General features: G+C 59.6%; 92 protein-coding genes (2 of these 92 only partly in view). 47 read left to right on the top strand and 45 right to left on the bottom strand.

All coding sequences use genetic code 11. The features are described from left to right. Positions 1-1,185, bottom strand: partial view of a glutamine--fructose-6-phosphate transaminase (isomerizing) gene (gene glmS, locus ACIX8_RS23675; RefSeq protein ID WP_014267935.1) — the 5' portion only. The gene continues 822 nt to the left of window position 1, outside the view; 1,185 of the gene's 2,007 nt are visible here — the first part of the coding sequence; the start codon lies at positions 1,183-1,185; the stop codon falls past the left edge of the window. A gap of 387 nt (positions 1,186-1,572) precedes the next feature. Here glmS and ACIX8_RS23680 point away from each other — a divergent pair, with 387 nt between their 5' ends. Next, on the top strand, positions 1,573-2,256 hold the full coding sequence (locus tag ACIX8_RS23680) for a hypothetical protein (RefSeq protein ID WP_014267936.1): 684 nt from the start codon (positions 1,573-1,575) through the stop codon (positions 2,254-2,256). A gap of 76 nt (positions 2,257-2,332) precedes the next feature. Here the strand turns inward: ACIX8_RS23680 and ACIX8_RS23685 are convergent, their stop codons facing one another. The 3 genes from ACIX8_RS23685 to ACIX8_RS23695 all read right to left on the bottom strand — a co-directional run bounded on the left by ACIX8_RS23685 (position 2,333) and on the right by ACIX8_RS23695 (position 6,102). Then, a complete protein-coding gene (locus ACIX8_RS23685) occupies positions 2,333-3,820 on the bottom strand; it encodes a hypothetical protein (RefSeq protein ID WP_150110724.1) in 1,488 nt (495 codons plus the stop codon). Between the two features lie 195 nt (positions 3,821-4,015). Further along, positions 4,016-5,074, bottom strand: coding sequence for an LLM class flavin-dependent oxidoreductase (locus tag ACIX8_RS23690; protein ID WP_014267938.1), 1,059 nt, complete (start codon positions 5,072-5,074; stop codon positions 4,016-4,018). A 32-nt stretch (positions 5,075-5,106) separates the two neighbouring features. After that, on the bottom strand, positions 5,107-6,102 hold the full coding sequence (locus ACIX8_RS23695) for an ATP-grasp domain-containing protein (RefSeq protein ID WP_014267939.1): 996 nt from the start codon (positions 6,100-6,102) through the stop codon (positions 5,107-5,109). 156 nt (positions 6,103-6,258) lie between these two features. On the opposite strand from ACIX8_RS23695, the gene ACIX8_RS23700 reads away from it, so the two are divergent. Continuing rightward, positions 6,259-6,963, top strand: coding sequence for a CoA transferase subunit A (locus ACIX8_RS23700; RefSeq protein WP_014267940.1), 705 nt, complete (start codon positions 6,259-6,261; stop codon positions 6,961-6,963). Beyond that, complete coding sequence (locus ACIX8_RS23705; RefSeq protein ID WP_014267941.1) at positions 6,960-7,643, top strand: CoA transferase subunit B; 684 nt, start codon at positions 6,960-6,962, stop codon at positions 7,641-7,643. The genes ACIX8_RS23700 and ACIX8_RS23705 overlap by 4 nt, the downstream gene beginning before the upstream one ends. Here ACIX8_RS23705 and ACIX8_RS23710 read toward each other — a convergent pair. Together ACIX8_RS23710 and ACIX8_RS23715 are read right to left on the bottom strand one after the other, a co-directional pair. Next, a complete protein-coding gene (locus ACIX8_RS23710; protein WP_014267942.1) occupies positions 7,612-8,262 on the bottom strand; it encodes an RES family NAD+ phosphorylase in 651 nt (216 codons plus the stop codon). The two genes, ACIX8_RS23705 and ACIX8_RS23710, sit on opposite strands and share 32 nt — an antisense overlap. Before the next feature lie 11 nt (positions 8,263-8,273). After that, positions 8,274-8,648 (bottom strand): antitoxin Xre/MbcA/ParS toxin-binding domain-containing protein, encoded by a 375-nt coding sequence (locus tag ACIX8_RS23715; RefSeq protein WP_014267943.1) that lies wholly within the window; start codon positions 8,646-8,648, stop codon positions 8,274-8,276. 127 nt (positions 8,649-8,775) lie between these two features. Between ACIX8_RS23715 and ACIX8_RS23720 the strand changes: the two genes are divergently transcribed. Beyond that, positions 8,776-9,039, top strand: coding sequence for a ribbon-helix-helix domain-containing protein (locus tag ACIX8_RS23720; RefSeq protein ID WP_014267944.1), 264 nt, complete (start codon positions 8,776-8,778; stop codon positions 9,037-9,039). 325 nt (positions 9,040-9,364) lie between these two features. Here the strand turns inward: ACIX8_RS23720 and ACIX8_RS23725 are convergent, their stop codons facing one another. The 3 genes from ACIX8_RS23725 to ACIX8_RS23735 form a co-directional block, all read right to left on the bottom strand. Continuing rightward, positions 9,365-10,837, bottom strand: a complete 1,473-nt coding sequence (locus ACIX8_RS23725) for a DEAD/DEAH box helicase (RefSeq protein WP_014267945.1) — start codon at positions 10,835-10,837, stop codon at positions 9,365-9,367. A 734-nt stretch (positions 10,838-11,571) separates the two neighbouring features. Further along, positions 11,572-12,645, bottom strand: a complete 1,074-nt coding sequence (locus ACIX8_RS23730) for a glycosyltransferase family 2 protein (protein WP_014267946.1) — start codon at positions 12,643-12,645, stop codon at positions 11,572-11,574. Further along, positions 12,635-14,185 carry a lipopolysaccharide biosynthesis protein gene (locus ACIX8_RS23735; protein WP_014267947.1) on the bottom strand — a complete coding sequence of 517 codons (1,551 nt, stop codon included), beginning with the start codon at positions 14,183-14,185 and terminating at the stop codon, positions 12,635-12,637. The genes ACIX8_RS23730 and ACIX8_RS23735 overlap by 11 nt, the downstream gene beginning before the upstream one ends. 212 nt (positions 14,186-14,397) lie before the next feature. On the opposite strand from ACIX8_RS23735, the gene ACIX8_RS23740 reads away from it, so the two are divergent. The 4 genes from ACIX8_RS23740 (at position 14,398) to ACIX8_RS23755 (ending at position 20,004) form a co-directional block, all read left to right on the top strand. Further along, positions 14,398-15,687, top strand: coding sequence for an ROK family protein (locus tag ACIX8_RS23740; protein ID WP_044179460.1), 1,290 nt, complete (start codon positions 14,398-14,400; stop codon positions 15,685-15,687). A gap of 114 nt (positions 15,688-15,801) precedes the next feature. Further along, complete coding sequence (gene xylB / locus ACIX8_RS23745) at positions 15,802-17,289, top strand: xylulokinase (protein ID WP_014267949.1); 1,488 nt, start codon at positions 15,802-15,804, stop codon at positions 17,287-17,289. 144 nt (positions 17,290-17,433) lie between these two features. Beyond that, a complete protein-coding gene (locus tag ACIX8_RS23750) occupies positions 17,434-18,846 on the top strand; it encodes an L-fucose/L-arabinose isomerase family protein (protein WP_014267950.1) in 1,413 nt (470 codons plus the stop codon). 111 nt (positions 18,847-18,957) lie between these two features. After that, the gene (locus ACIX8_RS23755) at positions 18,958-20,004 is read left to right on the top strand and encodes an aldose epimerase family protein (RefSeq protein WP_014267951.1); all 1,047 of its coding nucleotides are present in this window, start codon (positions 18,958-18,960) and stop codon (positions 20,002-20,004) included. A gap of 119 nt (positions 20,005-20,123) precedes the next feature. Here the strand turns inward: ACIX8_RS23755 and ACIX8_RS23760 are convergent, their stop codons facing one another. Both ACIX8_RS23760 and ACIX8_RS23765 read right to left on the bottom strand, forming a co-directional pair. Further along, a complete protein-coding gene (locus ACIX8_RS23760) occupies positions 20,124-22,037 on the bottom strand; it encodes an ankyrin repeat domain-containing protein (RefSeq protein WP_014267952.1) in 1,914 nt (637 codons plus the stop codon). A gap of 382 nt (positions 22,038-22,419) precedes the next feature. Then, on the bottom strand, positions 22,420-24,306 hold the full coding sequence (locus ACIX8_RS23765) for a M61 family metallopeptidase (protein ID WP_014267953.1): 1,887 nt from the start codon (positions 24,304-24,306) through the stop codon (positions 22,420-22,422). Between the two features lie 181 nt (positions 24,307-24,487). On the opposite strand from ACIX8_RS23765, the gene ACIX8_RS23770 reads away from it, so the two are divergent. The 3 genes from ACIX8_RS23770 (at position 24,488) to ACIX8_RS26065 (ending at position 29,316) form a co-directional block, all read left to right on the top strand. Then, positions 24,488-27,067, top strand: a complete 2,580-nt coding sequence (locus ACIX8_RS23770) for a M1 family metallopeptidase (protein ID WP_223295426.1) — start codon at positions 24,488-24,490, stop codon at positions 27,065-27,067. Positions 27,068-27,392: 325 nt separating this feature from the next. Continuing rightward, on the top strand, positions 27,393-28,829 hold the full coding sequence (locus ACIX8_RS23775; protein WP_014267955.1) for a sodium:solute symporter family protein: 1,437 nt from the start codon (positions 27,393-27,395) through the stop codon (positions 28,827-28,829). Positions 28,830-28,947: 118 nt separating this feature from the next. Continuing rightward, positions 28,948-29,316: a hypothetical protein gene (locus tag ACIX8_RS26065; RefSeq protein ID WP_014267956.1), complete on the top strand. Its 369-nt coding sequence runs from the start codon at positions 28,948-28,950 to the stop codon at positions 29,314-29,316. A gap of 221 nt (positions 29,317-29,537) precedes the next feature. Here ACIX8_RS26065 and ACIX8_RS23785 read toward each other — a convergent pair whose 3' ends face one another. The 4 genes from ACIX8_RS23785 to ACIX8_RS23800 all read right to left on the bottom strand — a co-directional run bounded on the left by ACIX8_RS23785 (position 29,538) and on the right by ACIX8_RS23800 (position 33,169). Beyond that, positions 29,538-30,221 carry a radical SAM protein gene (locus ACIX8_RS23785; protein WP_014267957.1) on the bottom strand — a complete coding sequence of 228 codons (684 nt, stop codon included), beginning with the start codon at positions 30,219-30,221 and terminating at the stop codon, positions 29,538-29,540. A gap of 101 nt (positions 30,222-30,322) precedes the next feature. Further along, complete coding sequence (queD, locus tag ACIX8_RS23790; protein WP_014267958.1) at positions 30,323-30,700, bottom strand: 6-carboxytetrahydropterin synthase QueD; 378 nt, start codon at positions 30,698-30,700, stop codon at positions 30,323-30,325. A gap of 47 nt (positions 30,701-30,747) precedes the next feature. After that, positions 30,748-30,996 carry a hypothetical protein gene (locus tag ACIX8_RS23795; protein WP_014267959.1) on the bottom strand — a complete coding sequence of 83 codons (249 nt, stop codon included), beginning with the start codon at positions 30,994-30,996 and terminating at the stop codon, positions 30,748-30,750. A 91-nt stretch (positions 30,997-31,087) separates the two neighbouring features. After that, positions 31,088-33,169, bottom strand: coding sequence for an ATP-dependent DNA helicase (locus ACIX8_RS23800; protein ID WP_014267960.1), 2,082 nt, complete (start codon positions 33,167-33,169; stop codon positions 31,088-31,090). 501 nt (positions 33,170-33,670) lie between these two features. Between ACIX8_RS23800 and ACIX8_RS23805 the strand changes: the two genes are divergently transcribed. Both ACIX8_RS23805 and der read left to right on the top strand, forming a co-directional pair. Beyond that, the gene (locus tag ACIX8_RS23805; RefSeq protein ID WP_014267961.1) at positions 33,671-36,409 is read left to right on the top strand and encodes a TonB-dependent receptor; all 2,739 of its coding nucleotides are present in this window, start codon (positions 33,671-33,673) and stop codon (positions 36,407-36,409) included. Positions 36,410-36,982: 573 nt separating this feature from the next. Continuing rightward, a complete protein-coding gene (gene der / locus ACIX8_RS23810) occupies positions 36,983-38,878 on the top strand; it encodes a ribosome biogenesis GTPase Der (protein WP_014267962.1) in 1,896 nt (631 codons plus the stop codon). A 431-nt stretch (positions 38,879-39,309) separates the two neighbouring features. On the opposite strand, the gene ACIX8_RS23815 is transcribed toward der, so the two are convergent. Further along, complete coding sequence (locus ACIX8_RS23815) at positions 39,310-40,425, bottom strand: Gfo/Idh/MocA family protein (RefSeq protein ID WP_014267963.1); 1,116 nt, start codon at positions 40,423-40,425, stop codon at positions 39,310-39,312. Positions 40,426-40,503: 78 nt separating this feature from the next. On the opposite strand from ACIX8_RS23815, the gene ACIX8_RS23820 reads away from it, so the two are divergent. Together ACIX8_RS23820 and ACIX8_RS23825 are read left to right on the top strand one after the other, a co-directional pair. Continuing rightward, positions 40,504-40,791 carry a BrnT family toxin gene (locus ACIX8_RS23820; protein WP_014267964.1) on the top strand — a complete coding sequence of 96 codons (288 nt, stop codon included), beginning with the start codon at positions 40,504-40,506 and terminating at the stop codon, positions 40,789-40,791. Further along, positions 40,778-41,029, top strand: coding sequence for a hypothetical protein (locus ACIX8_RS23825; RefSeq protein ID WP_014267965.1), 252 nt, complete (start codon positions 40,778-40,780; stop codon positions 41,027-41,029). Before ACIX8_RS23820 ends, ACIX8_RS23825 begins: the two co-directional genes overlap by 14 nt. On the opposite strand, the gene ACIX8_RS23830 is transcribed toward ACIX8_RS23825, so the two are convergent. The 5 genes from ACIX8_RS23830 to ACIX8_RS23850 all read right to left on the bottom strand — a co-directional run bounded on the left by ACIX8_RS23830 (position 41,026) and on the right by ACIX8_RS23850 (position 43,876). Next, positions 41,026-41,307 carry a hypothetical protein gene (locus ACIX8_RS23830; RefSeq protein ID WP_014267966.1) on the bottom strand — a complete coding sequence of 94 codons (282 nt, stop codon included), beginning with the start codon at positions 41,305-41,307 and terminating at the stop codon, positions 41,026-41,028. The genes ACIX8_RS23825 and ACIX8_RS23830 overlap by 4 nt on opposite strands. Before the next feature lie 109 nt (positions 41,308-41,416). Beyond that, positions 41,417-42,295 (bottom strand): LytR/AlgR family response regulator transcription factor, encoded by an 879-nt coding sequence (locus tag ACIX8_RS23835; RefSeq protein ID WP_014267967.1) that lies wholly within the window; start codon positions 42,293-42,295, stop codon positions 41,417-41,419. Between the two features lie 41 nt (positions 42,296-42,336). Next, positions 42,337-42,876 (bottom strand): zinc ribbon domain-containing protein, encoded by a 540-nt coding sequence (locus tag ACIX8_RS23840; protein WP_014267968.1) that lies wholly within the window; start codon positions 42,874-42,876, stop codon positions 42,337-42,339. Continuing rightward, positions 42,873-43,244 (bottom strand): hypothetical protein, encoded by a 372-nt coding sequence (locus ACIX8_RS23845; RefSeq protein ID WP_044177426.1) that lies wholly within the window; start codon positions 43,242-43,244, stop codon positions 42,873-42,875. Before ACIX8_RS23845 ends, ACIX8_RS23840 begins: the two co-directional genes overlap by 4 nt. Further along, positions 43,241-43,876 carry an RNA polymerase sigma factor gene (locus ACIX8_RS23850; protein WP_014267970.1) on the bottom strand — a complete coding sequence of 212 codons (636 nt, stop codon included), beginning with the start codon at positions 43,874-43,876 and terminating at the stop codon, positions 43,241-43,243. The genes ACIX8_RS23845 and ACIX8_RS23850 overlap by 4 nt, the downstream gene beginning before the upstream one ends. A gap of 293 nt (positions 43,877-44,169) precedes the next feature. On the opposite strand from ACIX8_RS23850, the gene ACIX8_RS23855 reads away from it, so the two are divergent. Beyond that, positions 44,170-44,988, top strand: coding sequence for an alpha/beta hydrolase (locus ACIX8_RS23855; protein ID WP_014267971.1), 819 nt, complete (start codon positions 44,170-44,172; stop codon positions 44,986-44,988). An 82-nt stretch (positions 44,989-45,070) separates the two neighbouring features. Here ACIX8_RS23855 and ACIX8_RS23860 read toward each other — a convergent pair whose 3' ends face one another. From ACIX8_RS23860 to ACIX8_RS23870, 3 genes are all read right to left on the bottom strand, one after another. Beyond that, a complete protein-coding gene (locus ACIX8_RS23860) occupies positions 45,071-45,823 on the bottom strand; it encodes a hypothetical protein (RefSeq protein WP_014267972.1) in 753 nt (250 codons plus the stop codon). Beyond that, positions 45,816-46,151, bottom strand: a complete 336-nt coding sequence (locus tag ACIX8_RS23865) for a PadR family transcriptional regulator (protein WP_014267973.1) — start codon at positions 46,149-46,151, stop codon at positions 45,816-45,818. The genes ACIX8_RS23860 and ACIX8_RS23865 overlap by 8 nt, the downstream gene beginning before the upstream one ends. Before the next feature lie 109 nt (positions 46,152-46,260). Next, positions 46,261-46,800 carry a hypothetical protein gene (locus ACIX8_RS23870; RefSeq protein ID WP_014267974.1) on the bottom strand — a complete coding sequence of 180 codons (540 nt, stop codon included), beginning with the start codon at positions 46,798-46,800 and terminating at the stop codon, positions 46,261-46,263. A 484-nt stretch (positions 46,801-47,284) separates the two neighbouring features. Between ACIX8_RS23870 and ACIX8_RS23875 the strand changes: the two genes are divergently transcribed. From ACIX8_RS23875 to ACIX8_RS23905, 6 genes are all read left to right on the top strand, one after another. Continuing rightward, positions 47,285-48,679, top strand: coding sequence for a protein kinase domain-containing protein (locus ACIX8_RS23875; RefSeq protein ID WP_014267975.1), 1,395 nt, complete (start codon positions 47,285-47,287; stop codon positions 48,677-48,679). Positions 48,680-49,810: 1,131 nt separating this feature from the next. After that, a complete protein-coding gene (locus tag ACIX8_RS23885) occupies positions 49,811-50,167 on the top strand; it encodes an alpha/beta fold hydrolase (protein WP_014267977.1) in 357 nt (118 codons plus the stop codon). Beyond that, a complete protein-coding gene (locus tag ACIX8_RS23890; RefSeq protein WP_083836754.1) occupies positions 50,164-50,673 on the top strand; it encodes an alpha/beta fold hydrolase in 510 nt (169 codons plus the stop codon). Before ACIX8_RS23885 ends, ACIX8_RS23890 begins: the two co-directional genes overlap by 4 nt. Before the next feature lie 90 nt (positions 50,674-50,763). Further along, the gene (gene rlmB / locus ACIX8_RS23895; protein ID WP_014267979.1) at positions 50,764-51,567 is read left to right on the top strand and encodes a 23S rRNA (guanosine(2251)-2'-O)-methyltransferase RlmB; all 804 of its coding nucleotides are present in this window, start codon (positions 50,764-50,766) and stop codon (positions 51,565-51,567) included. A gap of 13 nt (positions 51,568-51,580) precedes the next feature. Beyond that, positions 51,581-53,746, top strand: a complete 2,166-nt coding sequence (locus ACIX8_RS23900) for a gluzincin family metallopeptidase (protein WP_014267980.1) — start codon at positions 51,581-51,583, stop codon at positions 53,744-53,746. A gap of 724 nt (positions 53,747-54,470) precedes the next feature. Beyond that, positions 54,471-57,122, top strand: a complete 2,652-nt coding sequence (locus ACIX8_RS23905) for a glycoside hydrolase family 3 C-terminal domain-containing protein (RefSeq protein WP_014267981.1) — start codon at positions 54,471-54,473, stop codon at positions 57,120-57,122. Positions 57,123-57,374: 252 nt separating this feature from the next. Here ACIX8_RS23905 and ACIX8_RS23910 read toward each other — a convergent pair whose 3' ends face one another. The 3 genes from ACIX8_RS23910 to ACIX8_RS23920 all read right to left on the bottom strand — a co-directional run bounded on the left by ACIX8_RS23910 (position 57,375) and on the right by ACIX8_RS23920 (position 61,066). Next, complete coding sequence (locus ACIX8_RS23910) at positions 57,375-57,926, bottom strand: outer membrane beta-barrel protein (protein ID WP_014267982.1); 552 nt, start codon at positions 57,924-57,926, stop codon at positions 57,375-57,377. A gap of 127 nt (positions 57,927-58,053) precedes the next feature. Next, positions 58,054-58,821, bottom strand: coding sequence for a bestrophin-like domain (locus ACIX8_RS23915; protein ID WP_014267983.1), 768 nt, complete (start codon positions 58,819-58,821; stop codon positions 58,054-58,056). Between the two features lie 109 nt (positions 58,822-58,930). Continuing rightward, positions 58,931-61,066 carry a radical SAM protein gene (locus ACIX8_RS23920; RefSeq protein ID WP_044177441.1) on the bottom strand — a complete coding sequence of 712 codons (2,136 nt, stop codon included), beginning with the start codon at positions 61,064-61,066 and terminating at the stop codon, positions 58,931-58,933. Positions 61,067-61,357: 291 nt separating this feature from the next. Between ACIX8_RS23920 and ACIX8_RS23925 the strand changes: the two genes are divergently transcribed. Further along, a complete protein-coding gene (locus ACIX8_RS23925) occupies positions 61,358-62,404 on the top strand; it encodes a VWA domain-containing protein (protein WP_014267985.1) in 1,047 nt (348 codons plus the stop codon). Positions 62,405-62,523: 119 nt separating this feature from the next. After that, a complete protein-coding gene (locus tag ACIX8_RS23930; protein WP_014267986.1) occupies positions 62,524-63,015 on the top strand; it encodes a hypothetical protein in 492 nt (163 codons plus the stop codon). A gap of 84 nt (positions 63,016-63,099) precedes the next feature. On the opposite strand, the gene ACIX8_RS23935 is transcribed toward ACIX8_RS23930, so the two are convergent. Then, on the bottom strand, positions 63,100-65,706 hold the full coding sequence (locus ACIX8_RS23935) for an endonuclease MutS2 (RefSeq protein ID WP_223295427.1): 2,607 nt from the start codon (positions 65,704-65,706) through the stop codon (positions 63,100-63,102). A gap of 3 nt (positions 65,707-65,709) precedes the next feature. On the opposite strand from ACIX8_RS23935, the gene ACIX8_RS23940 reads away from it, so the two are divergent. From ACIX8_RS23940 to sucB, 6 genes are all read left to right on the top strand, one after another. Beyond that, positions 65,710-66,258 carry a zinc ribbon domain-containing protein gene (locus ACIX8_RS23940; RefSeq protein WP_014267988.1) on the top strand — a complete coding sequence of 183 codons (549 nt, stop codon included), beginning with the start codon at positions 65,710-65,712 and terminating at the stop codon, positions 66,256-66,258. A 483-nt stretch (positions 66,259-66,741) separates the two neighbouring features. After that, the gene (gene hemB, locus ACIX8_RS23945; RefSeq protein ID WP_014267989.1) at positions 66,742-67,731 is read left to right on the top strand and encodes a porphobilinogen synthase; all 990 of its coding nucleotides are present in this window, start codon (positions 66,742-66,744) and stop codon (positions 67,729-67,731) included. A gap of 443 nt (positions 67,732-68,174) precedes the next feature. After that, a complete protein-coding gene (locus tag ACIX8_RS26315; RefSeq protein WP_223295428.1) occupies positions 68,175-68,621 on the top strand; it encodes a DUF4357 domain-containing protein in 447 nt (148 codons plus the stop codon). A gap of 211 nt (positions 68,622-68,832) precedes the next feature. Beyond that, positions 68,833-70,281, top strand: coding sequence for a dihydrolipoyl dehydrogenase (gene lpdA / locus ACIX8_RS23955; protein WP_014267991.1), 1,449 nt, complete (start codon positions 68,833-68,835; stop codon positions 70,279-70,281). Positions 70,282-70,353: 72 nt separating this feature from the next. Continuing rightward, positions 70,354-71,094, top strand: a complete 741-nt coding sequence (gene lipB / locus ACIX8_RS23960) for a lipoyl(octanoyl) transferase LipB (RefSeq protein ID WP_014267992.1) — start codon at positions 70,354-70,356, stop codon at positions 71,092-71,094. A gap of 93 nt (positions 71,095-71,187) precedes the next feature. Next, positions 71,188-72,837, top strand: coding sequence for a 2-oxoglutarate dehydrogenase, E2 component, dihydrolipoamide succinyltransferase (gene sucB, locus ACIX8_RS23965; protein WP_014267993.1), 1,650 nt, complete (start codon positions 71,188-71,190; stop codon positions 72,835-72,837). A 119-nt stretch (positions 72,838-72,956) separates the two neighbouring features. Here the strand turns inward: sucB and ACIX8_RS23970 are convergent, their stop codons facing one another. Next, positions 72,957-73,769, bottom strand: coding sequence for a DUF3037 domain-containing protein (locus tag ACIX8_RS23970; RefSeq protein ID WP_014267994.1), 813 nt, complete (start codon positions 73,767-73,769; stop codon positions 72,957-72,959). Positions 73,770-73,900: 131 nt separating this feature from the next. Continuing rightward, entirely contained in the window at positions 73,901-74,749 is an 849-nt protein-coding gene (locus ACIX8_RS23975) for a HipA family kinase (RefSeq protein WP_014267995.1), read from the bottom strand. Positions 74,750-74,780: 31 nt separating this feature from the next. Here ACIX8_RS23975 and ACIX8_RS23980 point away from each other — a divergent pair, with 31 nt between their 5' ends. Together ACIX8_RS23980 and ACIX8_RS23985 are read left to right on the top strand one after the other, a co-directional pair. Then, the gene (locus ACIX8_RS23980; RefSeq protein WP_223295429.1) at positions 74,781-75,098 is read left to right on the top strand and encodes a hypothetical protein; all 318 of its coding nucleotides are present in this window, start codon (positions 74,781-74,783) and stop codon (positions 75,096-75,098) included. Positions 75,099-75,100: 2 nt separating this feature from the next. Beyond that, positions 75,101-76,246 (top strand): Gfo/Idh/MocA family oxidoreductase, encoded by a 1,146-nt coding sequence (locus tag ACIX8_RS23985; protein WP_014267997.1) that lies wholly within the window; start codon positions 75,101-75,103, stop codon positions 76,244-76,246. 56 nt (positions 76,247-76,302) lie between these two features. Here the strand turns inward: ACIX8_RS23985 and ACIX8_RS23990 are convergent, their stop codons facing one another. The 3 genes from ACIX8_RS23990 to ACIX8_RS24000 form a co-directional block, all read right to left on the bottom strand. After that, positions 76,303-77,199 carry a LolA family protein gene (locus tag ACIX8_RS23990; protein WP_014267998.1) on the bottom strand — a complete coding sequence of 299 codons (897 nt, stop codon included), beginning with the start codon at positions 77,197-77,199 and terminating at the stop codon, positions 76,303-76,305. 112 nt (positions 77,200-77,311) lie between these two features. After that, entirely contained in the window at positions 77,312-78,280 is a 969-nt protein-coding gene (gene mltG, locus ACIX8_RS23995; RefSeq protein ID WP_014267999.1) for an endolytic transglycosylase MltG, read from the bottom strand. Positions 78,281-78,303: 23 nt separating this feature from the next. Continuing rightward, on the bottom strand, positions 78,304-79,506 hold the full coding sequence (locus tag ACIX8_RS24000) for an alginate lyase family protein (RefSeq protein WP_014268000.1): 1,203 nt from the start codon (positions 79,504-79,506) through the stop codon (positions 78,304-78,306). Positions 79,507-79,704: 198 nt separating this feature from the next. Here ACIX8_RS24000 and ruvX point away from each other — a divergent pair, with 198 nt between their 5' ends. The 6 genes from ruvX to rsfS all read left to right on the top strand — a co-directional run bounded on the left by ruvX (position 79,705) and on the right by rsfS (position 84,040). Further along, positions 79,705-80,199, top strand: coding sequence for a Holliday junction resolvase RuvX (gene ruvX, locus ACIX8_RS24005; protein ID WP_014268001.1), 495 nt, complete (start codon positions 79,705-79,707; stop codon positions 80,197-80,199). Positions 80,200-80,400: 201 nt separating this feature from the next. Beyond that, positions 80,401-80,871, top strand: coding sequence for a GreA/GreB family elongation factor (locus ACIX8_RS24010; RefSeq protein ID WP_014268002.1), 471 nt, complete (start codon positions 80,401-80,403; stop codon positions 80,869-80,871). 173 nt (positions 80,872-81,044) lie between these two features. After that, entirely contained in the window at positions 81,045-81,677 is a 633-nt protein-coding gene (locus ACIX8_RS24015) for a CDP-alcohol phosphatidyltransferase family protein (RefSeq protein ID WP_014268003.1), read from the top strand. A gap of 105 nt (positions 81,678-81,782) precedes the next feature. Continuing rightward, entirely contained in the window at positions 81,783-82,619 is an 837-nt protein-coding gene (locus ACIX8_RS24020) for a CHAD domain-containing protein (RefSeq protein ID WP_014268004.1), read from the top strand. A gap of 9 nt (positions 82,620-82,628) precedes the next feature. Continuing rightward, positions 82,629-83,234 (top strand): nicotinate (nicotinamide) nucleotide adenylyltransferase, encoded by a 606-nt coding sequence (gene nadD / locus ACIX8_RS24025; protein ID WP_014268005.1) that lies wholly within the window; start codon positions 82,629-82,631, stop codon positions 83,232-83,234. A gap of 173 nt (positions 83,235-83,407) precedes the next feature. Continuing rightward, positions 83,408-84,040, top strand: coding sequence for a ribosome silencing factor (rsfS, locus tag ACIX8_RS24030; protein ID WP_014268006.1), 633 nt, complete (start codon positions 83,408-83,410; stop codon positions 84,038-84,040). 113 nt (positions 84,041-84,153) lie between these two features. Here the strand turns inward: rsfS and ACIX8_RS24035 are convergent, their stop codons facing one another. Further along, entirely contained in the window at positions 84,154-87,942 is a 3,789-nt protein-coding gene (locus tag ACIX8_RS24035) for a TonB-dependent receptor (RefSeq protein ID WP_014268007.1), read from the bottom strand. Between the two features lie 225 nt (positions 87,943-88,167). On the opposite strand from ACIX8_RS24035, the gene ACIX8_RS25425 reads away from it, so the two are divergent. Next, positions 88,168-88,620 (top strand): 23S rRNA (pseudouridine(1915)-N(3))-methyltransferase RlmH, encoded by a 453-nt coding sequence (locus ACIX8_RS25425; protein ID WP_150110727.1) that lies wholly within the window; start codon positions 88,168-88,170, stop codon positions 88,618-88,620. Between the two features lie 70 nt (positions 88,621-88,690). Here the strand turns inward: ACIX8_RS25425 and ACIX8_RS24045 are convergent, their stop codons facing one another. Continuing rightward, positions 88,691-92,365 (bottom strand): TonB-dependent receptor, encoded by a 3,675-nt coding sequence (locus ACIX8_RS24045; RefSeq protein WP_014268009.1) that lies wholly within the window; start codon positions 92,363-92,365, stop codon positions 88,691-88,693. 408 nt (positions 92,366-92,773) lie between these two features. On the opposite strand from ACIX8_RS24045, the gene ACIX8_RS24050 reads away from it, so the two are divergent. After that, positions 92,774-93,256, top strand: coding sequence for a cupin domain-containing protein (locus ACIX8_RS24050; RefSeq protein ID WP_014268010.1), 483 nt, complete (start codon positions 92,774-92,776; stop codon positions 93,254-93,256). 63 nt (positions 93,257-93,319) lie between these two features. Further along, the gene (locus ACIX8_RS24055; RefSeq protein ID WP_014268011.1) at positions 93,320-94,069 is read left to right on the top strand and encodes a methyltransferase family protein; all 750 of its coding nucleotides are present in this window, start codon (positions 93,320-93,322) and stop codon (positions 94,067-94,069) included. A 173-nt stretch (positions 94,070-94,242) separates the two neighbouring features. On the opposite strand, the gene ACIX8_RS24060 is transcribed toward ACIX8_RS24055, so the two are convergent. The 4 genes from ACIX8_RS24060 to ACIX8_RS24080 all read right to left on the bottom strand — a co-directional run bounded on the left by ACIX8_RS24060 (position 94,243) and on the right by ACIX8_RS24080 (position 97,984). Beyond that, positions 94,243-94,539, bottom strand: a complete 297-nt coding sequence (locus tag ACIX8_RS24060; RefSeq protein WP_014268012.1) for an HU family DNA-binding protein — start codon at positions 94,537-94,539, stop codon at positions 94,243-94,245. A 244-nt stretch (positions 94,540-94,783) separates the two neighbouring features. Next, positions 94,784-95,524, bottom strand: coding sequence for a DUF2461 domain-containing protein (locus tag ACIX8_RS24065; protein ID WP_014268013.1), 741 nt, complete (start codon positions 95,522-95,524; stop codon positions 94,784-94,786). A gap of 91 nt (positions 95,525-95,615) precedes the next feature. Beyond that, positions 95,616-97,406 (bottom strand): M20/M25/M40 family metallo-hydrolase, encoded by a 1,791-nt coding sequence (locus ACIX8_RS24070; RefSeq protein ID WP_014268014.1) that lies wholly within the window; start codon positions 97,404-97,406, stop codon positions 95,616-95,618. 266 nt (positions 97,407-97,672) lie between these two features. Continuing rightward, positions 97,673-97,984 (bottom strand): hypothetical protein, encoded by a 312-nt coding sequence (locus ACIX8_RS24080; RefSeq protein ID WP_014268015.1) that lies wholly within the window; start codon positions 97,982-97,984, stop codon positions 97,673-97,675. Positions 97,985-98,003: 19 nt separating this feature from the next. Here ACIX8_RS24080 and ACIX8_RS24085 point away from each other — a divergent pair, with 19 nt between their 5' ends. Then, positions 98,004-98,927 carry a hypothetical protein gene (locus ACIX8_RS24085; protein ID WP_014268016.1) on the top strand — a complete coding sequence of 308 codons (924 nt, stop codon included), beginning with the start codon at positions 98,004-98,006 and terminating at the stop codon, positions 98,925-98,927. 293 nt (positions 98,928-99,220) lie between these two features. Here the strand turns inward: ACIX8_RS24085 and ACIX8_RS24090 are convergent, their stop codons facing one another. Continuing rightward, positions 99,221-100,102 carry a M48 family metalloprotease gene (locus ACIX8_RS24090; protein WP_014268017.1) on the bottom strand — a complete coding sequence of 294 codons (882 nt, stop codon included), beginning with the start codon at positions 100,100-100,102 and terminating at the stop codon, positions 99,221-99,223. Further along, entirely contained in the window at positions 100,099-103,164 is a 3,066-nt protein-coding gene (locus tag ACIX8_RS24095) for a DUF2339 domain-containing protein (RefSeq protein WP_014268018.1), read from the bottom strand. The genes ACIX8_RS24090 and ACIX8_RS24095 overlap by 4 nt, the downstream gene beginning before the upstream one ends. A 353-nt stretch (positions 103,165-103,517) precedes the next feature. On the opposite strand from ACIX8_RS24095, the gene ACIX8_RS24100 reads away from it, so the two are divergent. Together ACIX8_RS24100 and ACIX8_RS24105 are read left to right on the top strand one after the other, a co-directional pair. Next, positions 103,518-104,828: a GDSL-type esterase/lipase family protein gene (locus tag ACIX8_RS24100; protein ID WP_223295430.1), complete on the top strand. Its 1,311-nt coding sequence runs from the start codon at positions 103,518-103,520 to the stop codon at positions 104,826-104,828. A 237-nt stretch (positions 104,829-105,065) separates the two neighbouring features. Continuing rightward, on the top strand, positions 105,066-105,917 hold the full coding sequence (locus ACIX8_RS24105) for a glycosyltransferase family 2 protein (RefSeq protein ID WP_014268020.1): 852 nt from the start codon (positions 105,066-105,068) through the stop codon (positions 105,915-105,917). Here ACIX8_RS24105 and ACIX8_RS24110 read toward each other — a convergent pair. The 3 genes from ACIX8_RS24110 to ACIX8_RS24120 form a co-directional block, all read right to left on the bottom strand. Then, the gene (locus tag ACIX8_RS24110; protein WP_014268021.1) at positions 105,914-107,542 is read right to left on the bottom strand and encodes a glycosyltransferase; all 1,629 of its coding nucleotides are present in this window, start codon (positions 107,540-107,542) and stop codon (positions 105,914-105,916) included. The genes ACIX8_RS24105 and ACIX8_RS24110 overlap by 4 nt on opposite strands. Positions 107,543-107,639: 97 nt before the next feature. Further along, positions 107,640-108,641, bottom strand: a complete 1,002-nt coding sequence (locus tag ACIX8_RS24115) for a glycosyltransferase (protein ID WP_014268022.1) — start codon at positions 108,639-108,641, stop codon at positions 107,640-107,642. A 194-nt stretch (positions 108,642-108,835) separates the two neighbouring features. Next, complete coding sequence (locus ACIX8_RS24120) at positions 108,836-110,440, bottom strand: lipopolysaccharide biosynthesis protein (RefSeq protein ID WP_014268023.1); 1,605 nt, start codon at positions 110,438-110,440, stop codon at positions 108,836-108,838. A gap of 190 nt (positions 110,441-110,630) precedes the next feature. Here ACIX8_RS24120 and ACIX8_RS24125 point away from each other — a divergent pair, with 190 nt between their 5' ends. Together ACIX8_RS24125 and ACIX8_RS24130 are read left to right on the top strand one after the other, a co-directional pair. Next, positions 110,631-111,737, top strand: a complete 1,107-nt coding sequence (locus ACIX8_RS24125) for a GumC family protein (protein WP_014268024.1) — start codon at positions 110,631-110,633, stop codon at positions 111,735-111,737. A gap of 38 nt (positions 111,738-111,775) precedes the next feature. Next, complete coding sequence (locus tag ACIX8_RS24130) at positions 111,776-113,080, top strand: O-antigen ligase family protein (protein ID WP_014268025.1); 1,305 nt, start codon at positions 111,776-111,778, stop codon at positions 113,078-113,080. Positions 113,081-113,210: 130 nt separating this feature from the next. Here ACIX8_RS24130 and ACIX8_RS24135 read toward each other — a convergent pair whose 3' ends face one another. Beyond that, positions 113,211-114,605, bottom strand: a complete 1,395-nt coding sequence (locus ACIX8_RS24135; RefSeq protein WP_150110728.1) for a hypothetical protein — start codon at positions 114,603-114,605, stop codon at positions 113,211-113,213. A 236-nt stretch (positions 114,606-114,841) separates the two neighbouring features. Here ACIX8_RS24135 and ACIX8_RS24140 point away from each other — a divergent pair, with 236 nt between their 5' ends. Continuing rightward, a protein-coding gene (locus ACIX8_RS24140; RefSeq protein WP_014268027.1) for a hypothetical protein crosses the window boundary here: on the top strand, positions 114,842-115,343 show its 5' portion. It continues 1,091 nt past the right edge of the window; 502 of the gene's 1,593 nt are visible here — the first part of the coding sequence; the start codon lies at positions 114,842-114,844; the stop codon falls past the right edge of the window.

The raw sequence follows: 115,343 nt of genomic DNA on the forward strand, positions 1-115,343 counted from the left end.
GCCGATGTCCGTGGGCGAGGGGATCGGGTCGCGGTAGCGGTACTCGCTGGCGTAGTCGACGTCGACCGGCAGGCGCGCTAGGCGCTCGATCATGAACTTGCCCGCGAGCCCGGCGTGCCAGCTCGTTCCGCAGGCTGCAATGGTGATGCCCGTCGCCGCGCGGAACTCCGCAGGCGAAATCTTCATGTCCGGCAGAAAGACCTTGCCGGTCTCGAGCGAGACGCGGCCCAGCGTGGTGTCGCGGACGGCGCGGGGCTGCTCGTTGATCTCCTTGAGCATGAAGTGCTTGTAGCCGGCCTTCTCGGCCTGGATCGGGTCCCACGTAATGCGCTGCGGCGTGAGCGTTCGGGCCTGGCCCGCGAAGTCCGTCAACTCGATGCCCTGCGTGGTGAGCGTGGCGACTTCGCCGTCCTGCAGGAAGTAGATCGTGCGGGTATGGTGCAGAATGCCGGGAACGTCGGAGGCGAGGAAGTACTCGCCCTCGCCGATGCCCAGCACCGCGGGCGGGCCCATGCGCGCGGCAACCAGCTTGTCCGGCTCGTGCGCGGAGAGCACACCGATGGCGAAGGCTCCGGTGAGCCGCTTGACCGCGCGACGAACGGCTTCTTCGAGCGATAAAGAGGGCGGGGCAGTGAGGACGGTTTGAGATTCGTCGCTGCCGTCGATTGCCTCCGAGGCTAAAGCCCCTGCTTTCTGGGCAGCGTTAATGGACGGGCTGAAGCCCGTCCCCTTCAAAGCGGCGTCGGTACGGGTACTGGCAACCGCTAGTTCCAGTTCGTCCTGGATGACATGCGCGATGATCTCGGTGTCGGTTTCACTGGCGAACTTATGGCCTTTGGCGATGAGCGCGTTCTTGAGTTGCAGGTAGTTTTCGACGATGCCGTTATGCACCACGACCAGCGTTCCGGTGCCGTCGCGATGCGGGTGGGCGTTCTCTTCGGTGGGGCGGCCGTGCGTGGCCCAGCGCGTGTGGCCGATGCCGTAGGTTCCGTGCACAGGGTCTTCGCGCAGGATGGCGTCGAGGTTGCGAAGCTTTCCGGGAGCACGGCGAAGCTGCAGCGCGTGGCCTCCACCGGCGACGGCGATGCCTGCGGAGTCATAACCGCGGTACTCGAGGCGAGCGAGCCCTTCCATGATGACGGGGACGCAGGGTTTAGGGCCGATATAACCGACGATTCCACACATGGTTAGCAGTGTAGACCGTGAAGGACAGGGAACAGGAATTAGAAAACAGAAAATAATCAGGCAGAGGGGCAGGGGGGATTTGACAGGATGGCAGCGAGCTTGCGGTAGCATCGAAGCGTTCTGGGAATGCTGTCGCAATAGCTGTGAGGCTTTTTGCTTTTCTAGTTGTCATTCCGAGTAAAACGAAGAACCTGCTGTCTCCCGCTCTTCGCCCTTGCTGCCCACACCGTTATGCATCAGCAGGATGCAGCTTTGCCCCACGTTTTGGCGGCACCTTAAAAACGGGAGACAGCAGGTTCCTCGGTACGCTCGGAATGACAACTAGAAAAACAAAAGCAAAGGCAACTACAAGTTCTGAGCAGGGTATTGGCATTGAGGAGTCATGGAATGCGGCGAATCGCAATGATGCTGTTGGCGGTGATGAGCGTAGCGCTCTACGGGCGAGCACAGGACCCACTGAAGACACTGCCGAAAAACTACTGGGGAGAGTTCGAAGACCCGTGGGTGCGCGTGATCCACGCGCACTATGGCGCGGGCGAGCATGTACCGCAGCACGACCATCCGAAGACGCCGACGCTGTACGTCTATCTCTCCGATGCGGGGCCGGTGAAGTTTATCCATACCGGCGATGACGATTTCTCCATCACCCGCCAGCCGGTGCATATCGGGCAACTGCGTCTGAACGCAGGACGCGAGGAGACACACAAAGTCGAAAGCCTGAGCAAAACGCCAAGCGACTTTCTGCGTGTCGAGTTCAAGACGCTGCCGCTGCATCTCGACTCGCTGCATTCGCGATCACCCGCAGCGGGAAAGGCCTTCTGGCATGCAGCGCAGCCGGAGAAGGTGGAGTTCGAAGACACGCACATCCGCATCGTGCGGCAGGGAGTACAGCCAGGAAAGAGTGCGCTCCTGCACTCGGAGGCGAAACACGTGGTGTGGCTGGCGATCCAGGTTGAAGGTGCGCAGTGTGCGGGGAAGATAGCGCATGCGGGCGAGAGCTGGGATACGGCGAAACTCAATGTGCAGGCGGGTGCGAAGCGGGTGGAATTTTTGCGGGTCGAGTTGAAGTAAGGTGTTATCTGTATTTCGTCGTCATCCTGAGCCGTAGGCTCAGGATGACGACGAAATACAAAGACGGCGCTAAAACCTACCCCTGCGACCCGTACAACAAAACGGCACTGGCAGGCGCAACAATCGACGCCTCACGAAACTTCGACGGCTCCGTAAGTTCTACCTTGGTAGAAGCCAACGATGGCGCGCTCAACGTGAACGCCAGGCTGTAGCCCGCCAGATCGATGTGAAGCGCTTTTGCCTTGTCCTTGTTGATGATCGCGACAACGATCTGGCCGGTGGGCAGCTTCGCTGCAAAGGCCGTGGCGTTCACCTCGCCGGAGTTGAAGTCGACCGGGATAAACGTCGCCCCGGCAAAGTGCCCGGCGAACCGCATGCCGTAAGACACGGGCTCGGCGACATAGCGGCCTTCAACCTCAGCGATGGGCGTATAGAACGGGCGCGGATGCGGAGCCTTGGGGTCGGGCATTAGCAACTCGCCGGGCAGCGTGCCGCCAAGAGAGTCCGCCACAGCCTTGCCGCTGCCGCCGTGCAGGTTCGCTCCTGCGTAACCGAGGGAGGCGAGGGTCAGCAGGTAGTCCGCCGACCAGAGCGCAGCACCAAAGACATCCGACATACCCGGACGGCCGCCACGGTAGCAGCTATTGCCCTCCGTCATGCGGTACTTCGTGCCGATCCTGGCGGCTGCAGCGCGGGTCGTCTCGGCTACGCTCTGTACCTTGGGATTGGACTTGAGCAGTTCGTCGAGATTGGCCTTGGGGTTCGATGGAGGTCCGGTGAAGTAGTAGTGGTGCGAGATGGCAGCGATCTCCGGGTGCTCGTGCATGGCAGCGAGACGGGTGGAGATGGTGGTCGACCATTCCGGATTGCCGGCGGTATCGGGCAATCCGAAGCGCGCGGAGGGAACGCGGGCGCGGATGGCGTTGGCGGCGGCGAGCCACTCGTCGAGATAGGCGTCGGCAGTCCACTTGGCCTTCTCGCGGAAGCGGCGTGTGAAGCCGTCGGGCTCATTGCCGACCTGGAAGTATTCGAGTTTGGAGCCGAGCGTCTTCGCGACGAAGACAGCCTCCTCCGCAGCGCGTGCGGGCGTGCTGGTACCGAGATTGATTCCGTACAGGCAGGTCCAGCCGGTCGCGTCGAGGAAGGAGCGAAGATTCGTGACGGCCTCAGGAGTGACGGAATAAGCAAGCTCCTGAAAAGGGCGCTCGTCCGGTCCTGGAGTGACGATGACGACACTGGGCGGCAGAGGCGGCTGCTTGCTGGTGGGCGTGGGCTTCCACCAGCCGACGTCAGAGGTGTTACCGCCGATGCGGAGAACACCATTCGGAGAAAGCTCGCGGAACCGCGCGACGAGGCCTTCGTTGTTGGCCGAAAAGAAAGCGGGGTCGGAGAGCTGCTGCGTCTCGTAGCTCAGGCCGATGAAGTTCTGCGGAACCGTGGGGCCGGGGGCGTCAGGATGCAGCGTGAGTTTCGCAACAGCAGCAGGAGATTGGGCAAGAGCGCGGAGAGAGGGAAGCGTTGCCGCAGTAGCGGCGGTCGTAAGCAGAAAGCGTCGGCGGTCCATGAACTTCATGCACAGAAGGGTATGGGTTACAGACGAGAAGTTGCAAGTGTAAAGCGCTTTTATTAGGTGTTATAGCTTTTCTGCCGTCAACTGAGATGTAGCCGAACGAACCTGCTTCTCGCCCGGCCCACAAACTTCGAGGGTCGGGTGGAAGCAGAGTGGTTTGGCTTTTAGCTACGAGTTTCGAGAGGCGAGTTACGAGTGCTGCATGACCTGCTTCGCGAAGCGTGCCATCTCCGTGTGCTGCGGCGAGGATTGCAGCAGCACGAGCGAGCAGCCTGCGCCTTCGAAGTCGGCGAGGCGCTGCTTGACCTGTTCGGGTGTACCGATCAGGCCGCTGTGCAGACCGCGGTTGGAGACAGAATAATCGCGCAGGTTGATCTTCTTTTCAAGCTGCGAGCCGGTAACCCACTGCTGAAAGTTGGCGAAGCCGGCGGGCGATTGCGAGGGGTCGGGCTGCGCGGTAATGCGATCGACCTCCTGCTGCGCCTCGGCCTCTGAGTCGCGCAGGATGCAGTAGCCTGTGACGCCGAAGGTCATCGGCGGCAGGCCTGTCTTTTCGCGGCGCTGCTTCATGTCGGTAACTTTGGCAGCGATGGTATTGGGATCGTCGCCGTGCATCAGGTAGGCGTCGCACTTGGCGGCGATGAGGTTCTTCGCGGTCTCTGATTCGCCCCCGGCATAGAGCGTGGGACGGCCAGAGCTTGCGCCGCCCGAATAGGTGCGATGCGGAAACGGTTTGGGCGAGAGGAGATTGTCTTCGACGTTGTAGAAGCGGCCGGAGTGCGAGGTGTGCTGCTGACTCCAGCAGTTGTCGAGGACGTCGAGCCACTCGTTCGTACGGGCGTAGCGGTCATCGTGTTCGTCAAAGGCGATGCCGTACTTCTTCGCCTCGTCCGCCCACCAACTCGAGACGACATTCAACGTCAGCCGACCGCCGCTGATGCGATCGATGTTTGCAGCCTGCTTGGCAAGCAATGCGGGATTGTGGAACGTGGGCCGAACGGCAACCATCAGTTCGAGCTTCTTCGTCACCGCTGCGAGCGCCGCAGCGGTCGACCAGGCGTCGAGCGAGTCGGACTCGGGCCCCTTGATGTCGTTGAGGTTCAGCTCAGCGATGAGAGTGAGGTCGTAGCCGAGTTCTTCAGCCTGCTCGCAGAGCGCGCGGGTGTACTCCCACGTCGCGGGCATCCGTTCGTCGTCGATGTTGCGAAGCCAGCCGCCGAAGACGGGAAGCCAGAAGCCATAACGCATGTGTTGTCCGATCTCCGTTCGCGTGTTGTCTGTTACTGTGCGCTGAGAGCGGACACACCGGCCTCAGCTTCGAGCCAGTCCACCAGCTTCGCAAAGGGATCGAAGCCGATGACGTTCGGCCCATCGGCGACGAAGTTACTCAGCGCATTGGTGTCGTAGTAGTAGCGCTGGCCGTCGCGTGAGTCGGTGATGTACTCCACGCCACCGATGTCGATGCCGGAGTGGCGCATGATCGTCTCAACGTCCGCAATCGCTTCGGCCGGAGGCGTGTAGCCTTCGACCGTGATGCCGGACTTGGGGGCATCGATGGCGCAGGCGGCGCGGTTCAGATCAACGCCGGTGGTCGTCCGGCAGATGTCTGCGGGGCACAGGTCGAAGGTCTCGCCCGTGATGTGGACCTTGATCGCGTAGAGGAACTTGCCGTTCAGAACTTCGACGCGGACGATGTGCGCATCCTGTGCGGGGATGAACTCCTGCACGAGGGCTGTCGAATCGAGACCGAACTGAAGCGCATCGGGGGAGCCGGGCTCAGCGGCAATCGCGGCGCGAAGCTGCGACATGCCGTCGAAGCGCTTGACGCCAGCACCGCTGCCGCCGATGTTTGGCTTGACGACGATGGGCCAGCGTAGACCTTCGCTCGCGGCTTCCGCCTGTGCGGGCCGGTGGATGACGCGGGCCTTGGGATAGGCGATGCCGAGAGAGTCCATCAGCGTAAGCTGGCCGGCCTTGCTGAGCTCGGAACTGAACGCCTTGAAGCCGTTGATCACCTTCACGCCGCGGCTCTCGAGGTGCTCGAGATAGCCGAGAGTGTAGAAGATCTGGTCGCCATGGTCGCGATTCCACGCCGAGGGCGACATGCGGTTGAAGACCAGCGAATACTTCTCCTCGGGATGATCCTCGGGCGAGTAGAAGTGGTCGGGCGCAAACAGCTTCACGTAAGGCGTGCCGCGACGGTCAAGCTCGACGAAGAGCGGTTTGAACCAGTTCGGCTGCTCGTAGTAGATCGCGATGGGGAGTGAGTTCGTCATCTTGTTCAGGATAAGACGTGCGAGGGGGTCTTGGCGATGCAGGGGGCGATGCAGGTTTGACCTCGCTTCCGTGAGACGCGTACTCTCGGCTTTCGGTCTGCGCCGGTTACAGGCCGGAAGAAATGACGTCGGGCAGTCGTCCGGCGGGTGTAACGGATGAACAAGGTCTTCGAAAGTGCGGATGCGGCGTTGCACGACCTCCCCGAGGGAGCAATCGTCATGCTTGGCGGTTTTGGGCTGTGCGGCATTCCTGAGAACTCCATCGCGGCCCTGATCCGGCGCGGCGTGCGTGGGCTGCACACCATCTCCAACAACATGGGCGTCGACGGCTTCGGCCTGGGCCTGATGCTGGAGGCCGGGCTGATCGCCTCGCACACCGGAAGCTATGTCGGTGAAAACAAGCTGCTGGAACAGCAGGTGATTGCGGGCAAACTGAAGGTCAACCTGATCCCGCAGGGCACGCTGGCGGAGGGGATTCGTGCAGGCGGAGCGGGGATTCCCGCCTTCTACACCCCGGCGGGTGTAGGCACAGTGATCGCCGAAGGAAAAGAGACGCGCGAGTTCGACGGCAAGATGTATCTGCTGGAGAGGGCCCTGCATGCGGACTTTGCCCTGATAAAGGCCTGGCGCGGCGATCGTGCGGGAAATCTCGTCTATAGGCGGACGGCCCGGAACTTCAATCCGATGATGGCCACAGCCGCGCGTGTGACGGTCGCCGAGGTGGAAGAGCTGGTCGAGCCGGGCGAGCTGGATCCGGACCTGATTCATACGCCGGGAATCTACGTGCAGCGAATCTACTGCGCGCCGTGCGAGAAGAGGATCGAGCGAAGAACCGTGCGCAAGGTGGAGGCACCCCGATGAGCTCTGAGATATTGGCAAAGACCGCGGATACGGCCAAGCGCGACCGCATTGTGCGGCGTGTGGCGCAGGAGCTGCGCGATGGCTTTTATGTGAACCTCGGCATCGGCATGCCTACGCTGATCGCTAACCATGTGCCGACGGGGATGGATGTCGTGCTGCAGTCGGAGAATGGGATGCTCGGCATTGGACCCTATCCGCTGGAGGGCGAAGAAGACCCGGACCTCATCAACGCAGGCAAGGAGACGGTGTCCGTGCTGCCGGGAACGTCCTTCTTCTCTTCGGCAGAGAGCTTCGCGATGATCCGCGGCGGCCACGTCGACCTGAGCATCCTCGGCGCAATGGAGGTCGATGAACAGGGCTCGCTGGCCAACTGGATGATCCCCGGCAAGGTCGTCAAAGGTATGGGCGGGGCGATGGATCTGGTCGCGAGCGCGCGGAGGGTGATCGTCGCCATGGAGCACACGACACGCGAAGGCCGGCCCAAGATCCTGCACCGCTGCACACTGCCGCTCACCGGCGTGAGCGTCGTTCATACGATTGCGACAGAGCTGGCGTGGATCGTAGTCACACCCGAGGGATTGGTTCTGGAAGAGATCGCGGAAGGCGTAACGGTGGAACAGGTGCAGGCAGCGACGGAGGCGAAGTTGATCATCTCGCCGAGGTTGAAGGCGATGCTTTAGAGCTGTGCAAGCCTATTGGCTTGGGAATCAACCCGGTCACTTCGGCTTGAAGAAGACCGTTCTGGTCAAGCACCGCGACGCGCTCTCCGACAACGAGGGATTCGACAAGAATATCCAGGCAATACCCTTGCGGATTCACGGCGCTTGGGACCTTCAGGGCGGATATATTTCCGGAGCGAAAACAGGCCTGCCCAAGTTGTTGCGTGGGCGTCTCCTGATTGCGTGCATTCGCGATGAAGCGTGAAGGAGTATTGCTGATCAACTCCTCATGCGACGTGCCCAGATCGGCGTAGAGGTTCTCAACCGTAAGATCCAGAACGCGCAACAGCGTGCAGTCGAGCGTAAGAATCAGGTCTGGATTGCGAGGTACGCCGCGCAATCGCTCCTTGGCGTCGAGGAAGAGAGCCTCAACCTCAAGCAGCGCGGTCAACTGGCTGTCCGCGCTATAGAGGACTGGAAACATGCGCGGCGCATTGAATCGGCCACCGCGCTCGAAGGCTCCGATGGCAGACAGAGGCGATGCCCGCCACCGGTCCGCGATGACACGAAAGCTGAACCCTGCCTGGGAAACGAGCGGGGCCTTCTCCAAAACCGGAATGAGTCTTTCAACAGAGTGCAATGGCTACTCGATCAGGCGGGTTGCCGGAAATTCATAGCATCGACGAATAACTCCAACGGGGCAAGATCGCCGTTCTGGATGAACTCGATCGGAGCATGGTTCTCAAGATGCCGATTGGGCGCATTGAGAAAGATGCGCGCATTGCCTTTATCGCCAGCGTAGAGGTCCACGAGCGCCACCCAGATACGATAGAGCCGCCGCAGTCCGCCCTGCAGGCTGCTGGCATCGGGATGCTTGCGAACACCAGGAGCCTTGCGGCCAATGGCCTCCGCAATCGTGCCGACGGGGACATTCATCTCGCGAGCGATCCGCGCCGCGTCCAGGCGACCGGTCTGCGGATTGAAGAGCACGGGTTCCGTCACTTGAAATACATGAGCAGCAGCCATCGAACACCTCCAATATAGGATCATAAGGTATCGAAAAGGTTGCGTCAAAGTAGCTTTATTGTAGCCAAACTCATACTATAAGCCGATAGAAGCAAGAAGTAGTAAGATTTGCTACTATGAGGACTTTATGCCGGATATCCAAAAAGTAAGCGTTGCGCTAACAGGCGAACAACTTACAGCTCTGAAAGCCGCTGTTGAAACCGGGGAGTATGCAACGACCAGCGAGATCGTCCGTGAGGCCCTTCGCGATTGGCAGTTCAAACACGAACAGCGTCAGTTGGATATCAAACGGCTCAGGGAGATGTGGGCTGAGGGGAAGGCCAGCGGACCTGCCGTGCCTCTGGATTTTGCCGAATTGCGACAGGAAGCCCGGCAAACCAATAAGCGTTAGGGCCGTTCCACTGCAGTCGCACCAAAACTGTCATCTCGACCGAAGCATGATGGCTTTATCGTCATGCGTAGTGGAGAGACCTGCAGGTTGCCCGCGCAGGCGATAGTGCCAGTACAAACAAGCTGCAGGTCTCTCCACTACGGCGGCAAAGAACGCCGCCTTCGGTCGAGATGACAGTTTTGGGGGTGATCTCGTCGGAAACAATACCCTATAGAGTGGATCTGTGTTCAGAGTCGACCTAACTCGTCCGTTTTAGTTCCAGAACAAGAAAGCCCCTCTTTGCGGCAGTAAATCACCGCAAAAAGGGGCTTTCTTGTTTCATCCGTTAGCGTCCGCGGCTGGCGCCACGGCCGTTGCGAGGTCCGCCGCTACCGCTACGCGAGCGGCCACCACCGGCAGGGCCACGTGAGCCCGAGTTGGAGCGGCCGAAGTTCCCGCCGCCGCTGCGCGAACGCTGCGGTGCCGGCTGGCTGCTGGAGTCGGCGTCGCCGCTCTTCCAGCTACGCGTCTCCATCTGCAGCAGATCGCCGCCTGCAGCGTTGTTCATGTCGATGGGCTGGTTGCGCTGTTCCTTCTCGAGGTTCTTATCGGCCTCGTGCCACTGGAACTTGATCTTCAGCTCGCGCTCCAGCTTGCGGGCGTCGCCCTTTTCGAGCGGTGTCACGAAGGTCGTCGCCACACCCTTTGCACCCGCACGGCCGGTGCGGCCGATACGGTGAACAAAGTCGTCCGAGCCGTTGGGCAGATCGTAGTTCACGACATGCGCGATGTGCGAGACGTCGATGCCGCGAGCGGCTACGTCGGTCGCCACCAGGATGCGGGCCTTGCCCATCGTGAAGTTTCTGAGGGCTGCGGTGCGCTGCGACTGCGAGCGATCGCCATGAATAACCTCGGTCAGATGGCCGGCCTTCTCGAGCTTCTTGGCGATGCGGTCCGCGCCGTGCTTGGTGCGCGAGAAGACGAGGTAGGTGCCCTCTTCTTCCTTCAGCATCTTGTCCAGTTGCGCGAGCTTCTGGTCCTGCATGACGGTGTAGACGCGGAGTTCAACGCGGTCGCTCGGCTTCGAGGTGGTGCCGATCTCGATGCGGACGGGGTTGTTCACGTAGTCGCGAACGATCTCGCGGATGCTGGCATCCAGCGTGGCCGAGTAGCACATGGTCTGGCGATCTTTCGGCAGGGCCTGCACGATGCGCTTGATGGCAGGGAGAAAGCCCATGTCCAGCATGCGGTCGACTTCGTCGAGCACGAGCATGTCGACGTCCTTGAGCGAAACCGAACGGCGGCGCAGGAAGTCTTCCAGGCGGCCGGGGGTTGCAACCACCAGGCGAGGGCCACGGCTCAGCTGCTCGAGCTGCGTGTTCTCCGAGAGACCACCGCAAACCAGCACGGCATCGCTCTTGAGCGTGGGGCAGATCTTGAAGTAGGAGTCCAGTACCTGCATCGCGAGCTCGCGCGTGGGCAGCAGGATCAGGGCCAGGATGGGGTTCTTCGCGCCACGGGTCGAGGGCTTCGAGATCTCTTCGAGGCGATCGATCATGGGGATCAGGAAGCTGAGGGTCTTGCCGGTGCCGGTAGAGGCGGTAGCAAGGATGTCGTCGCCTTCAAGCGCGGGAGGAATGGCTCCGGCCTGCACGGGCGTCGGCGTAACGAAACCGGCGGCGGCGAGGCGGTCCTTGAGGGGCTGTGAGATGTCGAAGTCGGCAAAGGTGACGGTAGTAGCAGCGTCGGTGGCGATGATGGTCCGCGTGGGTTCCAGGGGTTCGGGGTTCAAAATTGATTCAAGCGTAAGAGTAGACAAGATATTCCTTCAAAAACAGGTGGATGAAGCGGCGAACAAATGCAGAGACGCAGACCGGCATAGGCGCACGATAGGCGTCATGGATTCCGATTCAGCATTGCCTGGTTTCATTCCCATTTCCGAAGCTCGGAGGGTTCGAAGCACTGCTGCTGCACGGCGAGGAAAGTCCCGATGGACCGACCTTCTAGCCAGAGCAACCAACGCACATAAAGCAAGCGGTGGAAGGGGTACAGGGTGGTTGGCGTTCGCGGTCTCTGGCCAGACTCGAATCCATTTGGAGTCATCTGCCCGCGGCGCCCTGCGTCTAGTTTTCAACGCAATTTCATTGTAGCACGTGCGATGTTCGCATCGATGAGGTATTCCCACAGAAGCGTCATCCTGAGCGAAGTCACTCGCGAACTTTGCGAGTGACGCAGTCGAAGGACCCCGAAGCATCCCTTCTTACCGATACAGCTCACCCCTTTTCCACCACAAGGGCCAGTGCACAGGCTCGTCCCGCGCCAAACATCTTGAACGCTACGAGTTCATCTTCTCGTGCACGGTGATCATCCAACCCCAGGCCAGAGATGATTGCCACCCACCAGCGCACGAATATTATGGTTGAAAAGGTGTGAGGTGCATGGGTAACGTGGACAGCTTTGGGGTCCTTCGACTGCGCGTCTCGCAAAGGACGCGAGACGCTTCGCTCAGGATGACGAGTCGGTGGTGATTGAAAAGGAAGAGAAACAGAAGTTCTACGTCTGCTTCCGCCAGAACCCCGGCAGATGCGCCATGTAAATCAGCTTGCTAAGCATCGCCGTCACACGCGTGTAGAGCTTCGCCAGCGGAAGCGGCCACGTCAACGCCGGATAGGTAAAGATCCAATATCGTGAGTTGTTCCCGAACGTCTGCTGCAGAGCAGCGTGTGCTTCGTCGAGCTTCAGCGTCTCGTTGCCGGCGCTGCGCACATCCAGCAGAATCGAAGGGAACCAGCGCCGCAGCGTGAAGTTGAGGATGGGGTCCGAGAGGTCTGGCCTGCCCGGCAACAACCTCGTCACGTTGCCCGCCAGGTGCTCACCGAAGACCCTCCCCAGGGAGTAGCCATTCGCATTCCCCTGACGCGCCGCCACCGGACGCTCCCACAGCACGATGGAGCGGCGATGATGCAGCAGCAGGGGCAGCGCCCACGACAACTGCACGAGGTTCGTTCCGATAAACGCTGCAGGGTCCTCATGCGGCAGCGATTCGAGGCGTTCCTTGTTCACCACCATGCCGCTGATGAAGGTGAACATGATGTTCACCACCATGCTGACGTCCCGCGGATTGCGCAGGGTGTGGAACCGGCGGCCGAAGGGGTCCACCTGCCGCTCACGTTGATAGTCTTCGCGGAAGCCATAGCTCGTGGCATAGACCAGGTCGACGTCCGAGGGCTTCCCCTCCGCATCCTGCAGATGCGGCATGAGCTGTGCCAGACCTCCGGGGACGATGAGGTCGTCATCCCCGCACAGCCAGAAAAAGCGTCCCCGCGCACGGTGATAGCAGGAGACAAAGTTGGCGTCGGAGCCGATGTTCTCGGCATGGCGTTGAATCTCCAGCCTGATTCCCTGGGCCGCAAAGCGCTCCTGCGCGGCTGCCAGGACCTGGGGCGTGTCGTCCGCGGAGGCGTTATCCGAGACCAGCACCTCGACCTGCGGATAGGCGACGAGCTGCGGCTCGAGCACCATCAAGGCCGCGATGAGATCCTGCGCTCGATTGAAGGTAGGAATCGCGATGGTCAGCAGAGGCCGGGCTGTGGAATTGGAATCGGAAAACGTCGTCTCAGGCCTCATGCCAAATTCTTCTCCACTTCAGGAAGGTGTAGGTCCCGTAGCCCAGCCCGATAACAGCCGTCCCCAGGGCATACGAGGCGGCGATGCCCCAGGCGCCGCCGTGCGGAGACTGCATGGTGCCGATCACCAGCGCGACAGGGATCGAATACAGCGCACCCAGGATGGAATTCACCATGAACTTCTCCTGTTTGTGTGCGCGGATATAGAGGGCCTCGGCAGTAACCACCACGTTGCCGACGGTACCGAAGAAGAGCATCGCCAGCGGGATCGGAGACAGCAGGCGGTTCGCCAGAAGGACGCCGTGCATCTTCACCTGGTGCACCAGCAGCCACTGCACGACGACCCAGACGGCGATACACGCCAGCACAGCCGCTCCCGTGGATTGCACCAGCGCTCGCGTGAAGACGCCGTCGAGCTTGCGGTACTCTTTGCGCGCGATCATCTGCCCGAAAGGCGAAGCTTTCGTGTTCATCCAGGAGACGGCCATCGTGCTCAGGGTGGCGCATACAGTCAGGCTCATGCCCAGGCGTCCCGCTTCTACCGGCCCGCGCGAGTTCATCAGTACCGGGACAAAGAGCGAGCTCGTCAGATATCCAGCGAGCCACGAAACAGCGATCCGCCATTGGAACGGCCAGATCTCCTTGCCCCAGTCGATGCGGAAGTTCCGCGTACTGTGGCGCAGCAAGGGGAGTAGCAGATGGCGTTTGGTAAAGATGAACCATCCCCCCGCAATCGCCTGCCCCAGGATGAAGAACCCCGGAGCATAGAGGCCATGATGCAGCAGAAAGGCACTCCAGCCCAGAACCGTACTCAAAAGAGATTGACGGAGCCGTGTGCGGTAGACCTCGGGAATATATCCACAACCTTCGAGGAAGGAGAAGATGGGGTCGATCTGAAAGGTGCAGCTCGAAGCGAAGACCACCAGCAGCCAGGGGAGCACGAAGTGAACGTCGCCGGCGTTGGACTTGTTCGCAATGTGGCGAAAGAAAGCGATGCCGACCGGCATCAGCGTCAGCGCCATCAGAATGGCGGCGATGGTGTACCAGCGAAAGGCCTTCTGCAGCACCGAGGCCAGGCGTGCGTGGCTCTGTTCCGGGCCCGTGATCGTTCCGTCGGGCGCAAGGTTAAGGTGCGCAGCCTCATGGGAGGCCGCCTGCAGAATGACCACCGAGAATCCCAGCTCGAAGATGATCTGCATCTGAACGAGCGAGTAGAAGGCGTAGTAAAAACCCTGGTCCGCGGGCGAAAGGAAGCGCGCAATCAGGGCCAGGGTACCGACGCCGGCCAGTGACGACCAGCCGCGCGCCAGCACCGTAAACGCTATGGCGCGGTCGACGCCGACAAAGTGCAGGAGACGGCGTAGCAGACCAGTAGGGGCGCCAGCAGGCTCCGGATCTGGATGCCGTTCAGGAGGCGTTGCCTCCGGTGGTGATGGCGGCAGCGTGGCATCCGGCTGCACAAAGGCAGCCTCCCCCGCTGCCGTGAGCGCTCTCTCGGGGTCCTGGGGTTCCGTCGTCTTTGGGGTATTCGGTATCGGCATCCGGCTCAAGAGAGAGACTGCATTCCTGCTAAAAAACTACTGAAAATAAGAGATGCAGCTCGGTTGCCGGAGAGCACGACAGGGGTGTTCCGGGGTAAAGTTTATCAGCCGTTGAACCGGCATCGAACGAACGACTCAGAACACTAGGACGCACTTCACACGGTTTGGGATGCTGCAAGCATTTTTTCGCGTGTCGTATGATTGTGACCACCATGAGCAAGAAACGCATCGCCGAATCGGCGGCCAGGCAATATGTATCCGGAAGATCTCATGGGGTCCGCAACATCGATCTCTCCTCCGCGCAATCAGCCTCCAGTGAGATAGCGCGCGACATCAACCGGGACATCGTTCTCGAGTTCATCCGCTTTCGCCAGCCGGTCTCACGCGTCGATCTCTCGCGCCTCTCAGGCCTGCAGCCCAGCACCATCTCCGCCATCGTCGAGCAGTTGCTCGAGGAAAAGTGGATCAAGGAAGGCGCCGTGGTGCAGGGAGCACGCGGCCGTCCGTCGACCATGCTCTCGGTCAACTCCGATCTCGTAACCCTGGCGCTGGACCTTCGTCCCGACCGGGCCATCGTGGCCATCATCGACCTCAGCGGGCGCTTCCTGGCGCATGAGACAGTCATGCTGTTATCGGACCCCACCGCGGCCATCGCCCGCATCGTGGACAGGATGCAGCAACTACGCAAGCAGCACGCCGACAAGTCGTTTGAAGGCGTGGGCGTAAGCGTCCCGGGACGCGTTCATCCCGTCACACAGCGCATCCTGATGGCCCCCAACCTCAAGTGGCATGACTTCGACCTGAAAGGGGCGCTCGAGGCGGGTCTCGGTCTGCAGGTAGAACTCGACAACGACGCCAACGCCTGCCTCGCCTCCGAACTCTGGAACGGCCGGCTTCAAGGCGTGAAAAATGCCGTTCTCGTGGCCATATCCGAAGGCGTCGGCACATCCATCTTTGCCGGAGGGCAGCTTCAATCGGGGTTCAACGGCCTTGCCGGAGAGTTCGGCCACATTCCCGTCGACTCCTCAGGCCCGGTCTGCGGTTGCGGCCAGCGTGGCTGCTGGGAGATCTTTGCCTCCTCGCGCGCGGCGCTCCGTATCTACAAGGAGCTGGCCCCCAAAGCTCCAAGCTGCAATATCCAGGAACTCCTGCGTATGGCAGAAGAGGGCGAGGCCGCTGCCGAGAAGGCCGTCTTCCGCCAGGCGAAATCACTGGGGCAGGGCCTGCGCCTGATTACCGCCGCGCTCTCGCCGGAGCTCATTCTCATCACCGGAGAGATCACCTCCTGCTGGGACAAGTTCGGCCCGACCGTAGAGCAGGAGCTGCAGGCGACCATGCTGGTAAAACCCGCTCCACGGCTGGCTATCGCCGGGGACGGCTATCTCGCCCGGCTCAGCGGCGCCTCCGCCATGCTGTTGCATCGGCATGCCAGCTACCATCGCTCCACACATCCCGTGCAATCGAGGAAGCGCCCGGTCAAAACTGCCCGGAAGAAGAAATGACGATGAATACGTATACATGGCAGGGCGGTTGCCTTGACAAAGGGCGCACCTCTAACATAATTTCGAGACACGAAAAATAGTTACGATCTGCTATTGATTAGGCAAGGACAGTTGATGTATCTCGGAATTGATTGCGGCACGCAGGGCACCAAGGCGCTTCTCATGGACGAGAGTGGCAACCCTCTAGGAAGAGGTTATGCCGCGCATGCGCTCATCGAACGCCCGAACGGCGCGCGCGAGCAGGACCCACAGTGGTGGGTGGATGCCCTGTGCGACTCCGTGAAGCAGGCGTTGGCCGGAGTTCCCACCGCCGACGTTCTCGCGCTCGGCGTCTCCGGCCAGCAACACGGCCTGGTGGTGCTGGATGAAGACCTCCAGGTCATTCGCCCGGCCAAGCTGTGGAACGATACCGAGACCGCCCCGCAGAACGCCGAGCTGATCGAACGCCTCGGAGGCAAAGAGGCCTGCTTCCAGCGCTTCGGCATTGTGCCGCTCACCGGCTATACCGTGTCGAAGCTGCTTTGGCTGAAGGAGCACGAGCCGGAGAACTTCGCCCGCGTCCGCCATATCCTGCTGCCTCACGAGTACCTGAACTTCTGGCTGACCGGCAGGCTCTGTGCGGAGTACGGCGACGCCTCCGGCACAGCCTTCTTCGATGGGCGCACGCGCCAATGGGCCAGGGAAGTATTGGACGAGATCGATGGCGGCAGCGGACAGCTCTATCGCGCACTGCCGGAACTCCTCACCTCCGAGCAATCAGTCGGAACGCTTCGCGAAGAGGTAGCTGCGCAACTTGGCCTGCCGCAGACGTGCCTCGTCTCGACGGGCGGCGGCGACAACATGATGGGTGCGATCGGCACGGGCAACGTCCGCGAGGGCGTCGTCACGCTCAGCCTGGGCACGTCCTCGACGGTGTACTCCTACACCGAACAGCCAGTGCTCGATCCCACCGGCAACGTTGCGTCGTTCTGCTCCTCCTCCGGCGGCTGGCTTCCGCTGGTCTGCACGATGAACGCTACGAACGTCGTGACACAAACATTGACCGTGCTGGGCAAGACCGTCGCGGACATCGAGCCTGCACTGGCTTCGACGCAACCCGGCAGCGAGAGTCTGTGCTTTCTCCCGTTCCTGAACGGAGAGCGAACCCCCGATCTTCCGCAGGCCCAGGGCTCGGTCGTTGGACTCACCTCCAATAACTTCACCCCCGCAAATATCATTCGCGCCGCTATCGAAGGCGTCAGCTTTGGAGTTCTGAACGGCCTGGAACTTATCCTCCACGGCAAGCAGGCCGAGGTCATCCTGGTCATCGGAGGAGGGGCACGGTCCGCCGAGTGGCGGCAACTGTTGGCCGATGCTACCGGCGCTACCATCCGTGTTCCGGCTGAAGCCGAGGCCGGGTGCCTCGGAGCAGCCATGCAGGCGATCCATGCCTACAGCCACTCCATCGGCCACCCCCAGAGCTTCACCGAGATCACCAGCCGCTGCGTCCGGCTGGAAGAGAGCGGCACGGCGACTCCGAGAAAAGAGCTGCGCGAGGCCTACCGCCAGGCCATGGCAAACTATCGTCTGCGCCTCACGGAACTCTATGCGGTGAGCCTGTGACGTAATCGGCAGACAACCTGAGAGGAGCGCCGTTATTGGCGTTTGGCCGCTTCTTTCGATTCACCTCGCTCGCCCGGAGACAAACGCATACCAACGTAAGGGCGATAGATTAACAATGTTTTGAAAGACTTTTTGGAGAATACGATGGGTAGACAGATGACGATGGGCGTAGTGGTGGGCAACCGTGGGTTCTTTCCGGGCCACCTGGCAACAAGCGGACGATTGGAGATGATCGCCGCGCTGGAAGCGGCGGGCATCAAGGCCATCGTGCTGACGCCGGAAGAGACGGCACACGGCGCCGTCGAGACCTATGAGGACGCGAAGAAGTGTGCGGCCCTGTTCAAAAAACACGCCTCCGAGATCGACGGCATCATCATCACGCTGCCGAACTTCGGCGAAGAGCGCGGCCTGGCCGATGCGCTGCGGCTCGCGAATCTTCAGGTGCCAGTGCTCATCCAGGCCACACCCGACCACGCCGGCAAGATGGGCATCGCGTTCCGTCGCGACAGCTTCTGCGGCAAGATGTCGATCTGCAACAATCTGAAGCAGTACGGTATCCCGTACTCGCTGACCACGCTGCACACGGAGGCTCCGGACTCGACCGAGTTCAAGAGCGACCTGCAGTGGTTCGCCGCGGTCTGCCGCATCGTGCGCGGGTTGAGAAACGTGCGCTTCGGCGCAATTGGCGCGCGGCCTACGGCCTTCAACACCGTGCGCTACTCGGAGAAACTGCTCGAACGATCCGGCATTACCGTTGAGACACTCGATCTGAGCGAGGTCATGGGCCGCATCGAAAAGTCGAAGGACAACGACGATGCCGTGCAGGCCAAGCTCGCGGCCATCAAGAAGTACATCCCCATCGGCGACACTCCTGAAGCGGCCCTGATGAAGATGGCCAAGCTCGGCGCAGTGATCGACGGTTGGATGGCGGCGTCAGAACTCACCGTCAGCGCCGTGCAGTGCTGGACCTCGATCGAAGAGTATCTGGGCATCGTGCCCTGCACCGTGATGTCGATGATGAGCGAACAGCTCATCCCCTCGGCCTGCGAGGTCGACATCCTCGGCACACTCTCGATGTACGCGCTCACGCTGGCCAGCGAGACGCCCTCGGCGCTGTTGGACTGGAACAACAACTACGGCGACAACCCGGACAAGGCCGTCTGCTTCCACTGCTCGAACCTGCCCAAGCACTTCTTCCGCGAGGGCGTGAAGATGGATTACCAGCTCATCATCGCGGGCACCGTGGGCAAGGAAAACGCGCACGGCACGCTCGACGGTACCGTCAAGGCCGGCGACATGAGCTTCGCGCGCTTCTCCACCGACGACTTCCAGGGCCAGATCACCGGCTACGTCGGCCAGGGCCGCTTCACCGACGATCCTCTGCAGACCTTCGGCGGAGCCGGTGTCGTCGAGATCCCCAACATGCAGAAGCTGCTGCGCTATATCTGCGAGAACGGCTTCGAACACCACGTCGCAGCCAACTTCGCCTCCGTCGCGGGGCCCGTGTACGAGGCGGCGAATAACTATCTCGGATGGAAGATGCATCGCCACGAGTAAGGGTTTTCAAAGCAGCCTCACACTGACAGTGAGGCTGTTTTCTCTCGCAACTCGAAACTCGTCTCTCGAAACTCATCACGAAAACCTGTACCCTGCTTAGGTCGCTTACATATGTCTTCCATCACACAGGTCCAATCCATCGCCTGGGGCACGACGCCCCAGGGAGAGCCCGTTCATCTCTTCACCCTTCGTAATGCGCAGGTAGAAGCCAGCATCGCCACCTATGGCGCACGGCTCACCTCGGTGCGCACGCACGACCGCAAGGGCACGATGGGCGAGATTTCGCTCGGCGCGGATGAGCTGGCGCCCTACCTCACCAATAAGTCCTACATTGGCGCGACCATCGGCCGGCTCGGCAACCGCCTTGCGAACGGCCGGTTCACACTCGATGGAACGGGATATCAGATCCCGCTCAACAACGGCCCCAATGCGCTGCACGGCGGGCCTGTCGGCTTCGACCGCAAGGTGTGGACGGCGCAGGAAGTCCCTGACGGCGTGGAGATGTCCTATGTCTCCCCCGATGGCGAGATGGGCTTTCCCGGCACGCTCCATGTGACGGTGCGCTATACGCTGACGGACAACAGCCTCCGCCTGGACTACGAAGCTTCCTGCGACAAGCCGACCATCGTGAACCTGACGAACCATGCCTACTGGAACCTGACCGGAGACATGGGCGACCTGTCGCACCATCTGTTGAAGCTGAACTCCGAGAGCTTCACTCCGATTAACAGCACGCTGATTCCCACCGGCGAGCTTCGCCCGGTTGAAAACACGCCGCTCGACTTCCGCACTCCGAAAGAGATCGGCCTGCAGTGGGACAGCGAGGACGAACAGGTGCAGCTTGCGGGCGGATACGACCATAACCACGTGCTGGCAAGTGCTGAAGAGCCCCTGAGGCTCGCGGCGGAGGTAACCGAGCCAGTCTCAGGCAGGACGATGCAGGTGCTCACAACGGAGCCCGGCGTGCAGTTCTACTCCGGCAACTTCCTCGATGGATCGTTCCAGGGTAGAGGCGGCAGTATCTACAAGAGGCGCTCCGGTTTCTGCCTCGAAACCCAGCACTTTCCGGATTCGCCGAACCATCCGGAGTTCCCCTCCGTACGGATCGAGCCGAATGCGCCGCTGCGGAGTACGACCATTCATCGTTTCTCGGCATAAACAGGGAGACAAGGCGTTAGCCCATAGCGCGAAGCGCAAACCGTGACGCTTTAGCGTCACGGAACGCTTCGCGCTGCGCTGAACAGGCCATCATCTTTCAATGACCTAGTGACTCACCATTACCGCGTACTCCTCAGGGCATCGGCCAGTTGAGTGAGGTGCAGTCGTGCCGCAGCCTGTTCGGGGGTCTCACCCTCTTTGTCTTTAAGGTCTCTCTTCGCTCCAGCCGCCAGCAGCTTCCGGATCATCTCCGTGTCGCCATAGTCTGTCATGGCAGCATAGTGTAAGGCAGTCATCCCGTACTCATCAGCGGCATTCACGTTGAAGTTTTTCTCGATCAACACAGAGAGGACGTCCGGATAGTCCGCCAGAACTGCATGCTGTAGAGCTTCGGATTGCAGCTTGTCTCCCTGGATATTGGCTCCCGATTCAATCAGGAACCGCACCATCGGCGCGTCTCCCATGTCGATGGCATTGGTGAGAGAGGTTTTTCCTTTGATGTTGCTGACGATGCTTTCGAGTGCGTCTCCGTGCTGGATCAGCAGCCTGGCGGTTTCGATCTCACCTGTTCCTACGGCCAGGAACAGAGGCGTAGGCACCGATGTATCTACATCTCCTTTGTCAGTCTTTTCCGGCCGTTCGATCTTGGCTCCATGGTCGAGCAGGTAGCGTACGACCTCAATCGTCCCGCGGGCGCTGGCGGCAGCCGAAAGAGCGCTGAAACCGTTCTTGGTGCGATAGTTCACATCCGCTCCACGCGCAAGCAAAAGCCGTGTCTTGTCGAGATCGGTGGCTGCTACCTGCAGCAGAGAGGCTCCACCCGGCGTTGTTGCATTGGCGCTCAAGCCGTTGTCGAGAAGATGCTGCAGGTCGGCTGTCGTTCCGAAGAGTACCGTCTCAACCCACGCGGGCTGCTGCACTTCGTCGATCAGACCATACTTGAACTTTGCCGCGTCATAGATCTTCTCAGGCCTTGGAATACGAGGAAGTGTGAGCATCAGTGCCTGGTCGGCCCATCCCGTGCCGAAGTACGAGATGATGTAGTCGTCATCGTAGGGCAGTTTGAAATCGAAGGGTGGGGGGCTCAGCTCTGCGGGTGACAGGAGTCGCGTCTTCACATGCCAGCTTCCGTCCGGGGCTTGAGTCCTGAGCAGGTAGGCGACTCCTCTGCGGTACACAGGATCGCTTGTGCGCAGGGCGCCCGCCTCATTGAGCGCGACCAGAATCTTTCCTGTCGCGTAGGCGTCGCTCTCCCGAGTCTTCAATTGAGCCCATCCGCCGTCCTGCCTCTGTTCGTTGATCAAGAGCTTTGCAATCGGCTCAATCTCTTTCTTAGTGGCTCCCGCTGACTTCAACCCGAAGAGTTGCATGGCTCTGTCTTCGTTGTCCCGTGGCGGAGTCGTCAGCAGCCAGTGCTTTGCCCTGGCCAATACTGCGCGCTTCTCTGCGGCAGCCTGCTCCGGGAGATAGTCGTTGATGGCTTCCATCGCAAAGGCAGTCTGAGTGAACCGGCTCGCGATCTGTGGGGGCCTGGCATCCGTCGTCGCCCAATATCCCTCTGGTCTTTGCAGCTTTACCAGCATCTGCGCCGTCGCCTCAAAAGAGGTGCTTGAAGGCACTCCGAGGTCATGCATCGATATAAGCGCGATGCCGGGAAGCAAAGCAGGATCGATCAGCTGCTGTCCTCGTGCAGTCGCATCCACCCCAAACAAGGGGATGTCATGGAAGCGGGCCTGCGGCTGACCTACGGCTCTTCGAAGATGCTCGTTCTCCGCGCTTCGATCCACGGAAAGCCCATGCTCCGCGGCAATACGGTCCACGCGAAACTGCATGGCTTCGTGATGGCAGCTATAACAATAGGCCTGCGGAACCCATGCATTGCGACTGGTCTCCAATAGATCCGTTGTCTGGTGGATGGCACGCAGAACTTGTTCGGTGGTGCCATGATCAGGGAGTTCGGCAAACGCAGAGGGTGCAAGCACGGCCAGAAAAAGCAGTGCACAATGTTGAAACTTCGAGAGAGATTGCCGCAAAAGAGTTCCACCGTTCCGGCGCTAGACATGGATCTAAAAAATCACTTCGACTTTGAACCAAAGGCCCGCCGTATGAAGAACAACTTCTCTCTCTGTTTATTCCCGCTCTTTGAGTGATAGCTCAAATGTAGCTTTGGCAATGCAGCCGTTGGCGCGAGTTAGCTTTGTTGTTGCCGTTGCTTGTTTTTCGCCGTCATCCTGAGCCAACGGCGAAGGACCCCCGCATTCTGCACGATGCCAGCTAGAGCTAACCACCTATACAGGCACCCACTGGCCGCGCTCTCCTTACTCTCCGGAGATATAAGTGGCAGCCCTAGATGCGGGGGTCCTTCAGCTACGCTTCAGGATGACGACGAAAAACAAGCAACAACAGCAGAGCAAACTACTTCGTCATCGGTTGCAGGATGTCATCCATCCGTGCCGGTGTACCGCTGACGCGCTCCATCTGTGGGTACTTCTCGCCATCGTGATAGTCGAGGCGGATCACCTTGTAGTACCCCGTGTTTTCTACGATGAACTCAATCGAAGGGCCCTTGCCTGTGGCTTCCTTGATGGCGGCATGCAGCAGGCCGCCCGTGAAGGCACGTCCGTTGACCGCAAGAATATGCATGCCGGGGCCGAAACCGGCCTTGTCCGCAAGGCTGCCGACGATCACGTCTCCCACGCGGCCATCGCCACCCACCTGCAGGCCCAGCGAGAACTGAGCGTACACCATGCCGGTCTGTGACTCCATCAACTGCTCCCAGTAGTTCTGCTTGTCGGTGTAGGTGAGCTTGTAGCCGCTCAGTGCGGCGATGCCTGCAACCTCCGGCGCATGGAACTCGTTCGAGTCCAGACGCTGATGCAGGAAGCCCGCCCAGTCGTTCGGCACAACGGCGTTCAGGCCTGCCACCACATCCTCAAACGTGTAGGGAACGACCTTCGGTCCGGTGTTGCCGCCGAAGCCGTGAAAAGCCGCCGTGAAGTCGTCGATGTTTTTCTTTCCGTTGGTCTTCTCGCGAATGGTGAGGTCGATTTCGAGCCAGAGCAGTTCGCCCTCATCGTAATAGTCCGTATCGCGGCGGTAGTTATCGTAGGGCCCGCCGGTATAGTAGAGCACCTGCGCCATGGTCGCGGTGTCCTGCAAATCGCGCCAGGTGCGGCCGGGACGAGCATCGTTGAGATAACCGGCGACCGTGGCCAGGCGGTCGCGATAGACCGACGGTGCCCAGATGCCGCAGCGCGCAGCGAGGATATCGCCAAGATACTCAGTGAGACCTTCATAGACCCAGAGCAGATCACCCTCCATCGGCTTCTGATAGTTGTCTGTGGCCAGGCCTGCAGGACGGCGATACTTGCCGTTCCACGAGTGCGTGAACTCATGCGGCAGCAGCAGTCCGTTGGCGATGAACTGGTTGTCGTCCACGAAGGTCTTTTCTCCAACGCGATCGTCGGAGGACTGGTGATGCTCCAGTCCAAAGTGAGAAACCTGATCGCTGAGCGTGACGAGGAAGTGATAGCTGGCATAGTGGCGCGACTTGTAGAGCGCGCCGGTCTCGCGAACGAGCTTGGAGAACTGGTCGATGTGCTCCTGAGAGAGATCGATATCCTCCGGGCCGTCTCCGGCGAGATCGAGGAAGTGCTTGGGACTGACCTCAGGAGCCAGCGGAATCTCACGGAACCAGCGGCCCGCAAGGACGGGAGAATCGATGAGCTGCTCAAGGGAGACGGTCTTGAAGCCGACGTCGTTGCCTTGCGGCTTCGAGGTAGCCTCCAGCGCAGTGCCGAAGTTCCAGCCGCTGGGAACCTTGATGGACGGCGTAATCATCACGTCGGAGGCCTTGGCTCCATCCGGATAAACCAGCATCTCGTTCCAGCTCAGTAGCGCGAGGTTGGCGCTGGTGCTGGCTCCTGCAGAGAAGCCCGACGCAGCGGCGGTCACAAGAAAATCCATTTTGATGTCGAGACTGGCTGCTCCTGCGGGAACGGTGATGTGATACGCGTACATATCCACCTTGTCGCGCTCCCACTTCACGGGCTGACCATTAGCCGTAATGACAAAGCCCGCCTGGTTATCGATGGGGCCATCCGGAGCGTGCTCGCCGGGAATCCACTTCGGATAGACCAGCGTCATCGGGCCGGGCTGTACGGGGATGGTCTCGGTGGCGTGAAGGATCTTGCGAGGGGCGTCGGTGAGATCGACAGCGAGTGCGATGGGCGCCGTCTGGGCCGAGGCAACGACAGCACAGCCGCAGAGAGCGGCTAGGGGAACAAGGCGGAACAGGGACATTTGTGGAACTCCTGAAGAGGTGCTGCGCAAGCAGATGATTAAAGATACGCGCGAGGAATGGGAATAGTCGCGGCTGGAGAGACAGGTGCCGGCACTGTGCACGACCGGTAAAGTTGACGGTTACTGACACACCGCGTCTCATGGAGATACATCATTAAATCGTTCTTCATGAGGGCTTCAATTGTTACAGAAAACACTTCTTGCCGCCGCCTGTCTTTCGATGGCGGTCCTCACCGCACAAGCTCAGCGTCTTTCCACAAAAGTCCTGCCCTCACACTACACGCTGGCACTTACACCAGACCTCCATGCAGCTACCTTTCACGGCGAAGAGACGATCGATATCACGCTGGCGCAACCTGCGACAGCGATTACGCTCAATGCCATCGAGATCAGGTTCGGAACTGTCAGCGTAATCGCCGGCGGCCAGACGCTGCCCGGCACCGTCAGCCTCAACGAGAAGGACCAACAGGCGACCTTAGCTTTTCCGTCCACCGTACCGGCCGGGCAAGCGCATCTTAAGATCAGTTACGACGGCATTCTGAACAACGAGCTTCATGGGTTCTATCTTTCCAAGAGCGACAAGCGCAACTATGCCGTCACGCAGCTTGAAGCCACCGACGCACGGCGCGCCTTCCCCAGCTTCGATGAACCGGCCATGAAGGCCACTTTCGATATCTCACTCTCCGTGGATAAGGGCGACAACGTCATCTCGAACACTAACGTCGTCTCCGATACGCCCCAGGGCGCAGAGAAGCACACGATCACCTTCGCGCGTACGCCGAAGATGTCCACCTATCTCGTCGCGTTCCTGGTCGGAGACTTCGAGTGCCAGACCGGCTCCGCCGATGGCATTCCAATTCGTGCCTGTGCCACGCCGGACAAATTGGGCCAGCTTCAGTTCGCGGTCAAAACGGCCGAGTTCGTCCTGCACTATTACGACACCTACTTCGGCATCAAGTATCCGATGCCCAAGCTGGACATGATCGGCATACCCGACTTCGAAGCAGGCGCCATGGAGAACTTCGGCGCCATCACTTATCGTGAGACGGCCATTCTCATCGACCCGCAGACCGCAACCGAGGGGCAGAAAGCCCAGGTTGCTGCAGTCATCGCGCACGAGATGGCGCACCAGTGGTTCGGCGATATGGTGACCATGCAGTGGTGGGACAATCTCTGGCTCAACGAGGGCTTTGCGACCTGGTTGGAGCATAAGCCGGTCAATGCCTTGAACTCCGAGTGGAACATTCCGCAGGCTGCCGCAGAGGAACTCGACGGCGCACTCAACTACGATGCGGGCCGCGTAACACGCACCATTCGTTCCAAGGCAGACACACCCGACGAGATCAATCAGCAGGGCGACGAGCTCAGCTACGGCAAGGCGGGAGGTGTACTCGCCATGGTTGAGAACTATATCGGCGAAGAGACTTTCCGCCAGGGTGTACACAACTACCTGCAGGCGCATATGTTCGGCAACGCCACCGCAGAGGACTTCTGGAATGCGCAGACTGCGAACAGCCACAAGCCTGTGGACAAGATCATGGAGAGCCTCATCGCCCAGCCCGGCGTACCTTTGCTCGAGTTCTCCGTCGCAGCCGGAGGCAAAACGGAGGTCAGACAGCAACGCTTCTACCTCTCCTCAAGCATGAAGGACACAACCGGCGAGACCTGGACACTTCCTGTCTGCTTCAAGACCGCAGGCGCTCCCACCTGCGAACTTCTTGGCGCAAAGTCCACCAGCACCCTCAACGTGCCTGCCGCGCCCTATCTGTTTGCAAACGCGGCGGCGAAGGGCTACTACCGAACCGTCTATGCTCCGGCAGACTATGCCAGGCTGGTCGCACACGCAGAGACCGGACTTACGGCTCCGGAGCGCATTGTCATGCTCGACAACCAGTGGGCTCTCGTTCGCGCAGGCAAGGTCAAGGTCGGTGATTTTCTCGACCTCGTTACAGCGATCGGCAAGGACCAGGACTCCGGCGTCCAGGCTTCAGCGCTCGGCTCGGTGGGCTCCATCCGGGAACGCATCGCAGACGATGCAGACCGCGACAAGCTGGCAAGCTGGATCCGCACAACCTATCTGCCCCTTTATGAAACCCTCGGCGTGCCATCTCCGTCCGATTCGCCGGACAAAAAACAACTTCGGGCTCAGTTGTTCGGCCTGCTTGGCGGTGCGAAAGACGAGGCCATCATCACTCAATCTCGTGAACTGGTCGGCGAGTTCATGAAGGACCCGACCTCGGTCGATCCAACGCTGTTCCAGGCCGCCACAGCTGTTGCTGCGACAAATGGCGATGCGGCCTTCTATGAACACGTTCTGCAGGCCAGCAAGAATACGCAAAACCCACAGATGAGCGAACAGGCGCTCCACCTGCTCGCCTACTTCAAGGATCCCGAGCTGGTCACGCGCACCCTGGACTATGCTACCTCCGGCCAGGTCCGCAATCAGGATTCCTGGATACTGCTTGCGATCGAGCTGCAAAAGCGCATGTCGCGGGTGCAGACATGGCAGTACGTTCAACAGAACTGGGACAAGGTGAAGGCCCAGTTCACCACGGCGTCCGGAGCCTATGTAGTCGGCTCGACCGGGGCGTTCTGCGATGCGACACACCGCGATGAGGTGAAAAGCTTCTTTGCTTCGCATCCTGTCCCCTCGTCCAATCGTTCGCTCCAGCGTGCCGTGGACCAGATCAACGACTGCATCGAACTGCACGATTCTCAGGAGGCTAACCTGAAGAACTGGCTTGCTACCAACGTGCCGTAACCCTGGAGCGGTTCGAATGGACTCGTTCTGCCGAAAGCCGTGTGGGAGGTCTCCGTGGGAGGACCTCACACACGGCTTTCGCGCCGTTAGAGCATTTCCCCTGTAGGTGTAGAGCGGTGCCTCGATTTTTATGGGCGTTTTCCCCAATGAAAACGCCACTGCACGCCCGCTTCCAGATTCCCCGCAACAGGGAAAATGCTCTAAAGACCTAAGCCGAAACTGCTGTAAGAGCGGCAGCTCGAGAACGAAGGCAGGGTTAGGCGCCTTCGGTGTAGCACGATCGCAGACTACGGCCACGCCTCTCCGTTAGAATTGGCGCACGTACATGAATCTTTACGCGATCGTTCTCGGCATCATTGTGGTCACACTGCTCAGCGTCTCGCTGGCACGTCTGGGCAAAGTAAAAACCAAGGCCGACTATCTCGTCGCGGGGCGCTCCCTGCCGGCGTTTGTGCTGGTATTTACGCTGCTCTCCAGTTGGATCGGCTCCGGCTCTCTGCTCGGTGGCGCGGAGAACGCCTACAGGCATGGCTTCGCCGCGCTCTGGCAGGGCGGCGGCGGATGGGCCGGGCTGCTGCTGATCTACTTCATCGCGCCACGCGCCCGGAAGTTCGCGCAGTTCACCATTCCCGACCTGCTGGAATCGCGCTACAACCAGACGGCACGCGTGCTCGGCGTCATCGCCGTGCTGTTCACCTACACGGCCATCACCAGCTACCAGTTCATCGGCGGCGGCGATATCGTGCACCTCATCTTTCCCTCCGTCACAGCCGTACAGGGACAGTACATCCTGGCGGGCTTCGTGATCGTGTTCACGGCGATTGCGGGCATGGGCTCCGTCGCCTACATGGACGTAGTGATCGGACTGCTGGCGACGTTCACGATGCTTGCCGCGCTGCCGGTGCTGGTTCACTTGGCGGGAGGATGGAAGGGAGTTCGCGCAACGCTGCCTGCGACGCACTTCCAGGTATTCGGCGATCTCACCCCGATCAATGCGCTGGAGTTGTTTTTGCCAACCTGCCTGCTGATGCTTGGCAACCAGTCGATGTACCAGAAGTTCTTCTCCGCCAAGAGCGAGAAGGACGCAACCCGCGCGGTGAGCGGATGGATCGTCGGCACGGTCATTCTGGAGACGATCATCGTAGCGATTGCGGTCGTGGGTTCGGCGCTATATCGCACAGGCGAGGTGCATGACCGTCCGCGCGAGATTCTTGCCTACACGGCTATTCATGGCTTCGGTGGCTCTAAAGCGCTCGCAGTACTCGGAGCCCTGCTGGTCGGAGCGATCTTTGCGAAGGTGGTTTCGACGGCGAACAACTATCTATTTTCGCCTGCGACCAATCTCGTGAACGATGTGTTCGCGCGTTACATCAAGCGCGACGCCTCGAACAAGCAGATCCTGCTGGTATCCCGTTTGATGGTCGTAGCTCTGGGCCTCTGGGCGCTCTATCAGTCGCTGGGCACGACCTCGGTGCTGAAGAAGTCGCTCTATGCCTACACCATCTATTCAGCGGCGCTGACGCCGGTGATCCTGGCGGCCTTCTTCTGGAAACGGGCGACGGCGGCAGGTGCGGTGGCCAGCATCGCAGCCGGAACCGTGGTCACTGTCGCGTGGGACTCGCTGACGCCGCATCTGCCGCCGGTAATCGCCGCGCGCGATGCCATTCTGCCTGCGTTGGTGGCCTCGCTAATCTGCCTGTTTGCCGTAAGCCTGGCGACAAAACGGCCCAGCGAACAGCAACTGGCGCCCTTCGCCAGTTGATCCTAAAGACCTGCGTTAATAGCTCATCAAATGTGCCTTGCGGAAGCCACCGAAACGAGGCTCTCGGTATCTAATGGCGGCAGGTGGGAAAGACTCCTGCCACCAAGGAGAGAAACGCATGGCATACACCAACCTTGCTACAGATAGCGCTACCACCCTTCGCCCCCTGACCGGCGATGATGCAACCGCAACCTTCGAAAACGATCCACGCTTTGCGGGATCGGACGCCGCAGCCTTCGCCTCCAGCGAAAACCTCAACGTCGCAGGCGCCGAGGAAGATGAGGACGACTTCGAAGACGAAGACGAGACCGAAGTCGCCGAGGATGAGGATGACGAAGAGGACGACGAAGACGAAGATGAAGATGAAGATGAAGACGATGAAGATGAGGACGAAGACGAGGACACTGACGACGAAGATGAGGATGAAGACGACGCCGTCGCCGAGCACGATGACGAGGACGCCGTCGCAGAGAAGCAGGCTGCGTAGTTTCTCGCTCGGGGTCTAGTTCGCTCCACCCCAAATCTTGTCATCTCGACCGAAGCATGACGGCTTCATGTCATGCGAAGTGGAGAGACCCGCAGTTTGTTTGCGCAAACGATATTGCCTGGGCAAACAAACTGCGGGTCTCTCCACTTCGGCGCAAAAGCGCGCCTTCGGTCGAGATGACAAGGTATAGATGAGTCAAAACGATAAAACAAACGAAGCAGCTACACGCCCTTCTTGCGCGGCTCCCAGATGTATTTGTGAATCTGCAGGCTCAGACGCGCGGGCAGGCCATCGGCCAGCATCCACTCCACCACAAAACGCGGATCGAGCGTGGCATTATCCGTCGTACGCAGCTCGCTCGGAGCCTTGCTGAATGCGGGCGAAAGCAGAATGCTGCCGCACGTCGTCTCCAGGGCGTGCGTACGGATAAAGTCGCGCGCAAACTCGTAGTCCGCGCGGTTGCTCAGCACGAACTTCACCTCGTCGTGGGGGGTGAGCGCGTCGAGATTCGCCATGTGGAACGAGTTGGCCGCCGAACCCGCGCCCGGGCACTTTACATCGACGATCTTGTGCACGGCCTTTGGCACATCGGCCAGGGGGCGCTCGCCGCTGGTCTCCATCATCAAGGTGTAATTGGCGTCGAGCAGCCGCTGCATCAACGGCAGCAGCTCTTTTTGCTGCAACATCGGCTCACCGCCGGTGAACTCGATCAGAGGGCAGGGCTGCAGCGCTTCGATCTGCGCGACGATCTCGTCGGTCGTGAAGGGCTTGCCGCCGGTAAAGGTGTACTCGGAGTCGCACCACGCACAGCGCAGATTGCAGCCGGCCAGACGCACGAAGATACACGGAACGCCCGCGAAAGAGCTCTCGCCCTGGACCGATTTGTAGAGTTCGATGAGATGCATGGGGTTCCTTGGATCACTTGCCACAGCGGGCCGGAAGCAGATTCCCTTCGGGAATGACAACAGGAAAAGCAAAAGCTAAAGACAACAACGAAAATCTATCGCTATTCGTAGTACCGCGCGAAGCTGGTGTCCGTCTCGTAGACGGTGCAATCCTTCACCCGCACCCGGCCCTGTGCCATGTTGAGGAGCTGGCTGGCAGTCTGCTCGAAGAAATACCGCGCAAGATTTTCAGCCGACGGGTTGAGCGTCGTAAAGGGCTCGAGGTCGTTGATCATCTGGTGGTCCAGGTACTCGACCGTCGGGCGCAGGACCTGCTTCAGCAGCTTGAAGTCGAGCAGCATGCCGGCCTCATCGAGCTCCGAGCCGACGAGGGTGACGAACACGCGGTAGTTGTGGCCGTGTGGGTTTTCGCATTTGCCGTGATAGTTGCGAAGGTAGTGGCCCGAGGAGAACCCGGCCTGTACCGTAACTTCAAACATTATGGGTGCAGCTCCAATCGAGGCGCGATTGAGCGCCATCAACCATTCTACCGGTGGCGGCGCTTTTGCTGGCGCTGTTCCGCATCACGGCGCTCGGCCTGCTCAATGAGCGACGACAGAATCCCCCCCAGCGCCACAGCCAGCGCGACTACCAGCAATCCGAGCCCCATGGTGCGCCAGAGCCGGATATCGCCGGGCGAACCGGGCTGTTGCGCGATGTTGGTGAACGACAAAATGCCGCAGACCAGCGCGAGAACGCCGAGGGTGGCTGCGAGAATGTAGAGGTTGCGTCCCAAGTGAATGGCTCCGCTTTTAGTCTAGAGGAAGTGGGGCGCGAGCTTCGGCACAGATGTCGTCGTTGCTGCGAAAAACAAACGACGAAAAAGGCTACAAAGCCTCGAAGAACTTCTCCACCTCGCCGATCTCCTCCGTCCGCCGATACGGCGGCAGCGAGTCGAGAAAGGTCGCGCCATAGCGCGTCGTGCGGATGCGCGGATCAAGCAGCATCAGCACCCCGCGGTCCGACAGCGAACGAATCAGCCGTCCAAAACCCTGCTTAAGCGCGATAACCGCCTGCGGAACCTGCAGGTCGTTGAAAGCATTGCCGCCGGCAGCGGTGATCGCATCCGTGCGAGCCTTCATGATCGGGTCGGTGGGCACGGCGAACGGCAGCTTGTCGATGATGACGCAGCTCAACTGCTCGCCCTGCACATCGATGCCCTGCCAGAACGACGACGTACCGAAGAGCACGGCGTTCGGCGTCTCGCGAAACTGCTGCAGCAACACGTGGCGCGGCGCGCTGCCCTGCATCAGCAGCGGGTAGGGCAGTTGCGCCAGCAGGCGCTCGTGCATCTCGCGCATCTGCGCGTAGCTGGTGAAGAGGCAGAAGGCGCGGCCGCGCGAGATCTCCAGCACGCGGCGGGTCTTCTCCGTGGCCTGTGCGATGAAGTCCGCATGGCGCGGATCGGGCATCGTCGGCGGAAGGTAGAGAAGCGCCTGCTTCGCGTAGTCGAAGTGCGAGGGCACGACAAGCTCTTTGGGAAAGGGAATGCCGAGGCGTTTTTTGAGATGCGCGAAGCTCGGCACGCCGTCTGCCCCGGCAACCGTGAGCGTCGCCGAAGTAAGAATGACGCTCGGATAGTGCGTAAAAAGCGTCTCGGCCAGCAGCGTGGAGACGTCGATCGGCGTGGCCTGGAGATGCGTGCTGAAGGCCTGCGGAGGCGGTGCCTGCGAGGGCTCGACGAGGCGTGCATTGCGAGCAGCATTACGCAGGCCGCTGGTGGCGCGGCGCTCGATCCAGAAGACTGTGTTCGGATCTTCAGACTCGAGCAGAAATTTCATATGGTGGCGGATGTCCGCCGCACGCTTGCGCAGACCCGCGGCCTCTTCTACCTCGCGCAAACGTTCCAGTTCGCCTTCAAGCCGCTGCAGCGCGTTCGACGCGCCAAGATAGGCATCGCCGCGCGACTCCAGAAAGTCTGCCCGGTCGATAAACTCCAGCCGCCCCAGGTGCGACGGCCCCGCAGGCAGCGAGCCGAAGAAGAGCTTCGACCGTTCGCGGATGGTCTGTGTCGCGCTTTCGATCGCGCTCGTACTCACGCCCTTGGCGCGCAGCATCGACTCCGTATCGCGAGCCAGCTCGTCAAAACGCGCATTTGACAGAGCGATGCCAAAGTACTGCGAGGCTACGTCTTCCAGCTCATGCGCCTCGTCGAAGATCACCGCCGCGGCCTCGGGCAGAATCCCCGCGTCCGGCGCGCCCGCGGCCTGCTGCTTGATGCTGAGGTCGGCGAAGAAGAGATGGTGATTGACGATGACGATGTCCGACTCCAGCGCCTTGCGCCGCATGCCGGTGACGAAGCACGGCTCCCAGTTGGGGCACGACTGCCCGAGGCAGACCTCGCTACGCGCGTCGAGCTTGTGCCACAGTGGCGACTGCTCGGGCAGCGCGTCGATCTCGGAGCGGTCACCGGTCTCGGTGGTGCGCTCCCACTTCAGGATGTGGTGGAACTGGTCGATCTCCTCCAGCCCGCTGAGGATGGGATTGTCGCGCAACGCGTAGAGCTTCTGCTTGCAGAGGTAGTTCGCGCGGCCCTTCATGTAGCAGACCTTCAGCGGCCCGAGCAGCGATTCGAGGAACGGGATGTCCTTGAAGTAGAGCTGTTCCTGGAGGTTCTTCGTTCCGGTCGAGATGATGATGCGCTGCTTCTGCTCGCGGGCCCGCCGCAACGCGGGCAGCAGGTAGGCGAGCGTCTTGCCGGTACCCGTGCCGGCCTCGGCGATGAGGTGTCGACGGTCGGCAAAGCACTGCTCGATGGTCTTCGCCATCAGGTACTGGCCGGGGCGATGCTCGAAGGCAAGCGAAGATTTCGCCAGCAATCCGCCGGGATGGAAGAAGTCATACAGCGATGGAAGCTTCTGCTCCGGCAGAGCTTCGTGCATCGCGGGAAGTGGAGTGGCGGAGGGCATCGACTACGTTGATGATAATCGCCGTTTCTTCGCCATGCTTCCGAGACCCCCAAAAGATGAATTCCAAAGCCTTCACAAGGCTTGACCAAGCAGGGTTGCCTTTGCTTTGCAGTTGCCTTTCTGGTTGTCATTCCGAGCGTAGCGAGAAACCTGCTGTCTCCCGTTTTTTGCCAGTACTACTACAAGGGTTATGCGTCGTTCGTTCAAACCGATCCACCGTTTTAGCTCACATACTTCCAGGTGATACGAACGAAGAGCGGGAGACAGCAGGTTTCTCGCTACGCTCGGAATGACAACCAGAAAGGCAGGAACAAAGACAACGACAGCAGCAATGGCAACATTGATTATCCACAGGAACCTGCGATCGAACGTCACCTTTCGGATTCACATTCGGCCCAGGGAACTTTAAGAAGCCTTCCAGCGTAGAGACCCAGATACACTGCAGGTCTTCGGCCGTGCTGCGTCCGCCGCACGGCACGTTGCCGCAGGTGATGGGGTCACATGAAAAAATTATTTTTCGCCGCGAGCTTTGCGGCGCTTGCGTTCTCGCACGCCTTTGCGGAAACGGTCTGCCACGGAACGACTCTCACCGGTATCGTGCGCGACAGCACGCTTGCGCTCATTCCCGGCGCGATGATTACTCTGGATGGCAACCAGAATGCTGAGAGCGGCTCCGACGGCAGCTTTCGCTTTACCTGTATCGGCGATGGTTCGCATCGTCTATCCGTAAACGTTGAAGGCTTTGAGAAGCGTGACCTCACGCTCACCACCCCCCACGGGGGGCAGGTGGATTTCGTGTTGAAACCGGAAGCCGTTGAGAGCGAGGTCGATGTAAGCGCAGACGGCGGGCCCAGTGTCAGCGTTACGTCCGCCGGCCCTTCACAGACCCTCTCCGGCAAACGCCTGCAGTCCCTCGCCGACGACCCCGACGATCTTCTGCGCGAGTTGCAGCAGATGGCCGCGGCCGGCGGCGGCAGCCCGGGCAACTCCACCATCAGCATCGACGGCTTCCAGGGCGGCGGCGACGGCAATACCACCCTTCCGCCCAAGAGTTCCATTGCCTACATCAAGGTCAACCCCGACCTCTTCTCCGCCGAGTATCGCTCGCCGCCGTTTGGCGGCGGCCACATCGAGGTCTACACCAAGCCCGGCCTGAGCGCTTATCACGGGGCGCTCTTCGCCACCAACGGAAGCCCCTGGATGAACGCCCGCGATCCGTTTTCTACCAGTAAGGCTTCTCTCGGTAAACAGCGCTATGGCTTCGAGTTCACCGGCCCCATCTTCAGGAAGGGTAGCGACTTCAGCATGACGCTCGAACATCGCAGCATCGACAACTTCGCCGTTGTGAATGCCGTCACCATCGATGGCGCAGGCAATCAGTCCAGCATCGTTCAGAACGTTGCCGCACCGCAGCGCCTCTGGGTCGGCACCGCGCGCACGGACTGGCAGCTTGGGCCCAAAAACACCTTCATTGCCACCTTCAACTCCTATTTGAACCATCTCGAGAACGTCGGCGTCGGAGGCGCCTCGCTCGCCGAGACCGGCTATGACCAGGAGAAGTACGACCATACCCTGCGCTTCACCGACGTCACCACCATCTCCCCTAAACTCATGCACGAGGCGCGCCTGGGTATCGAGTGGGATGGCAATAACGACGCCCCGAACTCTACCGCTCCGCAGGTGCAGGTAGCCGGCGCCTTCACCGGAGGAGGCTCAACCGCCGGTCCGGTACGCGATCACGAACTGGATATCGAAGGCGACGACGACGTCATCCTCACCACCACCAATCACCTGATGAAGTTCGGCTTCCAGGCCGAGATCCTCGACGAACATCTGCGCCTCACCACGAACTTCAATGGAACCTACACCTTCGGCGGCGGCACTGTTCCGGGCCAGGCCGTAGCGCTCACCGGCCTCCAGCAATACTCACTGGCGTTGAGCGGTCAGCCCAACGGCTCGCCCACCGACTACTCCAATGTGGCCGGCAACCCCGAGGTCGATCTCGTCCAGACCCGCTTTGCCCCCTTCTTCCAGGACGACTGGAAGGTCCGCCCCAACCTGCATATCGCTTACGGCGTACGCTACTACACCCAGACCGACCCTAAGGTGGTCGATAGCCTCACGCCGCGTCTCGGCGTCGCGTGGTCTCCGGACAAGAAGTCCACCTGGACTCTGCACAGCCACGCCGGTCTCTTCGCCGACCGTTTCTTCGCCCATACCTATGCCGAGATTCTGCGCATGGACGGCGTCCAGCGCGTCACCAGCACGATCTACAACCCCACCTGCACCGGCATCTTCAACCCGGCGACGTGCAATCCCTTCAATGGCGCCACGCCCATCCATTCCATCCGCACCGTCGCTCCCAGCTTCCCCAATACCTTCTACAGCATTGAGAACATCGGCTTCACGCATACGCTGCCCCACGGCTGGAACCTCTCCGGCGACTATCACATAGCGCAGATATGGCACGCTACGCGCTCGGAGAACATCAACTCTCCGCTGAACAACTCACCCACCGGACCACGCCCCGGCGCAGCCAATCTGAATGTGCTGCAGATGCAGGGCACCGGCCGCGGCTACGGCAACGTCGAGTTTGCCGGACTGGAGCAACATTCACTCAAGCATGTGCAGCTCTTCATGGGCGCAGTCCGCGTGCAGATCATCGACGACAACGATGGCAACTCAAACAATGGAAACAGCGAATTTTCCACCCCGCAGACCACTGGCTCCAACGCCGGAGAGTACGCCCGTTCCACAGGGAACGGCCTGTGGAACGTCTTTGGCAACGCCACATTCTCGTTGCCGGAGAAGATCCAACTCAGCGGCAACTTCAATGCCTCCGGCGACGCACCCTACAACATCACCACCGGCTTCGACAACAACGGCGACGGCAACTTCAACGACCGTCCACAGTACGCCGCTCCGGGAACGCCGGGTGCCATCTCTACCCCTTATGGCCTGTTGGTGGCCTCGGGAGGCAAGGGCGTCTTCCCGCGCAACAAGGGCACGATGCCCTGGACGTTCTATCTCGATTCGAACCTGGAGCGCACCTTTACACTGACGCACAACCCGAAGGCAGAACATCAGCAGACCCTGCAGGTGAACATCCGATCGTCCAACCTGCTGAACCATACCAACGTGACGCAGGTGGGTGGAGTGCTGGGCTCCCCGCAATTCGGAGTGCCCTATGCAGCCGACAATGGCCGCCGCGTTGAAGGTGGAGTGCGGTATAGCTTTTGACGCACCTATGTGTTTGGATAGTGCGCTCAGGGTTATGGCGTGTGAAGTACCACGGGTACAAGCCCCGAAGGGGCGGCATATCCCAGCCCAGGGTGGAGGCATCCGTAGCGAGCGTTTTTTGCTCGCTGCGGTGCCGGAACCCTGGGTCAAGTCATAAAGGAAGTTGAGCCCTGAAGGGGCGACCTATCGTGGCTCCACAACACAATAGGTCGCCCCTTCAGGGCTCTACCTTCTTCTGGGAGCCATAACCCAGGGCTCCGGCGACCCGGCGAGCAAAAGCGCTCGCCAGCCGCCTCCACCCTTGACGCAGAGCGCGATGCGAATGCTTGTGGGGCGCTTTGCGTCACCACCCTGGGCTGGGATATACCGCCCCTTCGGGGCTTGTACCCGTGACTGTCTGGAACTCTGCGCTTCATTGCATCGATGTCGTCGTCCGTTATTAGAAAACGGGTGACAACTCCCCTCCTGCATGAAGACAGACCGCTGAATCCCCGCCATAAAAACGCCATGAACGCAGAGGATGCGTATCGTTCTTATAATGAAGGATGCGCTGTGGCGCGGAGGACAGGCACCATGGCACCGAAACGCGAACAGAAAAAAAGATTAGGCAAGAAGCACCGGCAGGCGAGCACTCGGCCGAAGCTGGGCAAGACCGCTCCCAGGGCGACGGCGACAACCGGCGCGGTTTCGCCGAAGAAGCGCAAGGAGATTGCGGCGAAGAAGGCCGCAGCCACCAAGGCCGCGAAGACGCCGACTCGCAGTCCGGAAAAAGAACGGCACGTCGTTATCAGCCCTCGCGACGCCAGTGGCGAGCAGCGTGGCCACGCGAGCGAGAGGCAGGCACCCCCACGCGTTCGTGCGATCAAGAAGCCGCTCGATCCCGATGCCGCGGAAAAGCGCGAATGGCGTGAGGCCGAAGCCCTGGCGACGGAGCTTACGCTCGTTGCCGACAGGCATCATGAGCCCACCCGGCTGCCGTTGGTTGCGATCTGCGGCCGGCCCAACGTCGGCAAGTCGACGCTCTTCAACCGCCTCACCCAGACGCGGCGCTCCATCGTCGGCGACGAGCCGGGCATTACGCGCGACCGCATCTACGGCGAGGTCGAGTGGGCTGGGCGCGATGTGCGCCTCGTCGACACCGGCGGCGTCATCCCCGACGACGAAGCGCTCATTCCCGCCGAGATCTTCCGCCAGGCCAAGGTCGGCCTCGAAGAAGCGGACGTGATCATCATGGTCGTCGACGGACGCACGGAACTGGCCGCGCCCGACATCGAACTGGCCCGTCTTCTGCTGCGCGGCGGCAAGCCGATCTTCCTGGCCGTCAACAAGATGGATACCCCAGAACTGGAGGCCGGCGCGGAGAACTTTCGCCGCCTGGGCTTCAGGAACGTGCTGCCCATCTCCGCCGAACATGCCGCAGGCATCGGCGATCTACTCGACGAGGTATGGGCGGCGCTGCCGCCGGAGTTCGTCGCGGAAGAGCCCGAAGAGGCGATGGAAGGCTTCGAAGAAGAGTTCGAAGAGGACATGGACGGCGGCGGCGATCCTCTGCCCGGCGCACAGGACGCTCCTGACGAAGAGTCCAAACCGGGCCGCAGATTGCGTTCGCACGGCGAACACATCTCCCGCGAGACGAAGATAGCCATCATCGGTCGCCCGAACGTCGGCAAGAGCACGCTGTTGAACGCGCTCACCGGATCGGACCGCGCCATTGTCTCGCCTATCGCCGGAACGACGCGCGATGCCGTGGACGAGGTAGTCACACGAGAAGGCCATGACTTCCGCTTCATCGACACCGCAGGCATCCGGCGCAAGGGCAAGACAAAGCTGCTCGCTGAAAAGCTCAGCGTCATCATGAGCCGCAAGCATCTCGAGGCCGCCGACGTGGCGCTGCTGGTGATCGACGCCGCCGAAGGCGTTGCCGCTGCCGACGCGAACATCGGAGGCTATGCGCATGAGAGCGGACGCAGCGTCATCATCATCGTGAACAAGTGGGATCTGATGACCGAGGTCGGCCCCGACGGCAAGCGGCTGCTCGACGGCAAACCACCCGCGGACCAGAAGGTCTACGAACAGCAGGTGCGGGACTCGCTGAAGTATCTCGACTACGCACCGTTATTGTTCGTCTCGGCCTCGGAATCCCAGGGCATCGAGCAGGTCTTCAAGAAGGTAGAACTGGTAGCTCGCGAACGCCGCAAGCGCGTCTCGACCGGATCGATGAACCGCTTCCTGGACAAGATCGACTTCCAGCGGGCGTCGGTTCCCATGGCAAAGCGCGTCAGGATCTATTACATGACGCAGGCCGCGGTGGCACCGCCCACATTCGTGCTCTTCACCGATCGAGATGTGAAGCTGCACTTCAGCTACGAGCGCTTCCTCGCCAACGAGATTCGCGACACCTTCAAGTTCATCGGGTCGCCGATCTGGTTCAAAGTGAAGGCGAGGAATAAGAAGAAAAAAGAAGAGTAGCGATTACATACCCAAACTCCAAAGGCGACATGGTTTCAGCCCCGAAGCGGCGATATATCCCAGCCTGGGGCGCGAGCCCCAGGTACTAGGTCCACAACGAAACCGAGGGTTGAAAGCTCGATATATCTCGCTAATGCAGACGAGATATATCGGGCTTTCAACCCTCAATGATTTGGAAACTGCGATTGCTTCTTGCACGCATTACCCAAAACTTGTCATCTCGACCCGAGCGATAGCTTTATCGTCATGCGAAGTGGAGAGACCTGCAGTTTGCTCGCACTAGCAATATTGCCTGTGCGAGCAAACTGCAGGTCTCTCCACTTCGGCGGCAAAAGCGCCGCCTTCGGTCGAGATGACAAATTTGGGGTAGGTCTATCGAACGAAGATCATTCCTCGATTACAGCCTATCCCCTGACATTCCTTCAGGCAGCTCAGTTCGGCAACGGCTGCAGCGTCACCGTGCGTCCGGTTTTCGCCGACTCGCGGGCCGCGTCGAGAATCTGCACCACGATCATGTTGGTGTCGAGCGCCGAAAGATCTCCATCCGGCTTGATCTCTCCGCGCAACACCGCAGCCAGATAGTCCATCGAGTTCTGCCGCTCCGGCGTAAGCGGGGGAGCCGTCATCGTCGACTCTTTCTGCTCATGCGCATAGCGGACGCGCATCTCGTCGGAGGCTACCGTGATGGCATAACCGGTCGCTCCATAGACCTCCATGTCCTTGCGGCTGAAGGGCCAATTCCACGAGGGCATCAGCACAGCCTGCGCGCGGGGGTAACGCAGAATGATCGTCGCATCGTCGTCGACCTTCGGATAGATATCAGGCTTGTCGGTCTGGGCCACGGCGGTGACGCTGAGCGGGGCCTTGCCGTGCATCATCTGCGTCATCAGGTCCGCGCCGTAGCAGCCGAAGTCGAACAGGGCTCCCGCACCGTTCTGGACCGGATCGGTAAGCCACGGCAGCCACTCCGGACCGACGCCGATCTCCTTCGGCCCAAAGTGCCCATCATGGATGACGACCTTGCGCACGTCGCCCAGCTTGCCTGAGACCACTTCGTTGTAAGCCTCCTGGTTGCTGGCGTACCAGGTCGTCTCATAGTTCACCAGCACCTGCACATGGTGCTCGGCCGCAGCCTTGCGAATGGCGAGCGCATCGGCCACCGTGGTGGCGAGCGGCTTCTCCACCATCGAGCTGACACCGTGGCGCGCGGCCAGTTCAATCACCTTGCGATGGTCGAGGATCGTTGTGTACACCAGCACGGCCTGCGGATGCACGGCGTTAAGCATGGCCTCGGTATCGGTATAGAAGAGGGCGTGGTCCAGGTGAAACTCTTTTTCGTACTGAGCCGCAACGGCGGTGTTGGGTTCGGCGATGCCTACGAGTTGAACGTTCTTGTCCTTGGACAGCGGGCCAAACAAGCCCTGCGCATGACCATGCACCAGGCCGACGATGGCAACTCGCACAGGAGCAGCCTGTGCGTGGACTGCCTGGGAGAGGAATGTTGTTACAAGGACGAGGAGTGCGCAACGGACGAACGAAAGCTTCACGGCGTTTCCTTTGGTACAGCGAAATTGTTTCTATCTTAGAACTGTTCCTGAATCTGCCGTACTATCTGGAGTTGAAAGATGAAACCTCCCCGGCAGATATTCGAGTTCGACGCGGCCAAAGCGGCCAGCAACCTGGAGAAGCATGGTGTTTCATTTGCAGAAGCAATGACGGTTTTCGACGATGCGCTCTCCTCCACACTTCCAGATGATCAACGCTCGAACGACGAACTCCGCTTCATCACGGTTGGAATGTCTTCGCGGCAACGTCTGCTTTTTGTCGTTTACACTGACACTGTCTCCAGCATCCGTATCATCGGGGCTCGTCTTGCCACTGCAACGGAGAGAAAACAGTATGAAGAAACGTGAACTCGATCCCCTCGCTCCTCGACCGGCTCTGGATTTCAGCAAGGGCGTTCGCGGGAAGCACCATGGCCGCATGCAACAGGGAACGAATGTTGTTCTTATCGCTCCAGATCTCCTTGAAACTTTTCCAGACTCCGAAGCCGTCAATGAGGCGCTCCGCAGCTTGAAGAAGATAGCGGAACGAACTACGAAACCAGCTTCTCGCTCTACCCCTAAAAGATCTACCGCCCTGGCCAGCTAGTACCGGTCTACCACCTGGCGATGCCGCTGCAACCACCAGCACGCCCCACTGCCTGCCTGCGGAAATAGAGAGTAGCTGCAATCCACCACGTTAACGTCTCCCAGGTAATACTCCTCTTTGTTGTTCTTCATCTCCGCCGCAACGACGCTGATCACCTGAACCTTGCCCATTCCGTTGCCGTGGGAGACGCGCAACTTCCAGACCGCCCAGTCGACGGGATACGACAAGGCCGCAATGATCAGCAGTCCTACAAGCGTTCTAAGCAGAATCCGTTTCATGAGAGCCACGCCCTATTATGCAGGCAGGCGATGGTAGAAAGACGCTAGGCCCTCATCACAAGTCTCAGCACGGATATCAGCTTTGTTGCTGCACATAGCCCAACACAAGCTACAAGTTGAACAGCTCCCGCAACCGCTTGGTCTGCGAGCGGCTCACCGGGATCTCGGTCTGCTTGCGGTCGTCCATACGGAGTTGATACGACGACTTGAACCACGGCACGACCTCGCGGATGTGCTGGATGTTCACCACGAACGACCGGTGCGCGCGCCAGAACTGTTCCGGGTCAAGCTGATCCATCAACTCTTCGAGCGTTCGGCAGTTCGAATCGCCCTCCACCGTTTTGGTCACCACCGAGATCCTGCCGTCCTCGATCGCAGCGAAGCACACATCCTTCTGATCGGCGAGCAGCAGACGGTTCTGTGCCCTCACCACCACCTTGCCCGATTTCGCCAAATTGTGCGCTCCCTGTGCGGAGAGTCCCGAAGCCTGTGCCGCCTGCTCCTCCACCATGCGCAGCAGGGCATCCAGCTTGGCTGCTGCATCCGAGCCGAACTCAGCGCCATTGCTACTCTGGGAGGCCACTGCCTCACTGCTCGGCCCATCGGATGCCAGGCGCGCGCGCACCTTCTCCAGCGTCTTCACCACGCGTTTGGCGTCGAAGGGTTTCAGCAGGTAGTCGACCGCGTTCACCTCGAACGCCTTTACCGCGTACTGGTCGAACGCTGTCGCAAAGACGACCTGCGGCATGTGGAACTTGCGGTCGAGCGCCAGCACCTTCTTGAGCACGGCAAAGCCGTCGAGCCCCGGCATGCGGACATCGAGGAAGATCACATCAGGTTTATGCGTCCGGATAAGGCTCACGGCTTCGATGCCGTTGCTTCCCTGGGCCAGCACCGAGACCTCGCCCGCGGCCTCCAGCAGATATTGCAGCTCCTGCCGGGCCAGCGGTTCGTCGTCGATGATCAGGGCGGTGAGCGGACTTGCCATTACGGCATTCTAGTCTTTAGACCAGAGATCTTTGTTGTTGACTAGTCGCTATACGACCTCAACCGCGCCGGAACGGAATCCTCGGCCAGGTCGTGTCCGCACTGCGTGCAGTAGACATCGGTGATCTTCACTCCGCGATGGCACACCCCGCACACCGGGGCCATCTGGAACTGGCACTGCGGGCAGAAGTGATAGCTGCCCTCCATCGCCGTGGCGCAGTGCGGGCAGCGCGACAGGATCGGCTGCCGCAGCATGAAGTACACCACCGAACCGATGCCGCCGGGCAGAACCACGCACACCAGCATCCACAGGCCCGCGGACATGCCGCGGCGCTTGACGTCGCGGCTCACATAGCCGAGCAGCAGGGCATAGCTGGCGACCAGTGCACCCCACCAGTAACCCGCCATCAGGCGCATCGGCAGGAGCTCATGCTTGTGGTGCGGCATGACCTCGTGGAAGATGTACTGCATTCCCACAAACAGGGCGATGGCAAGCACCATCGACCACCGCGGGATCATCATCAATTCCTGGTCCCCGCTCGAGGAGGAGTCGCCCTGTTGTGATGTCACCCACTGGGTCATCGCGTCACCTCACTGTTGGACTGGCTGCGTTCACGCTGAAACCATACCAGGCCCAGCAGCACGGCCGTCACCGGCAGCGACCACAACAGTAGCAGGAACAACTGATCGCTGGCATCGGGAACACCATTCGGAGTCAGCTCGTCGTAACCCTCGAGTACAGCCCATACGGCGTAGCAGAGCCCCATCAGCAGCATCGAGAAGATGCCCAGCGGAACCCACAGGCTGCGCGAACGCTGCTTTTGCTCCCGCATGACCAGCGCCTGCTCGCGCACCACGCGGTGCGTGCGGTTTACCACCGAAGCGCGGGCCGTGAAGTTCATGGGTCCCGTCTGCCTCGTTACATCTTTGAAGTCTTGAGGAGCGCTCACGCCTTCACCTCCAATGCCCTGGCCTCGGCCGCATGGCGTTCGGCGCGGAGACTGAGCAGTTGCGGCTTAAGCGAGGCCAAACCACGATACAGACGCGACTTCACCGTCGAAAGCGGTGCATGCGTTACTGTAGCGATCTCTTCGAGAGACATCTCCTCATGAAAGCGCAGTGTCAGAACTTCGCGGTAGCTGGGCTCGAGCGTCAGCATCACGGTCGCAAGTTCGGCTGCATTCTCACGGTACTGGAACTGCTCCAGGGGCGATGGCCCTTCCTGCACGATCTCAAAGGGACGCTCGTCTTCGCCGCCGTCCCGCATCTCGTCCAGGCTGGCCATGGTGCGCTTGCGCGACAGATCGATGACCAGATTGCGCGCTATGGTGAAGATCCAGGTATCGAAGCGGGCCTTGCCGTTGTACTGCGCGCCGCGCCTCAGCACACGGATCCAGACCTCCTGGAAGAGGTCTTCGGCGACCTCGCGCTTGCCTGTAAGGAACATCAGGTAGCGCATCAGGCGGTGCTGGTAGGTCTCGATGAGCTGGTCGAGAAGCTCGGGGTCCTGGCGCTTGAGCCCGCGCGCAATGGCGGCGTTTTCACGCTCCACCTGCTTCGCCGCTTCGACCGTCAAGACCACGGATGTTCTCACCTCAGTATGGACGCCAGTTTATAAGGAAAAGTCTCGGTTGTTGCACAAAATATGCGCCTTTTCGGTTCGCACTCCCTGGCTTTCCTCTTTACCCTGGCTTTTGCACTTGCTTTTCTCGTCATTCTGCCGGACGGCTTTACTGATGAGAGGCCGGCTTGACGTTATGAATCCGTAACAAGGGACTGGGGCAGATACTGCTAACGATCTGCTTGTCATAGCATGACGTTGGGGGTGGTGTGATGCGGTGTGTTCTTGCTCTTCTTCTTCTCTGCGGGACAATGATGCAAGCACAGCAGAATTCCGAGATCCCCTCTATAGGGAGCTTTTCGCGTGTGGACGGGGTCCAGTATGCACAAGGTAAGTCCGCCCCTCTGCTTGCCGACCTCCTCCTTCCGAAGAGCACTGCCCTAGCTCCGGCCATCATCTTTATCCATGGAGGGGGCTGGATAGGAGGGACCCGAGACTGGCCAGACGTGCTCATGAAGCCTTTCCCGGAGCACGGTTATGTTGCAATGTATATTGACTACGACCTGAGCCCTGGAGCCCGATTCCCCACTGCACTTGGTGAGTGCAAAGCAGCCGTGCGGTGGCTTCGTGCGCATGCAGCGCAGTACCACGTCGATCCAAATCGTATTGCCGTGGCAGGAGTCTCTGCCGGAGGCGAACTGGCAGCGCTAGTTGCCTTAACAGCAGGCGACCAGCGCTACGAGGGAATAGGTGAGTTCCGGGAGTTCAGCTCAAGCGTAAAGGCAGCGATCCTCTACAGCTCGGACCTGGACCTTACGACATTCTCTGAGAAAGACGAGTCGATCAACGCTTACCTCGGCGGCTCCTGCCTGGAACAGCACACTCTTTGCTTGCAGGCTTCTCCGCAGTTCAACTTGAGCGGTAAGCTCCCACCGATATTCATCGGGCATGGAAATGCCGACAAAGACGTTCCCTACTCGCAGTTCGTCAACTTTGTAGCCGCCTACAAGCAGGCGCATGGACCTATCACCACTTTCATCGCAGAACAGGGACCTCACTCCTATGTGAAGCAGCCCCAGTGGTTCCAGGCGAATATGGACGCCACGTTCCTCTTCCTTCAGAAAAACCTATAGCCGCACCATTCGCTTGCTCGCAAAAACAAACCTGGCCGGGTGAGATGACGGAACAATCTGCCGCGAGCTTTATTTCGCTGTGCTACGCCAGCCGAAGCCAGCGGCGGGATTGGGCAAGGACGCAAGCCTCGGCGAGAAGGCAGAGGGTGTAGCCGGTGAGCGCAACAGCATTCGCTTCTCTTGCGCCGCCTATCAGGACGATGCGCGCGAGCGTTGTGGCGATCAACAGAAATGCGCCCCAGAACGCAGTGCCTGCCAAGGTGATGCAGCCGAGAACGCGGCGGCCCTGTGAGTCGACTAACGCGAGAGCGACAACGACGGCCAGTACCGGCAGGACAAACGCCAGAACATGGTGCCCCCCCATGCAGCACGAGCCAAGGGTGAAGAGCGTGGCCAGCACTCCGCTGAGGCGGGCGATCGGGCTGCGCAGACCGTAGCGCAAGAGGGCCAGCGCTGATACGCTCCAGAGGCACACCGCCACACTGGCGAGGACCAGGCCCGTCAGCGCCATATCCATGGGCTGCGAGAGGCTGTTGGACACCTGGGTTTGCGGACTGCCGGCAAAGCCCTCTGCGAATCCTTTCGCGAAATCCTTCGCGACCCACATCGTCGTGTAGGGTGCGAGCGCCGGCGCCCCTGCGAGGCCAGCAGCGGGGAGTGCGATGAGCCAGCGCCACTGCCTGGCGAAGGCGATGCGGAGGATCGAAAGCCAGAGCGAGAAGATGCTTCCATGCTGTTCGAGATGGTCACCGACGACCTCGGCGGCACGCTCTTTTGAGGACACTGCAGCGAGAGTCCATTCCGCGATCGAGAGGACGGGGCTTGCGTTATCCATGATGTTCTCCGATGAGTTCGAGGCCGTTTAGCATCTGTTGAAATGCGCGCTGCGCGGTAGCGAGTTGCCGCGTGCCGGAGGGGGTGGCCTTGTAGAAGCGTTTGGCGCGGCCGCCGCGTTCGGGGGTCGGCTTACCTGTGGTCGAGGCGACCATCCCTTTGCGCTCGAGGCGGTCGAGCGTGGTGTAGAGCGCTCCGGGAGAGACTTCGCGGCGGGTGCAAACGAGGATTTCGTTGCGGATACTAACGCCATAGGCGTCGTTTCCGAGGCGGAGGACGGCGAGAAGAATGAGTTGCTCGAATTCGCCAAGGGAGACGGTGTGATCCATAACAACTACTTTGTAGTTGTTATGGATGGAGTGTCAAGAAAAATCTCACAGTCTCGGGGCCGCGGTCTCCCCCGGCGGGACTCTTCAGCCCCCACCGGGATGGCGTGTTTCAACGCTTGCGGCTTAGCAGAATTCCCCCGACCAGGAAGTAGATCGCGCCGAAGATGGCGTACCCGCCTAAATCCTTGATCTGAAACTTGCCACTAAGTCCACCGAGCACAAAGGCGATACCTGCGGCTGTCGATTGAACGCCGCTCAGGATCATGGCCCATTGTCCACCCAGGAGTTTTCTGCGGAGAATGCCTACGACAAGCTGCAGAAGCCCGGCGAGAAGCGCCCACACGCCAAAGGTGGCCACGGCATATGCGGGATGAGAGTAGACGGTGAGGCCGATCCCGATCGCCGTGAGGGTTCCCAACACAGCATTCACGTATCGTGTCGTTGCGGAATCAGATTCCGGAGAGGTCTTCAGGTCATAGAGGGTGCATGCGACATCCCAAAGGGGATACAAAATCAGGAGGGTTGCGCCAGCCGCTGGATTCTTTACCGCAACGGCGATCACGGAAACTGCCCATACAAGTTGAACAGCAGTTCGAGTGAAGTAGAGGTTGCGCAAGCCTTGCGTCGCCTGTGGAGTTTGAGTCGTCATGTTGATGTCCTTTCCCTTGGCTACCTTCTAGTTGGTAGGTTTATAAATCAAAAAATGCTTTGTGAACTCGCGAACCGGTCGGCCCTGACTCCGCGCTCAGCCAGGAGTCAATGGGCCACATCCATCATTCGCTCTGCAATACTACCGCTCATACTTCATATGACTACCTACTAGTAGGTTCGGTTACAAAGTTTTTCCAGATGATTGCAGCGATTCATCGCAGACGCCCATCCAAGAGCTTCGTAACCGTCTCGTGCGGCCCGACTTTCTCTTCCGACCCATAAAGCTAGCTGAATGGACTTCCCTACGGCCTGCTCCTGCATCTAAGCAGGAATGCCTACCAGCAAATCCACGCCTTTGTTTGCGATAATGACTAAGACAATAAGAGTTGCTGTGTAAGCACCAGCGACTCCCTCGCCTGCCTGTGTAACTTCGCCCTTGCGGCATTTTGGCCTTATCCCACTCCCCATGCAGGACCTTATATATGCAGCTATGGACCGACTATGAAGGCGTCACGATAGACGGCGTTTTCCCCTTGAAAAAACTGCTGATGCCCGAGGGCCGCAGCGCGTTCTACACCACCGCCGGGCTCACCGGCGAGCCAACCGTGCTGCGCCTCATCGAGTGCCACTTCGATGAGGAGGAGATTCTTGCCCGTTGGCGCTGCGTGGAGGCGTTGAACCATCCAAACTTCCTCAAGTTCGAGCGCTTCGGCCAGACCGAGCTCGATGGCCGCCCGGTCGTCTATGCCGTTTTGGAGAAGGTGGACACGAATCTTGCCGAGGTCCTCGACCAGGGCCACCTGACGGTCAAGGATGTGGCGCAGCTGGCATCCAGTCTGGTGGCAGCGCTCGATGTGCTGCACACCCATGGCTTCATTCACGAGCACATCAAGCCGAGCAATATCTTTGCCTTGGGCAACGCAGTCAAACTACGCAGCGACTGCATCCGCGAAGCGCCGGAGGGAGAGGAAGGCCGCGTCGCGAAGCAGCGCGACGTGCGCGATCTCGCAACCGTGCTCCTCCAGGCACTGACTCAACGGAAGTCGGTCGAGGGCATTCCCGATTCCGCCCTGCCTCCGCCGTTCGGCCAGATCGTCCGCAACGGACTCGATGGCACATGGGGGCTGGAGAACATAAGGACCGTTCTCGAACGCCAGTTTGGTTCGAATCAACCTGCAGCCCAGCCTACAGCCCCGAAATCGGAGAATGCGGTTCCGGCAGCGACAGCCGTGGCCGAGCAGAAGGCTCCAGGTACCGCGGGTGCTGCCGCCAGGCAGTCCGTGCTGCCAGAGGCACAGCTTCCTCTCCCTCTCCTCAAGGAGGACCGGAACGCTGGATCGGCCCGCGCAACCACCCGCAAAGATGCATGGGACCCCAAAGCTACTCAGAGCGACGATAAGAACTTCTCGCTGCGCTCCCCCTGGCTCGGCGCCGGCATTGTTGCTATCCTCCTGCTTCTTTCCTTATGGGGACTGGCACACCATCGGAACAAAGCCCAGCAGGCTGCTACCGTTTCGCAACCAGCCGTTTCGCAGCCAACTGCACAATCAGCGGAACAGACCGCAGCCAGCCCTGCTCCCAAGCCAGTCACGGCGGATTTGCCGCCCGCGAGCCTCCCCGAATCAGCTGGCTCCCGCGCCGATTGGCGCGTGATCACCTTCACCTACAACCGCAGGACAGACGCGGAAAAGAAGGTCTCCGACTTGGCACATAGCCATCCTGAACTGGAGCCGGAGGTCTTTACCCCCAGCGGGCATGCTCCATTCCTGGTTTCCATCGGCAAGAGCATGGACCGGGACGCCGCCTACGCCCTTGCCCGCCACTCTCGTTCCCTGGGGCTACCGCACGACACGTACGCGCAGAACTACAGCCGCTAACCCGCCTTTTCTTGCACAGTGCAGAGGTAACTCGATCACCTGCATGGAACCGGCGACGCGGCACCAGGTGAAGCGTCGGCGCCATGCTATCTAAAGCTGTTCCCGGCCCAGTGCAGTGTTTCGCAGAACAATGGTTTGCCGATCTAAACCCGACTGTGAGTGTAAAGCGGCGTTGGCGGAAATAACCGGACCGAAGTTGCCGAAAACGTGACTTTGCAGGGAATACGCTATTGCAAGAGTGCATAGAGTCCGGAGCAAATGAAGACAGCACAGATCGCGCTGACACCTAGAGCCACCCAGATACTGATTCTGCGGTCGGCTCCCTGCCTCCAGTAACCGACCCACGTCAAAGCTAGAACCGCAAAGCCAGCGCAAAGATCAAATGTGGGGCTACTGTGGCCGCCCTTCGCTGCTTCTGCTACGGGTCCGAACGCGATCATTCGCTTGATAATCCTCTGCTTATATCCCCTGCGGGTTATCCAAGCTATATCAGACTCCCGAGACAGGGTGTCATAGGCAAGCAATATGGTCGAACTTGCCGAAAATGTGACTTCGAGGAAGTGGTCTAACTGTGCAGCCCGTGAACGATCTCGGAGCTTTTCAATCTCCGAAGATTGCAATGACGACAGTGACGGCCAAACGGGTTTCGCACTAATGTTGAATGAAAGAAAGGTTCCCGACAGCGGGGACAAATCCAGCCTCCAAGTGTCCACATGAATCTGAACCATTGGAAGGCAGTAGCCAACAAGAAAAACGCTCCAATTGCGCCCAACACATTCATCATTATGGGATGTCGCTCTTGAGTTGAGTCTGGAACGATCACAAGGATCAGGGCTGAGATAGCGGCTCCGGCAGCGCATTCAGCAAAACGTCGCATGATGTTCTGACGTTGGGCATAATACAGGCGCCAGTCTTCTTCGTAGGATGAGCCGTTGAGCACAGACTGAGTCGAAACTGTCGGTAGGGACACAGATGTGATTATCTTGCTTTTTTCACCCGAACCCGCAAAGTTCGTGGAAACGGGGTTACAGGAGACGTCGACGTCGAACTTGCCGCAAACACGACTTTCGAGGAAGCTCCGTTTTTCGCTATGCTTGCGAGTATGAAGGACCTGTCACGGGCAATCGGGCGATGATGCGTCACCAGTACTGCCACGTGGTCATCAGAGGCGTTCGCCTGGCCTACATCGAGCGGGAAGCAATCGGAGGACAAGATGCATCGCCGATCCTGTTGCTTCATGCGTTGCTGGCTACCGCGGAAACGCTGACGGAGCTAATTGCCGGGCTGCCGCCCGACCGTCGGATTGTGGCGATCGACCTCCTTTCGGCACAGCCTACCGATGAGGAGAAAAAGCTGGATGTTCATCAGGCAAGTCTTACTGGGCTGATCCACGATTTCATGAAGAATATTGGTCTGGTGCAACCCGTTCTTATCGGGCATTCACATGGCGGAGCGCTCGCCTTGCGGCGACGGCTGCAACGGCGTTGAAGGGGCTGGTACTGCTGTCTCCGGCGCATCCTTTTGGTGGCTATAGAAGCCGCGTTGTGAACTTCTATCTTCGACAGCCTGGCCGCATGCTTGCATTGAGTATTCCACTCGCTCCAAGCTGGATGATTCTACGCGCGTACAACGAGGCTGCGGGGTCGAAGAACCGTATCAGGATGCAGCATTTGCGCCCTCATCTCAGGGTGCTGCGCAATCGCAACACTCTGCGCCGAGTGCTCGAAATACTGAAGACGTGGGACGAGGATATGGATGGTCTGCGTGAAGCCTTGAAAAAGGCTGCAATCGCCATTCCAACTCTTTTGATCTGGGGAGATGAAGACCCGGTCGTCCCAATCGCCAGTGCAGCGGAGCTGGAAGAGCATCTTGAAGTTGGCGAGCGCGTGACGTTGGCGGGGATGGGTCATCTGCTGGCTGAGGAGGCGCCGGAAGAGTGTGCGAGATTGATCGGGGAATGGCTCGTTCGCCTTGATGCGCGAGGTTGCCGATAACGCGACTTTTCAGTCGAAATCGTTCCGTGTGCGCTTTGTAACAGTTTCGTACCGCTCCAGTTTTCTCTCTCCACCCGGTAAACTAAACAGATGGACGTTCTCTACGGCCTGCACCCGGTGGAAGAGGCCATTCGCGCGGGCATGCGGCAACTTGACCATGTAAGCGTCGCCCGCGAGCGAGAGGCCCGCCGCGATGCCCGTCTGGACGCGGTCCTCGATCTCTGCCGGGCCGCAGGCATCCGCGTCAACACCGAGTCGCGCGACCAGCTCACCCGCCACGCCAAGACCGACGCCCACCAGGGCATCGTCGCCTTCCTTCGGGAGCGCAAGTTTCTCGCGCTCGAAGACCTTCTGAACGCGCCCCCCGGACCCACCGGATTCCGGTTCTTCCTCGCGCTCGACGGCGTTGAGGACCCGCACAACCTCGGCGCACTATTACGTTCGGCGGATGGTTCCGGGATCGACGGCGTCATCGTGCCGGAGCGGCGGTCCGCGCCCTTGAGCGCAACCGTAGCCAAGAGCTCGGCGGGAGCCTCCGAACACGTGCGCATCGCGCAGGTGGTCAACATCACGCGCGCGCTGGAGACGATGAAGAAGCACAACGTCTGGATCGTCGGCCTCGACGAGCGCGGAACCCCCGACTACACCGACTTCGACTTTCGCCAAGACTGCTGCCTCGTTCTGGGCAGCGAGGGCTCCGGCCTGCACGAGCTGGTAAAGCGCACCTGCGACCACCTGCTGCGCATCCCGATGGCGGGCAGCGTCTCATCGTTGAACGTGTCCGTAGCCGGCGCGGTCGTCATGTACGAGGCGATGCGTCAGCGCCGCTCCGGTGCGGTTCAGGCCCCGGCTGCGTCCAAAACACAGAAGCCTCGTAAAGGTTTGGGATCGTGAGGAGTCATTGACTTTGAGTTTGAAACGACTGCCACGCGCTTTGGCGGCGACGCTTGCGCTGGCTGGTCTGGGCCTTGCCGGCACCACCTGCGCGCAAACAACCACCCCTGCACCACCGCCCGCCACGCAGGACACGACCGCCCCGGCTCAGCCCCCTCCCCCCAAGGGCGAGGTCCTCTTCCAGAGCCACGGCACGCCTCCGGACGCGACACCTGAATCCGAGGCCAACGGGCGCACCGTTCTCGCCAAGCCCGAGGAGAAGCCTGCCGGGCCGGAGCTGACCGATATCGAACGCTCGGCCATCACCTTTACAGCCTACGATCTCGACGCACGCCTCGTTCCGGCGAGCTCGTCGCTGACCGTTCGCGCAGGCCTCACGCTTCGCAACGACGGCGACAAGCCCCTGACGCGCCTCGCGCTCCAGATCTCCTCGACTCTCAACTGGCTCGGCGCTACGTTGATCTCGAATACCGGCAACCAGAAGCTCGAACTGGCCCAGCATCTGATCGATACCGACGCCGATCACACCGGTAAGGCGCAGGAGGTGATTATCACCCTGCCTGCCCCGCTCGCTCCCGGCAAATCGATCACCTTGAACACGGTCTATTCCGGAACGGTCGAGGCCAGCGGCGGCCGCCTGGAACGCATTGGCGCAACGCACGAGCAGGCTCTCTCCACCGACTGGGACGCCATCTCCACCTCGACCATCGCGTTGCGCGGCTTCGGCAACGTGCTCTGGTATCCCGTCGCCTCGCCCCAGCTCTTTCTCGGCGATGGGGCGCAGCTCTTCAACGCCGTCGGCCGCATGAAGCTGCGGGAATCGGCCGCAACGATCCATCTGCGGCTGTCCGTCGAGTACACCGGCGAGCCGCCCGTCGCAGCCTACTTCTGCGGACGCCGTCAGGCCTTCCATGCCTTGAGCGACAGCGCCGACACTCCCACTGCTGCAGGCACGGGCATTGCAACGGCGGACTTTGCCGCTGAACCCCTGGGCTTCCGCATGCCCAGCCTGTTCCAGGTCGCCCATGCGGAGACAATGACGGCTTCGCTGACAGAGCCCTCCGACTCAGCATCGGCTCCGGCAACGACGCCCGATGCCGACTCCAGCTCGTCCTCCAGTTCCTCTTCAAGCTCGTCATCGAGCTCATCATCGAATTCCGCCGGGGCTCCTGGCCCGGCAAGTTCCAATGCCATTGCTGCGAGCAACGGCCCAGGCGACTCGCTGCTCGCGGTCGAGAGCAACGATGACGGCTCTCTGCCACCGCTCGCTGCCTCGGCACAGCACATCGCTCCGCTGCTGGAAGAGTGGTTCGGGCCGAAACCGCTATCGTCCCTGACGATCCTCGATAACCCCGGGCAGCCGTTCGAGGATGGCCCGCTGCTGGTCGCTCCCATCTCCGCGCTGGCCGCTTCAACGGCCTCTCCGGCGCTGGCACATAGCCTTACCCACGCGTGGGTGCAGACCGGCCAGCCGTGGATGGATGAGGGCCTGGCACAGTTTTTCAGCCTGTTGTGGATCGAGCACGAGCAGGGTCGCGATGCCGCCATCGCACAACTGACCACCCTGATGCAGCCGGTGTCGATCGCCGAACCGGGCATCGAGCCCAATGAACCCGCTCCGATTGGCGAGCCGTTGGTCTCGGCAACCTCCGAACTCTACTTCCGCCGCAAGGCCGCAGCGGTCTGGTGGATGCTGCGCGGCATCGTCGGCGACAAGCCGCTGCAGGCCGCGCTGCAAGCGTGGCGCACACGCACTCCGGGGAACACGACGCCCGAGCAGGACGTGCGCGCCTTCGAAGCGCTGCTGGAGAAGACCCCGAAAGGCCCGATCGACCTGCGCTGGTTCTTCGACGACTGGGTGCTGCACGATCGCGGCCTGCCCGATCTCGCGATCACCGACGTAACACCGCGGCTGCTGCCGGCGGGCCAGGGCCACAGTGCGGGCTGGCTGGTGGCTGTCACCATACATAACGATGGCGCTGCCGGTGTCCAAATCCCTGTCACGATCCGCTCCGGGACCTACAGTACGACCTCTCAAGTGCGGGTGGCGGGATTTGCCGATGCAACAGCGCGCGTCCTGGTGGAAGCTCCGCCCACCGAGGTCTGGGTGAACGACGGCAGCACGCCTGAACTCCGTACGTCGCTGCACCGCCGCGATGTTGTCGTCCACGCTCAGTAGAGCGATTTCGGATTCACATTTCGCTGGCAGAAAGAGGGGACGGGCTGGATGCGGAGAAAATCCCGATCTTTAGCTTGAGCGCAGAGTAGAGCCGTTCCGAAATCGGATAGGCGTCGGTTGCTTCTTGCTCTTGCCTTTCTGGTTGTCATTCCGAGCGTAGCGAGCGAACCTGCTGTCTCCCGTTTTTCGTTCGTGTTGCCACAAAGCTTATGCGGCAGCACGAACTCAGCCATCCAGTTCATGCCCAGTTATTTTATGGGCAGTGCAATCAAAGAGCGGGAGACAGCAGGTTCCTCGCTACGCTCGGAATGACAACCAGAAAAGCAAAGACACAGCGAAGCGGCCTACCAGGCCAAAAGCCGCTGTAGCCCACGCGGACAACCCCGGAATCTCTCCTTGTGAACGGGGCAATGAAGATCCGTAAATCGGAGCTTTAAGGAAACAATCACGCCTGCATCGCGGAGAGATTTATATTCGCGTCACGAAATATATATATTCCATTCGAGCTATCAAAAAAAGCACTGACCTTTTCTCTTCGTTTCCCCTTGCATATTACTAATATTTTTGCGGTAAGCGTATTCTGCACCGTTACGCGGGGACGACAGCGCGTTTAGTTGTGTGCTAAGAATTATCTTCGGATTAAAGCCCCGGAAGACTGCGTGGTAAACCAGGCAGCATCGCGCAATCGCTCTTTGCGACAGAGAAGTAAGGACGGTACATTTCAGTGAATCGAAAAGTTGTGCACGCAGCGGCATTGGCATTCTTGATAGGCGGCTTCTCCGCTTCAGCACAAAGTCCGTCGCCTGCCGGAACCAGGACTCCTCTACTGCCTTACCAGGACACAACATTGCCCGCAGAGCAGCGGGCAGCCGACCTGGTGGGACGCCTGACGCTCGATGAGAAGGCCGCGCAATTGGTCACCAGTGCGCCGGGGATTCCACGGCTCGGCGTTCCGGCCTATGACTTCTGGAGCGAAGGCCTTCACGGTATCGCACGCTCCGGCTATGCGACGCTGTTCCCTCAGGCCGTGGGCATGGCGGCCACCTTCGATGAGCCGCTGCTTCACCAGATCGGCGAGGTCATCTCCACGGAGGCACGCGCCAAGTACAACGATGCTGTTGCGCACGACCTGCGCTCCATCTTCTATGGGCTGACGATCTGGTCGCCGAACATCAACATCTTTCGCGATCCTCGCTGGGGACGCGGACAGGAGACCTACGGGGAAGACCCCTTCCTGACCGCTCGGCTCGGGACCGCATTCGTCGAGGGTCTGCAGGGCGACGACCCCAACTACTACCGCGCAATCGGCACGCCAAAGCACTTCGCCGTGCACAGCGGCCCGGAGAGCGAGCGTCATCGTTTCAACGCCGACCCGAGCCCGCACGATCTATGGGACACGTACCTTCCCGCGTTCCGCGCCACGATCGTCGAAGGCAAGGCCGGCAGCATCATGTGCGCGTACAACGCCATCGAAGGTAAGCCGGCGTGCGCCAGTGATCTGCTGCTGGACGAGGTCCTCCGGAAGGACTGGGCCTTCAAGGGGTTTGTCACCTCCGACTGCGGCGCGATCGACAACTTCTTCGAGAAGGACGGGCATCACTACTCCAAGGATGCGGAACAGGCATCGGTCGACGGCATTCGCGCCGGCACCGACACCAATTGCGGCGGCACCTATCGGAACCTCGCCAGCGCCGTACGCAAAGGAATGATCCAGGAGAGCGAGCTCGATGTTCCGCTGCGCCGCCTGTTTCTCGCGCGATTCAAGCTGGGCCTCTTCGATCCTCCGTCTCAGGTAAAGTACGCCTCCATGCCCATCACGGAAAACATGTCCTCCTCGCATACCGAGCTGGCCCTGCAGGCCGCGCGCGAAGCGGTAGTGCTGCTGAAGAACGAGCATCACACACTGCCGCTGGATGCGCGTGTGAAGACCATCGCGGTGATCGGGCCCAACGCCTCCTCGCTGATCTCCCTCGAAGGCAACTACAACGCGATCCCGAAGAACCCCGTGATGCAGGTCGATGGTATCGCCCGTGAATTCAGGGACGCGAAGGTGCTGTATGCGCAGGGATCTCCCTATGCCGAGGGCGTCGCGCTGGTGATTCCAAGAACGCAGTTTCGTACCGCGCAGGACTCGCAGGAGCAAGGCCTGAAGGCCGAGTACTTCAACAACGACAGCCTGCAAGGCACGCCTGCGTTCACGCGCGTAGATCGCCAGATCGACTTCGACTGGGATGGATCATCGCCTGTCCCCTCGGTCAGCATGAAGGCCTTCTCGGTGCGCTGGCGCGGCACGTTGCAGGTGCCTGTACCCGGCGACTACCTCGTCGCTCCACATATCACGCACTTTTGGAATGGCGATGCCGTGGAGAAGGTCACGCTTAAATTCGACGGCAAAGACATGGGCTCTTCAGCGGTCAAGCTGCACTTCGACGATACCCGGCCACACGCGATTGAAATGACGTACTCGCATAAGGCAGAGCTCTTCGGCGGAGAGCTTTCGCTGCGATGGACTCCACCGGTCGAGCCCTTACGCGCCCAGGCGATGGAAGCGGTGAAGCAGGCAGATGCCGTCGTCGCCTTCGTTGGGCTGTCTCCTGAGCTGGAAGGCGAGGAGATGGACGTGCACATCCCAGGCTTCTCCGGCGGCGACCGCACCGATCTCGTTCTGCCTGCCGCGCAGCAGCAACTGCTGGAAGCCGCCAAGGCAAGCGGCAAGCCGCTGGTCGTGGTGCTGCTCAATGGCTCGGCGCTGGCCGTGAACTGGGCCCAGGAACATGCCGACGCCATCCTTGAAGCATGGTACCCAGGACAGGCTGGAGCGCAGGCGATTGCAGAGACACTGAGTGGCAAGAACAATCCCAGCGGACGCTTGCCGGTTACCTTTTATCGCAGCGTGAACGACCTGCCGCCCTTCACCGATTACGCAATGGCGAACCGCACCTATCGTTACTTCAAGGGCAAGCCGTTGTATGAGTTTGGGTATGGCCTGAGCTACTCGACCTTCAGCTACTCCAATGCGCATCTGAGCAAGGAGCGTCTCGATGCCGGGGACACGCTACGCGTGGAAGCAGATGTAAAGAACACCAGCACGCTCGCAGGCGATGAGGTCGCAGAGCTATATCTGACACCTCCGCAGAATGGTGTCTATCCTCTGCGGTCCCTGGAGGGCTTTGAGCATGTCCATCTTCTTCCCGGACAGAGCAAACATGTGAGCTTTACGCTCGATCCGCGCCAGTTGTCCGAGGTGGATGAGAAGGGCATACGCGCCGTGCGGGCAGGGGTGTATTCCGTCACTGTCGGTGGAGGCCAGCCAAGTGCCGGCAAGGATCTTTCGGCTCAGTTCACGGTCGAGGGCGTGCGGGAGTTACCGCGGTAAGGTCGTTCTTTAGCAAGTTGCTTGTGTTGTCTTGTTGTTGTTTTTCTTGTTGTCATTCCCGCAGGGAATCTGCTGTCTGCCGGCCCAGCACTGATAGCTTGCGAGGCGTCGCCAGAGAGAAACCGTTCGAATCATGCCCTGTCCCTCTCGCCCCCTGGGAAGAGCAGCCAGGGTACGAACAAGCAGCAGATTCCCTGCGGGAATGACAACAAGAAAAGCAAATACGTGGTTCGTCGGTATTTCAGACACTACTTAAGGCAGCCGCACCACCAGGCCAAGGCCGAACTGCTGCACCGTCTGAGCGTTGGAATGAAATACCGCGCTCAGGCGCCCGATTCCGTACTCGCCGCGCAGCGAGACATGTGGAATCAGGGTATAGTCGGCTCCAAACTGAAACTGGCTGGCGAAGCTGCCCGTGTTGAAGCCGTAGTTCGTGCCGCCACCACCGATCTCAGCCTGCGCATAGGGCTGAAGGAGGGGAGAACGCAGCGCCAGCCGCACTCCCACAAGCCCTTCATGAAGATGGCCGCTGCCGGACGACTGCGTCTCATAACGCACATCGCCGCCAAAGTTCAGCGGGCCGACACGCGCAAAGTTGTCATAGAGCCCAAAGGTACCGCCGCCCGCGGTCAGGCTTCCGGTAGTCGTCGTCCCATTGGGATTGCTGGCGATATCGACGCCGCCAATATGGCCGAGGCTGCCCATCGCGTAAAGTCCATACTGCTGCGCCTTCGCGGCCGCAGACGTCAGTGCAACGCACAGCAGGCAGAGCCATAGGCAATGTTTTGTGATGAAAGTGCTCATGGCAGGGCCCCCGTGGCGAGATACGCCAATGTTAGGTTAACGCGGTGTAATCAGGAAAAGTCGCGCAGGGAAACCAAAGAGGTACCTGGTTGTTCAAGACCCTGCGACAGGGATTTACCCGCGTCCTCTACCGCGAAGAAGCGATCTGCGCTGCAACCCGCATCATGCTGTTCTGATGAACACGAATGAACCCCGAGCGCGAACTGTCGAGATCGAGGATGAGTGCAAAAACAACGCCGACAACGATAGGCAAAATCGCGAGCAGCCTCTTCGACCGTGACGTAATGCTGATTCCAATCAGCGCGCTGGAAACAAAGGCCATGAACAGCAAAATGGCCCACGCCAGGAAGGGAATGCGATTCTCCAGCGCGGCGGTGCGCTTCTCCGTGACATCGATCATGTCGTTGAGCGATGAGACAAAAAGCGCGCTAATGGGATCACGGCGAGCCGACGCATCCCCGGCTGCGATCTTCCAAATCTGCGCCTGCAGCTCACCGCTTTGGGTGAGGCTGCGCTGTATCGCCTGGGCATCCGTTCCGGCAGCAACAAAGTTCAGGCGCACAGGCACGTACTGCTGAAGCAGCTGTCGCTCGGCCGTGCGTGCAGGTTCCAGCAGCGTATCGGTGCGCAGCCAGGTAGTGCCGATGGCATTGGCCTCTTCCACCTCCAACTGCCTGCGGAGGTCGTAGCGGTTGACCGCCATCGCAAAGCTGAAGCCCAGCAACAGGGCAAACAGCCCCAGCACCGCTCCTTCGAGCGCCTTGAAAGACCCCGCATCCCGCGCAACAACCTCCGCTCTCCGAACGCGAACCCAGGCACCCAACAGGCTCCCGAGGAACAGAAAGAGAATGACAAAGGGACAGAAGAGAAGAGGATGGTCCAGCAGAGTCAGCATGGCCGCAGTGTACAACCGTCAACGCTTCGAGCAGGTCAGCGGCAATGAGAAAGGCCACCCCTGCGGGTGGCCTTTCTCATTGCTTGTTGCGCGAAGCGCATCCAGCGAACTAGTCGCCGGCTACGGTCTCTTCGATGTTGTTGACGACCTCAGCCTTGCTGGTGACGGGAGCCGCGGGCTTGATGCCGCCCAAGCCGCCGATCTCGCCGATCGCTACAAAGCCTGCGGGAGCTTCCGCCTCCTGGAGGATCTCCTTGCGATACAGCTTGGCCATGCGAGCGTTCTCGGCATCCTGCTTCAGCTTCGCGTCGCGTGCGCGGATCTTTTCTTCGCGCGCGTTCTTGGCGATACCACTCTTGTCGAAGGTATCGTTCGCAGCCGAATCAACATGCTCCTGGTTGAGGACGAGGTCATACTTCGATTCCTTCTCGAGGCCAACCTTCTTGCCGCCCGCGAAGATCTCGTGACGACCGTGCTCCTCATACCACTTGGTGAGCGACGAGGTCATGTGCATCTTCTCGATGATGTTGCGCCAGCCCACACCCGTGTTGTACGCGCAGAAGCTGATCTCGCCTTCCTGCGTCGCGTACGGGATGATGCACTGCTCGGTGCGGCGGAAGTCGTAGTTGAAGAGGTCCTGGAACCACATGCCGGCGATGAAGAGGAAGTTCCAGCGATCGGCGCGGCGCTTCTCGATGTCCGCCTGGGTGCGGTCGGCGGTGACCTTGCCGTAGTTGCGGCCGGTCGCGCCAAAGCACTTATCGAACTTGGTCAGCAGCGAGAAGATGCTGAAATGGGTGGGAGCGTTCTTCGGCTCGTAGTTACGGATGAGCGCGAGGGCAGCGCCAACCATGGTCAGGTACTTGCCGCGAGCCGCGTCGTTGACGCGCGCGATGTCCTTGGCCAGACGGTCGGCGTTCAGGAAGGCCGTGACGGGCACAGCTTCCTTGGTTTCCTTATCGATCATCAGCGCCATGCCGATACCGCAGTTCGGGTGGCAGCCACAGGAGAGCTGGCCCCAGTCGTGGTTCGGTCCGTGCACCAGATCGGCCCAATCGCTGAAGGTCGACATGAAGCTGATGGGGAACCAGTCGCGAACAGGCTCGCCGAGACCGGTCTGGTTCTTGACGTCGTGTGCGAGATGGCTGAGCGTGTAACGCTGCGCCATACGGCGCTCGTCCGAAACCTCTTCATCGCGGCCCGTGAACGAGACCGGCTGGAAGCTGAGGAAGTTGATCTTCTTGGGGTTGTCGAGAGCGAACTCGATGATGCGGCCAACCTGCTCGTTGTTGATGCCGTTGATGATGCAGGTGACGGGGACGATATCCACACCGGCCTCGTGCAGGTTGTGGATCGCCTGGAGCTTCACGTCGAACGAGTTGCCGACCTTGCGGTGCGAGTTCGCCGCATTGCCGATACCGTCGAACTGCAGGTACGCATAGCGAAGACCTGCTTCAGCGGCAGCCTTTGAGAACTCCTTGGACTTCGCGAACTCGATGCCGTTGGTCGCAGCCTGCACCGAGGTGTAGCCGACCTTGCGGGCATAAGCGACCGCGTCGAGGAAGTAGGGGCTCAGTGTGGGCTCGCCGCCCGAGAACTGAACCGACATCTGGCGCTTGGGCTTGATCGTGACCGCGTTGTCCAGCATGGTCTTGATCTCGTCCCATGTGAGCTCGTGGACGAAGCCGACCTGGTTGGCGTCCATGAAGCAGGGATCGCACATCATGTTGCAGCGGTTGGTGAGATCGATGGTGAGAACCGAACCGCGGCCATGGGTGACGGTCGAGGTGCCGTGGTTGTGCAGCTTCTCATCGTTGTGGGCGCGGATGTCGCGGCCCGGGAAGACCTCTTCGAGGTGCTTGAAGAAGGCCGTGTCGATCGACATGACGTCTTCAAAGTGGCCGTGGATCGGGCAATCCTTGACCATCAGGATCTTGCCGTCGCGCTCGATGATCTGCGCCTTGATCTCGCCGACCTTCTCGTTGAGCAGGATCTCGTGGGGCAGCTTGCCGTCCACGATCTGCTGGCGAATCTCGGGAACGCACTTGGGGCAGAGGGAATCAGTGGTACGGGGCCAGCCGAGGGGCGGCTTTTCCTTCTGGTAGGACTTCAGCAGGGGCTTATCGCTCCACTTGGGAGTAAAGCTCTTGTTGGGGCTGATCGAATTCAGCTTGTTGAACACGCTCCAGCCAGCCTTAGCGGTGAGCACCACGCCTTTTTCAAAGAGCTTCGTTGCCTTTGCCATAACTTTTAATGTCTCCTGAGGGTTCGCCACAGCCATTCTTGCGGCGACCATGTCATCTCTAAGCCTATACCGCTAACCCATGATCCGAGAAGTACTTTGCGGGTTTCCTGCCTTAGAAATCAAAGACACGGTTCCCCTGTACCGTCCAGCCTAGTGAAGGCTCCTAAGGAAGTCCTCGGGAAAACAGCGAATGGCGATATTTTGCAGCGAACGGGGACAACCCCAGCCCCAGCGGATACCCCAAAAACGCCCGATTCCGACCCAGCCGGACAACCGCCTTACACTGGTTCCATGCGCTACCGGATTGCCAGCCTCCTGTCTCTCGGTATTTCGCTCGGCCTGCAGGCCCAGACCGCAGACCAGAATCAGCCGGTAAACCAGAATCAGTTACCGGCTCCAACCCTGCAGGTGCAGTCGCAGCTTGTGCTCGTGCCGACCACCGTCGAGACCGGCAAGGGCGATATGGTCTACGGGCTCAAGGCCTCGCAGTTCCTCACCAAAGATAACGGCATCCACCAGGACGTTCGGCTGGAAGATGCAGGGAACGATGCCCGCCCCCTTTCGCTCGTCGTCGTGGTGCAGTGCTCGCGTTCCGCGGAGCGTGAGTTCCCGAAGCTGCGCGGGGTAGCGACAATGGTCTCGGCGCTGGTCGGAGGAGCCCCGACCGACACCGCCGTCGTGCAGTTCGGCACCGGCGAAGAGCTGCTTTCGGGTTTCACCCGCGACCCCGCCGCACGAGAGAGGGCCTTGAACAGACTGGCACCGTGCAGCGATGACGAAGACACGATCTTCGATGCCGTCGACTACGCCAACACCCTGCTCGATAGTCGCAAGACACCCGGCCGCCGTGTCATCCTGCTCATCAGCGAAACCCGCGACCACGGCAGCGAGACCAAACCCATGGACGTGATCCGTGCGCTGGGACGCACCAATACCGTGGTGGACACGGTGTCGTTCTCCCCAGCCAAATCACAACTGATCGATGAGGGGGAGCATGGTCCCCCGCCAGGCGCCACCACCAATTGGCTTGCCCTGGTGGTGATGGCGGTCGAGGCCGCGCGCACGAACGCTCCGAAGGAGTTTGCCGGCCTTTCGGGCGGCGAATACATCAATTTCACCACGCAGCACGGCTTCGATCGCAGCCTGAACACGCTGGCCAATCACGTCCACAACTACTATCTGTTGAGCTTTGTGCCCAGATTCCCGGCAGACGCTTCGGGAAGCAGTGCAGCAGCACCGGGCCTGCACAATCTCAGCGTGAAGATTCCCGACTATCCCTCGGCGACGGTTCGCCACCGCGAATCGTACTGGGCCAATGACATGGAACCTGCGAAGTGAAGCCAGCAGGTTTCCGGCCGCCTCCGCAACCAACGCTCTCATTGTCTTCCCGCATCTGAATCCTTAATCTGTACAGAAAACGCTGCAAAACAACCGCAGCTACGGGAGAGACGCTTTTCATGCCTTGGGGTACGACTGCCAGAACTGCTGCATGCATCGCCCTGGTAGCGACGACGATGGCCGCTACAACTTCCTCCGAACCGCTGCCTTCGCAACTGGCTGGCACCTGGCGAATTACACGAGTGCTGCCCACAAAGAACACAGCCTGCTGGAGCGACGAACAGGCGCGTCCCCTCGTCGGTTCTACGTTGACATATCGCGCCAATGCCATGCGCTGGCGCGGCGGCCAGGTGCCGCTTGAAGACATCAACACGCGCCAGGTGACGGACAGGGAGTTCCGCAAGGAGAACGCCGGTGCGGACTTCGAACAGCTCGGCATTCATTCGCCGAAGGTGCTGGAGGTGGATCTGCAGCACGAGGATGCCGACATTACCGGAGCTTCGACCGAGGTACCTGGGGACTCAGTACTACTGGTGGGGCCTGGGCGCATTGTTGTCAGCGCTTGTGGGGTGTACTTTGAGGCGATGCGTCCAACGAGGGCTAAGAATTAAAAAGTTTTTACTTTGAAGGGGCCGGGGCTTCAGCCCCGCCCCTTCAAAGCAATGAGTCTAGGCTAAGGCAGGGTGTCTGTTCCATCACTGCCTTAGCTCCACCAGCGTCGCACCCTGACCGCCCTCGTTATAAGGCGGCTCCGTCACCGAGACCACATGCGGATGGTTCTTTAGAAACGTCCGCAGCGTTCGCCGCAAAATCCCCATGCCGACGCCGTGCACTACGCGGATACTCGGCAGTCCGGCCAGGAAGGCACGCTCCACAAACCGCTCGACCTCGCTCTCGGCCTCGTCGGCGGTGCGACCGATCACGTTGATCTCCGATGTCATGTACTCCGCGTCGTCCGAACCGGTCGAGGTGGAGACCGTGACGCCGCCACGTCTGCGCGCACCCTGCACCGGAGTCTCCTTCGCGACGGCGACCACCTCCGCCACATCGGTGCGTGGCACGCGCATCTTCATCGCGCCGACCGTGACCTCCAGCGTCTTGGCATCAATCACCCGCGCCACACGCCCCTCGCGGCCCAGGGACTTCAGCCGCACGAGATCGCCCACTCCGGGCTCGCGCTGGCGGTCCGCCGTCTTCTTCTGGCTGGCGGGATCGTTCTCGCTGGTGTGCGTGGCCACCGTCGATTGAAACTGCGCCGAAAACTCGCGCCGCAACTGAGCAATCCGCAACGCCGAGTCGCGAGCGATCTTCTGCGCGACGGTCTTGTCGTCGATGGCCTTCACCGTATCGCGAAGCTGGGACTCGAAGTCCTCGATCAGCGACTTCAGCTGCCGCTCCAGCTCACGCGTTCGCGCCTGCTGCTCCGCGCGGCCTTCGGTGGCAAGCTTCAGACGCTCCGCATTCAGCTTCTTCTGCAACTCCGCGAGGCCTTCGCGCTCGTCCTTGGCTGCCGCAAGCTGTGCGTGCAGTTCGTCGAGAAAGCGACCGATATCGATCTGCTGCGTCGTCATCTGAGCACGGGCATTCGCCACGATCGCCGGATCGAGCCCCAGCCGTGCTGCGATGTTTAATCCTGCCGAGGCCCCCGGCACACCAAGCCGCAGTTCATAGGTTGGAGCCAATCGCGCTTCATCAAAACCTACCGCCGCATTCAGCACGCCCTCGTGCTTGGTCGCATAGACCTTGAGCGAGGTGAGATGCGTCGTAATGAGGCACCACGCGCGCTGCATGAGAAAGTGCTCGGCCACGGCGACGGCCAGTGCCGCGCCCTCCTCGGGATCGGTCGCCGAACCCAGCTCGTCGAGCAGGACCAGCGAAGTGTCGTCAGCCACGCGAGCGATGCGGTTCACGTTCACCACGTGCGCGGAGAAGGTCGAGAGGTTCTGCTCGATCGACTGCGCATCGCCGATGTCGGCATAGATCGCCGTGAACAGCGGCAGCTTCGCTCGCGCCGCAGGCACCGGCAGCCCCGCCTGGGCCATCAGCGCGAGCAGTCCCGCCGTCTTGAGAGCCACTGTTTTGCCGCCGGTATTCGGTCCGCTGACGATCATCTGCCGCATGCCCAGCGGCAGGGCAATCGTCAACGGCACAATGGCCGCATCCTGCTCACGCAGCCGCAGCTCCAGCAGAGGATGCCGCGCCGCTGCCAGCTCGAACTCATAGCCATCGTCCTCTGCGTTGACATCCTCTGCGGAAGCGAATGCCGGACGTACGCACTCGAGCAACTCCGCGAAACGCGCCACCGCCTGATGGGCATCGGCCTGTGCGAGCACGCCCGCGCCCAGCAGCAGAGCCTGCGCCTGTGCCGCTACCGCGCGAGTCATGGCCACAAGAATCCGGTGCACCTCGGCCTGCTCTTCGTCGAGCAGCCGTACCAGCTCGTTGTTCTGCTCAATGGTCTCCATCGGCTCGACGAACACGGTCTGCCCGCTCGAACTCGACCCATGCACCACGCCGCCAACTTTGCGTTTGAACTCAGCCTTGACGGGAATCACGAAGCGCTCGCCACGCACGGTGATGAGTTCGTCCTGCGTGCTGCCGCTCTCCGAGAGCTTCGACAGGGCCCGGCGCAGGCTGTCTTCAATCGCGCGGTGCTGTCGTTCCATGGCACGCCGAATGCGCCGCAGCTCCGGCGAGGCGTCGTCGCTCAAACTGCCATCGGCCTCGATCTTGCCGCGTAAAAAGGTCAGAAGGTTGCCAAGATCGTGCGTCAGGAGCGGCGCTGAAAGCTCTTCAATAGCGGGCCACTTGCCCTGTACCGCGCCCGGTGGAGCGAGTAGCACCTGCCGCCACGCCTCGACGCGTTCCGCCAGTTCCAGCGCCGCCAGCAGTTCCACGGGCTCCAGCGCCGAGCCTTCGATGCGAGCCTTGTCCAACGTGACCGACGGATCGAAGATGCCGCGAAACTGAAATCCGCCTCCGCCTGCTACCAACCGGCGCATCTCTTCGGTGCGCTGCTGCTGTCGTTCGATCCACGCCAGATCGGCTGAGGGCTGCAGCGTCAGAACGCAGGCCCGCCCCAGCGACGACTGGGCGCGTTCGGCAAGCTGTAGCTGCAGGTCGGCCCATTGCAGCGCTTTCGCGCCGATCTCGGACAACGGATTCGGAGTTTGGGGCAGGAGTTCCACCTCTCTAGGATAGAGGTTCCCCAGCGCTGACGCCGTGATTTGCGGAACTGAAACCGCGTGGATTGCGTAGATCATCCTGTGCGAGCCCGCAAGTGCCGGTTCGCGGAGGTTCACCCCATGCTTTGCCCCACCTGTGGAAACGATCTCGCCCAGGATGCGCGTTTTTGCACCCGCTGCGGCACCCAGACAGGCTTTCCGTCACAACCCGGCTCTCCCACTCAGCCCTTCTCGGGTTACGGAGCGCCTCTTCCTTACAGTCGCGTCGGCAACCACATCCAGACACTCGGCACGCTCTGGCTCATCTATGCCGCCGTCCGGTTCATGACCAAGCTCGCGGGCCTGCTCTTCCTTCACGGTATGTTCGGCCATCACGCGCACGCCGGCTGGATGTTTGGCAGCGGGCCCTTCAGCAACGCCTGGATGGCCGCCTTCTGGCCGTTTGCGCTCACCTCGTTGATGGTTTCGGTTGCACTCTGCCTGCTGACGGGCTACGCGCTCATCACTCGCCAACCCTGGGGCCGCGTCTTCGGCATTATCTTCGGAATTCTGGCGCTGTTTCACCCGTTCCTGGGCACGGCACTCGGCATCTACACGCTATGGGTACTGGCCCCTGGAGCCAGCGGCGTGGAGTACGAGGCGATCTCCCGTTCGACACCGCGAAGCTAAACGAAGCGAAGGCTATGGTGACAGCGTGTGAACACTCTGCCATGGCACGACTCGGAAGGGCAGGGTTTCAACCCTGCCACAAATGCAGGGGAAAGACCCTTACCGCTCTGCCGAAGGCCGAAGTGAAGGCTCAGCCGGAACGACTGAATTGCTTTCTTCTGCTAGGCCTAAATCCTTTGGCCTTCACCTCAGAGCAAGGCCAAGTCCAGACGGCGCATCCGTTGCCATTCCCTTTGCATTCGAGGCGATTCAGAAGAAGGCAATTCAGTCGTTCCGGCTTCGCCTTCACTTTGGCCTTCGGCAGAACGGTACGAGCTTTCAGCTCGATCTTTGTGGCCCGGCTGAAGCCGGGCCCTTCCGGTTCGTGTCTCAGCACAGTATTTACACGCTACTCAGAACTGGACGAAGGCGGCTCGCACGAAGGACGATGGGGAACGTATCGAACTCCGTCATACCGGCTCCTCTCGCCGTAGACTTAAGTCTATGCACTTTCCCGCCACGCGCCTACGCCGTCTACGCTCCACCCCCGCCATGCGCTCACTGGTGCGCGAGACGCACCTCCACCCCGGCGCATTCCTCTATCCGCTGTTCCTCTGCGAGGGAGAAGGCGTCCGCCGCGAGGTCAGCTCGATGCCCGGCGTCTTCAACCTCTCGATCGACGAGGCCGTGAAGGAAGCCGAGCAATGTGCGGCACTGGGTATCGGGGGTCTGCTGCTCTTCGGCATCCCCGACGAAAAAGACGAGCAGGGCAGTGGAGCATGGGCCGCGGACGGCATCGTCCAGCGCGGTCTGCGGGCGATCAAGGCGACGAAGGCGTCAGCCTCGCTCGTCACCATCGCCGATGTCTGCCTCTGCGAGTACACCTCGCACGGCCACTGCGGGATTGTCGCGCGCGACGGCGAACATTATCAGATTGAGAATGATGCGAGCATTGCGCTGCTCGCCAAAGCCGCCGCCTCGCTGGCGGAGGCGGGGGCCGACATCGTCGCTCCCAGCGACATGATGGACGGCCGCATCGCGGCCATGCGCGAGGCGCTCGACGCAGCGGGCCAGCAGAACACGCCGATCATGAGCTACGCCTCCAAGTTCGCCTCGGCATTTTATGGACCGTTCCGGGAGGCCGCCGACAGCACGCCTCAGTTCGGCGACCGCCGCACCTATCAGATGGACGGCGCGAACCTGCGCGAGGCCATGCGGGAGATCGAACAGGACATCGCGGAGGGCGCGGATATGCTGCTGATGAAGCCCGCCATGCCGTATCTCGACGTGATCCGCGAGGCCCGCAACAGCTTCGATCTGCCGATGGGGGCCTACCAGGTCTCAGGCGAGTACTCCATGCTGCACGCCGCCTTCCAGCGCGGCTGGCTCGAACCCGAACGCGCCATGCTGGAGAGCCTGCTGAGCATTCGCCGCGCGGGAGCGGACTTCATCGTGACGTACTTTGCAAAGGACGCAGCGAAGGTGCTGGGATAAAGATGCCAGACACAACGCCTAAAACAATCGAGATCTTTTTGCCGAATGGCGACCCTCGCGGAATACGTTCTGCTGAAATCACAACTCGGATAGTCCGAGCCATCGAAGTACCGCGAGCTTTGCTGCCAGCGTTCCTGCAGATGCAGGAATCCGATCAGGTCGGCCTGTACTTTCTCTTTGGTCAAAGCCTCGAATCAGACCCCGAACTCTATATTGGGCAGACCGGCACTCTCCGTGATCGGTTGAAGCTACACGAAAAAGAAAAGGCGTTTTGGAATCGTGCCGTAGTAATCGTTACGCTCACAAACCGGCTGACGCAGACACATGCACTCTTTCTGGAATGGCGTGCTATCAACGAAGCGAAGTCCGTAGGTCGGTATAGCCTCGTCAACGGGAACGCTGGCGGAAAGCCCCATACACCCGCACCGCTGGAAGCGGAGTGCGTGGAAATATATGAAACGACGCGAATACTTCTTGCCACACTTGGACATCCAGTCTTTGAACCGCTCATTACGAAGCAGCCTGTAACTACTGAAGCCTCCAACGAACAACAGATCTTCTTCTGCAAAGCCTCCGGTGCGGAGGGTCGAGGCGTCTTTACACAAGACGGCTTTGTCGTACTGCATGGATCAAGCGGGAGGAAAGAAAGTGTCACTTCCATCAAAGGCACGACAGATGACGAATATCGCGAGAAACTTATAGCCGATCAAGTCGTTCGTGTTGAAGGGGATCGAATCATCTTCATGAAAGACCACCTCGTTGGATCGCCGAGCAGGGGGGCGATGGCGCTTTCAGGCCGAACTGCAAATGGCTGGCAGGAATGGAAGACAGTCGATGGTCGCACAGCCGACGAGTTGATACGTCAGAGGTCTATTGGTTCGAAAGACTAGTTACAGGAGTGACCTCATTCGCACCTCCCCGCAGATATCTTCATTAGGGATCATGGCGATTGTTCGGCTTCACCGACAGATCGCCACTGCGAATCCAAAGCCGATACTCGAACATCGAATACCGTGGTCTTACACGGGCGGCGTAAACTAAGCTGTCCCGGCCTAATTTGGGCTTGGCAAGCACCTGCACACACGATTGGAGCGCATTCCCTTGGCAGATACCACTTACGACCTGGCAATAATCGGCGGCGGCCCCGCCGGCTATACCTGCGCGATCCGCGCCGGACAACTCGGATTGAAGGTTGCACTCATTGAAAAGACCGACAAGCTCGGCGGCACCTGCCTGCATGTGGGCTGCATTCCCACCAAGGCCATGCTGTTCTCGGCAGAGGTCTGGGACCACCTGAAACACGCCGAAAGCTACGGCATCGAGGGCGTCAGCGCTCCCAAGCTCAACTGGCAGAACGTGCTCAAGCGCAAGAACGACATCACCGTAAAGCACACCAAAGGCCTCGACTTCCTGATGAAGAAGAACAAGGTCACCGTCGTGCGCGGCCATGGCCGGCTCACCGGCGGCGCAAAGGACGGCGTATTCACCATCGACGTGACCACCGAGGACAAAGGCAAAGGCCAGGGTGCCGAACTGCAGGCTGCGACCAAGATCCTGACCAAAAAGGTTGTCATCGCCACCGGCTCTGACGCCCGTATGCTGCCCGGCTACCAGGCCGACGATGCCATCCTCACCAACATCGAGATCCTCTCGCTGCCCGCCTTCCCGAAGTCACTCGTCGTCATCGGATCGGGCGCAGTCGGCGTCGAATTCGCGTCGATCTTCAAGAGCTTCGGCGCTGAGGTCACGATCATTGAAGCCCTGCCCCGCATCGTTCCGGTCGAAGACGAAGAGGTCTCGAAGGAACTGACCCGCGCCTACAAGAAGCGCGGTATTGATGTGAACGTCAGCTGCAAGGTCGAGAAGATCGAGAAGACCAAGGACGGAGTCAAGGTCAGCTTCGTCGATGCCGCCGGCAAACCGCAGGTCAAGGAGGCCGAAAAGGTCCTCGTCGCCGTAGGCCGCGGCCCGCGTACCTACGATGCCGGTCTCGACAAGACCAAAATCCAGCTCGACCGCGGCTTCGTGCCCGTCAATGAGTGGATGGAGACCTCCGAGCCGGGCGTCTATGCCATCGGCGATATCGTCGCGGGTCTGCCGCAACTGGCACACGTCGGCGCCATGGCCGGTGTGGTCGTTGCCAGCAAGGTCGCGGGCAAATACGCCCGCCCTGTGCGGAAGGACCGCGTCCCGGGCTGCACCTACTGCGACCCGCAGATCGGCAGCGTCGGCCTGACCGAGGCGCAGGCCAAGGAGAAGGGCTACCAGGTGAAGGTCGGCAAGTTCCCGTTCGTCGGCAACTCGAAGGCGACCATCCTCGACTCGCACGACGGCTTCGTCAAGGTCGTCTCCGACGCGAAGTACGGCGAGGTGCTGGGCGTCCACATCATCGGACCGAACGCCACCGAGCTGATCGCCGAGTGCGTCGTCGCGATGGAACTCGAGGCCACGGTCGAAGAGCTGATGTTCACTATCCACGCCCACCCCACCCTCGCGGAGAGCCTGCTGGACGGCTTCTCGAGCGTCGAAGGTATGGCGATTAACGCGTAAATGTAAATAAGGTTGCTGATTCTGCCAGGGTCAAGAAACCCTTGCCCCTGGCAGATTGCACCACCGAAATTCATGTCTAACGTCCTCCATCTCCTCCAACCCGGCCGTATCTCCTATACCGAGGGCCTCCGCCTGATGGCCGAGGTCGTCGCAGCACGCAAGGCCCAGCAGATCGGCGATACGCTCCTGCTGCTTGAGCATCCTCCGGTCCTGACGCTGGGCCGCAACAGTACGCGCGCCAACATCCTCGCGACGGACGAAGCCCTGGCCCGCAAAGGCGTTGAGATCCACGAGATCAACCGTGGCGGCGATGTGACGTATCACGGCCCCGGCCAACTCGTCGGCTACCCGATCTTCGACTTGCGCGGCGACCTTCCGGGCAAGCGCGGACCGCATCTGGGCCCGGTCGACTTCGTCCGCCTCATGGAAGAAGCCCTCATCCTTACCTGCAAGGACTTCGGCGTTCCCGCGCAGCGCATCTGCAAGCTCACAGGGGTCTGGACGCTGGCGGGCGGTTCGATCGCCGAGAAGAAGATCGCGGCCATCGGCGTCCACGTCTCGCAGGCGGTCACCTCGCACGGCTTCGCGCTCAACGTCACCACCGACCTCCGCGACTTCGACTGGATCGTCCCCTGCGGCATTACCGACCGCACCGTGACCTCGCTCGAGCTGGAATCGCCCCAACAACCGCTGCCGACTCTCCAGCAGACCGCAAACAGCGCAGCCTCCAACTTTGGCCGTGTCTTCCAGCGGCAGGTGCTGGCGGTCGATTCGCTCGAGGAGCTGCTGGCCCCCACAACCCAAGAGGCTTAGTTCGCTAAACGCACGCCCTGAGCGGACGTTCGCACGATCCTCGTATAATCCAATGTTGCGCAGTACCCTAATGAACCCGGAGAACCGATCGCGATGCCGACCGAAGTAGTCATGCCCCAGATGGGCGAATCCATCACCGAAGGCACCCTCACCAAATGGCTCAAAAAGCCCGGCGATACCGTCGCGCGCGATGAACCGCTCTTTGAGATCTCCACCGACAAGGTCGATGCCGAGATCCCCTCGCCCGTCGCCGGAACACTGGGCGAGATTAAGGTCCAGGAAGGCGCGACCGTCAGCATCAACACGGTCGTCTGCACGGTCGAAGAGGGCGGCGCAGCCGCTGCTCCAAACACCGCTTCGGCTCCGAAGAAGGAAGATACGGTGACCCCTGCTGCCGTTGCTACCGCAGCGAAGGACGTAGCCGCAGCCGCTGAGGCCACTGCTCACGCAGCAGCAGCGCCTGCCGCAGCCGGTCCTGGCACAGAGGTTCTGATGCCGCAGATGGGCGAGTCCATCACCGAGGGCACCATCACCAAGTGGCTCAAGAAGATCGGCGACACCGTCCAGCGCGACGAGCCCATCTTCGAGATCTCCACCGACAAGGTTGACGCCGAGATCCCTTCGCCCGTCGCCGGAATACTCACCGCAATCAAGGTGGAAGAGGGCGCGACCGTCACCATCAACACCGTGGTCGCCGTCATCGGCGGCGGAGCCGCGCCGGCAGCCAAGGCACCGGCAGCCGCTGCTCCCACCCCCGCTGCAGCTTCTGCCCCCGCAGCCACACCTGCTCCTGTCGCAGCTTCCGCCTCTGCCGGAGAAGGTCTGCGCTCCTCGCCGCTGGTACGCAAGATCGCCTCGGAGAACAATGTCAATCTCTCCCAGGTCCCGGGCACCGGAGCTTCCGGCCGCATCACCAAGCAGGACATTCTGGGCCACCTCGAAGGCGGCGCACCCGCTGCCCAGCCTGTAGCTGCAGCACCTGTTGCCGCTCCAACACCGGCCTCGAAGCCTGCGGCACCCGCTGCACCTCAGCCGCAGCCCGGCGAGCTCGTCCCCATGACAAAGATGCGCGCCATCATCGCCAAGCGCATGGTCGAGTCCAAGGCCACCAGCGCGCACGTCCACACCGTCTTCAAGGTGGACATGACCCGCATCGTGAAGCTGCGCGAGAAGGAAAAGAACAAGTACGAGCAGCGCAACGGCGTGAAGCTGACCTACATGCCGTTCATCACCCGCGCGGCCGTGCAGGCGCTACGCAAGCACCCCATCGTCAACTCCACGACGCAGGGCGAAGCGATCCTCTACAACAAGAACATCAACATCGGCATCGCGGTAGCGCTGGAGTGGGGCCTGATCGTTCCGGTCATCAAGCAGTCGGAGGAGAAGAGCTTCCTCGGCATCGCCCGTTCCATCGTCGATCTCGCCGACCGCGCCCGTTCGAAGAAGCTGGCTCCGGACGATGTGGCTGGCGGCACCTTCACGCTGACCAACTCGGGCATCTTCGGCGAGCAGTTCGGTACGCCGATCATTGCGCAGCCGCAGTCGGCCATCCTCGGCATCGGCGGCCTGAACAAGGAAGCTGTCGTGCTTACCGACAAGGACGGCCAGGACACTATCGCCATCCGCTCGATCCAGCGCTTCACCCTCGGCTTCGACCATCGGACGATCGATGGCTCGGACGCGGGCAAGTTCATGACGGACTTCAAGTCCTATCTCGAGAACTGGACCGAAGAGATTGGGTAAAGACAGGGATTAGGGAACAGGAATTAGGGATTAGAAAACAAGCGCCACGACTCCTTTGCGAGCGTGGCGTTTGTTGTTTTGTCCCCTAATTCCTAATCCCTGTTCCCTAATCCCTGCTCTTACGCTCTCAGCTCTCGCTTAGCCGTCTCCGCCACGCGACCCAGATCGGAAACCGTCAACACGCGGATCGCCTCATGCTCCATGACGCTGATGCCAAAGCCATACTGCTCGGGATCGCTGATGCGGGCGAACGGTTCCACCACTGCAGTCAGCTCCAGTTCTATGCCTTCTACCCGCTGCACGCCGGCACGCAACGCCGCAGCCGAGTAGGCTAGGCCCTTGGCGCCCTCTGCATCGCTCTCCAGGGACACCGCATGGAACATCCGCACCTTGCCGTTGCGATACCCACAGTCCAGCTTCAGGGGATCGCCCGCCTGCGTGTACTGCGCGGCGGAGATACGTTTGTGCATCAACCGCCAGACACCGGCACTCTCAAACTCCTCGCGCATCGTACCCACGATCGCCGCGCGTCCGCTCGTCTTGCGGCGCGTTGCCGGAGCCTTCAGAGGCTCGACGTACATCCGCATCAACTGCTCCATCTCCGCAGGCAGGTTCTCGGCCAGCGTGGCGCGCATAGCTGTGATCTGCACGCTGTTGGAGAGCGAATCTTCCAACACTTCGAGCACGGGTTTCGCGTTGAGTTGCGGTGCTGTTTCCAGTCGCGCTCCCAGCTCGGCTTCCAGCGACTCCAGCAGCGCGACGTCAGCCTCGGCATCCATACAGCGAACGCGGCTCCAGTCCCGCGTAAACCGGACGACCGCCTCCGGGTGACCGGCTTCGCGCAGCACTACGCCGATATTCGCGAACTCGCCCTTCACCACATCCGGCACATAGCGGATCAGCGAGAACTCGCACTGCATGCGTTCGGACATGTTGAATCTCCTGTTCTTAGCTTATGGGTTTCCTTCAGCTACGAGCGATGAGAAAAACGGCGATGAGTCGAAACAGATTCTCGTAACTCGCAGCTCACAACTCGCCTCTCATAATCGAAAACCAACCTCCGCTACATCACAAACTGTTGTACACCCGCCGCTACCGCAACGCTCTTTGACGGGAGCCAGTTCGGAAATGGATTCCGCTGCGACTCCCGGAAGGCAGTGATACCCTCTCGCACACCTGAGCGCCGCTGCAAAAGCGTCTGCATCAGCTGCTCGATCGTTGCGGTATCGCCTCCGTACCACTCGGGCGGCACGGCCTCGGCGATCTGCCAGAGTTTACTCTCTGCAAACTCTTCGATGCGACTGAGCCAGGGCTCGAAGCTCTGCCAGCCTGTCACACCGGCATACACATAGTTGCGCGGAAACACGCCGCGTAGCACAGGATCGGGAAACGTCCACTCCCCCGCATTGAAGCAGAAGCCCTGGTCGATGAAGATCGCGCGGTATCGCCGTTCGCGCGGGCGGCGCTCGAAGACTGCCTGCCGTCCGTTGCAGTTGCCCGTCCACTTGTCCAGGCAGAAGATCCCCGCGAACTCCGCGAGGTTGCGCAGCTCGGCCATCTGCGACTCGGGCAGGTAGTCGACGACCTGCCCGGGATTCAGTCCACCCACAAACTGGCTGCCGAACTGCAATCCCGCCGCGCAGGGCTCGGACACATTGCGCCTGCGCTCGACGACCATCTCCGGGCTGTTGGCGATCAGCCACGGACTTACTTCGATCACGTCGGTCTTCGGCACGCTCAGGCCGACGGCCTCCGCCAGGCGCGTGGCGATGAGCTCGTTGGCGAGCACCCGCAGGTGCTGCGGGTTGTTCTGAAACTTGACGACCCACAGGTTGCCGTCAGAACCCAGCATCAACAGGCTCTGCGCACCGCCGCGCAGACGGTGAATCGCTTGGGTTGCAATGACGGCCAAAGGGGTATCTCCACAGCCATGATAGTGAAAAGTGGCAGTTGCAGACTCACTTGTCACTTATCACTTGCCACTTTCCACTCTGTCTCTGTTGCCCCCACACACGTTCACCCGCTACCATCGCGAGATGGAACAAAGTCCCAGCTCTGCCGCACGCCGTACCGAAGACATCGCGCTCGACCTCCTGAAGTTTGTCGCCGGACACGCCAACCTGGGCCGCCCTGCGGCCTCGTCCACGCCCGGCTTCGGATTGCCCTCCTCCGCAAAGCCCGAAGACCAGGTCAACGCTCTGCTCGAGCTCTATGGCCGCTGCCGTGAGGCCGTGGAATCTCCAGCCCCAGCAAAGAAGTAACCGTGAAGCCCCTTAAAGTTGCCGTCGTTGGGGCCGGAGCCTTCGGCCACAATCACCTGCGCGTGTATCGCGAGCTGGAGAGCGCACATCCCGAGCTCGTCCAACTCGCCGCGCTTGTCGAGGCCCACGCCCCAACCCGCGAAGAGGCTGCCGCGCGCTACGGCATCCCTGCCTTTAGCTCTGTAGAAGAGTTATTCGCCGCCGGGCTCTCCCTGGACGCGGCTTCGGTCTGCGTGCCCACGGTCCACCACGCCGCACTCGCCGAGCAGCTCCTGAACGCCGGGCTCGATGTCCTCATCGAGAAGCCCTTCGCCGCCTCTCTGGCCGAAGCTGATCGCGTCCTCGCGCTGGCCGGCTCGCTAGGCCGCATCGTCCAGATCGGTCACCTCGAGCGCTTCAACCCGGCGGTCACCGCCGTCGCCGAGCGGCTCAACAACCCCATGTTCTTCGAGTCCCACCGGCTCAGCATCTTCACGCCACGTTCGCTGGACGTGGATGTCGTGCTCGACCTGATGATCCACGACCTGGATGTGGTTCTCTCGCTGACCAACTCCCCGATCCGCGAGGTGCGTGCGGTGGGACTGGCCGTCCTCTCCCGCAAGGTGGATATCGCCAACGTGCGGGTGGAGTTTGACTCCGGCTGTGTCGCGAACTTTACCGCCAGCCGCGTCAGCACGGAGCAGGTGCGCAAGCTGCGGCTGTTTCAGCCGCACCAGTACCTGTCGCTGGACTTCGCACGGCAGGAGCTGCTGTCGATCGACGTCGATCCCTCTGCGGCAGCCGCCTTCCTGTCTCGTCCAAGCCCCCAGGACTTGTCCGTCACACCTGCAACCGGGGCGGGAGCAATTCTGCAGCACCCCTCCGCCGGACTCAACCTGCAGAAGTTCGACCTGCCGAGAGCCGAGCCGCTACGGCTGGAGCTCGAAGACTTCCTTCGCGCCGTGCGAACCCGTACCGCGCCACGCGTCACGGGCGAGGCAGGACGAGCAGCGTTATCCCTGGCGTTGGAGATCAATCGAGAGATTGAGGAACACGCAGAAAGAGCAGGGATAAAGCAGGGATTAGGGATTAGGGAACAGGGAACAGGGAACAGGGAACAGGGAACAGCGAACAGCAATACAAATACAAACGCCACGACTCCTTTGTGAGCGTGGCGTTTGTATTTTCTAATCCCTAATCCCTGTTCCCTAATCCCTGCTTTTTGCTAATCAAGCTTCTGTACAGTCACTCCGGGCGGAATCGGCAGCTCGAACTGGTCGTCGTCCAGCTTCTCATTGAGTGTCAACTGAGTGATCTCAACCTTCAGCGAGTACTCGTCGAGCGGGCGTTTGATCGTGATGAGCGCGGGAAACTGCTGGTCGCCATAAGGCTGGTAGTGATCGTAGGTCGCCTGCGTTTCGACCTGCCCGTCGTTGTTGTAGATATCCTGCTGGAAGGGCAGCATTGTTACGCGGTTGATGTGGATCGTACGCGTGCGCTGCAGGATGGCCGGATTGCCATCCTTCTTCTTCATGATGGTGAGTTCGTAGTCGGGCTCTTCGATGGCTTCGTGATGCTTCTTATCAAGCTCCAGCACGCGCGTCGACTCGGTCAGCGTAACGAGCTCGTCCGCACCAACACCGGGAATCATGAACGAGTCGAAGAACACGGGGGGGCGCAGATTCTCCAGCCCATTCTTGGAACGCTTCGTCACCGTATTCGATCCCTGCCGCCAGATGTAACCGTGTGTCGAGGCGTTTTTCAGGGTGAACGTATCCCCGTTGCTGACCATGTCCAGCGCTTCCGAGCCCAGCAGCGGCAGCGTCATAATCACACGGAGATCATGCGGCTTCCGGACAAAGATGTAGCCCTTAAACGAGGTGTACTGGACAACTTTGCCCTCTTTGCCCCCACCCGTAGTAGCTGTAATCTGCACAGAGGCTTTGAGGCTTTTGATGGCCGCATCGCGGTCGGAGACTTCCTTCTGCAGCTGCTCGACGCCTGCGGAGCGGTAGACTTCGGGGGCCTGGGTCTTCTGGACAATACGCGTCGTCCTGTAGCATCCGGTCAGACCGGTAGACAACAGCACAAATAACAACGGAAACGCTTGAGATCTCTTCATTCGGTGCAAGTTTCAGTATATCGACTAGCGCAGACCCCGTGCGGATTCAGATATTCGGAGGTATGTAGTCATTTGATACCGGAGCCGCCAAAAAGTTTGCACTTTCTTGCTTTTAACGTCCGGCCCGATAGGCCGCTACGTTCGTGTCATGTTCCGCCAACGTCCGGGCGAAACGAGTCGCCCCATTCGCATCCGCCACGAAATAAAGAAAGTCCGTCTGCGCTGGATGCAGCGCCGCCTTCAACGCCGCCATACCCGGGTTGCAGATCGGCCCGGGAGGCAGGCCCGTGTGCGTGTAGGTGTTGTACGCCGAGTCCGAGTGCAGCTCACTCTGGTGGATCACTCCCGTCCACGTTCCATGCAGCAGCGACGCGTAGATCACCGCCGGATCGGTCTGCAGGGGCATCCCCGCCTCCAGCCGGTTCTCGAAGACCCCCGCGACCACCGGGCGTTCCGCGTCGATGTGGACCTCTTTTTCGACCAACGAAGCCATCGTGACGGCCCGTGCCGTGTTCCCATCAGCCAGCCCCAGCCGCGCCGCCTGCTGTCCGAAGCGCCGGGTCATCACGGTCAGCATCTGCAACGGCGTCGCGTGACGGCTGAACTTGTAGGTATCGGGGAAGAGGTACCCCTCAAGCGAAGCGGCCTTGGGGCTCCAGCGGGCGATCAGCTCCGTATGCTGCTGCGCGGCGCTCAGGAAACCTTCGCGAGAACCCAGCCCCGCCACGGCAATCGCCTGCGCGATATCGAAGAGGTTATAGCCCTCGGGAATGACCAGCGTCAGGGTATAGACATCGCCGCGATGCAGCCGGGCGTAGATCTCGGGGAGCGAAGCCGGGTGGTCGAAACGATACTCGCCAGCCTTGAGCGAACCGTTTTTCAGCGTTTTGAAAAGCTCGAACGCCAGCTTGCTGCGGATGATGCCCGCCTGCTGCAACTGTGCCGCAGCCCCCGCGGTCCCAATGCCCGGCGTGATCTCGACAAAGGTCTCCGACGAAGGCCCATAGGGCAGAAACACGTAAAATCCCGCCGCAGCAGCAGCCAGAACGATCAGCACCAGGAGAAACTTCAGCAGTCGCACGCACCCCACCCCTGCTTCGCATTCTAATGACTGCTCGAGACTCCTTGCCCTGCCGAGGACACATCGGCTCCATGCGTCAGCGGCTCGAAGACGAACATGTGCATATCCACCGGCACGGGATACTGCTCCACATGCTGCTGGATCCACTCCTTCGTCTCAGGCAGAGGCACTCCGAGCCGGTTGTGGTACTCGTTATACCCCACCACAAACGTCGCTCCCTGCGCGTAGTGCACCGCGCCTCCGCAGACGAGGGTCGGCACAGGGTCCTTGCGCAATAACAGGTGCGCGTGGAACTCCAGTGCAGGCAACAGCCGCTTCTCTTCGGCCTCATAGAGCTTGTCGCCCTGGATATGCGCCGTCTCGGCGGCGGCCATCGTCGACGAGATGCCGTAGCTCGTATGACCGAGGTCGCGGCACGTCTCCTGCGCCATGCCGTCCACGCTGGCGTTCAGATTCGTCGTACCGTACCAGCTCGTCTCTCCGCTTGCGCGCGGCAGCCGGCGGGGGTGCGCTCCATCCAGCGCCGAGTTGTAGAAGTAGGCCGGCACGCGCTGCAGCCACAGGTCCTCGGCATGCTTCAGCAGGGCGTGGTCGTCGGTAAATACCGCGATGCCGGTCATCGCGTCGATCATGCTCAACTCCCAGTTGCCGTTCGAACCGGAACCGTCGTGAATGAGCGGCAGGATGACCTTCGTCAGCATCGCCGAAAAGGCCGCAATATCCTCCGGCTTCCACCCTGCATGGCTGTAACGCAGAATCTCCGCTGACCGCGGCCAGGTCTCGCCGCTCCAGGCGGCCTGCAGCGGGGCGTTCGAGTTGGTATAGCCGTGCAGGTTATGCCCATAGGCGTTGACGATGCGGATCGCATTGTCCGCGTAGCGATGGTCCCCGCTGATGTACCAGAGCACGGACTGCAGGTACGCCGCGCTGGCATCCGCATCCTCGGCATGACAACCATGGTCAGGATGAGAGACCGGCCCGCAGTCGATAATTCCTGTCGAAGGCGGTCCCTGCAACTGGTAGTCCAGCGCTCCGTACTCGCTCGCCACGGCCTTCTGGTACTCGCTGTAGAAGGGCTCTGCTTTGGCCTTGACCTGGGCCTTTACAAAATCGAGCTGGGGCCCGCTCACCAGCACCCCGGGATGCTGAAACGCCTGGGCAACACAGATTCCGCTGAAAAACGAGACCGCCAGGACGACCGGCGCAATACGACGCAGCAGAGACATGAACTTCTCCTTGGATGGCTGGGGGGGACGGGAACGACTGGGGAACGAAACAGCCGTGCTTCAAAACGCAGAGAAGTGTAGCATTCACGCGCTTGAGTAGGCCACGTTCGCCACAACCCGACCTTCCTGCTGAACCTAGACGTACCGCACTCAAACTTAGTCTCATGGACAGGGCTCGGGTTCCGTACACTGGTCTTCGTGGAGACTTCCCCTCGCATTCTCGCGCTCGACGTCGGCGACCGCCGCATCGGTCTTGCCATAACTGATCCGCTGGGTCTTACGGCCCAGCCGCTCTTCACGCTGCATCGCACCTCGCTCCGGGCCGACCTGAAGTCCGTAGCCCGGTTCATTCGCCAGCACAAGGTCACGACTGTCGTGGTCGGCAATCCGCTCCACGCCGACGGCTCTCCCAGCCCCCAGGCCGCCAAGGCCCTGGCCTTTGCCGCCGCCGTGCGCGAGGAGCATCCCACGCTTGCACACCATCTGCTCGACGAGCGGCTGACCACGCTTGAGGCCCACGCCCTGCTGGATGCCGCCGGACACAGCGCCCGCACCGCAGGCCGGAGCCACGGCAAGACGATCGACCGCAAAGACCTCATCGACCAGGTTGCCGCGACGCTGCTGCTCGAAAGCTTCCTCTCCGGCGACAAGCCAGCGTTGCTCCCAGACCCGGACGCCGACGGAAACACCTAAGCTTCCGGCACGGATGAGCACTCCTCATCGCTCTCTCCCTCGCAGCTCGTGGCTCTACAGGAAACAGCCGGTGTTCCCTGGCCACAAGCGCCGTGCACAAGGGCATCGGACGCGGGGCGGAAGGGCAAGTCTCGTATAATGGAGTTTTCACTCCACCGCCCTGTCGGCACCCGCCGAAGGCCCAGCAAAGCAGACCCAAGCATGGAAGACATCAAAAAGGCTCTTGAAGAGCAGATCAAGGCACTCGAATACGAACTGACCACCGAACTCCCCGCCGAGATTAAAAAGGCAGTCGCGCTCGGAGACCTCTCCGAGAACGCCGAGTATCACTCGGCCAAGCAGCGTCAGGAGTTCGTGAACGCGCGTCTCGGCCAGCTCAAGAAGCGTATGGGCGAACTCGCCATGGTGAACCTCGACAATATCCCGAGGGATAAGGTCGGCTTCGGGTCTACGATTGTCGTCTTCGACAGCACTAAGGACGAAGAGATTACCTACAAGCTTGTGACCAGCGAAGAGGCAGACGTAACCAAAGGCCTCATCTCGACGACTTCACCCATCGGCCGCGCGCTGCTAGGTAAAGAGATCGGCGACACCGCCACGGTCGTTACGCCCAATGGCAAGCGCGAGCTTGAAGTACTGAAGCTGACGACGATTCACGGCGTAGCGGCATAACGCTGTCTATCCTTCGAGTATCCTGGTACCCCTCCACTGTTGACCTCTTTTATCGGGCTCTGGCAGTCCTATCGAGAGCCTTCGATCAAGAGGTCAACCTTGTTTATGGTCGTAAGAGATTCATAAACGTCGCACTTCGCGAGCCATCGCGATAAACTAATCCCTGTACCCTCATGACCTGGACACGCGCATTCGGTAAAGGCAGCGGCTGGCTGCTGCAGAAGATCGTCAACGGTCTTGCGCTTTCGCGCATCTCGCCGAACACGCTTACTTTCATCGGACTCATCATCAACGTCGTTGCGGCCTTCTTCTTCGGCTACGCACGCGCGGATAACAATGTCCGCATGTTCCTCTACGCCGGCCTGGTCATCATCGGCGCGGGGCTGTTCGATATGGTCGACGGCCGCGTTGCGCGCCAGACCAACCAGGTCTCCGTCTTCGGAGCCTTCTTCGACTCCGTGCTGGACCGCTACTCCGACGTCGCGCTCTTCTTCGGCCTGCTGGTCTACTACGCTCGCGGCAACCGCTTCTTTTATGTCTTTCTCGCGGCCTTCGTCATGACGGCAAGCCTGATGGTCAGCTATACACGCGCTCGTGCCGAAGCTCTCATCGGCTCCTGCAAGGTCGGCTTCATGGAGCGGCCTGAGCGGATCGTCCTGGTGATTCTGGGCGCGCTCTTCAACCGCTGGGGAGCGATGGCTCCTGCGCTCTGGGTGCTCGCCGTGCTCTCGACCATTACCGTCATCCATCGCATCCGTTACACGTACCTCGAGACCGAGCGGCGCAAGCTGGCGTTGAACACGTAGAACAGTACCGATCTATCCCTCTACAGCGGGCGGCCCCGAACGCAAACAAGCACAAAGCGGCGTGTAGACTTATTCTTCATGCGCCCGGTACGACCCCAATAAACTATGGCCACGGCTACCGCATCTCCGGTTCGAACCCTGCGTGAGCACGTCCTCGCGCTCGAGGGCGCGATTGCCCTCTGCCTGGACAAGCCACGCCCTAAAGCTGTCCACAAGGTTCGTACCGAAGCCCGCCGGATCGAGGCGCAACTCGAGTTACTGGGCCTGCTCAAGAGGCTGCCCTCCTACCGCTCTGAGATGAGTCGCTCCCTGCGGCTGCTCAAAAAGATTCGCCGGGCTGCCGGACGCGTCCGCGATCTCGATGTTCAGCGCAAATTATTAAAGACTCACACCGCTGAAGACGAAAAGCAGATCGAACAGCCTACGGATGCCAAGCTCAACGAACTCGCCGAGCTTGGAGAGCTTCGCCAGATCCGCAAGCAGCGCCGCAAGCGTGCTGCCCGCAAGCTTCTGAAGCTGCTCAACAAGCGACAGGCAAAGCTTGCCTCCGCCTTCGACGCGCTGCTGACCGCGCTCGAGCCTGCGCAGGAACTTCAGCTGCCCGCAGCCGAGCTCCTGCGCCTGGTCGATCAACACTTTCGCGGCACGCATGCTCTCATCATCCGCCACCCTTCGAGCGAGCATCTGCATTCCATTCGCAAGGCTGCGCGCATTGCACGTTACCAGGCAGAGCTCGCGACGAACTCCGCAGCCGCCACGCGTTCGGCACAGCGCTATGAGGCGCTCCAGGTCGCCGGCGGCCAGTGGCATGACACACTCGCACTTGCCGCCGAAGCAGCAACCGAACTGGGTGACAACCACAGCACCGCTGTCTGTTTTAGCCAGCTGCGCGACCAGCACCTCGCCGACTATCGAGCCTTGCTCGAACGTGTCCGCACCTGAGAGTTTTCCATGCGCATTGGCTTCTTCGGCGGCAGCTTCGACCCACCTCATCGAGGCCACCTCACTGTGGCTCGTACAGTAGCAGCTACTTTCAGGCTCGACCGTCTCCTGCTGGCCCCCACCGCACAGCAGCCACTCAAGCCAGGCGGCGCTGCTGCTTCCTTCCAGGACCGCCTCGCCATGGTCGAGATCCTCTGCCGGGGAGAGGCTCGATTCGAGCCCTCCGCGTTGGATGCCCCACGAATCCACAACGGACCCAACTACACCATCGATACCCTTCGACATCTACGGGCCGAGTTCGCCCACTACCCGGAGGTCTACAGCATCGTCGGTGCAGACTCTTTCCTGGACCTGCGCCGCTGGCGTTCGCCCGATCTACTGCTCGACATTGTGAATTGGATCGTCGTCAGCCGTCCAGGCTTTGCTCTTTCAGCACTCAACAAACTCGATTTGACGCCTGAACAACGCGCGCACGTCTACCTGCTGGAGGGCGTTACGGAACCTGTAAGCGCCACCGAGGTTCGCGCCTGTCTGCGTGAGGGCCGCGACTGCAGCGAACTCGTTCCGTACGACGTTCTCAGCTACATTCGGGAACACCATCTTTACGGCGCCTAGAGCTGTCTCCGGCTCTGAACGAAGTCAAGAGGGAACCTGCTGTTGTTACTCACCCCTACATTTCAATGCGGCTCAAACCGGAAGGGCGCAGTTTCAGCCATACTGATTACTCACGACTCTTTCGTCCTTACAGCGCCTCACCTGTACTAGGATGGAATGTCTAAAGGAGTTTCATGCCCAGTACCGAAGTAAACCAGATGCTCGCCGCCGCCGCTGCTGCCTGCGAAGACAAGAAGGCAGAGGACATCCGCATTCTTGCACTAGATCCATCGGAGAGCGGCCTGACCGACTACTTCCTCATCTGCAACGGCACCAACGATCGCCAGAACGTCGCGATCAGTGATGAGATCGAAATTCGCCTGAAGCGCGAATTCGGCACCTATCCCAATTCGGTCGAAGGCCGCCGCCAGGGCGACTGGGTCCTGATGGATTATGTCGACTTCATCGTCCACATCTTCTCCCCGGAGAAGCGTGCGTTTTATGGACTGGAGCGTCTGCGCAAGACGGCAACGCGGTTGAGCATCGAAGATCTGAACGCGGAACTCAGGTCTCAGATCAACGCTTCGCGAAAGAAGAAACCCGCACCGGCAGCCGTGGCTCCGAAGAAAGCCGCCCCAGCTAAAAAGAAGTCGGCAACGGTCAAGAAAACCGTAGCAGCAAAGAAAGCCGTCCCCGCAAAAGCCGCGAAAAAGGCTCCTGCAAAGGCCTTGAAAAAGGCTCCCGCGAAAAAGGCAGCCCCTGTGAAACCAGCAAAGAAAGCCCCCGCCAAGAGCGCTGCGAAGAAGACTGCGAAATCGCGCTCGTAGCAGCTAGTGAGTTAGGCAAATCCCTGTACCCGGATCAGAGCTGCACGAAAGATAGAAACAAACGAAAGGCGGAGAGCCGAAGCTCTCCGCCTTTCCTTATTGAGTAGTTGTGGTTAGAACTCCAGACGCAGTGCTAGTTGCAACACGCGGGCTCCGTTGTTCAAGTTTCCAGCCGGTTCAACTGTATTGCTGATCTGACCGAAAGTGTTGCTGACCGTGTCCTGCTGATCAAGACCGTTGAAGGTATTCTCAGACGGCAAGCCGAAGTTCGGGTGGTTGAATACGTTGAAGGCATCGGCACGGAACTTCAGGTTGACGCTGTCTTTGTAGACGGGGAACGTCTTAGCCAAGCCCAGATCCTGGTTGCCGAAGCGTGGCCCACGCAAGCCGTTACGAGCACCGATCTGGAAGCCGATCGGTCCAACGTAGGCGGACTGCGCTGCAGATTGGCTTGCGAAGATATTGACTCCGCCACCAGCTGCCTTAGTCAGATGGGTTGCCACTGCAGACTTGGGTCCGACAAGGATACCAGGCGCATCGTTCGAGTAGCTTGCATCGAAGGCATCGGAGTTCGTTCCCCATGCCTGTCCGGTGTGCCATGTCGTGATGCCGCTGATATCCCAGCCGCCGATCGCTTCTTCCGCCCACAGAGGAATCGTGGCGAAGAACTGGCGATGACGTCCGATGGGCAGTTGGTACGTTTCGTCCGCCGTGATGTAGTGGGTCACATCAAAGTCGGAGTTGGCACGGCACTCGCGAGGACGTACAACGTCACAGATCAGACCCGTGCCACCGATACCTGTATCACCTTGCGAGTTAGCGAAAGCTGAGACGTTATCAATGGAGTGCGAGAAGGTGTAGTTCACATCGAACTGCAGACCGTGTGAAAGGTTCTTCTGCAACGACACCAACATGCCGTTGTAGGTGGAGAATCCTTTATTGGTAAAGAACGTGTTTTCAGAGAACTGGGCGGCAGAACCTACATTGAGTGCGGTGAAGTTAGAGAGCGCCTGGACAAAGTCTCCGAAGTCGCCGTTCTGAGCCAGACCACTAAAGGTATAAGCAAGATATTGCGTGTTGTTGGCGAAGGCTTGAGTGATATTACCGTTGCTATCCTTGACCGGGTTTGCAACTCCAAGCCCAGGTGTCACGAGGTGCTCAAACCAGGGCTGTGCAGCAAGACTGGCTGGGTTCGCACCGGCTCTGAGTTGAGTCGTAATTGCCGCAAAGGCATTGGAAAGAAGCTCGCCAGAGGAAGGATCTTTGAAATCGATAATCTGGTTTGCATCGGCCTGCGCCAAAAGGCGACGGCCCAGGCGGCCCGCGTAGCTGAGCTTGAAGACAAAGCCTCCCTCAAACTCGTGCTGCATGCCAAAGTTATAGGCGATGGAATACGGCGTCTTCAAAGAAGGGTCGATGGTTGCGTTGAAGGCCGTTCCATTCTGGAGACCGAAAGGTATTCCGTTCGCCACAAATGGCTGGTAAGGAGCCTTCGGTGAGGCAGGGGCTGCGGGAATCTGGCCGATGTTTCCACCTGCACCGATGCGTGGATCGTTCCGGAGGGAAGCAACCGGATCGCCGGGAGTGCCCGAGGGAGTGGACTTCGTCTGTTGGAAGAGATACGAGTCTGTGTCCTGATAACTCTGAACCGCGTTGATGATCGTGCGGTCATAGACCACGCCGATACCACCGTTGAATACGGTCTTCTTGTCGAAATCAGGGTTGTAGGCAAAGGCAAAGCGAGGTGCGAAGTTCTTGTACTGAGGCTGGTAAATCGGTGGGCCGTTATTGGCCTTTCCACCCAGGATATAGGTGATCAGGGGCACGGCATTCGGCCCAGTTTGTCCCGCAGCGCTCTGCGCCAGACGAGCATTGAAGTACTGGTCAAAGGTCAGAGGCTCCAGACTCTCAAGGCCACGGGTTTCATAGGGCACCGAGAACAGCTGATAGTTCACACCGTACGAAAGAGTCAATTGGGAATTAGCTTTCCAGGTGTCAGCAAAATACAACTGGGTCTGGTAGTTCTGGTAGATACGCTGATCGCCTGTGAGTTGCGGCAGCACATTACCGTTCTTGTCGTAGTTGAAGTCACTCTGGATGCTTCCGACGCGGCCCAGAATGTAGGCAAGGGCCTGATCGTAAGGAGCAGTAGAAGCACTCGCCGTGTTGATGTCCGTAGGACGCAGTTGAGCATTGAGGTTCAGGGTCTGGCCGCCCAGACCGATCTCAACCGTGTTGTAGTCGATGGAGCTATTGTTTTTGGGCTTGATGTCCTTGAAGGTCCCGCCGAACTGGAAGGTGTGACCACCCTTTGTCCAGGTAAAATCGTCGCCGATCATCTCAACAGGGACACGGCGGCTCTGGGTGGCCGGATTCAGATAGAGGGAAGAGGCAAGAGCGGCCTGGGTACCATCTCCGAAGGTAAAGAAATTAGGGCCATCCGGATTGAAGTTATTGCCGAGATCAATCTTCTGAACCGTTTCACCGATGACGAACTGGTTCGTCTTGTTGGAACCAATCACCCAGGTATGGCCGATGACAAAAGCATACGAACGGTCGACGAGAGGATCGGTAATAGGATCGCCCGGAAATTCATTCGGGGCGTTGACAGCGTTCTCGCGGGTGATCGTAAAGCGCGCGAACAGCTTCATCTTGGAGTTCAGGTTGTAATCAACCCTGCCCACATAGTTCGTGTTGAAGTCGTTGTCGGGGGCGTTGAAGGAGAAGCCTCCCGAGTTGAGGCCGTCTCCACTGGACTGGTTGTTGGAATGGGGGAAGCGCGCATTCGTAAGAGTCTGCCAGTTGCCGTTTACACCGTTACCCTGAGGATCGAGACCCAAGATCTGGGCTTCGTTCAATGTTCCAACCGATCCATCGGCCCTGTTGTAGTTAATATTGCCAGCGCGGAGCGAATCGAGAGGAACGGTCCTCTGAACAAGCGAGGTTCTAATAATGCGGGAGTTGTTGTAGTCGAAGAAGAAGAACAGCTTGTCCTTGATAATCGGTCCGCCAATATTGCCGCCGAACTGATTCTGGATCAGGTGGTTGCGGGGAATAGCGGGCGTTGCATTGTTGCTGAACCAGCTATTGGCCACAAGCGACGGATCACGATGATACTCGTTGATGTTGCCGTGAAACTGATTGGTACCGCTCTTCGTAACGAGCTGGAACTGTCCGCCGCTGGAGGGGCCGCCAGTTGCCGGGATACCGCCGACCGTGCCGCGGAACTCCTGAACCGAGTCGATAGGCGCATGGCCTACGATGGTACTGCTGCTAAAGCCCGAAGTGATTCCAGCGCCGGTGTTGCTTTGGATAGCGCCGCCATTCGAAAAGTCGTTAACATCCAGGCCGTCCAGCGTGACGTTGTTCTGGTCGACACGCGCACCCGTCGTGGAACCTGTATCCGTTACACCCGGCTGCAGCGTAAAGAGCGCCGTAGGATCTCCTCTTTGCTGTACAGGAAGATCGTTGAGAAGTTTTACGTCGAAGTTGTTGCCGATGGAGGCATCCGTCGTGTTGATTGTGACTTCCGAGTTCGAAGCCGTTACCTCAACCTGCTGATTCGAGCCGGCAAGCAACTGCGCATCCTGGGTGCGGGTCGTCGCTACCGCCAGATAGATATCTCTAACAGCCAGCGCGGCAAAGCCGGCGTGTACGAAGTTAGCCTCATACCCAGGCCCCGGAGGAACGTTCGAGAAGCGGTAAGAACCGTTATCGCTCGTGGTTTGGGTGTACTTCAATCCCTTGGTCTTGTTGGTTAGGGTCACAACAGTACCCGGTACAGCAGCCCCCGTTGCGTCAGTCACGGAACCCACCATGGCGGATACATCTTGTGCTTTCAGAAGGGATGATGCGGAGAATGAGACTGTCAGAAAAACGATAAACGCGAAAATCTTCTTCATGTACTTCGATTGCTCCTCAAATACCGGGGGGGCGGGTGGCATACAAACGCGGGCCGAATGCCCAGCGGTGCATGCGAATCTACGATGAGCCTTTGCATTTTTCATGCCAAATCATGCCATTCGCCAAATATTGATATTTGCGCCTTCCAGCTTTTGGTTTTGTGTAAAAAAATATTGTTTTCCGTCCTTGATTTGCAGGCGCCTATGCAATTCTGTAGATCAACGATGGAAATCCTCCTCGCAACCATCCGGCCACGGCGCTCGGCCGCCTCAGAACCTGACGCCCAACTGCTCCAGCGCTATATCCAGCGCTCCAGCCGATATGTTCCCTGTGAGCAGCGCGAGTTTTCCTCTGAGGCTGCACTGTTCGCCCACCTCGATCGTCCTGCCCGACGCACGACGCCCTACCTCATCCTGACCGACAGCCGGGGAAAACAGATGTCCTCTGAGGAGTTTGCCTCCACACTTGGGGGTGTTCAGGATAGCGGTGTCCAACAGGTGGTCATGGCCATTGGCCCGGCCGACGGCTGGTCGCCCGAAGCCCTCCGTCGCGCCAGCCTTACAGTGGCTTTCGGGCGAATTACTCTGCCACATGAGCTGGCCGCTGTCGTAGCCTCCGAACAGATCTATCGCGCCCTGACCATTCGTGCCGGGCATCCGTATCATCACGGGCACTAAAACACTCACCATAAATAAAAAGGGCGGAGAGCCTAAGCTCTCCGCCTTTCGCTACTGCAAAATCAACGAGTTAGAAGCTCAACTGGAGTTGAAACTCTATCGTGCGCGGCGCACCTTGATCGAAGGTTCCCGATTGGCGAGATACGCGATAGGCGTTCTGAACATCCTGCCCATTGTTGAAGGTTGGTCCGTTTACGCTGCCAGGCCCTGGCGAACCAAGATTGCCCTGGAAGGTTGCGGCGCTGGGATTGCCGGAGGTATCTCCAAAGTTAGAGAAGTTAGCAATATTGTAGAAAGCGACCTTCGGTTCGAGCGTTACGGCATCGCCGAGTGTATGCACGTAGTGACCTAAACGAATCGGGTAGGCGAACGTGAGATCGACCTGCCGGTAATCGGCATTGCCAGGAGCCACACCATTCTGGATGGAATTGACCAGTGGCTGCACCGTACCACCGAGGGCGATGAGTTGGGCCTGGGTGAGAAGACCGCTACCGACCAGCACCTTGCCTGCCGGTGTGAGCGAGCCTGCCACGGTCGAGTTGAAGTTGTTGATGTAGTGAGATAGATTGCTGGGCTTGATGCGGTGCATGTAGTCGCCAGGCATTGTCCCCGGAGCAAGGTCACCCGTCGTTCCATCGCCGGTCAAATCGGAACGATAGATGTTGCCGACAGCAGAAGCGGTATTGTCCAGCGTCAGCGTCTGCGGAAGCGCCGAGTAGAAATGACCGATGATCCCAACCTCCGGACCGTACTTCAGCAGGAAGGAGCCTCCGAATGAGACCTGGTGTTTACGGTCGAGTTCGGAACGGCCCATGTAAGCGGTCGGATGGTCATTGTCGAAGGAGAGGTTGTTGAAGAACTGGTCTCCCGTGGTGTTGTTCGAGGTCGAAAGGATGCGGGACAGATTGTAGGAGACCTGAAGATTGGAGCGCTCGATGCCCCGTATAGGATGTGACGACTGTTGGCGGAAGACGACCTGAAGCGCATCGTAGCCAGACCGGCCAACCGGGAGGATAAAAGAGCCGCTACCCAGAAGCGGGTTCTGGCCAGGGAATGCCGCGCCGGTTGCAACCGTCTTGCCATTGCTCGCTGGCGAGTTGGCTCCAAGGAACTCCTTGGCCCCGTCCAATCCCTTGCCGGCAAAGTCGTCGATTGTCGCTCCGTTAGCAATGGCGCAGTTAATAGCTGCCGAAGTGTATCCCTGCGGACACATGGGATAACCGGCGTAATTGTTCGCCGGATCCGGCGCAAGTGTGGCCGCAATTGCATTCTGCGCCGCAGTGGGGTTGAAGTAGCGAGCGGCGCCAAGGTGGTTGACGTCCAAGAGCTGCCCGACCTTCAGAGTGCTGTTGTGGATGTAATCCACGGAGAGGACAGCGCCCTTGAAAAGCTCATGCTGCGCGCCGAGATTCCACTGTTCCGAGTAAGGCGTACGGTAGGGAGCGCCATAGATTCCGCTGGCGCTCAAGGTTTCTCCGATGAAGCCGCTATTGGTGCCCTGAGGATTTTTCGCTGCGATGCTCTGGAAACTTTGTGAAAGCGCAAGGACGTACGGGGCTGCCTGGCCAACAGGAAGGGCGCAGATCTGGGAGATGTTCAACGTTGTTCCGTTGACCGTTGCACCGGACGTAATACTGCCGTCAGCGTTCGCATATTGGCCGGAGCAGAACGACTGTCCATCAGCCTGCGCGAAGAACGGGCCTTTGGCCAGCAGAGAGGTGCGGGCATTGGTGGTGTTATTGAAGACGTCGCCATCATAGAAGATGCCAAAGCCGGCGCGGATAACAGTTTTGTGATTGCCAGGGGCATAGGCAAAACCGATCTGCGGGCCGAAGTTGGCGTACGGCTGATGGACGCTGGGGGCGAACTGGGGACCAAACTGGCCGAGGAGCGAAGTGCTTCCAGAGCAGGGAGCCTGGTTCGGACCGCCAGCTGGGTTGTAGACGGCGGGGTCGAGGGCCGAGCACGGGATCGGCGCCACGTCCTGGTTCGCGCGGTCTGTATCGACAGACCAGCGCAGACCGGCGCTGAGGGTAAAGTTGGGGGTTACCTTCCAGCCGTCCGCCACATAAGCACCTTCGCGCCAGTCGTGAGTACCGCCGCCAATCAGGCCGAATCCGGGATTTTCCGTGAAGAAGCCGAGATTGTTGCCGATGGCAATCGTGCTGGCATGGTAGCCGTTGAGAGGATCGGAGGGACAGGCAGCCGCGCCTACGACATTGCCGCAACCAGGCGCTGTCGGATCCCCATCGACCGGTCCGGTAAACAAGGTGGCAGAGTTTTCGCGAAGCCGGGGACCAAGGCCGAAGAAGTTAGCAAAACCGCCGCCGAGGATGTGATTGATGCTGTAACCGAAACGGATGGTATGCGCACCCTTGGTCCAGGAACCGTCATAACGAGCCTGGGCGTCCGTCTGGAACGTGCCCTGCGGGGCATCGACGTTCGGCCCGGTGGCCAGCAGAGGCGATGTGCCGGCAACATTCTGCAAGGCGATGCCGGGGATCAGGTCCAGCGGAGATGAGGTTGAGGTGTCGCTGATGAGATTATGGAATTTTTCGTAGCTTCCACGGAAGGAGTGCGTAAAGTGACCGAGTTGGAAGTCTGCGCCACCCGCGATGCCCGGCGTATTGTCGCGATTCGCATAGGTCTCGAACTGCTCACCAAAGTTGCCGGCAACCGAGTTGACGTTATAGTTCACGCGGGCGAAGTAGTGACCGCCGAAAGGACCGTTGTAGTCCAGACGAATCGTTGAATAGGTTTCCCGATAGGAGAAAGGAATATTCAGGTTTTGGTATTGGGGGAAGATCGACGAAACACCTGCTGCCTGCGAGGCGTCCTGCTTGATGCGCTCGGCGTTGCCGAAGAAGAAGAGTTTGTCTTTGAAGATCGGGCCGCCAAGAGAGCCGCCAAACTGGTTCCGCTGGAAGGGGGTCTGGGTGCCAAACTCCGTGGCAAAGCCCGCACGGGAATCCTGGAAGTTGTAGAACAGTTCACCGTGGAAGCCGTTGGTACCGGATTTGGTAGCAACCAGAACCTGTCCAGTCGAGGTGACCTCGCCGGAGACGTCCTGCGTTGAACGGTTTAACTGAAATTCGCCGATGGAGCCCTGCGACACGTTGAAGATGGTGGTACCGACGGTTTCGTCGGTGATGTCCTGACCATCGAGAAGGATACGAGTGGTGCGTCCCGCAATACCACCGATGGACAAGGCCGAGTAGCCAGCCTTCGTAGGATCGAAGGAACCGCCAGACTGCAGAATGACGCCGGGTTCGATCTGGGCCACATCGAGGAAGTTACGGCCATTGATGGGAAGCGAGCTAATCTGCTGAGAGGTCAACACATCGCTGACACCCGGTTGATCGGTGTTAACCTGGACACCGCCCGCGCTAACTTCAACGGTTTCAGTCGATTTGCCTACCGTGAGCTTGTAGGTCCCGGTGGTGGCTGTACCGATGCGGATCGACGTATTGATCGCAAGCGTTTCGAATCCGGACATGCTCACCGTGACCTTATAGGAGCCTGGAAGCAATGGGCCAACCGCATAGTAGCCGGAGCCGTCCGTCTTGGCTTCTTTTACCGAACCTGTATCGACGTTGCGAACGCTGATCTGCGCACCCGGTATGGCCGCGCCACTAGGGTCCGTAATGGTCCCCTCAATCGATCCACCATTGGTTGAGGTCACCTGGCCGTAAGCAATCGTCAGTGACGCCATGAGCACAACTAAAAGCGCAAAAATTTTCTTCATAAGTCCGTTTATCCTCAGCAAAGAAAGCAGCCCCTATGGAGACATTCGCAGGCATCGCGAACACCACGTACAAAGTGTCTGTTTATGAAACTTGCGATTAGCCTTGCACGTCTTATACCAAACATAAAAACCGGGGAATACTGAGGATATTCCGATCTGCAAAGTTATCGGACTGCGGGATACTACACTTTATAACGAGTGTTACTTATCAAAACTATGTAATTTTGTATTCACGGCTCAGCTCTTCAGTGTTCCAACCTCTAGAGTCATGATCATTCCGCCCTCAAAACATCCACCGCGCAGCCTCATCCAGCCGGACGCGGGCTGGAACAAGAGGGTCTTCGCACTCGGAATGACAGAAGAAAGAGCGAAAGCCAACCCTGCTCAACCTGCGTTAACATCATCCGCATGAGCACACTCTCCCGCCGCGATCTCTGTCAGAGTCTTCCCCTACTGGCGCTTCTCCCCACATTGAGCGCCCATGCCCAGACCCCGCAAACCGCAGGCGAACCAGCGGCCGCCGCCGACTGCACAATGCTCACCACCTGCGAGGCAATTCCCACGATCCCTGGCACCTCCACTCATCCGGGAATTACGAGCCATGGAATCCTTCACGGCCAGATCCCCGGCATCACGCACATCGAGGTCCACGAGACCAAGCTCGATCCCGGCAAGGCCCCTCATCCGCCGCATCGCCATCCGCACGCCGAACTGATGCTCATCCGCGAGGGCTCGCTCGAGTTCACCTCCGACGCTCCGCCCGTAACCATCACCGCCGGAGGCACGATCTACTGCGCCCCCAACCAGCTCCATGGCATCCACAATAATGGCAATACGCAGACCGTTTACTACGTCGTGGAGATCGGTGGCCAGCAGCCCTGCACGAAATAGCGGCGGGGCCGGATAAACTGGAGGTTCATCGCGCTTCAGGTTTATCGCGCTTCAAGGAGATCCATGTTCAAGGCCAGTCGCTTTGAGTACCGCTTCCGTTTTCTGATTCACGCCTTGATCTTCACGCTGGCCTTCTGGGCGCCGTGGGTCGAGTGGATCCCGGGGCTCGACCTGACGCGCAAGACGACCTGGCTGGTCGCGTCGTTCTGGCTATCGCTCCATGGCTGGATGAGCTTCCAGGTCGCGACGATTGTCCTGCTGGTGGTCGCGCTGCTCTTTACCGGCCTCGGAGCGTGGCTGCGCACCTGGGGAGCGGCGTACGTGGGTGTGGGAGTTGTGGCCTCACGCGCGATGCACGGCACAGCCATGCTGACCGATGGGCCCTATCGCCGGACGCGCAATCCGCTCTACCTGGGCACGCTGCTTCACACCATCGGCATTGCGATCCTGATGCCTCCAAGCGGTGCGATCTTTGCGATCATACTGATCTGGGTCTTTCAGATTCGCCTGGCACTTGCTGAGGAGCCGTTTCTCGCGGCGCAGTTCGGCCAGCCCTATCTCAACTACGCCGCAGCGGTGCCAAGGTTTTTGCCGTATCCCACTCCCCGTGCAGAGGCTGCGGGAGCCTCACCCCGCTGGGGGCAGGCTGTACTGGGCGAGCTGTACTTCATCGCTGTGTTTGCCGTGTTGGCCGTCCTGGGATGGAACTTCAATGCACAGTGGCTGCGCCAGGGCATTCTGATCTCGCTGGGTGTGTGGCTGGTGGCGCGTGCGTTTATGCCGGCAGCGAAGGCGGAGACCGTGGCAGCGTAGCGCTCTCGAAGGCAGTCGTGCCCCTACGAGCAGACAGCAGGTTCCTCACTGCGCTCGGAATGACAACCACAAAAGCAAAGACAAAAACGGCGGCAAAGTACAAAGCAAAAGCGCCCCATTCTGCGACGATGAAACCGTCGCGCGGATGGGGCGCCTTTGGCTAAAGAAAGAAACTACTTCTTGGGCGGAGCGATGGTGTCCTTCGCGACCTTGGCCACGCGGAACTTAACAACGGTCTTAGCCTTGATCTTGATGGCCTCGCCGGTCTGGGGGTTACGACCCACGCGGGCCTTGCGCTCAGCCTTCACCAGCTTGCCGATACCGGGGATGGTGAACTCACCGTTCTTCTTCGTCTCCTTGACGGCAGTTTCTGCCAGCAGTTCGAGGAAGGCTGCGGTCTGCTTGTTCGTGAGCTCGAGCTTCTCTGCCAGCAGGCGGACAAGCTGTGTCTTTGTAATTCCCTTTGCCATGTTGTGTACTCCTTCGTTTCCGAATGATTGAGCATGGGCTTTCGCCCATTCCCCGCAGCTTGAATACGGACACTAATCGCCAGTGTTCATGCGGGTGCGGAGAAAACCGCGCCGAACATCACCTTCAACCTTCCTGAACTCTTTGTCAACGGGAAATATCGTGTTTCCACAAGTTTTTTATGGGTTTTTCCGATATTTCACGGTTTTTGTCCCTAAACAGGTACAAAACAGGCAAAATCGTCCATCAAAAGAGGGGTCTGGAGGGTTTGCGAACCGCCTCCGACGCCTCAAGAATCGCTCCATTCAGGGCATGTACCAGGGGTGCCGCGAGACGAAATCTCTGCACCGCTTCCTTCAGGAGTGCAGGCTCGAGCGCGATCTCGGAAGGCAACGAAACCTGCACACCCCAGTTCTTCGCGCGCAGCAGTTCGTCCGCGGGATGGTCCGCGGGAAAGCCCTTGGGCATACGCGTCAGGGACGATGAATCGATCCCCGACATCGGCGGTTGGATCTTGCTTCCCGCGCTGCGGGCGCGCGGCTTGAGGATCGCAGCCTGCAGAGCGCGATACTCCTCATGGTGCTCCGCCAGCCAGCGGCGGATAGCCAGCAACTGCTCGCGCTCGGGCATGTAGACGCCGGCGGAGATATGCACCTCCTTGGGGCTGACGTGCAGATAAAAGCCGCCGCCGGAGGTCTTCTCCATGCCGCGCCGCGCCCACCAGGCGGCGACCTGGCGTTTGTACGGACGCTTGTCGGAGCTGAAGCGCGTGTCGCGATAGATGCGCATCATCGTCTTATTGGCCGGACGCACGTGCTCGGGCGCGAAGTCGTCCATGGCCTTATTGATCTCGTCGATGAACGCGAGCATCGGCTGTTTGAGCGCGCGATCGTAGACGTCGCGCCGCGCTTCGAACCACTCGCGATCGTTATAACGTGCGAGGCCGCGAAGAAATTTGAGGGTCTCGGGGGTGAAGTACGTAGACATAACGACTCTGATGCTATCGGACTTCAACTCCACTCAAGAAAAACAGCGGAGACCGAAGTCTCCGCTGTGGTCGCATCGTCGCTCAAGCGGCCTATTTCGCCGGTTCAACGGCATTCGGATACAGCCCCGGAATCGGCGCGGACAACTGCTTTTCCAGCTCCGGATGCGGGAACGGCTTGCGCGGCATCATCTCGTCGCGCTGGCTGGTGTTCCAGAGAAAGATCGCCTCTACGATGGCAGCCTGTTCGAGATCGGCCTGGTGCAGGCGGTCATAGGTATCCATGTCCGAGTGGTGAGTGCGCGTCTCGTAGTCCAACGGGTCCTGAATAAACTGGAAGCCCGGCAGGCCTACGGCGTCGAACGACAGGTGATCCGTACCTCCCGTATTGCGATTGCTGATGGTCGTTACGCCAAGATCGTGCAGCGGGGCAATCCACTGCGCGAAGATCGGCGCAATCGCAAAGTTCTCCTGCGTATAGACGCCACGTACCTTGCCGGTGCCGTTGTCGAGGTTGTAGTAGGCGTCCAGCGTCTCCCACTCTTTGGTCGTCTGCAGAGGGCCGCGATTGCGGCTCATGTAGCTGGGCGTGCCGACGGGGTCAGGCGTAGCGGGAGCGGCGAAGGTGCCGAAGTGCTGTTTCACATAGCCCTGCGAGCCGAAGAGACCCTCTTCTTCTCCGGACCACAGCGCGATCCTGATCGTCCGGCGCGGATGCAGATCCAGCGCCTTCAGGATGCGCACAGCCTCCATCGCGACGATGGAGCCTGCACCGTTGTCCGTCGCGCCCGTACCGGAGATCCAGCTATCGAGATGGCCGCCGACCATGACGACCTGATCCTTGAGGTCGGAGCCGGGAATCTCGGCAACCGTGTCGAAGCCGTGCTCGTGGTCGCCGGTAAACTTCGTCTCAATGTTGACCTCAACCGTAACAGGCACGTGCGCCTGCGCCATGCGTGCGAGGCGGTTGTAGTGCTCGATCATCATGACGGCGTTGGGAATCTTGACCGCATTCTCCATCGTCTGCGCACCACGGATAAGGTTTGCTCCGTTGTCGTCGAAGATGATGCCTGTGCCTCCGCCGTTGCCGCCATCGCGGCTGGGCGTGATGATGGCTGCAACACCTTCTTCGATCATCATCTTGAGTGCCCGCTGACGAAGCGCCGCGAGGCGCTGCCGCTCCGCCATCAGGGTCTGAATATTGACCGCCGGGGCGGCGTTCGCACGACGGCTCTCGGCGTTCTCCATGTCCTTGAGCTCTTCGTCAGTGTAGCGATGGAAGAGAGGCTCGGTGATATCGGGCGTCGGGCGCATGGCTCCAAGCAGCACGATCTTGCCTGCCAGCGTGCCGTGCAACTTGTCCAGCTCTTCCGCGTCGGCCAGCGGCACATAGACGATCTCTCCGGTCACGGGACCTTTCGTAGCAGGCGACCAGGGAGCGGCCTGCATCCAGAGGGGCTCTGGGTCGGGCGAGACCATGCGCGCCCAGGTGTTGATCTGCTGCCAACCCATGCCGAACTCGCCCCAGTCTTCGAGGTGCGCGTTTTCGAGGCCGATCTTGCTCAAGGTATCGCGTGTCCAGGCGTTGGCCTTGGCCATGTTCGGCGAGCCGGTGAGTCGCGGACCGATGCCGTCGGCCAGTGCCGCGCCAAAATCCATCACCTTGCCGTGCTGCAGGCCCTCCGCACGAATACGCGCGTACATCGTGAGATCGAGGTTTTCGGTAGAAGGCTGTGGACCGTAGTAGGACGGAACGTTTTTAGATTCCGTCCTGGCCTCGGCGGGCTTTTTCTTCTCGGTGGCGTGGGCTGCCGTGGAGAGCAACGCAGCAAGGGCAAACAGGGTCGTGCTACAGCGCAAAGAGGTGCGGAGGAAGGCGGGCATGAAGACTCCTTGGAGGGTGGTGCCAGTGGTAGATGTGGAGAATACGCCTGGCTGGCGAGGATAGTTTCGCTGATGGGGTGATTGGTCTGAATTACCCCAAAATTGTCATCTCGACCGAAATGCAGGGCGCGGCGAACGCGTTTTTGTTTGTTGGGGTGCGCGCATGTTGGCTTTATCGTGGCTATCCAGCCCGCCTTGTGGTGGGCGATCCCATGAACACAAAGGGGGCCCAGAGGATCAAACGGCCGCGGCGGCGCAAAAGCGCGCTAACTGTGCCGTGACTTCCGTGCCATGCGCCGGGCCCACTGTACGCCCAGATAGCTCAGAGCCAGCGCCATGACCACGACACCCACCGGAAAACCAGCGCGGCGATAGGCGATCGCGAAGTCCACCGGATGGTGCGTCACGGACATATAGACCAGCAATACTAGGATCGCGCAGAAGGTCGTCGCGAAGAACGCGGCGAAACCTGTCGCCAGTCCCATGAGCAGCGATTGGAACCAGCCGAGATCGCCCAGCGGGATTCCCAGCAACACACCGTCGCGCCTTGCGCGTTCTACATCGTTTGCAGTCGCCATACTCAGCTAGAATAAGCTAATGGCTGAGACTCTGCAGAGCGGCGCTGTACGTACGCCGCAACTGGTACGCGCGGCACAGGTTGCGCGCGAGGCGGAAGTTCGCCAATCGGCCAACGGTGTGGCCTTTGCCACCTATGGCGAAACTGGCGTTGACGCCCCCGACCTCGACCGCATGCTGGAGACGGTGCCTGCGGCCATCGTCGCCGCCCTCAAGAGCAATACCTATTACTTTGTGCCACTGGCGCTGCGCGAGAATCCCGAAACCGGCGAGAGCACCGAAACGGATGCCAAAGCCAGCACCCCTACCAACGAGCCGACGATGGTGGCCGGCGAATATACCGACGCCTTCAGCGATGCGGCTATCTGCCATCGCAATGTAGAGCTGGGCAGCGGCAATCGCGGTGTGTTCATCTCGACGCGGCTGCTGGGCGACCGCTTCGCGCTAAGCTTTGAGTTCTTTATCAACGTCGCGCATGCGTTCGTCGACCAGGCGGGTGTGCCCGCTTCGTTTGCCGACCTCGTGTGGAAGCAGGCCCTCGACAATGTACGCGGCGAAACCAGCCTCGATGCCTGGGAGTCGCGCAACCTTGCCTTTGGCCGCCCGGCAAACGCGGAGCCCGAACCTTTAGCCTCGCTCTCGCGGCGCGGACCGGGACTGGTCACGAAACCGCGTTCGTTCAGCGGAGCCTCTTCGAATGCCCCGGCAACACCGGCCACCATCAACGAGAAAGAGCGCGGCTTGTATATCGATTCGGCGTTCTCGGATGCCGTTGCGCTGTACCTGCTGTCGTTGGCGCTGGACTTCGACTACAGCGAGCTGCGTGAGCGCGAGTACCCGCTGCTGGCTCCGGCTGCGCTGGCGGCGCGGCTACGGCTTGTAGCTGATTTGTTTCCACCGAACCAGGGATATGAGTTTGCGGTAAGGTATCGTCGCAGGGCGTAGCAGTTCATAGCCTTCAGCAAACTTCTTCTGAAAAGCAAAACGGACTGCACAAAAGTGCAGTCCGTTTTGCTTTCGTCTTTGCCTTTGCTTTTCTTGTTGTCATTCCGACCCTGAGCGTAGCCGAAGGGGAGCGAACCTGCTGTCTCCCGTTTTTAACCACTGCCGGCGCAGACCATGTTTTTCGGTTGTTGCCCTACGCTTTTCCGGGTGACGCGAGCAAAGAGCGGGAGACAGCAGGTTCGCTCCCCTTCGGCTACGCTCAGGGTCGGAATGACAACAAGAAAGGCAAAAACTTAAAACGTTTGCAGCTTCCGCAAAGGCGGCGTGGGCCAGCGCTGCGAGCGCATTAACTCGCGCACCTGCTGTTCGCGCTGGGCTGCCGGAGGATGCGAGCGGAAGTAACCCGCGACGGTCTGCAATGAGACCTGCGCGGCCTCATCGACCGGAGTGGCCGGCTTATCGTCAGACGCATTTGCCTGCTGCTCCAGCTTCTCGAACTCCCCCAGGAGCTGCAGAATCCCCTGCGGAGAGTAGCCTGCCTTGACCGCCAGCGTCGTGCCATCGCGATCGGCCTCCATCTCCTGCTCTTTGCTATAACCCGCAAGAAAGACCTCAACCGGCAGACCTACAACGGCGCCGAGCGTTCCAAGCTCGCGCAGGTGCGCCTCTGTCTGCATGCGCTCCGCGCAGTGCCGCAGGTCGATGTGTTCCACCTCATGGCCGAGCACCGCGGCGAGTGCGTCCTCGCTCTTCATGAGCACGATCACTCCCTGGCCGACGAAGACATGTCCGCCGGGAAGCGCGAAGGCGTTCACGAAGGCAGGGTCGGGGATGTAGTGGAACTTCCACGGCAACTTACGCCGCACACCTGCGGCGGCACGTTCGCCAACGATCTGAAGGTAGGCTTCGATGGCGCGATTTTTCGCCGCATCTGCTGGGGACGAAGGCCAGCGTTCTGCATACTCGCTCGCGAGTTCATCGCCTAGAGCGATCTCGTCGGCATCGGACATTGGATCGAAGTGTGTGGGCACCCGCGTCGCCTCATGCTGCGCATCCGCCGCGGCCGAGAGGATGCCCTGCGCCGAAGGCCGCGCAGCGATGCGCTGCCACTGTACAGCCACGATGGCGAAGATGCCCGCGATCACGATGAGGGAAAGAGGAAGCCAGCGTCTCATAGGAATTTGAGGATCGTCTCCCGGTAACGTGAGTAGAGGAACGAGACTAGCAGCAGCGCGAGGCCCATGACGATGAGTGTGAGGATGCGGTCGTTCGTCGAGGCGTGCCAGATATCGTAGAGGATGACCTTGCCCACGCCCAGCAGCAACAATCCGAGCCCCGCGAGCCGGTAGCTGCGTTCGCCCACCGTGAGCGCGAAGAGGAAGGCGATCAGGCCGAGTACAACCCAGCCGGTCGTGATCATGCCGGCGTGCAGCTGGATGAAAAGCAACACCGCAATCAACGCGAGCGGCACAAAGAAGAAGGGCTGCTCGGGACGAAACAACGTGTATCGGCGCCAGCCCGATTTTGTGTCGGCGGCCTGCGATGCGAGCTGGCCACGGACACGGAAGGCTATCGGCAAAGCAAGCAGCATCAGCGCGCAGATAACGCTGACACAGAAGACGCGCGAGCTTGTGAATGCCGTCGTCAGGGGTTCCGGTGAGAAGAGATGGAACATCGACGCTCGGATCGCCACTGCCAGCAGTAGCACAAGAGACTGAGCGACGAAGAGTGTACGCTGCAACCACCAACCGAGAGCAAGCAGCACCAACGCGAAGAGTGCCCAGGCGATGCCAACCCAATCCGGCCACACCTCAAAGTAGAGCAGGGCAGTCGCGGCGATCGTGCCGAGCCACGCGGCGATCATCCCTGCATTCTTCTCGAAACTCGAAACTCGCGTCTCGGCACTCGACTGTTCTCCCTGCAATCGCTGATAGACCCAGAAGTAGGCAGCGATCAGTGGCAGCACCGTATAAAGACGCGGACTGAGCGTATGTGACGCATCGCCAACGTTGAGGTTGGAGAACCAGATCCGCACGAAGCTCGCCGCCAGCAACGCGTAGCCCTGGTGACGGAAGTAGCTGCGCCGCAGCATCGTGCCAATCTCAAACAGCAACAGACCGAAGACTCCCCAGGCGACGGCAACCGCGATGGGCTCGAGCTCATACCAGAGCAGTGTGCCGAGTAGCGCTGCCGCAGCCCATGAGTAAGCCGGAGCGATGTAATCGAGAGCCACCCCGAAGGCGCGTGTCTTGCGGCGCATGCCCAGGTAGAGCAGAATGCCGCTGAGCGTTACGGTGATGGCTCGTAGCGAGAGCCCATGCCAGTGATCCGTGAGAGAGAAGTTGAGGATGGCCGCACGAATGATCGCGCACACAGCCAGCGCATCGGCCTGCGTGGCGAGATCGCGTGAGGAGAGTCTGTCCGCAAACCAGGCCAGCACAATTACTGCGAGCAGCCACACCACGATCGTCCAGGTACCTGGGAAGCACACCCACAGCCCAGCAGTTGCGGCAATCAAAGCAAGGCACGAAGTAACTCTCAGGCCAACGCGGTCCAGCTCATTCTCTGCAATGTAGCTCCAACGCCGCGTGCAGAACTCCGCGTTGAGCCAGAACAAGACGGCAGCGCAGAAGAGAGTAATCGCGAGGTGCAGATGATGCGTTGAATCGACATTTGCCTGGCGGTAGAGAAAGACGGAGGAGACGCCGAAGATCAGCAGTTGCCACGCTGTCGCAAAGCCTGCGAGAACACCTAGCCGACGGAAGACGACCTCCTTCATGCGTACGCCGGCGATAAAGAGAACTTCGGCTTCGAGCAGCCAGAGCAGCGTCCAGTGCGATCCGCTGAAGCGGAAGGGAATTGCAGCGAGCAGAAGAGCAGAAGCCAGGGTCGAGAGCACGATGAAGGAGCCGCGCCACTTGCGCCGCCCCAGGAAGGCGAACACGAACTCGACGATACCGAGGATCAGCAATCCTCGAAACGCCCACTCCGGATGCGACGACTGGTACTTCAACAGCGACAGCAGACCGGCGGAGTTGAGGATCGCCGTGAATGACGAGACCATCTCCTGGGTACGCGTCTTCGGCACACGCAGCACGTAGAACAGCCGGAAGAGGAGCCAGTAAAACAGCAGGAGAGCCGCGCTCGAGATGAACTCAGGAAACGGATGGCCGGGCTGGCCGCCATCGGGGAGCACGCGATGCAGCCACAGGAAATGATTGAGGTAGACACCGACGAGACCGGCGAGACCGAGCTCGAACCAGTACTCACGCGCCGCGACGTAGACGAGGCCCAGAGCCAGCAGCGCTCCCGCAACCAGGCTGAACATCGTGACGTGGCTGATGCCCACGGTAACGAATGCCAACAGAAACGCGAGGCTGGTGACGACCTGTGATTTGTACTTGAGCGAGTGCGCCACCATCGCCGCGGTAACGATCAGCATCAGGACAAGGTCGATGCCTTGCGAGTACAACACCTGCATCGCCTCCACGTGATACAGCGCGAAGGTAACGAAGAAGGTCAGCGCCCAGCCACCGCCGATCAGTGCGCGCGCGAAGATGCGGTACTGCTGCTTGCGCTCCAGCAGTACCCCTCCAGCCAGGATGGCGAGGCTGAGTACGATCCCGATGGCACTCTTGCCCGCAGGCCCGATCGTACGCAGCAGAAGGCCGAGTCCGCCCGCGAGACCGATGACCAGAATGACGATGCCCGCCTTGTTCAGCCAGTTCTGGCCCAGCCGCTCTTCGATGGAGACGCGCCGTTTCGGCGGCGCAGGAGGGAGCGTTGTGGGGAGATGTGGGGGAGATGGCAGATCCGGTGAGGCGTTGCCGGCGGATGCAATCGAGGGGGCGTCGGAAGGCTTTTCTAGAAAAGTGGCAGAAGAAGACTGTGGTGCAAACGAAGCCTGCTCGCCGGAAGCATCTTCTTTCGCCAGGAGCACAGGCTCGGGGACTGCTTTGTTGTCTGTAACGAGAGGCGTGGAAGGAATGAGGTCTTCCTTCGGCTGGACAGACGATGCAGGAAAGGGTCCTCCGCGTACGACAGGCGCAGCCGCTTGCTGCGCGACAGGGCTCTGTTGTGCTGCGGCAGCCTGCTCCAGCGCAGTCACACGCTGGTGCAGACGACCGATCAGGTCGCTGTGCTGTTCGAGCTTCTTACGGTTAGCGGTTTGCCCACGGAGCTTTACGAAGAGCCACAGCACCGCGATCACGAGTACAACGATGACAAAGTCTTCCATAGCCGTTTGCAGATGAGTATTCCACGAATGCTGTTGGCTTTATCCCAACTTTTCGGAGTAGCGATTATTTCTTGGCGATCAGCCAAAGGTTGGCTTCTCAATAAGGCCCTCGAGTCCGCTCCGCAACCTAACTCCGTTTAATCTCGTCCACTTGTATGAAAGTTGTGTGTTTTTCCGGGCTGGGCGAGCCGTTGCTCTGTCGTGTGTGCTATGCCCAGCTCCATTCCTGTATGAACTTCCGTTTTCTGTTTCTGGAGTCTTTTGTGAAAGTGTCTACTCTTCTGCGTTCCCATGTTGTGTGCTGTCTTCTAGCCATACCCTTATCTGTAATGACGCTGTCTGGATGTGGAGGGGTGGTATCCGTAAAGCCACCGGTCACCAGCCCACCGGCCTCTTCCATACCCTCTTCTCCGCAGTGGGTAGTTGCCTGGGGAGCCTCTCCGGAGAATGCCCTGCCGGCAGCCGAAAATCCGGGTGGAGACGAGCAAAGCTTCCGTTTCCTGCTTTTACCGACCATCGACGGCACCCAGGAACGGGTCCACTTTTCCAATCTGTTCGGCTTAACCCCGATCACCATCGGCGCCGCCCGCCTTGCCGTAGCCACGGGAAGTGGGGCCGCGATCGATCCCACGAGAGATACTCCTCTTACCTTCGCCGGCGCCTCCAGCATCACGCTCGCCGCCGGGCAGGAAGTCGTTTCCGATCCGGTGAATATTACCTATGCTTTTGGCGAAACGATGGCCGTATCTGTCTACATGAAAGGGGCCTTCCCACCGCTCACCCAGCATGACTCTCAGGTCACCACGAACTACGAATCGGTCTCCCAGGCTGGCAATACCACCACCGATGCCTCCGGAGCCTCCTTTTCCCAGGCTGTGACCGAGTGGTATCTACTGACCGGCATCGATACTTATGGTTCGTACCAGGGCACTGTCGCACTCTTTGGCAGTTCCTCAATCGATGGCCATGAGTCCAACTACGGAGATACCAATTCCTACCCAGTGCTGAATGTTGCCATCCCAGGCCAGGATAACGATCGTCCAGCCGACTGGTTGGCGCGTCAACTTATGTCCGCAGGCTACCGGCTCGGTGTGTTGAATGCGGGCGAACTCGGTGACCCGGCAGGGGAAGACGCCAGTACCGCGGCCGGCACAGGTCTGGCGGGTATCGATCGAATGAAGCATGACGTCCTGCAGCAGGCCGGGGTTAAGACAGTTGTGATTTATTTCGGGGGAATTGATCTTCGCGAGGATTGCGTTCCAGCCACCAATGTCGAAGCCTCGCTATCCAATATGGTCTCCCAGGCTCAAGCAGTTGGCGTACGCGTCATTCTAGCTACTCTTCCCCCGGCAGAGTACTGTACTACCTCAAGTGCGGACCTGTTGCCCTCCGCGGCCAATCCGTATCAGGGCGATCTCTACCCTGGCCCAGAGAACCCTGGGTCAACGCAACGCCGCACCCTGAACGACTGGATCCGAACCACAGGAGCCCTGCTTCCGGGCGTAGTCGCCATTGCGGACTTCGATAACGCACTCCTTTATCCTGTCCACCCGGATTTCATGATGCCGAGCTTCTACAGCAGCGATAACTTCCACCCCAACGGTGTAGGCTACGGCGTCCAGTCATCCGCTATTCCTCTGACATCCTTGCTTGCTCCCCGGTGAACTGCAGCAGGAACCTCAGCGTTGCACAACAAGGCGAGCACTGAAGCCCTTCTTGGATCTGGTCTCAATGGTTTCTTCGTCTAATAGAAGAATTCATTGATCAATGGAGAATGGAGGTCGATTACTAATCTATTTCACAAAACGATGGCGCATCTTTGGCGATTCTTGGCAATCAATTGTCGCCTTAGCCGCGAATGGGGTTTCAGGCAGGCATAGGAGACAATAAGTAACAGGAATATGCCAGAACCTAATGAAACACGCACTCCGACGGTCGGCGTCATCACGGTAACTTACAACAGCGGCCGATTCTTCGAAGAGTACCTGCGAGCGCTGGAAGCTCAGACACGATTGCCAGACCGGATCATCATCGTAGATTCAGGCTCTCCTGAGCCACAGTTTCTTGAGATGGCATCGAGCTCATCGCTTCCACTTGAGATCATTCGAAAGAATAATGTGGGATTCAGCGTTGGAAACAACCTGGGCTGGCGGCTTGTCCGCGATCTGGACTATGTGCTGTTTCTCAATCCTGACGCTTTTCTGGCTCCAGACTTTTTCGAACGCGCCCTGGCCTACATGGAGGAGTCGCCGTCTGTCGGGCTGGTTACTCCCTCCCTTATCCGATATGACATCGACACACATCAGCCCCTCGATGCCATCGATTCGACCGGCGTAGTGCGGGGAAGATTTGGACGGATAGTGGAACGCGACGAAGGGCTGCCCGTAACAGCGCTGGCACAGTACACAGCACCCAACGAAGTTCCGTGGGTCTGCGCCGCAGTCGCGATGGGACGGCGCGAAGCGATGGAGGCTGTCGTTGAACATGGAGATCAGCTTTTTGACGAAAGCTTATTTATGTACAAGGAGGATACCGACCTTGCCTGGCGGGTACGGCGAGCCGGCTGGTTGAATATCCATCACCCTGCGCTTAAGGGCTTTCACTGCCGGGGCTGGCAGAGCCGAAAATCAATGTCGCGCAAAACGAGGCTGATGACAGCGCGCAACGACGCAAAGATCAACGCGAAAAATCGCTCTCCGTTTATGGTGATCGGCATATTTAAATATGTCCTGGTGCTGTTGTTCGATCTCTAGAATGCTCGGCGCATATGAGCTCTGACGATTTGCAGCCGAAGTTTGACCTGGGTCCAGCGGCTAAGGCCCTGGTTGGCGTTCCTGCTGTTCAAGTGGCACAAGACTAATGGTTCGTCGATAAAGAACGTGTCACCACCAGACATGGTGTTGCTGGCACCGATCCAGACATCGGGCAGAAAAGGCTGCCCGATGGGGAACGGAAGTACATGTCGCAGCAGCGAAGATCGAAAGGCCAACAGGGGTATCCGAGAGGGGTTGTGCGACAGATTTGTAACTGGCTTCCCATGGTCGTCGATCAGCGCCACGCCACTACCGATCACCTGCACCGCAGGTTGCGCTTTAAAAGCAGCAGTCACCTTGCGCACCGTGTCGGGCATCCACAGGTCGTGATCGTCGCATAGAAAGAGAAGATCACCTGTAGCGCAACGCAGCGCATCCTCAAACGCCGAGACGAGACCTTTTTTCCCGGCATGCGAAACGAACAGAATCTTAGGCGTCTGAGAATTAGTGGCTAGCTCCTCCTGAAGATGCCGGACGATTTGTAGCGTGCCATCCTGAGAACCGTCATCGACGATTACGATCTCATCCTTAGACCCGAGCTGGGGAACAATGGATCGCAACTGCGCCTCGATGTAATGTTCCCCGTTATGGGGAGCCATGCAGACTGAGATCTTTGGCCCCGCAGGCCGTTTCCATGTGACCAAGGCTGGCCCCAGTTGTTCACGGGTAACAGACCTCCAACGCGCGATGCGATGGGTACGGGTTCGAAACAGACGAAGCCAGAGAGCTTCGAGTGTAAGCCGGCGCAGTTCCTTGCTGTCATGCCTGATCCAATGCTTGAGGACCCTGCCGAGCAGACGTGCCGTCCGCTCGAATCCCGCCAGGACGTTCATCTCCAGGTCCCAGAATGCGGATTCTGCGATCAGGATGTTTTTATATCGCCTTGGCGAGACGCGCTCCTGCATGTTGAGCATGGAGAAGTCATGACCGAGCTCCAGCGAGCCGGCAACATATACTCGTTTGCCAAAGTTGCCGAGTTGCTTATACAAGGACGAGTCGCTGTTATCGAGCCAGAACCATGGCGAGTAGCCTCCTATCTGCGCTAGCGCGGCCACGTTGACCAGAGATCCGGAGTTGAAGGCGTAGACAGTCTGATCGGGAATCCCATCAAAGCCTGCCGGGAACCAGCGTGGCCAAGCCCCACCAGCGAAGTAGTTGGGCGAGACCACACGCCCACCAGCCAGTATCTGCGGCACGATGGCGCCGACATCCGGGCGTTCGCCAACCCGGGCAATTACGTCGAGAAATACTTCGAGGGAATGCACCGGCAATTCGGTGTCCTGGTCAAGCGTCAGCAACCAGTCATATTTGTCTTCTACCGCGATGCTAAGAGCATTGTTGTAGGCGTTTGCCAGGCCGCTATTGCTGGCATCGGCAGCAAAGATAACGTTCGCAGGCAAACCCGCGGGAGGAGAGGCTCCCGGCGTATTGTCATGAAGGATGATCAGGAGATCGAGCAGGTCGGAAGCAACGTGCTGCGCCGCCCGCAGAAGACTCCGGTAACTGGCAGACTCCTCCACTGCGATCTTGTACAAAACGATGACAGCAATGATGCGCCGCTTCATGCAATAGCCTCTGATTGTTTGTGTTTCCTGGAGCAGAACCAGAACGCTTCAGGAGGGGCGGACCAGAACAACATGACCACGCTCAAGACGGCAGGCATCATGAGAGGAAAAGATCTTTACGCAGTGAACGCCAACCTCGAGCATAGCGCTGATAGTGCCTGAGATGAGCCAATATCCAGCAGACCCTGAGCACGAGATTACGCGGCATAAGAGAACGTTGGCGGAGAAACAAGACCTTCTCTTTCAGAGCTTTCAACAGCTTGATATTCGAAGGGGAAAGTTCCTGTACTCGCAAACGCAGATCCTCAAACTGATTTGAGACGCGTGCATATCGCTTTCGCTCCGTGTCTCTTATCTGCTTCAACCGCTCCGCACGCGAGCTACCGCCGATACCCAGTTGCTGTTGGGCATGCAAACGATACCCAATTAAAGTCTCTTGCACGGGCACGATCCGCGACTGCAGAACCAGCATCCAGGTAATCCAGCCATCGTGAATCCAGGACGCAGGAATGGGATGCCAGCAGGATCGAAGTCCAGCGCGAACCATCAGCGTAGCCCCAGTAACGATGTCACGCTGGAGTAACAGGTCGATCGCCCCACCGCGTTTGAACTGTTCCTGCTTGCTACGATCAAAACCATGAAGCTGCCAGAGCGTCTGCGCAGACTGATTGTGCTCGCTCCCCCTAGCAGGTGCTCCGCGATCATCGATCAGAGTGGCATCTGAAAAAACGCCTCCCAGTGTCGGGTCGAGTTCGAGAATTGCGCCCATACGGCTCAACTTCTCCGGGAACCAGAAATCATCCTGATCACACAATGCGATGAGATCTCCGTTCGCCCGTTCGAGAGCCTGATCGAAGTTCGGCGTCGATCCCAGGTTTTCTGCATTGACGATAACGTGTACGGGAAAACCGGCTTTCTCTCGAAACTGCTCCAGGATCGCAACTGTGCCGTCACCCGAGTTGTCGTCACAGACGATCAACTCCGCAGGCTGCCTCGTCTGCCTCAAAATACTGTCCAGCTGCTCCGCCAGATGCGCGGTACCCCGGTAGGTACACATCACTACTGAAATACGCAACGACGGATTTTGTTCAGGCATCATCGATTAATCTCTGGCGATTATAGTCAAACGCCGTGTCCTGGACGGTTGCCAAGCGACTCTAACGGCAGGCTTTTCGCCCTTCTGAGATTCGGCGATCTTCGATAGGAATGTCCTTGGGGCGATATGCTGTGCCAACAATGGAGACAACGCCGGTCCCTCTCGGCGAGGCCCTAATCCAGCAGACAAGTCAACGTCTAGGTTGCCAGGACAGAACGCAGCCGCAGCAGTCTTGATTGTAAGTGGTCCGTAAGGAGACGACGATCGTCAGGACGAAGCACCATTCGCCATAACATTCCAGCCGCAAGCGCTTCACATAGAACCGTAAGCGCAAACGTGGAGCTGTTGCCATGCAACCACCGATGAATCACCAGGAACAACCCCATCGGTACGACCATGAGTGAAGTCGGCCGCAGGATCTGCAGCAGAAGTTCCACCCGGGAAAACTGAACCGCGCTCGTCTTCTTCATGCTGACGAAGAAGTGGAGGGCAGCACCAGCTATGGCTCCTACCAAGGTTCCCAGAGCCACCCCGACCGCTCCATACAAGCTTGCACCGATGACGCTGCAGGCCAGGTTGACGACACCCTCTCCGATCGGGGACAAGAGCATCTGACGCTGCTGCCCGGCGCTGAATCCAACCAGCGCATAAGGCATCAGGGTAAGCCGCACGATCTGTGCCAGTATCAATATTTCGGCAAAAGTGGCCGCGTGCGACGCATAGTCCGTACTGATCCACCAGCTCAGCATCGGGTGTAGTCCCAAAGAGAGAAACAGACCAAGAAGACATAGAAGACAGGTGGAGAAGCGTGTGACCTTCAGGAGTACCCGGCCGAGATGTTCTGGCGTACTGTTGCTATGGATTGCGGTAGCAATCGGCATCACCGGGGTGATGATCGCGCTGTATGGAACCATCAGCATGTTGCTCAGCGTGGTCGCGATTGCGTAATAGGCCGCATGCTGGAAATCGAAGGCCGTCACGATCGGCATGTCGAGACCCGAGATGAGCAGCGAAGTAAATTGGGTCAGCAGAATGGCTGCCGAGAATGAAAAGAATACGCGGACGGAGCTGCGCGAAAGCAGGCGAACACCAAACTGCGGCCGCGCTGGAAGGCGGCGAAGGGCCAGCCAGTAAATAAGAGGTTGAACCAGGACACCGATGGAACTCAGGCTGGCCATCCAGACCAGGCCCCAATGATGAAGCGCAGCCCAGGCCGTTCCCACCGCGCTGATCACCTTTCCCGTCGTGCTTGCGATAGTGATGACAGCATTTCGCTGCAGCCCAACAAAAATGCCTGCAGTGGCGGCGAAGGGAAGCGTCACGATATATGAGAACCCGATAATCAGGAGGACTCGCCGGGCTATATCGTTCATAGTCTGCGAGCTGTGCTGTAGCAGGTCCGGAAGCTTCCAGGCCAAACCGAGAAGAGCTACCGTAGCCACACAAGAGGCGACCAGCAATAAGACCAATGCACTGCTCACCATCTGCGACATATAGCGCAGATCATTCCTGCTATCAGCTTGCGCCACAAAACGGCCCACCGCTCCCTGGATCGCGCTGTCCACCAGAAAGATATAGCCGCCCATCTGTAGCGTCAGAACCCAGATGGCGTAGCTGTCCTTACCCAGCGTACGGACCAACAATGGCGGCAGGACCAAGACCAGAACCCAGGCACTTCCCTGGCGAATCAGGTTCGCCGAGGCATTCTTGGATATAGTTCGGATGGTGGATGCAGGTACGGAAGACTTACCGAAATCGGACGGGTCCGGAGGGATATTCGGTGAGTCGTTTTTTTTCTCCATGCTTAGCTCAGTGTACGCATTTCCCCGGCGAATGGACTATCATTAGCACTCCCTCACCCTTTGCCGGGTGCTGAAGCACCCTGAAAGCGCGTATAAAGAATTCAGCATTATGGACACGACGCGACCACGGCAGCAGGCCATCGAAACTGACCAAGATTCTATTCCTGGTGCAACGACAATAAGTACACCGATGACCTTTAGCAACTTTATAGATATTCTCTGGCAGAACAGGAAGGCCATTCTCCTCAGTGGCGCGAGTGTCTTCGTACTCGCGACAATTCTGGCCTTTGTTCTCCCGTTTACCTATACGGCCAGCGCCACATTCCTGCCCCCCGGAACAAACACAGGTGGCTCCAGTGCAATCGCCATGATGGGGCAGTTATCGGCACTGGGCGGCGGCGGCGGCGCCAGCAGCCTACTCGGCGGCAAAAGCCAGGCCGACCTCTTCGTAGGACTTCTGAAGAGTCATTCCGTCTCTCACGCCTTGATCCAGCGCTTCGATTTGAAAAAGGTCTATAAGGTAAAAAAAGAAAGTGATGCCGCCAAAGCGCTTACAGCCCACAGTAACTTCGAGGCAGACAGCAAATCCTCCATCATCCAGATTGAGGTAACGGACAAGAGCCCCCAGCGAGCCAGCGACCTCGCCAATGGTTATCTCGAGGCACTCCAGGATGCATCGGCTAACCTGGCGCTCACTGAAAGCTCCCAGCGCAGACTCTTCTACGAGCAGCGCCTGGCCAAGGAGCGCGACGATCTGGCCAACGCAGAGGTTGAACTCAAGCAGGACCAGGAAAAATCCGGCCTGATCGCACCCGCCGGACAGACCGCGTCCGAACTTCAGACCCTCGCTCAACTGCGCTCGCAGGTGTCCGAACGCGAGGTGCGCCTGGCATCCCTCCAGTATTATGAGTCCGAAGACAATCCCGACGTCCTGCGTCTCCGTCAGGAGATTGCCAGTCTGAAGGAACATGTCGCTCAACTTGAAAATGGCCAAAACAAAGGGCAGTTCGGCAGCTTCTCTACCGCCCAGGTACCAGAGATGCAGCTCGAATACATTCGCAAGGCTCGTGACGTCAAGTACCACGAGGTCCTCTTCGAGAGCATAGCCAAGCAATATGAGGCAGCGCGCCTTGATGAGGCAAAGGACACACCACTCCAGATCATCGACAAGGCGACTGTCCCCGACACCAAGTCAGGCCCTCATCGTGGCATCATCATGCTCATCGGCCTCATTCTTGGTCTCATGGCAGGTACGGTATGGGTCCTGTTTCGGGTTGCGCAACAGCAGGCCCGGTAACCTCCGGACGCTGGCTACCGGTTCCGGGAGACGATCCGATGGAGGGTCCCATTTCAATCCAGGCCGCAGGACAGCAATTCGGGCAGACCCGTCGACAGCCAGATATTCTGGCCTTTTTCGACAACGCCTTCGACTGGTTTTTCTACGTGTACGTCTTTGCCACCATCGCCCTGCCCGGTGGTTCATTTTACGGATTCAACTTCAAGTCCCCCATGTTTCTGGGCCTGCTTCCCCTGTCTGTTTACAGCTTGTTCCATCGCAAGCAGGCCACGCCAACCGAGATCGCGCTGGCGATCGCGGTTCCCGCCATTCTCACAGGCTGGGTGGTCCTGGGACTCAGTAATGGCTTCGCCTTATCGGGTGTAATGCGCCAATACATGGACATCCTGATTACGGTGCTGATCTGCTGGCTGGCCACCATCTTTTGTAATAACGATGAGACCAGGCGGATAAAATTTCTGCGTCTCATCTTGAATGCCGTACTCGCAGCCGCAGTTTTAAAGATTGCAGTCATCGCTTATGCGGTAATACGCGGTATCCCTGTGGTCCAGATGGTGCAATTGCTGGACAAGATCTTTGACACCGAGTTGATGACAATGGATCTGGGAGACCTGTTTGGACGGGTCCAGTTTGTCTCCGACGGACTCATTCCAGTTTGCGTCTTCATTCTCCTGCGTCATCGCGACCGTCTGAAGATCGGCAATGCCTTGGCATCGCTGATGATTCTGCTGTTGCTCATCTCGGTCACTTTCAGCTTTTCACGCTTCTTCTGGGGCTTTACGGCCTTCGCCTTTATCGTGGGTCTTGCCCTGGGAAAGAGGGACAGGTTTCAGCTCAGCGTGATCGTCGTACTCAGCCTCTCCTTCCTCGCGGCCCTGCCTGCTCTCGTGAGCGTGTATCAGCTTCGCTTTTCGACAGCTGTTGCCGGAGGCTCGGATGAGCTACGCACGGAGCAAGTTCCGCCCTTGCTCCGCTTCTTCACTTCGGCTCCATTCTTTGGCCATGGCATGGGAAGCTATACGAACGAAGACGTACGCGGCGAGACCGAGGCAGGGCGCGCTGCCTATGAAGTACAACTGCTTTCCGTTCCCGCCCAGATTGGCCTTCTGGGGACGTCGCTCTTTTTGATCCTGGGTTTCTACTACTATGACCACCTTTGGTGGAAGAGCCCATTAAAGTGGTCGGATCGAATTGGAATCACGCTGTTGCTTGCTTTCTGGGTCGCAGCGGGATTGACCAACCCCCTGCTGTTTCATCCCCTCTCGGGGATAAACTACGCCGCGCTTGCCACACTCGCCACGCTCAGAAGCAAGAAGAATGCGACTCTCACGCCATCCACTTAGAGCAAATTTCCTGTTACTGGGAAGTTGAATCGGGCGTGCAGTGCCGTTTTTCTGGGGAAAAACGGCCATAAATGTCGCGGTTCCGCCATACACCTACAGGAATTTGATCTAGCTCACGAGCCCCAGTTGCCTATTTCGCAACCCACTTCTTGTTCTCACACACATACAGGCTCTTCCCATACAGGCTATCTCCACTTGAAAGATTGCTATAAAGCGATCCGGTAACGCAAACCCCAGCACCCGGAGGAGGTGGGCCAGAGCCATTGGTCCAGGTCAAGCCACCCTGAACGATCCCCGTTGCTGTGCTCTGCGAAATCACACCATTGGCTCCGAAGTGCGTATCCCCTTCTACGACATCCCATGCCGAGATGCCCTTTGTGTTCCCGACCACGGGGGTTGCATGTGCGTAGTTGCCGGCAGAGCCATGAATTGTCAGGCTTCCCGCCGTCCCTGTGCCATTCCAGTCGATGAGTTCAGCCATGGGGTGCTCAGCCTGAAAATCCACCCCCTCGAGAATGATCGTGTTATTCAATCCGAACACCTGGAGAAACGCTTTCGAACTTCCGGGCCGGGCACTCTCGTAAACAGTGCCGCCGAAGAGACTCAATATGCTTGAATTTCCCACCATATTGATGATGGGGCCGGAGTCCTGTTCGAAGTGAACTCCATGCCCTTCGTAGGCTACGTTCGTGCCGCTTAGTGCGAACTTATTCCCCGCATAGAAAGGCTGGCCAGGAACACCGCCCGTATAGTCGATCGATCCGCCATATTGCTTAATCTCATACCCGATATCGTTTACTATGCCGGTCTGGTAATTGTTGTTGATTACTACAGCATAAAGATCGAACTGTTCCCCAGCGCCTACGGTGTTGTTCGGCGCCCAAATTCCTTGATAGTTATTCGAAATCTCTCCGCCCATTTGACTGTTCAGCGAACTGAAGCCACCAAGCATAATGCCCGTGTGGAAACCCTCAATATGCAGATTTTGATTCGACTGTGCATATGCGCCATAGTCGGAAGGAACGACTACACCCGAAGGATCGCCGCCAATGAGAAGACCGGTGGTATCGCCGAAGCCCGCGCCAAGATGATTTCCTGGCCCTTGCAACCAGAGATTGTTGATTCCACCGGTGACATTCGCGTAAGAGTCGGACAGGAAGCCGGCCTCTGCAATGGCCATGGTTTTGCCGAGATAAACAATCTGCGCTCCATTCCCCTCAATCGTTACGCAATTCGGCTTGATCATCGTCGTCGAAGATGAATACTTGCCGGGTGGGATCCTGATAACTCCGCAATGTTGCACGCGTTCTCCCGAGGTATGGACAGGCATCAGAGGAAGCTTGAGAATCGCCGCGTTAACCTGGGCCCCCAGATCCGTGCCGCTGTCTGCAGCAACTTCGACTCCGCTCCCCGAACCGTTCGTGGGCGTCACTGCGGCAGACCTGGCCGGTTCGCTCCCATTGCCGGGCGTGCCTCTGTAGGCGGGGACCTGAGCCTGAAGGGACGCACAGAGCAAAGCGGACACGGCTAGTTGTTTTACTAAGGTCGAATACTTCAGCAAGGTCCTTTACCTCGAATCATTTTGCGACGGGCAAACAGCAGCCACAGGAATCATGTTCGCTCAAAGCTGGGTGGCTCTTCAACGAAGGACGCCGAATGCCTTGTAGCGCGCAGCAAGGGTACGTAGTGAGGCAAGCTGTAGAAGCTTGGGGGCCCTTGATAAAAGTCTGACGGCCATATCGTAAGATGGCAGTAATTCTTATGCCATCGCATCCTTTACCTCGTCGAATCTATCTCTTCCTTCTCGTGATTGGGAGCTTGCTGCTAGCGATTCCTTTTCACCTTCGTCCGGAAAACTTTATCGTCGACGATGGTTTCTTCTACCCGCAGGTGGCACGCTTCATCGTGCATGGGCAGGGAAGCACCTTCAATGGAATCGTGCCGACCAATGGGTATCACCCCCTATGGATGGGGATCTGCGTCATCGCTGCCTGGATCACGCCCTCATCGAATGCGCTGATCCAGATTCTCGGCATCGTCCAGGACCTGCTTCTGGTGGGCTCCATTGCATTGATCGCGTACATCGCCAGGGCTGCCAGGCTGCGGGGCGCAGCGCTTGCATGCGTACCACTTCTCTTCTTCGGAATGGTAGTGGGAATGTGGCGGCTGCTCGAGGCTAACCTCGCACTCTCTCTGCAATTGGGAGTGCTGATCCTGGTTATTCCTGTGTTTCCCGATCTGCAGAAGCGGTTGGGGCGTTGGC

The sequence above is a fragment of the Granulicella mallensis MP5ACTX8 genome, from assembly GCF_000178955.2.
Taxonomy (GTDB): Bacteria; Acidobacteriota; Terriglobia; order Terriglobales; family Acidobacteriaceae; genus Granulicella; species Granulicella mallensis.

What these genes read in the sequence shown, in the direction of transcription:
- xylB (WP_014267949.1), top strand. Translation starts at nt 15,802, where the DNA reads ATGTATCTCGGAATTGATTGCGGCACGCAGGGCACCAAGGCGCTTCTC.
- ACIX8_RS24115 (WP_014268022.1), bottom strand. Translation starts at nt 108,641, where the DNA reads ATGATGCCTGAACAAAATCCGTCGTTGCGTATTTCAGTAGTGATGTGT.
- ACIX8_RS24130 (WP_014268025.1), top strand. Translation starts at nt 111,776, where the DNA reads ATGGAGGGTCCCATTTCAATCCAGGCCGCAGGACAGCAATTCGGGCAG.
- ACIX8_RS24110 (WP_014268021.1), bottom strand. Translation starts at nt 107,542, where the DNA reads ATGAAGCGGCGCATCATTGCTGTCATCGTTTTGTACAAGATCGCAGTG.
- ACIX8_RS24000 (WP_014268000.1), bottom strand. Translation starts at nt 79,506, where the DNA reads ATGTCTCTGCTGCGTCGTATTGCGCCGGTCGTCCTGGCGGTCTCGTTT.
- ACIX8_RS24095 (WP_014268018.1), bottom strand. Translation starts at nt 103,164, where the DNA reads ATGGAAGACTTTGTCATCGTTGTACTCGTGATCGCGGTGCTGTGGCTC.
- ACIX8_RS23680 (WP_014267936.1), top strand. Translation starts at nt 1,573, where the DNA reads ATGCGGCGAATCGCAATGATGCTGTTGGCGGTGATGAGCGTAGCGCTC.
- ACIX8_RS23740 (WP_044179460.1), top strand. Translation starts at nt 14,398, where the DNA reads ATGAGCAAGAAACGCATCGCCGAATCGGCGGCCAGGCAATATGTATCC.
- ACIX8_RS23700 (WP_014267940.1), top strand. Translation starts at nt 6,259, where the DNA reads ATGAACAAGGTCTTCGAAAGTGCGGATGCGGCGTTGCACGACCTCCCC.
- ACIX8_RS24050 (WP_014268010.1), top strand. Translation starts at nt 92,774, where the DNA reads ATGAGCACACTCTCCCGCCGCGATCTCTGTCAGAGTCTTCCCCTACTG.
- ACIX8_RS23830 (WP_014267966.1), bottom strand. Translation starts at nt 41,307, where the DNA reads ATGAAACGGATTCTGCTTAGAACGCTTGTAGGACTGCTGATCATTGCG.
- ACIX8_RS24015 (WP_014268003.1), top strand. Translation starts at nt 81,045, where the DNA reads ATGACCTGGACACGCGCATTCGGTAAAGGCAGCGGCTGGCTGCTGCAG.
- sucB (WP_014267993.1), top strand. Translation starts at nt 71,188, where the DNA reads ATGCCGACCGAAGTAGTCATGCCCCAGATGGGCGAATCCATCACCGAA.
- ACIX8_RS24080 (WP_014268015.1), bottom strand. Translation starts at nt 97,984, where the DNA reads ATGGCGACTGCAAACGATGTAGAACGCGCAAGGCGCGACGGTGTGTTG.
- ACIX8_RS23765 (WP_014267953.1), bottom strand. Translation starts at nt 24,306, where the DNA reads ATGTCCCTGTTCCGCCTTGTTCCCCTAGCCGCTCTCTGCGGCTGTGCT.
- ACIX8_RS24035 (WP_014268007.1), bottom strand. Translation starts at nt 87,942, where the DNA reads ATGAAGAAGATTTTCGCGTTTATCGTTTTTCTGACAGTCTCATTCTCC.
- ACIX8_RS23885 (WP_014267977.1), top strand. Translation starts at nt 49,811, where the DNA reads ATGATGCGTCACCAGTACTGCCACGTGGTCATCAGAGGCGTTCGCCTG.
- ACIX8_RS23800 (WP_014267960.1), bottom strand. Translation starts at nt 33,169, where the DNA reads ATGCCCTCCGCCACTCCACTTCCCGCGATGCACGAAGCTCTGCCGGAG.
- ACIX8_RS23930 (WP_014267986.1), top strand. Translation starts at nt 62,524, where the DNA reads ATGCCTTGGGGTACGACTGCCAGAACTGCTGCATGCATCGCCCTGGTA.
- ACIX8_RS23875 (WP_014267975.1), top strand. Translation starts at nt 47,285, where the DNA reads ATGCAGCTATGGACCGACTATGAAGGCGTCACGATAGACGGCGTTTTC.
- queD (WP_014267958.1), bottom strand. Translation starts at nt 30,700, where the DNA reads ATGTTTGAAGTTACGGTACAGGCCGGGTTCTCCTCGGGCCACTACCTT.
- ACIX8_RS24125 (WP_014268024.1), top strand. Translation starts at nt 110,631, where the DNA reads ATGACCTTTAGCAACTTTATAGATATTCTCTGGCAGAACAGGAAGGCC.
- ACIX8_RS23825 (WP_014267965.1), top strand. Translation starts at nt 40,778, where the DNA reads ATGAAGAAACGTGAACTCGATCCCCTCGCTCCTCGACCGGCTCTGGAT.
- ACIX8_RS23925 (WP_014267985.1), top strand. Translation starts at nt 61,358, where the DNA reads ATGCGCTACCGGATTGCCAGCCTCCTGTCTCTCGGTATTTCGCTCGGC.
- ACIX8_RS24070 (WP_014268014.1), bottom strand. Translation starts at nt 97,406, where the DNA reads ATGCCCGCCTTCCTCCGCACCTCTTTGCGCTGTAGCACGACCCTGTTT.
- ACIX8_RS23685 (WP_150110724.1), bottom strand. Translation starts at nt 3,820, where the DNA reads ATGGACCGCCGACGCTTTCTGCTTACGACCGCCGCTACTGCGGCAACG.
- ACIX8_RS23920 (WP_044177441.1), bottom strand. Translation starts at nt 61,066, where the DNA reads ATGGCAAAGGCAACGAAGCTCTTTGAAAAAGGCGTGGTGCTCACCGCT.
- ACIX8_RS23970 (WP_014267994.1), bottom strand. Translation starts at nt 73,769, where the DNA reads ATGTCCGAACGCATGCAGTGCGAGTTCTCGCTGATCCGCTATGTGCCG.
- ACIX8_RS23720 (WP_014267944.1), top strand. Translation starts at nt 8,776, where the DNA reads ATGCCGGATATCCAAAAAGTAAGCGTTGCGCTAACAGGCGAACAACTT.
- ACIX8_RS23735 (WP_014267947.1), bottom strand. Translation starts at nt 14,185, where the DNA reads ATGCCGATACCGAATACCCCAAAGACGACGGAACCCCAGGACCCCGAG.
- ACIX8_RS24055 (WP_014268011.1), top strand. Translation starts at nt 93,320, where the DNA reads ATGTTCAAGGCCAGTCGCTTTGAGTACCGCTTCCGTTTTCTGATTCAC.
- nadD (WP_014268005.1), top strand. Translation starts at nt 82,629, where the DNA reads ATGCGCATTGGCTTCTTCGGCGGCAGCTTCGACCCACCTCATCGAGGC.
- rsfS (WP_014268006.1), top strand. Translation starts at nt 83,408, where the DNA reads ATGCCCAGTACCGAAGTAAACCAGATGCTCGCCGCCGCCGCTGCTGCC.
- ACIX8_RS23695 (WP_014267939.1), bottom strand. Translation starts at nt 6,102, where the DNA reads ATGACGAACTCACTCCCCATCGCGATCTACTACGAGCAGCCGAACTGG.
- ACIX8_RS23855 (WP_014267971.1), top strand. Translation starts at nt 44,170, where the DNA reads ATGCAAGCACAGCAGAATTCCGAGATCCCCTCTATAGGGAGCTTTTCG.
- ACIX8_RS23785 (WP_014267957.1), bottom strand. Translation starts at nt 30,221, where the DNA reads ATGCATCTCATCGAACTCTACAAATCGGTCCAGGGCGAGAGCTCTTTC.
- ACIX8_RS23705 (WP_014267941.1), top strand. Translation starts at nt 6,960, where the DNA reads ATGAGCTCTGAGATATTGGCAAAGACCGCGGATACGGCCAAGCGCGAC.
- lipB (WP_014267992.1), top strand. Translation starts at nt 70,354, where the DNA reads ATGTCTAACGTCCTCCATCTCCTCCAACCCGGCCGTATCTCCTATACC.
- ACIX8_RS24105 (WP_014268020.1), top strand. Translation starts at nt 105,066, where the DNA reads ATGCCAGAACCTAATGAAACACGCACTCCGACGGTCGGCGTCATCACG.
- ACIX8_RS23715 (WP_014267943.1), bottom strand. Translation starts at nt 8,648, where the DNA reads ATGGCTGCTGCTCATGTATTTCAAGTGACGGAACCCGTGCTCTTCAAT.
- ACIX8_RS23750 (WP_014267950.1), top strand. Translation starts at nt 17,434, where the DNA reads ATGGGTAGACAGATGACGATGGGCGTAGTGGTGGGCAACCGTGGGTTC.
- ACIX8_RS24020 (WP_014268004.1), top strand. Translation starts at nt 81,783, where the DNA reads ATGGCCACGGCTACCGCATCTCCGGTTCGAACCCTGCGTGAGCACGTC.
- ACIX8_RS26065 (WP_014267956.1), top strand. Translation starts at nt 28,948, where the DNA reads ATGGCATACACCAACCTTGCTACAGATAGCGCTACCACCCTTCGCCCC.
- ACIX8_RS23730 (WP_014267946.1), bottom strand. Translation starts at nt 12,645, where the DNA reads ATGAGGCCTGAGACGACGTTTTCCGATTCCAATTCCACAGCCCGGCCT.
- ACIX8_RS23860 (WP_014267972.1), bottom strand. Translation starts at nt 45,823, where the DNA reads ATGGATAACGCAAGCCCCGTCCTCTCGATCGCGGAATGGACTCTCGCT.
- der (WP_014267962.1), top strand. Translation starts at nt 36,983, where the DNA reads ATGGCACCGAAACGCGAACAGAAAAAAAGATTAGGCAAGAAGCACCGG.
- hemB (WP_014267989.1), top strand. Translation starts at nt 66,742, where the DNA reads ATGCACTTTCCCGCCACGCGCCTACGCCGTCTACGCTCCACCCCCGCC.
- ACIX8_RS23870 (WP_014267974.1), bottom strand. Translation starts at nt 46,800, where the DNA reads ATGACGACTCAAACTCCACAGGCGACGCAAGGCTTGCGCAACCTCTAC.
- ACIX8_RS24085 (WP_014268016.1), top strand. Translation starts at nt 98,004, where the DNA reads ATGGCTGAGACTCTGCAGAGCGGCGCTGTACGTACGCCGCAACTGGTA.
- ACIX8_RS23840 (WP_014267968.1), bottom strand. Translation starts at nt 42,876, where the DNA reads ATGACCCAGTGGGTGACATCACAACAGGGCGACTCCTCCTCGAGCGGG.
- ACIX8_RS24090 (WP_014268017.1), bottom strand. Translation starts at nt 100,102, where the DNA reads ATGAGACGCTGGCTTCCTCTTTCCCTCATCGTGATCGCGGGCATCTTC.
- ACIX8_RS23690 (WP_014267938.1), bottom strand. Translation starts at nt 5,074, where the DNA reads ATGCGTTATGGCTTCTGGCTTCCCGTCTTCGGCGGCTGGCTTCGCAAC.
- ACIX8_RS23940 (WP_014267988.1), top strand. Translation starts at nt 65,710, where the DNA reads ATGCTTTGCCCCACCTGTGGAAACGATCTCGCCCAGGATGCGCGTTTT.
- ACIX8_RS24060 (WP_014268012.1), bottom strand. Translation starts at nt 94,539, where the DNA reads ATGGCAAAGGGAATTACAAAGACACAGCTTGTCCGCCTGCTGGCAGAG.
- ACIX8_RS25425 (WP_150110727.1), top strand. Translation starts at nt 88,168, where the DNA reads ATGGAAATCCTCCTCGCAACCATCCGGCCACGGCGCTCGGCCGCCTCA.
- ACIX8_RS23820 (WP_014267964.1), top strand. Translation starts at nt 40,504, where the DNA reads ATGAAACCTCCCCGGCAGATATTCGAGTTCGACGCGGCCAAAGCGGCC.
- ACIX8_RS24045 (WP_014268009.1), bottom strand. Translation starts at nt 92,365, where the DNA reads ATGAAGAAAATTTTTGCGCTTTTAGTTGTGCTCATGGCGTCACTGACG.
- ACIX8_RS23755 (WP_014267951.1), top strand. Translation starts at nt 18,958, where the DNA reads ATGTCTTCCATCACACAGGTCCAATCCATCGCCTGGGGCACGACGCCC.
- rlmB (WP_014267979.1), top strand. Translation starts at nt 50,764, where the DNA reads ATGGACGTTCTCTACGGCCTGCACCCGGTGGAAGAGGCCATTCGCGCG.
- ACIX8_RS23990 (WP_014267998.1), bottom strand. Translation starts at nt 77,199, where the DNA reads ATGAAGAGATCTCAAGCGTTTCCGTTGTTATTTGTGCTGTTGTCTACC.
- ACIX8_RS23865 (WP_014267973.1), bottom strand. Translation starts at nt 46,151, where the DNA reads ATGGATCACACCGTCTCCCTTGGCGAATTCGAGCAACTCATTCTTCTC.
- ACIX8_RS23775 (WP_014267955.1), top strand. Translation starts at nt 27,393, where the DNA reads ATGAATCTTTACGCGATCGTTCTCGGCATCATTGTGGTCACACTGCTC.
- ACIX8_RS23915 (WP_014267983.1), bottom strand. Translation starts at nt 58,821, where the DNA reads ATGCTGACTCTGCTGGACCATCCTCTTCTCTTCTGTCCCTTTGTCATT.
- ACIX8_RS24065 (WP_014268013.1), bottom strand. Translation starts at nt 95,524, where the DNA reads ATGTCTACGTACTTCACCCCCGAGACCCTCAAATTTCTTCGCGGCCTC.
- ACIX8_RS23835 (WP_014267967.1), bottom strand. Translation starts at nt 42,295, where the DNA reads ATGGCAAGTCCGCTCACCGCCCTGATCATCGACGACGAACCGCTGGCC.
- ACIX8_RS24010 (WP_014268002.1), top strand. Translation starts at nt 80,401, where the DNA reads ATGGAAGACATCAAAAAGGCTCTTGAAGAGCAGATCAAGGCACTCGAA.
- ACIX8_RS23910 (WP_014267982.1), bottom strand. Translation starts at nt 57,926, where the DNA reads ATGAGCACTTTCATCACAAAACATTGCCTATGGCTCTGCCTGCTGTGC.
- ACIX8_RS23805 (WP_014267961.1), top strand. Translation starts at nt 33,671, where the DNA reads ATGAAAAAATTATTTTTCGCCGCGAGCTTTGCGGCGCTTGCGTTCTCG.
- ACIX8_RS24120 (WP_014268023.1), bottom strand. Translation starts at nt 110,440, where the DNA reads ATGGAGAAAAAAAACGACTCACCGAATATCCCTCCGGACCCGTCCGAT.